The sequence below is a fragment of the Morganella sp. TYF_1 genome, from assembly GCF_043105645.1.
Lineage (GTDB): Bacteria > Pseudomonadota > Gammaproteobacteria > Enterobacterales > Enterobacteriaceae > Morganella > Morganella morganii_B.
The window spans coordinates 1-115,343 of record NZ_JBICLU010000012.1; the positions used below are offsets into that span (position 1 = coordinate 1).

Annotated in this window: 100 protein-coding genes and 1 tRNA gene (1 of these 101 running past the window's edge); 55 read left to right on the forward strand and 46 right to left on the reverse strand. The window is 52.0% G+C overall.

Going from position 1 to position 115,343, the window contains the following annotated elements; all coding sequences use genetic code 11:
- The coding region (locus tag ACF8OF_RS04190) for an FKBP-type peptidyl-prolyl cis-trans isomerase (RefSeq protein WP_392495809.1) at positions 1-1,125 on the forward strand (1,125 nt) is incomplete at its 5' end.
- A 563-nt stretch (positions 1,126-1,688) separates the two neighbouring features.
- On the opposite strand, the gene ACF8OF_RS04195 is transcribed toward ACF8OF_RS04190, so the two are convergent.
- A complete protein-coding gene (locus tag ACF8OF_RS04195) occupies positions 1,689-2,318 on the reverse strand; it encodes a response regulator transcription factor (RefSeq protein WP_262858876.1) in 630 nt (209 codons plus the stop codon).
- 399 nt (positions 2,319-2,717) lie between these two features.
- On the opposite strand from ACF8OF_RS04195, the gene ACF8OF_RS04200 reads away from it, so the two are divergent.
- From ACF8OF_RS04200 to ACF8OF_RS04215, 4 genes are all read left to right on the forward strand, one after another.
- A complete protein-coding gene (locus tag ACF8OF_RS04200; protein WP_262858877.1) occupies positions 2,718-3,716 on the forward strand; it encodes a LacI family DNA-binding transcriptional regulator in 999 nt (332 codons plus the stop codon).
- Positions 3,717-4,478: 762 nt separating this feature from the next.
- A complete protein-coding gene (gene rarD / locus ACF8OF_RS04205; protein ID WP_262883475.1) occupies positions 4,479-5,387 on the forward strand; it encodes an EamA family transporter RarD in 909 nt (302 codons plus the stop codon).
- Positions 5,388-5,488: 101 nt separating this feature from the next.
- On the forward strand, positions 5,489-6,667 hold the full coding sequence (gene purT / locus ACF8OF_RS04210) for a formate-dependent phosphoribosylglycinamide formyltransferase (RefSeq protein WP_392495811.1): 1,179 nt from the start codon (positions 5,489-5,491) through the stop codon (positions 6,665-6,667).
- Positions 6,668-6,746: 79 nt separating this feature from the next.
- A complete protein-coding gene (locus tag ACF8OF_RS04215) occupies positions 6,747-7,268 on the forward strand; it encodes a hypothetical protein (protein ID WP_262883473.1) in 522 nt (173 codons plus the stop codon).
- Here ACF8OF_RS04215 and ACF8OF_RS04220 read toward each other — a convergent pair.
- The gene (locus tag ACF8OF_RS04220) at positions 7,263-7,778 is read right to left on the reverse strand and encodes a DUF3592 domain-containing protein (RefSeq protein ID WP_262883472.1); all 516 of its coding nucleotides are present in this window, start codon (positions 7,776-7,778) and stop codon (positions 7,263-7,265) included. The genes ACF8OF_RS04215 and ACF8OF_RS04220 overlap by 6 nt on opposite strands.
- 343 nt (positions 7,779-8,121) lie before the next feature.
- Between ACF8OF_RS04220 and ACF8OF_RS04225 the strand changes: the two genes are divergently transcribed.
- From ACF8OF_RS04225 to ACF8OF_RS04235, 3 genes are all read left to right on the forward strand, one after another.
- Positions 8,122-10,272 carry a carbon starvation CstA family protein gene (locus ACF8OF_RS04225; RefSeq protein WP_392495812.1) on the forward strand — a complete coding sequence of 717 codons (2,151 nt, stop codon included), beginning with the start codon at positions 8,122-8,124 and terminating at the stop codon, positions 10,270-10,272.
- A 139-nt stretch (positions 10,273-10,411) separates the two neighbouring features.
- Positions 10,412-11,371, forward strand: a complete 960-nt coding sequence (yjiA, locus tag ACF8OF_RS04230; protein ID WP_015422481.1) for a GTPase — start codon at positions 10,412-10,414, stop codon at positions 11,369-11,371.
- A gap of 149 nt (positions 11,372-11,520) precedes the next feature.
- Positions 11,521-12,114 carry a hypothetical protein gene (locus ACF8OF_RS04235; protein WP_392495813.1) on the forward strand — a complete coding sequence of 198 codons (594 nt, stop codon included), beginning with the start codon at positions 11,521-11,523 and terminating at the stop codon, positions 12,112-12,114.
- A 573-nt stretch (positions 12,115-12,687) separates the two neighbouring features.
- Here ACF8OF_RS04235 and ACF8OF_RS04240 read toward each other — a convergent pair.
- Both ACF8OF_RS04240 and ACF8OF_RS04245 read right to left on the reverse strand, forming a co-directional pair.
- The gene (locus ACF8OF_RS04240; RefSeq protein ID WP_392495814.1) at positions 12,688-13,995 is read right to left on the reverse strand and encodes a serine dehydratase subunit alpha family protein; all 1,308 of its coding nucleotides are present in this window, start codon (positions 13,993-13,995) and stop codon (positions 12,688-12,690) included.
- Between the two features lie 422 nt (positions 13,996-14,417).
- The gene (locus ACF8OF_RS04245) at positions 14,418-15,764 is read right to left on the reverse strand and encodes an MATE family efflux transporter (RefSeq protein ID WP_024472761.1); all 1,347 of its coding nucleotides are present in this window, start codon (positions 15,762-15,764) and stop codon (positions 14,418-14,420) included.
- Positions 15,765-15,963: 199 nt separating this feature from the next.
- Here ACF8OF_RS04245 and ACF8OF_RS04250 point away from each other — a divergent pair, with 199 nt between their 5' ends.
- Complete coding sequence (locus ACF8OF_RS04250) at positions 15,964-16,857, forward strand: diaminopimelate dehydrogenase (protein ID WP_392495815.1); 894 nt, start codon at positions 15,964-15,966, stop codon at positions 16,855-16,857.
- A gap of 168 nt (positions 16,858-17,025) precedes the next feature.
- On the opposite strand, the gene ACF8OF_RS04255 is transcribed toward ACF8OF_RS04250, so the two are convergent.
- Complete coding sequence (locus ACF8OF_RS04255) at positions 17,026-19,137, reverse strand: peptidase domain-containing ABC transporter (RefSeq protein WP_392495816.1); 2,112 nt, start codon at positions 19,135-19,137, stop codon at positions 17,026-17,028.
- Between the two features lie 34 nt (positions 19,138-19,171).
- Positions 19,172-20,569 carry an HlyD family secretion protein gene (locus ACF8OF_RS04260; protein WP_392495817.1) on the reverse strand — a complete coding sequence of 466 codons (1,398 nt, stop codon included), beginning with the start codon at positions 20,567-20,569 and terminating at the stop codon, positions 19,172-19,174.
- A gap of 527 nt (positions 20,570-21,096) precedes the next feature.
- Here ACF8OF_RS04260 and ACF8OF_RS04265 point away from each other — a divergent pair.
- The gene (locus ACF8OF_RS04265; protein ID WP_072871976.1) at positions 21,097-21,393 is read left to right on the forward strand and encodes a class IIb bacteriocin, lactobin A/cerein 7B family; all 297 of its coding nucleotides are present in this window, start codon (positions 21,097-21,099) and stop codon (positions 21,391-21,393) included.
- Between the two features lie 169 nt (positions 21,394-21,562).
- Here the strand turns inward: ACF8OF_RS04265 and ACF8OF_RS04270 are convergent, their stop codons facing one another.
- Positions 21,563-22,390, reverse strand: coding sequence for a phosphoenolpyruvate hydrolase family protein (locus tag ACF8OF_RS04270; protein WP_072871975.1), 828 nt, complete (start codon positions 22,388-22,390; stop codon positions 21,563-21,565).
- Positions 22,391-22,401: 11 nt separating this feature from the next.
- Positions 22,402-23,616, reverse strand: a complete 1,215-nt coding sequence (locus ACF8OF_RS04275; RefSeq protein WP_369444362.1) for a Tm-1-like ATP-binding domain-containing protein — start codon at positions 23,614-23,616, stop codon at positions 22,402-22,404.
- Between the two features lie 217 nt (positions 23,617-23,833).
- On the opposite strand from ACF8OF_RS04275, the gene ACF8OF_RS04280 reads away from it, so the two are divergent.
- Both ACF8OF_RS04280 and ACF8OF_RS04285 read left to right on the forward strand, forming a co-directional pair.
- On the forward strand, positions 23,834-24,481 hold the full coding sequence (locus tag ACF8OF_RS04280) for a TetR/AcrR family transcriptional regulator (protein ID WP_392495818.1): 648 nt from the start codon (positions 23,834-23,836) through the stop codon (positions 24,479-24,481).
- A 149-nt stretch (positions 24,482-24,630) separates the two neighbouring features.
- Positions 24,631-25,659, forward strand: coding sequence for an AbrB family transcriptional regulator (locus tag ACF8OF_RS04285; protein ID WP_262858889.1), 1,029 nt, complete (start codon positions 24,631-24,633; stop codon positions 25,657-25,659).
- 17 nt (positions 25,660-25,676) lie between these two features.
- Here the strand turns inward: ACF8OF_RS04285 and ACF8OF_RS04290 are convergent, their stop codons facing one another.
- Positions 25,677-26,159, reverse strand: a complete 483-nt coding sequence (locus tag ACF8OF_RS04290; protein ID WP_392495819.1) for a hypothetical protein — start codon at positions 26,157-26,159, stop codon at positions 25,677-25,679.
- A gap of 208 nt (positions 26,160-26,367) precedes the next feature.
- Between ACF8OF_RS04290 and ACF8OF_RS04295 the strand changes: the two genes are divergently transcribed.
- Entirely contained in the window at positions 26,368-27,984 is a 1,617-nt protein-coding gene (locus ACF8OF_RS04295) for an amidohydrolase family protein (protein WP_392495820.1), read from the forward strand.
- Positions 27,985-28,054: 70 nt separating this feature from the next.
- On the opposite strand, the gene fbpC is transcribed toward ACF8OF_RS04295, so the two are convergent.
- From fbpC to ACF8OF_RS04330, 7 genes are all read right to left on the reverse strand, one after another.
- Positions 28,055-29,104: a ferric ABC transporter ATP-binding protein gene (gene fbpC / locus ACF8OF_RS04300; RefSeq protein WP_392495821.1), complete on the reverse strand. Its 1,050-nt coding sequence runs from the start codon at positions 29,102-29,104 to the stop codon at positions 28,055-28,057.
- 16 nt (positions 29,105-29,120) lie between these two features.
- The gene (locus ACF8OF_RS04305; protein ID WP_279796034.1) at positions 29,121-31,199 is read right to left on the reverse strand and encodes an iron ABC transporter permease; all 2,079 of its coding nucleotides are present in this window, start codon (positions 31,197-31,199) and stop codon (positions 29,121-29,123) included.
- A gap of 106 nt (positions 31,200-31,305) precedes the next feature.
- On the reverse strand, positions 31,306-32,337 hold the full coding sequence (locus ACF8OF_RS04310; protein ID WP_004236012.1) for an ABC transporter substrate-binding protein: 1,032 nt from the start codon (positions 32,335-32,337) through the stop codon (positions 31,306-31,308).
- A 17-nt stretch (positions 32,338-32,354) separates the two neighbouring features.
- Positions 32,355-33,683 (reverse strand): MFS transporter family glucose-6-phosphate receptor UhpC, encoded by a 1,329-nt coding sequence (gene uhpC, locus ACF8OF_RS04315; RefSeq protein ID WP_279796033.1) that lies wholly within the window; start codon positions 33,681-33,683, stop codon positions 32,355-32,357.
- Positions 33,684-33,769: 86 nt separating this feature from the next.
- Positions 33,770-35,317: an MASE1 domain-containing protein gene (locus ACF8OF_RS04320; RefSeq protein WP_392495822.1), complete on the reverse strand. Its 1,548-nt coding sequence runs from the start codon at positions 35,315-35,317 to the stop codon at positions 33,770-33,772.
- A 3-nt stretch (positions 35,318-35,320) separates the two neighbouring features.
- Complete coding sequence (locus ACF8OF_RS04325) at positions 35,321-35,950, reverse strand: response regulator transcription factor (RefSeq protein ID WP_262858949.1); 630 nt, start codon at positions 35,948-35,950, stop codon at positions 35,321-35,323.
- A gap of 143 nt (positions 35,951-36,093) precedes the next feature.
- On the reverse strand, positions 36,094-36,438 hold the full coding sequence (locus ACF8OF_RS04330; RefSeq protein WP_392495823.1) for a YacC family pilotin-like protein: 345 nt from the start codon (positions 36,436-36,438) through the stop codon (positions 36,094-36,096).
- Positions 36,439-36,651: 213 nt separating this feature from the next.
- On the opposite strand from ACF8OF_RS04330, the gene cueO reads away from it, so the two are divergent.
- Together cueO and hpt are read left to right on the forward strand one after the other, a co-directional pair.
- Positions 36,652-38,238: a multicopper oxidase CueO gene (gene cueO, locus ACF8OF_RS04335; protein ID WP_392495824.1), complete on the forward strand. Its 1,587-nt coding sequence runs from the start codon at positions 36,652-36,654 to the stop codon at positions 38,236-38,238.
- Between the two features lie 153 nt (positions 38,239-38,391).
- On the forward strand, positions 38,392-38,931 hold the full coding sequence (hpt, locus tag ACF8OF_RS04340) for a hypoxanthine phosphoribosyltransferase (protein WP_279796031.1): 540 nt from the start codon (positions 38,392-38,394) through the stop codon (positions 38,929-38,931).
- 57 nt (positions 38,932-38,988) lie between these two features.
- On the opposite strand, the gene ACF8OF_RS04345 is transcribed toward hpt, so the two are convergent.
- The 3 genes from ACF8OF_RS04345 to can form a co-directional block, all read right to left on the reverse strand.
- Positions 38,989-39,426 carry a hypothetical protein gene (locus ACF8OF_RS04345; protein WP_392495826.1) on the reverse strand — a complete coding sequence of 146 codons (438 nt, stop codon included), beginning with the start codon at positions 39,424-39,426 and terminating at the stop codon, positions 38,989-38,991.
- Positions 39,413-39,883, reverse strand: coding sequence for a hypothetical protein (locus tag ACF8OF_RS04350; RefSeq protein ID WP_392495827.1), 471 nt, complete (start codon positions 39,881-39,883; stop codon positions 39,413-39,415). The genes ACF8OF_RS04345 and ACF8OF_RS04350 overlap by 14 nt, the downstream gene beginning before the upstream one ends.
- 259 nt (positions 39,884-40,142) lie before the next feature.
- A complete protein-coding gene (can, locus tag ACF8OF_RS04355; protein ID WP_025154028.1) occupies positions 40,143-40,802 on the reverse strand; it encodes a carbonate dehydratase in 660 nt (219 codons plus the stop codon).
- Positions 40,803-40,986: 184 nt separating this feature from the next.
- On the opposite strand from can, the gene ACF8OF_RS04360 reads away from it, so the two are divergent.
- From ACF8OF_RS04360 to ACF8OF_RS04390, 7 genes are all read left to right on the forward strand, one after another.
- Positions 40,987-41,913 (forward strand): ABC transporter ATP-binding protein, encoded by a 927-nt coding sequence (locus ACF8OF_RS04360; protein ID WP_004238932.1) that lies wholly within the window; start codon positions 40,987-40,989, stop codon positions 41,911-41,913.
- Positions 41,910-42,680 (forward strand): ABC transporter permease, encoded by a 771-nt coding sequence (locus ACF8OF_RS04365; RefSeq protein WP_143970357.1) that lies wholly within the window; start codon positions 41,910-41,912, stop codon positions 42,678-42,680. The genes ACF8OF_RS04360 and ACF8OF_RS04365 overlap by 4 nt, the downstream gene beginning before the upstream one ends.
- A 295-nt stretch (positions 42,681-42,975) precedes the next feature.
- Positions 42,976-44,430, forward strand: a complete 1,455-nt coding sequence (locus ACF8OF_RS04370) for a serralysin family metalloprotease (protein ID WP_392495828.1) — start codon at positions 42,976-42,978, stop codon at positions 44,428-44,430.
- On the forward strand, positions 44,405-44,833 hold the full coding sequence (locus ACF8OF_RS04375; protein WP_392495829.1) for an AprI/Inh family metalloprotease inhibitor: 429 nt from the start codon (positions 44,405-44,407) through the stop codon (positions 44,831-44,833). The genes ACF8OF_RS04370 and ACF8OF_RS04375 overlap by 26 nt, the downstream gene beginning before the upstream one ends.
- A 70-nt stretch (positions 44,834-44,903) precedes the next feature.
- Positions 44,904-46,610, forward strand: a complete 1,707-nt coding sequence (locus tag ACF8OF_RS04380; protein WP_392495831.1) for a type I secretion system permease/ATPase — start codon at positions 44,904-44,906, stop codon at positions 46,608-46,610.
- Entirely contained in the window at positions 46,600-47,907 is a 1,308-nt protein-coding gene (locus ACF8OF_RS04385) for an HlyD family type I secretion periplasmic adaptor subunit (protein ID WP_392495832.1), read from the forward strand. Before ACF8OF_RS04380 ends, ACF8OF_RS04385 begins: the two co-directional genes overlap by 11 nt.
- 5 nt (positions 47,908-47,912) lie before the next feature.
- On the forward strand, positions 47,913-49,277 hold the full coding sequence (locus tag ACF8OF_RS04390) for a TolC family protein (protein WP_392495834.1): 1,365 nt from the start codon (positions 47,913-47,915) through the stop codon (positions 49,275-49,277).
- On the opposite strand, the gene panC is transcribed toward ACF8OF_RS04390, so the two are convergent.
- The 6 genes from panC to sfsA form a co-directional block, all read right to left on the reverse strand.
- Positions 49,228-50,115, reverse strand: coding sequence for a pantoate--beta-alanine ligase (gene panC, locus ACF8OF_RS04395; RefSeq protein ID WP_392495835.1), 888 nt, complete (start codon positions 50,113-50,115; stop codon positions 49,228-49,230). The two genes, ACF8OF_RS04390 and panC, sit on opposite strands and share 50 nt — an antisense overlap.
- Before the next feature lie 34 nt (positions 50,116-50,149).
- Complete coding sequence (folK, locus tag ACF8OF_RS04400) at positions 50,150-50,650, reverse strand: 2-amino-4-hydroxy-6-hydroxymethyldihydropteridine diphosphokinase (RefSeq protein WP_262858907.1); 501 nt, start codon at positions 50,648-50,650, stop codon at positions 50,150-50,152.
- On the reverse strand, positions 50,647-52,182 hold the full coding sequence (pcnB, locus tag ACF8OF_RS04405) for a polynucleotide adenylyltransferase PcnB (protein ID WP_392495934.1): 1,536 nt from the start codon (positions 52,180-52,182) through the stop codon (positions 50,647-50,649). The genes folK and pcnB overlap by 4 nt, the downstream gene beginning before the upstream one ends.
- Positions 52,183-52,282: 100 nt before the next feature.
- Positions 52,283-53,185, reverse strand: a complete 903-nt coding sequence (gene gluQRS, locus ACF8OF_RS04410) for a tRNA glutamyl-Q(34) synthetase GluQRS (RefSeq protein WP_392495837.1) — start codon at positions 53,183-53,185, stop codon at positions 52,283-52,285.
- Between the two features lie 54 nt (positions 53,186-53,239).
- Positions 53,240-53,695 (reverse strand): RNA polymerase-binding protein DksA, encoded by a 456-nt coding sequence (gene dksA, locus ACF8OF_RS04415; protein ID WP_004238923.1) that lies wholly within the window; start codon positions 53,693-53,695, stop codon positions 53,240-53,242.
- A gap of 187 nt (positions 53,696-53,882) precedes the next feature.
- Positions 53,883-54,593, reverse strand: coding sequence for a DNA/RNA nuclease SfsA (gene sfsA, locus ACF8OF_RS04420; RefSeq protein WP_279796010.1), 711 nt, complete (start codon positions 54,591-54,593; stop codon positions 53,883-53,885).
- A 92-nt stretch (positions 54,594-54,685) separates the two neighbouring features.
- On the opposite strand from sfsA, the gene hrpB reads away from it, so the two are divergent.
- The 5 genes from hrpB to ACF8OF_RS04445 all read left to right on the forward strand — a co-directional run bounded on the left by hrpB (position 54,686) and on the right by ACF8OF_RS04445 (position 61,563).
- On the forward strand, positions 54,686-57,136 hold the full coding sequence (gene hrpB / locus ACF8OF_RS04425; RefSeq protein WP_392495839.1) for an ATP-dependent helicase HrpB: 2,451 nt from the start codon (positions 54,686-54,688) through the stop codon (positions 57,134-57,136).
- A gap of 134 nt (positions 57,137-57,270) precedes the next feature.
- Entirely contained in the window at positions 57,271-59,775 is a 2,505-nt protein-coding gene (gene mrcB, locus ACF8OF_RS04430) for a bifunctional glycosyl transferase/transpeptidase (RefSeq protein ID WP_392495840.1), read from the forward strand.
- Between the two features lie 147 nt (positions 59,776-59,922).
- Positions 59,923-60,273, forward strand: coding sequence for a HigA family addiction module antitoxin (locus ACF8OF_RS04435; RefSeq protein WP_392495841.1), 351 nt, complete (start codon positions 59,923-59,925; stop codon positions 60,271-60,273).
- A 512-nt stretch (positions 60,274-60,785) separates the two neighbouring features.
- A complete protein-coding gene (locus ACF8OF_RS04440) occupies positions 60,786-61,226 on the forward strand; it encodes a hypothetical protein (protein WP_124537287.1) in 441 nt (146 codons plus the stop codon).
- A gap of 1 nt (position 61,227) precedes the next feature.
- Positions 61,228-61,563, forward strand: a complete 336-nt coding sequence (locus tag ACF8OF_RS04445) for a TIR domain-containing protein (protein ID WP_124537286.1) — start codon at positions 61,228-61,230, stop codon at positions 61,561-61,563.
- A gap of 374 nt (positions 61,564-61,937) precedes the next feature.
- Here the strand turns inward: ACF8OF_RS04445 and ACF8OF_RS04450 are convergent, their stop codons facing one another.
- From ACF8OF_RS04450 to ACF8OF_RS04475, 6 genes are all read right to left on the reverse strand, one after another.
- Complete coding sequence (locus ACF8OF_RS04450; RefSeq protein WP_392495843.1) at positions 61,938-62,426, reverse strand: hypothetical protein; 489 nt, start codon at positions 62,424-62,426, stop codon at positions 61,938-61,940.
- Between the two features lie 188 nt (positions 62,427-62,614).
- A complete protein-coding gene (locus tag ACF8OF_RS04455; protein ID WP_392495844.1) occupies positions 62,615-62,956 on the reverse strand; it encodes a hypothetical protein in 342 nt (113 codons plus the stop codon).
- A gap of 162 nt (positions 62,957-63,118) precedes the next feature.
- Positions 63,119-63,775, reverse strand: coding sequence for a formate dehydrogenase-N subunit gamma (gene fdnI, locus ACF8OF_RS04460; RefSeq protein WP_004235987.1), 657 nt, complete (start codon positions 63,773-63,775; stop codon positions 63,119-63,121).
- The gene (fdxH, locus tag ACF8OF_RS04465; RefSeq protein ID WP_392495845.1) at positions 63,768-64,658 is read right to left on the reverse strand and encodes a formate dehydrogenase subunit beta; all 891 of its coding nucleotides are present in this window, start codon (positions 64,656-64,658) and stop codon (positions 63,768-63,770) included. Before fdxH ends, fdnI begins: the two co-directional genes overlap by 8 nt.
- 9 nt (positions 64,659-64,667) lie before the next feature.
- The gene (fdnG, locus tag ACF8OF_RS04470; protein WP_392495846.1) at positions 64,668-67,715 is read right to left on the reverse strand and encodes a formate dehydrogenase-N subunit alpha; all 3,048 of its coding nucleotides are present in this window, start codon (positions 67,713-67,715) and stop codon (positions 64,668-64,670) included.
- Between the two features lie 273 nt (positions 67,716-67,988).
- The gene (locus ACF8OF_RS04475; protein ID WP_279799087.1) at positions 67,989-68,774 is read right to left on the reverse strand and encodes a helix-turn-helix transcriptional regulator; all 786 of its coding nucleotides are present in this window, start codon (positions 68,772-68,774) and stop codon (positions 67,989-67,991) included.
- A gap of 388 nt (positions 68,775-69,162) precedes the next feature.
- On the opposite strand from ACF8OF_RS04475, the gene ACF8OF_RS04480 reads away from it, so the two are divergent.
- From ACF8OF_RS04480 to ACF8OF_RS04505, 6 genes are all read left to right on the forward strand, one after another.
- Positions 69,163-71,583: a DMSO/selenate family reductase complex A subunit gene (locus ACF8OF_RS04480; protein ID WP_392495847.1), complete on the forward strand. Its 2,421-nt coding sequence runs from the start codon at positions 69,163-69,165 to the stop codon at positions 71,581-71,583.
- The gene (locus ACF8OF_RS04485; protein ID WP_279799091.1) at positions 71,580-72,221 is read left to right on the forward strand and encodes a DMSO/selenate family reductase complex B subunit; all 642 of its coding nucleotides are present in this window, start codon (positions 71,580-71,582) and stop codon (positions 72,219-72,221) included. The genes ACF8OF_RS04480 and ACF8OF_RS04485 overlap by 4 nt, the downstream gene beginning before the upstream one ends.
- Positions 72,218-73,120: a dimethyl sulfoxide reductase anchor subunit family protein gene (locus ACF8OF_RS04490; protein ID WP_392495849.1), complete on the forward strand. Its 903-nt coding sequence runs from the start codon at positions 72,218-72,220 to the stop codon at positions 73,118-73,120. Before ACF8OF_RS04485 ends, ACF8OF_RS04490 begins: the two co-directional genes overlap by 4 nt.
- An 11-nt stretch (positions 73,121-73,131) precedes the next feature.
- Entirely contained in the window at positions 73,132-73,704 is a 573-nt protein-coding gene (locus ACF8OF_RS04495; protein WP_392495851.1) for a molecular chaperone TorD family protein, read from the forward strand.
- A 225-nt stretch (positions 73,705-73,929) separates the two neighbouring features.
- The gene (locus ACF8OF_RS04500; protein WP_025154006.1) at positions 73,930-74,295 is read left to right on the forward strand and encodes a tlde1 domain-containing protein; all 366 of its coding nucleotides are present in this window, start codon (positions 73,930-73,932) and stop codon (positions 74,293-74,295) included.
- Positions 74,292-74,741, forward strand: a complete 450-nt coding sequence (locus ACF8OF_RS04505) for a hypothetical protein (protein ID WP_240182726.1) — start codon at positions 74,292-74,294, stop codon at positions 74,739-74,741. The genes ACF8OF_RS04500 and ACF8OF_RS04505 overlap by 4 nt, the downstream gene beginning before the upstream one ends.
- An 11-nt stretch (positions 74,742-74,752) precedes the next feature.
- On the opposite strand, the gene ACF8OF_RS04510 is transcribed toward ACF8OF_RS04505, so the two are convergent.
- From ACF8OF_RS04510 to hemL, 3 genes are all read right to left on the reverse strand, one after another.
- Complete coding sequence (locus ACF8OF_RS04510; protein WP_046895115.1) at positions 74,753-75,079, reverse strand: low molecular weight protein tyrosine phosphatase family protein; 327 nt, start codon at positions 75,077-75,079, stop codon at positions 74,753-74,755.
- Entirely contained in the window at positions 75,076-75,306 is a 231-nt protein-coding gene (locus ACF8OF_RS04515; RefSeq protein WP_262858920.1) for a hypothetical protein, read from the reverse strand. Before ACF8OF_RS04515 ends, ACF8OF_RS04510 begins: the two co-directional genes overlap by 4 nt.
- A gap of 159 nt (positions 75,307-75,465) precedes the next feature.
- Positions 75,466-76,746 carry a glutamate-1-semialdehyde 2,1-aminomutase gene (gene hemL, locus ACF8OF_RS04520; protein WP_262858921.1) on the reverse strand — a complete coding sequence of 427 codons (1,281 nt, stop codon included), beginning with the start codon at positions 76,744-76,746 and terminating at the stop codon, positions 75,466-75,468.
- Between the two features lie 239 nt (positions 76,747-76,985).
- On the opposite strand from hemL, the gene erpA reads away from it, so the two are divergent.
- The 6 genes from erpA (at position 76,986) to ACF8OF_RS04550 (ending at position 84,111) form a co-directional block, all read left to right on the forward strand.
- Positions 76,986-77,330: an iron-sulfur cluster insertion protein ErpA gene (erpA, locus tag ACF8OF_RS04525; RefSeq protein ID WP_025154003.1), complete on the forward strand. Its 345-nt coding sequence runs from the start codon at positions 76,986-76,988 to the stop codon at positions 77,328-77,330.
- A gap of 723 nt (positions 77,331-78,053) precedes the next feature.
- Complete coding sequence (locus tag ACF8OF_RS04530) at positions 78,054-79,403, forward strand: radical SAM protein (protein WP_392495853.1); 1,350 nt, start codon at positions 78,054-78,056, stop codon at positions 79,401-79,403.
- On the forward strand, positions 79,393-80,079 hold the full coding sequence (locus tag ACF8OF_RS04535) for a molecular chaperone TorD family protein (protein WP_262858923.1): 687 nt from the start codon (positions 79,393-79,395) through the stop codon (positions 80,077-80,079). Before ACF8OF_RS04530 ends, ACF8OF_RS04535 begins: the two co-directional genes overlap by 11 nt.
- A 32-nt stretch (positions 80,080-80,111) precedes the next feature.
- Positions 80,112-82,691 carry a molybdopterin-dependent oxidoreductase gene (locus tag ACF8OF_RS04540; RefSeq protein ID WP_392495855.1) on the forward strand — a complete coding sequence of 860 codons (2,580 nt, stop codon included), beginning with the start codon at positions 80,112-80,114 and terminating at the stop codon, positions 82,689-82,691.
- Between the two features lie 11 nt (positions 82,692-82,702).
- Positions 82,703-83,245 carry a DMSO/selenate family reductase complex B subunit gene (locus ACF8OF_RS04545; protein ID WP_004235968.1) on the forward strand — a complete coding sequence of 181 codons (543 nt, stop codon included), beginning with the start codon at positions 82,703-82,705 and terminating at the stop codon, positions 83,243-83,245.
- 11 nt (positions 83,246-83,256) lie between these two features.
- Positions 83,257-84,111, forward strand: a complete 855-nt coding sequence (locus tag ACF8OF_RS04550) for a dimethyl sulfoxide reductase anchor subunit family protein (RefSeq protein WP_392495857.1) — start codon at positions 83,257-83,259, stop codon at positions 84,109-84,111.
- Between the two features lie 50 nt (positions 84,112-84,161).
- Here the strand turns inward: ACF8OF_RS04550 and ACF8OF_RS04555 are convergent, their stop codons facing one another.
- The 3 genes from ACF8OF_RS04555 to mtnN all read right to left on the reverse strand — a co-directional run bounded on the left by ACF8OF_RS04555 (position 84,162) and on the right by mtnN (position 86,843).
- Entirely contained in the window at positions 84,162-85,130 is a 969-nt protein-coding gene (locus ACF8OF_RS04555) for a macro domain-containing protein (RefSeq protein ID WP_274370211.1), read from the reverse strand.
- A gap of 208 nt (positions 85,131-85,338) precedes the next feature.
- On the reverse strand, positions 85,339-86,145 hold the full coding sequence (gene btuF / locus ACF8OF_RS04560; protein WP_392495859.1) for a vitamin B12 ABC transporter substrate-binding protein BtuF: 807 nt from the start codon (positions 86,143-86,145) through the stop codon (positions 85,339-85,341).
- The gene (gene mtnN / locus ACF8OF_RS04565; protein WP_392495860.1) at positions 86,142-86,843 is read right to left on the reverse strand and encodes a 5'-methylthioadenosine/S-adenosylhomocysteine nucleosidase; all 702 of its coding nucleotides are present in this window, start codon (positions 86,841-86,843) and stop codon (positions 86,142-86,144) included. Before mtnN ends, btuF begins: the two co-directional genes overlap by 4 nt.
- 115 nt (positions 86,844-86,958) lie before the next feature.
- On the opposite strand from mtnN, the gene dgt reads away from it, so the two are divergent.
- From dgt to ACF8OF_RS04605, 8 genes are all read left to right on the forward strand, one after another.
- Positions 86,959-88,470 carry a dGTPase gene (gene dgt / locus ACF8OF_RS04570; protein ID WP_392495861.1) on the forward strand — a complete coding sequence of 504 codons (1,512 nt, stop codon included), beginning with the start codon at positions 86,959-86,961 and terminating at the stop codon, positions 88,468-88,470.
- Between the two features lie 208 nt (positions 88,471-88,678).
- A complete protein-coding gene (locus tag ACF8OF_RS04575; protein ID WP_392495862.1) occupies positions 88,679-89,800 on the forward strand; it encodes a glutamate-cysteine ligase family protein in 1,122 nt (373 codons plus the stop codon).
- A 390-nt stretch (positions 89,801-90,190) separates the two neighbouring features.
- Positions 90,191-91,531 carry a 23S rRNA (uracil(1939)-C(5))-methyltransferase RlmD gene (gene rlmD / locus ACF8OF_RS04580; RefSeq protein ID WP_392495863.1) on the forward strand — a complete coding sequence of 447 codons (1,341 nt, stop codon included), beginning with the start codon at positions 90,191-90,193 and terminating at the stop codon, positions 91,529-91,531.
- A 9-nt stretch (positions 91,532-91,540) separates the two neighbouring features.
- A complete protein-coding gene (relA, locus tag ACF8OF_RS04585) occupies positions 91,541-93,775 on the forward strand; it encodes a GTP diphosphokinase (RefSeq protein WP_262883072.1) in 2,235 nt (744 codons plus the stop codon).
- A gap of 32 nt (positions 93,776-93,807) precedes the next feature.
- Positions 93,808-94,596, forward strand: coding sequence for a nucleoside triphosphate pyrophosphohydrolase (gene mazG, locus ACF8OF_RS04590; RefSeq protein ID WP_392495865.1), 789 nt, complete (start codon positions 93,808-93,810; stop codon positions 94,594-94,596).
- A gap of 223 nt (positions 94,597-94,819) precedes the next feature.
- Positions 94,820-96,457, forward strand: coding sequence for a glutamine hydrolyzing CTP synthase (pyrG, locus tag ACF8OF_RS04595; protein ID WP_392495866.1), 1,638 nt, complete (start codon positions 94,820-94,822; stop codon positions 96,455-96,457).
- Positions 96,458-96,530: 73 nt separating this feature from the next.
- On the forward strand, positions 96,531-97,829 hold the full coding sequence (gene eno, locus ACF8OF_RS04600; RefSeq protein WP_004235956.1) for a phosphopyruvate hydratase: 1,299 nt from the start codon (positions 96,531-96,533) through the stop codon (positions 97,827-97,829).
- Between the two features lie 334 nt (positions 97,830-98,163).
- Entirely contained in the window at positions 98,164-99,549 is a 1,386-nt protein-coding gene (locus ACF8OF_RS04605; protein ID WP_262858934.1) for a DASS family sodium-coupled anion symporter, read from the forward strand.
- A gap of 217 nt (positions 99,550-99,766) precedes the next feature.
- On the opposite strand, the gene mltD is transcribed toward ACF8OF_RS04605, so the two are convergent.
- Positions 99,767-101,164, reverse strand: a complete 1,398-nt coding sequence (gene mltD / locus ACF8OF_RS04610; RefSeq protein WP_392495869.1) for a murein transglycosylase D — start codon at positions 101,162-101,164, stop codon at positions 99,767-99,769.
- Between the two features lie 83 nt (positions 101,165-101,247).
- A complete protein-coding gene (gloB, locus tag ACF8OF_RS04615; protein WP_392495871.1) occupies positions 101,248-102,003 on the reverse strand; it encodes a hydroxyacylglutathione hydrolase in 756 nt (251 codons plus the stop codon).
- A gap of 40 nt (positions 102,004-102,043) precedes the next feature.
- Here gloB and ACF8OF_RS04620 point away from each other — a divergent pair, with 40 nt between their 5' ends.
- The gene (locus ACF8OF_RS04620; protein ID WP_262858937.1) at positions 102,044-102,775 is read left to right on the forward strand and encodes a class I SAM-dependent methyltransferase; all 732 of its coding nucleotides are present in this window, start codon (positions 102,044-102,046) and stop codon (positions 102,773-102,775) included.
- 3 nt (positions 102,776-102,778) lie between these two features.
- On the opposite strand, the gene rnhA is transcribed toward ACF8OF_RS04620, so the two are convergent.
- Positions 102,779-103,249 carry a ribonuclease HI gene (gene rnhA, locus ACF8OF_RS04625; protein ID WP_262858938.1) on the reverse strand — a complete coding sequence of 157 codons (471 nt, stop codon included), beginning with the start codon at positions 103,247-103,249 and terminating at the stop codon, positions 102,779-102,781.
- 61 nt (positions 103,250-103,310) lie between these two features.
- On the opposite strand from rnhA, the gene dnaQ reads away from it, so the two are divergent.
- The 7 genes from dnaQ to fbaA all read left to right on the forward strand — a co-directional run bounded on the left by dnaQ (position 103,311) and on the right by fbaA (position 110,583).
- Positions 103,311-104,045 carry a DNA polymerase III subunit epsilon gene (gene dnaQ / locus ACF8OF_RS04630; protein WP_274370222.1) on the forward strand — a complete coding sequence of 245 codons (735 nt, stop codon included), beginning with the start codon at positions 103,311-103,313 and terminating at the stop codon, positions 104,043-104,045.
- Positions 104,027-104,299: a YkgJ family cysteine cluster protein gene (locus ACF8OF_RS04635; RefSeq protein ID WP_392495873.1), complete on the forward strand. Its 273-nt coding sequence runs from the start codon at positions 104,027-104,029 to the stop codon at positions 104,297-104,299. Before dnaQ ends, ACF8OF_RS04635 begins: the two co-directional genes overlap by 19 nt.
- A gap of 166 nt (positions 104,300-104,465) precedes the next feature.
- Positions 104,466-104,542 (forward strand) — tRNA-Asp (locus tag ACF8OF_RS04640).
- A gap of 369 nt (positions 104,543-104,911) precedes the next feature.
- Entirely contained in the window at positions 104,912-106,906 is a 1,995-nt protein-coding gene (tkt, locus tag ACF8OF_RS04645; protein WP_262862552.1) for a transketolase, read from the forward strand.
- 265 nt (positions 106,907-107,171) lie between these two features.
- Positions 107,172-108,194 (forward strand): erythrose-4-phosphate dehydrogenase, encoded by a 1,023-nt coding sequence (epd, locus tag ACF8OF_RS04650; RefSeq protein ID WP_262858942.1) that lies wholly within the window; start codon positions 107,172-107,174, stop codon positions 108,192-108,194.
- Positions 108,195-108,263: 69 nt separating this feature from the next.
- Complete coding sequence (pgk, locus tag ACF8OF_RS04655) at positions 108,264-109,427, forward strand: phosphoglycerate kinase (RefSeq protein WP_025153958.1); 1,164 nt, start codon at positions 108,264-108,266, stop codon at positions 109,425-109,427.
- A gap of 79 nt (positions 109,428-109,506) precedes the next feature.
- The gene (gene fbaA, locus ACF8OF_RS04660; RefSeq protein ID WP_392495874.1) at positions 109,507-110,583 is read left to right on the forward strand and encodes a class II fructose-bisphosphate aldolase; all 1,077 of its coding nucleotides are present in this window, start codon (positions 109,507-109,509) and stop codon (positions 110,581-110,583) included.
- A gap of 54 nt (positions 110,584-110,637) precedes the next feature.
- Here the strand turns inward: fbaA and ACF8OF_RS04665 are convergent, their stop codons facing one another.
- The 6 genes from ACF8OF_RS04665 to ACF8OF_RS04690 all read right to left on the reverse strand — a co-directional run.
- Complete coding sequence (locus ACF8OF_RS04665; RefSeq protein WP_279799139.1) at positions 110,638-111,120, reverse strand: tellurium resistance protein TerW; 483 nt, start codon at positions 111,118-111,120, stop codon at positions 110,638-110,640.
- 163 nt (positions 111,121-111,283) lie between these two features.
- Positions 111,284-112,231: an HpcH/HpaI aldolase/citrate lyase family protein gene (locus tag ACF8OF_RS04670; protein WP_279799140.1), complete on the reverse strand. Its 948-nt coding sequence runs from the start codon at positions 112,229-112,231 to the stop codon at positions 111,284-111,286.
- Positions 112,228-113,307, reverse strand: a complete 1,080-nt coding sequence (locus ACF8OF_RS04675; protein WP_392495875.1) for a cysteine protease StiP family protein — start codon at positions 113,305-113,307, stop codon at positions 112,228-112,230. The genes ACF8OF_RS04670 and ACF8OF_RS04675 overlap by 4 nt, the downstream gene beginning before the upstream one ends.
- Positions 113,300-114,085, reverse strand: coding sequence for a hypothetical protein (locus ACF8OF_RS04680; protein ID WP_392495877.1), 786 nt, complete (start codon positions 114,083-114,085; stop codon positions 113,300-113,302). The genes ACF8OF_RS04675 and ACF8OF_RS04680 overlap by 8 nt, the downstream gene beginning before the upstream one ends.
- Positions 114,075-115,217 carry a phosphoribosyltransferase domain-containing protein gene (locus ACF8OF_RS04685; RefSeq protein WP_392495878.1) on the reverse strand — a complete coding sequence of 381 codons (1,143 nt, stop codon included), beginning with the start codon at positions 115,215-115,217 and terminating at the stop codon, positions 114,075-114,077. The genes ACF8OF_RS04680 and ACF8OF_RS04685 overlap by 11 nt, the downstream gene beginning before the upstream one ends.
- Positions 115,218-115,224: 7 nt before the next feature.
- A protein-coding gene (locus ACF8OF_RS04690; RefSeq protein ID WP_392495880.1) for an ATP-grasp domain-containing protein crosses the window boundary here: on the reverse strand, positions 115,225-115,343 show its final stretch. It continues 940 nt past the right edge of the window; 119 of the gene's 1,059 nt are visible here — the last part of the coding sequence; the start codon falls outside the window, past its right edge — the gene reads right to left on this strand; the stop codon is at positions 115,225-115,227.

A 115,343-nucleotide genomic window follows, 5' to 3' on the forward strand; every position in this document is an offset into this window, starting at 1 on the left:
GCAGCGGCACAGGGCGATAAGCTGAAAAAAGAACTCAGCACCCTGGCAGCGGATAAAACGGCGCTGGAAAAACAGATTGCACAGCTGACGGCGGATAAAGCGCAGTCAGAGAAAAATGCGGCGGATAAAACCGCACTGGAAAAAGCATTGCAGCAGCATGAGGCGGATAAACTTAAGCTGACGGCGCAATTACAGAGCCGTGAGGCAGATAATACCCGTCAGAGTGACAATCTGAAAAAAGATATCGCTGCACTGACGGTGGACAAAGCCACGCTGGAACAAAAAATTGCGCAACTGACGGCGGATAAACAACAGTTATCCGCGAAAGTATCCGGTTCAGATAAAGAGAGCAGCGCTGTTCAGACAGAAAATGCCGAGCTGAATAAAAAATTAGCCGCAGAACAGCAGCGGGCTGCTCAGCTGGATAACGCGTTAAAAGAGAAAACACAGCAGGTTGCCGCACTGGAAAAATCTGATGCGGAATTAATTAAACTGAATGCGCAGCTTGATAACCAGAAAAAACAACTGGCTGATAAAGAGGCCGAGCTTGCCAAAGCAGCGGCTAAGCTGAAAGAAAATGCGGATATCGCGGCGAAGTATACTGCATTACAGAAAGAAATGGATAAACAGAAGGCGGTTGTCAGCGCACAGCGGACTGAAAATACCAGCCTGAATACACAGATTGCAAAAGTGGAAGAAAAAAATAAGGCCGTGGCTGCTTATACTTTTCAGCAGGTCGGTGAGCTGAATAAACGGAAAAATCAGGAGCTGATCAGCCGGCTGGAACGGCAGAATTACGCAAAAATGTCACCGGATGTTTATTACCGCATCACCAAACAGGGACAGAAATATAAAGCGCTGAAAGGCAAAACGATCACGTTTGCAATGCATGAAGAATTAACGGACGGTAAAGTGACCGTGTCGCATCCGGTAAATGCACCGGCAGTTGTGCCGTTCAATGAGTTACCCGGAGACCTGGCCAAATTTATTTCGCTTGTCGGTGCCGGTGGTTCAGTTGATGTGTATATTAAACCGGAAGGTGGTTACGGGGCTGCCGGTATTGCAGGGCAGATACCACCGAACTCAATGTCTATGATCAAACTGAACGTGCTGAAAATAGAATAATCCGGCGGTCAGACGACTAGCAAAAGCATCCTGTCGCGGATGCTTTTTTATCGCTTTTTATTACAGGAATACAGAGCGGATATCAGAGAGTAACGGCGGGGCGCGTTGTTATTGCAGGTAATTCCGGCATAAAAGCGCTCAGGGAGAGTGGCGTAAAGAGGGAGGGCAGGCAGCGTGTGTTACCTGTTTATTCTCAGGTAAATAAAAAATATCACACCGCATTTGTAAGTGAATATTAAAATGAGTAATCGGGTGTCAGGTGTTATTAATAAGATTTCATATCAGTATTGCAGGGTATCAGATCTCATAATATCTGCTTTCCGGTATATATGACTACCGGCATGTATTGTCAATATCAGAGTAAAACCCTGGCGAATTATCAGCATATTACAATTTGTCACCCGTAGTAACAATGGTGTAACCCGGAATATGACAGGGAAATATTCTGTATTAACCGTGAAGCATCAGAAGCAGTTAAATAAGAGAATAAAAACAGGTAAAACATCGGTATATTTATTAATTACAAAACCGGAATATGAAAATTATTATAAAGCCGGTAATGTTCAGACTGAATCTGAATAGTTTTTGTAAAAATCATATTCCTGTACAAGTTGCGGTAATGATTTAATACGCAGTTTGGTATACATATTAGAGCGATGAACTTCTACAGTCCGGGGTGACAGTGATAATTTTTGTGCGGCTTCTTTACTGGTATTTCCTTCCAGGATCATATCCATAACTTCTTTCTCACGGGCAGATAATTTACTGAACTTATCTTTAAGTCGCTGATAGGTGTGGTATTTGTTAAGGCTTTTTTCATATTGATTAAAAGCATCATGAATCGCATTAACTAACAGTTCGGAATTAATCGGTTTCTTGAAGAATTCCAGAATGCCTGCTTTAAATGCACGGCGGCAGGTTTCAAAAGACGGATAAGCAGTGATAACAATAACCGGAATAATACTTTTCAGTCGCTTGAGTTCATCGATAAGATAGAAGGCGTCAGCAGACGATTCACCGACTTCAAGAATAATACATTCACGTGCGTGCTCTTTCGGCGTATTAACATAATATTTCAGAAAAGACTGCTCAGATGAATATGATTTTACTTCGCAGTTCATGTCATCAAGCATAAAGTTAATATTATTGCTTGGCAAATCAGCACAATTGATTAAATGAATAACGGCATCCATAATTTACTCCTTCATTAAAATAGGATACAGAAATAAGCCGATATTAATGGATAAAAATAAAGGCATAACTACTTAGGTGTATCTACGCAAATTTTGGGTATTGTAGATAATATAACGTCGAAAAAATGTTTAAATGGATAAGGAAATTCCATTTCTGAATCCGTGTTTATTTTTACATAAAAGCGGTGATAACCCGGATTTTTTGTTATTTTTTGCATTAAAAACAAAGTGTTAAAATATTTTAAAATTCGTTCAATTGAGGGTTGAACAGGTATTCTTTGAAATAAATACTTACATTTACCCTTGGGGTTACAGATATTATATGCTATAAATGTTAGCTTACATTTTTCTTTCTTTTTCGCGCAACAAAGCAATCACCTATTTTTTGCTGACAACAATATGGCATCACTGAAAGATGTTGCCCGGCTGGCTTCAGTCTCACTGATGACGGTTTCAAGGGCGATAAATAATCCTGAGTTGTTGAAGCCTGAGACATTAAGACAGGTTCAGCATGCTATTGACGTTCTGAATTATGTGCCTGATTTATCAGCCCGTAAAATCAGAGGTAAAAATACAAATCTGTCGTGTATGGGGGTATTAGCCATTGATACAGCCTCCGCCCCGTTTTCTGTCGAAATACTGCTGGCTATCGAACAGTGTGCAAAAAAATACGGCTGGGACAGTTTTGTTATCAATATTTCATCCGGAGATGATCTGATCCGGGCTGTCCGCCAAATTCTTTCCCGGCGTCCTGACGGTATTATTATTACCGGTGCACAACTGTGCGGGATAAATATTCCTGAATTGCTGCGTGACAAAAATCTGGTATTAACAAACTGCTTTGATCCTGATAACCCGGCATTACCTGCGTATATTCCGGATGATTATCACGGTCAGTACGATGCGACAGAATATCTTATCCGGCGGGGATACCGCCGTCCGCTGTGTATCTGGCCACCTGCTGAATTGCTTTCATCCGGTTTACGCCGTGATGCGGTTCAGCATGCCTGGCTGAATGCCGGTTTATCTGTCAGCGGGCTGATTCAGCACAATATAAAACAGTCTGACATTTATTACCGGGACGTTATTACACTGATAGAACGTTATACCGACGGTAACTCACCATTATTTGACTGCATTATCTGCGGTAATGACCAGATTGCCTTTATTGCCTATCAGGTGTTACTGAGGCGCGGTATTTCTGTTCCGGAACAGGCCGGTATTCTCGGATTTGAGAATATGACCGGTACCGGTGAGCTTTTTTATCCTCCGCTGACCACCATCTGTTCCCCGTATTGCCTGCTGGGGGAGGCGGCGGCTCTGCATCTTATTGAAGAGCGCGGTTCAACAGCCCGGACTTATGTCCCCTGCCGGATACTGACCAGAGATTCACTCTGATTTCCCCGGTATGGATACCTTTCTCTTTCTTCTGCCTGATTTTCAGCCATATCTGTTTGGTTAATTTTTTTAATTAACCGGCAGCGCGTTGCCGGGCAAAAACCAGAATGCCGTTATTTTTAATATTGCGGATGTATCTGTCGTTTTGAACGCAACATTAAGTGTTAATTTCGTTTGTACCAGACATGAAACTTTCATTTTTGTGTTTTTATGTTGTTTTGTATTTCAATGTCTTTGTAATCGTAATTGTTATTACTTATCTTATGATGTTAACGTTAAAATGTTTAATTAAAAAAAGATAACGATATTTTTCAGAGACAAAGCTACCGCACGAAAGATTTTTCAATCTCCGGAGGTTAATATCTGAAGTGTTACTCTGTTTATCATGAAAATGAACATCAAATGATTATTTATCTTTTATCATCAATGCATTATGAGTAACAAGAATTTTCAGAGTATAAAAATTCAGGGGATCTATCTAGCTATAACTACTCAGAGTTAACGTTAACATCAAATATTAGGAATTATACCCAAAAATGATTTGTTGATGATACTTATTATGTTAACGTTATCAATTAAAAAATCAAGTTTAATTGATATTTTATAGTGATATCTGCGTAGCAAATGCCGGGGTCAGGGTACGCATAATATGATGATCCGGAATAAACCGGCGGCGGGAAATAAATTGAGCAGGCGCATGGGATTTTTAATGCAGAGGGGTATGATAGTCATAACATAATGATAAACAGGATTGGCTGAACCATGTTTTTACGATCCGGCGCAATGCTGGCGATTTTTTCTTATTTTCTCTGGGGGATCACACCGCTTTTTTACCGCCTGCTGCCGGGGGTACAACCGCTGGAGTTATTATCCCAGCGTGTTCTCTGGTCAATTCCGCTGTTATTGTTTGCCCGTTTCTTTTTAAAAAACCGTACCCGGATAAACGCGGTATGGGCGGATAAGCGCTCGCTGCTGCTTTGTCTGCTCAGTACCAGTGTGATGGCAATATCCTGGTGCACCTTTACCTATTCGATGACCCATGATTTGGTGCTGGAAGCCAGCATGGGGTATTTCATTACTCCCTTGTTTTCTATTTTACTGGGTGTCATCTTCCTGCATGAACGCCTGAAACCGGCAGAGAAAACCGCGCTGATTTTTGTCTGTGCCGGGGTGGGTTATCAGCTTTATCAGTACGGAAGCCTGCCGAAACTGGCGCTGATGATGGGCTCTGCCTTTGCACTGTACGGCTTTATCCGCAAATTTATCCGTTATGATCTGACGACCTCACTGCTGATTGAGAGTCTCTGGCTGCTGCCGGTGGCCATTGTGTTGTATTTCTGGCTTGAAAACAGCGGAGCGGGTACATTCAGCACCGCAGATACCTTTACCCGCATCTGTTTTATACTGACCGCGCCTGTCACACTGCTGCCGCTGTTGTTCTTCACGGCTGCGGTGCGTTCCACCACACTGACCACTATCGGGCTGGCACAGTATCTCGAACCGACCATTCAGTTCCTGCTGGCGGTGTTCCTCTTTAATGAGCATTTTGATGCCGTCAAAGGCGTCAGTTTCTCCTTGATCTGGCTGGGATTGTTGTTCTGCATTCTGTCTCTTATCCGCCACCACCGGAAAAATACAGCAAAAGCCGGTCTGGGCATCAAGCCCCGCTGAGTGCTGTGACAGCCGGTGATTTGCTTATTTCGTGACTAAGACAAACGATTGCGTGTATAATGGCGCGCAAATTTTCCGGTATTTCTGAACAGGTGACAGTGATGACAACATTAGGTACGGCATTACGCCCGGGTGCCACGAAGGTGATGCTGCTGGGCGCAGGCGAATTAGGCAAAGAAGTGGCGATTGAGTGTCAGCGGCTCGGCATTGAAGTGATTGCCGTCGATCGTTATGACAACGCCCCGGCCATGCATATCGCGCACCGCCGTTATGTGATCAATATGCTGGACGGCGCGGAGCTGGAAGCTGTGATCCGGAAAGAACAGCCTGACCATATTGTGCCGGAAATTGAAGCGATTGCGACAGACACATTGTACCGTCTGGAGCAGGAGGGTTTTCATGTCGTGCCCTGTGCCAATGCGGTAAAACTGACCATGAACCGCGAAGGGATCCGCCGCCTGGCCGCGGAATCTCTGGGGCTGATGACATCAGAATACCGCTTTGCGGATGACGAGGCGTCTTTTGTCCGTGCTGCTGCTGAGATTGGATTTCCCTGCATTATCAAACCGGTAATGAGTTCATCCGGTAAAGGGCAGAGCATTATCCGTGATGAAAGTACATTGCACGATGCCTGGCTGGCCTCTCAGGAAGCAGGACGTGCCGGAAAAGGGCGGGTGATTGTCGAGCGGATGATTGATTTTGATTATGAAATCACGCTGCTGACTGTCCGTGCGGCAGACGGTGTGCATTTCTGCGCGCCGGTCGGGCACCGTCAGGAACGCGGTGATTACCGTGAATCCTGGCAGCCGCAGGCCATGCCGGATGCGGTTCTGGCGCGGGCGCAGCAGGTGGCGGAGGCAATCGTTAACGGACTGGGTGGCTATGGTCTGTTCGGTGTTGAGCTGTTTGTCCGTGGTGAGGATATTATTTTTAATGAAGTCTCGCCGCGTCCTCACGATACCGGACTGGTCACACTGATTTCACAGAATATCTCTGAATTTGCCCTGCATGTGCGGGCGTTTCTCGGATTACCGGCCGGCGAGATAGTTCAGTATCGTCCGGCTGCTTCAGCCGTGATCCTGCCGTCTCTGCGCAGTGATGACGTTTATTACAGCGGGTTGGAGCACGCCCTGACCGGGACTGTGCAGCTGCGCCTGTTTGCCAAACCGGAGATTGACGGCTCCCGGCGCATGGGTGTCGCCCTGGCACTGGCTCCGTCCGTTGAGGAAGCGGTGGATGCGGCAAAACAGGCTGCGGCATCAGTAGTCGTCACCGGCTGACCGGGGTAATATCTGTGATGACCTTCCTGTATATAAAGAGGAAGGTATCACAGACCGTGGTCAGGCAGAGGAATAACCGATGAAATGCAGAATACCGGGGATCGTATTTGTGATGTTGCTGCCGCTGACCGCGTTTGCCGGTACGGATGTGCAGGCAGAAAAAGCCCGTGAATGGGTGCGGGCGAGGGCTGATGAACCGTCAGTGGCGGATAACTGCTTCAGGCCGGACAATCCCTTTGAACTCTGTCTGTACCGGGACAAAGACACGTTCGGCAGCCATTTCGTTGACCGTAATCTGCAGGAGCCGTATCAGCCGTACTATTTCGACAGCGCGCCGGATGAACCGGAAAACGGGCGTTACCGTATCCGCTCCGGCAATAAAATCGGTTATGCGGACAGCGTCACCGGGCGGGTGGTGATCCCCGCCATTTATGACTGCACGTACGGTTTTGTCAACGGTACTGCCGAGGTCGGTGTCGGCTGTGAAGAGGAAACCGACGGCGAGCACGCCTGGTGGACAGGCGGTCACTGGTTCCGTATTTCACCTTACGGTCTTATCACCGGATTCGGCCGGACACCGCCGCCGGACAGCCGTTTATGATGCCGCACCGTAACGGCGGCGCGCCAGAATACGCTGCCGCCAACTGTTCAGGACATAGGCCGCCAGCAGAATAAAGGCGACCACACCCCAGACAATCATTTCACCATAGCGGGCACCGAAGTCCGCTATTTGTGCCTTGCCCGGATTCTCTTTCTGATAATAAACACCCACCGGGCCGTTTTCACACTGCGACTGACACAGCAGCTGATCTGTTGAGGTAAAGGTGACGATTTTATTATCCGCTGTCACGAATTTCACCACCGGCCAGCCAACCAGTTGCTGTCCCGAACGGGTATCGCGCATTTCTGTCCGCAGATAACCGGTTATCTGCCCGTCAGCATAGACATCATTCTGTTGTGTCTGCCAGGTCTGATAAATCATAAATCCGGCGAGGAAAACCACAGCGAAGGTCAGCAGGCGGAGAACCCGCTGAAACAGCATGTTGCGTTGTGTCTGCTTATCAGCGTAAGCACGGAAATTGCCGGGAGGTGTGCCGGATTTTTTAGTCATATCGGTTACTGTCTTCTGTCGGTTTCAGGTCATAAATCACGGAGAAAAGCGGATAAAAACACGCTTTCATAAAAAATTAACAAAAAGCATAAAAAAAATTAAAAAACATAACGTTAACCCGATCACAAATTTTACCGTCCCGGGAGGCGGATAAAACCGCCCGGCGGCAAAAAGTGACCGCTTAATCTGCTATACAACCGCTCGCGGGATAATCCCCGTTTCCCGCCTTGATTTTTCTATCATAAAACACACTTGCAGGAAGTTTCTATTTTATTCGGCTGGAACACTTTTTCCGTACGGATACGGATCCTTTTGATTATCACAGTCACATTTAAGGTGCGTTATGAACTCTAATCGCTTATTTAAGCACATTCCCTGGTTTATCCTGGGGATTATAGGTGCTTTCTGTCTCGGCGTTGTCGCATTACGCCGCGGCGAGCATGTCAGTGCATTATGGATCATTGTTGCATCGGTATCAGTCTATCTGGTGGCGTACCGCTACTACAGCCTGTATATCGCAACAAAGGTTATGAAACTGGATCCGACCTGGGCAACACCGGCGGTGATTAATAATGATGGTCTGAACTATGTTCCGACTAACCGTAACGTTCTGTTCGGTCACCACTTTGCCGCGATCGCCGGTGCGGGTCCGTTAGTCGGGCCGGTACTTGCCGCGCAGATGGGGTATCTGCCGGGCACACTCTGGCTGCTGGCCGGTGTGGTGCTGGCGGGTGCGGTACAGGACTTTATGGTGCTGTTTATCTCCTCGCGCCGTAACGGTGCCTCTCTGGGTGAGATTGTTAAAGAAGAGATGGGCACCGTGCCGGGCACTATCGCGCTCTTCGGCTGCTTCCTGATTATGATCATCATCCTCGCCGTGCTGGCACTGATTGTGGTGAAAGCGCTGGCAGAAAGTCCGTGGGGTGTGTTCACCGTCGTATCCACTGTGCCGATTGCCCTGTTTATGGGGATCTACATGCGCTATCTCCGGCCGGGACGTGTCGGTGAAGTGTCTGTCATCGGTATTGTGCTGCTGGTGGCGGCTATCTGGTTCGGTGGTGTGATCGCACACGACCCGTACTGGGGCCCGGCGCTGACCTTTAAAGATACCACCATCACTTATGCCCTGATCGGCTATGCGTTTGTTTCCGCTCTGCTGCCGGTGTGGCTGATTCTGGCTCCGCGTGACTATCTGGCAACCTTCCTGAAAATCGGTGTTATCGTCGGTCTGGCTGTGGGTATCGTTATTCTCAACCCGGATCTGAAAATGCCGGCGATGACTCAGTTCGTTGACGGAACCGGCCCGGTCTGGAAAGGTGCTCTGTTCCCGTTCCTGTTTATTACTATTGCCTGTGGTGCGGTTTCCGGCTTCCATGCCCTGATTGCTTCCGGTACCACACCAAAACTGCTGGCCTGTGAAACCGATGCCCGTTATATCGGTTACGGTGCCATGCTGATGGAATCCTTTGTGGCGATTATGGCGCTGGTTGCAGCCTCCATTATCGAGCCGGGTCTCTATTTTGCCATGAACACCCCGCCTGCGGCGCTGGGTATCACCATGCCGGATCTGCATAACCTCGGTACCGCAGATGCACCGATGATTATGGCGCAGCTGAAAGATGTGACTGCACAGGCAGCCGCAACAGTCAGCTCCTGGGGCTTTGTGATTTCGCCGGAAGAGATTTTACAGACCGCCAAAGATATTGGTGAGCCGTCTGTCCTCAACCGTGCGGGTGGTGCTCCGACACTGGCAGTAGGTATCGCGCATGTATTCCACAAAATCATTCCTGCGGCGGATATGGGCTTCTGGTATCACTTCGGGATCCTGTTTGAAGCACTGTTTATCCTGACTGCACTGGATGCGGGTACCCGTTCCGGCCGCTTTATGCTCCAGGATCTGCTGGGTAACTTCGTTCCGTTCCTGAAGAAAACTGACTCCTTCATTGCCGGTGTGATCGGTACTGCCGGTTGCGTGGGTCTGTGGGGTTATCTGCTGTATCAGGGCGTGGTCGATCCGCTGGGCGGCGTTAAGAGCCTGTGGCCGCTGTTCGGTATCTCCAACCAGATGCTGGCGGCTGTTGCCCTGGTTCTGTCCACCGTTGTTCTGATTAAGATGAAGCGCAGCAAATATATCTGGGTAACCACTATCCCTGCGGTATGGCTGCTGATTTGTACCACATGGGCGCTGGGTCTGAAACTGTTCAGTGACAACCCGCAACTGGAAGGCTTCTTCTGGCTGGCGAATGAGTACAAACGCCGTATTGCCGAAGGTGTGGCGTTAACGCCTGAGCAGGTCGCCAATATGCAGCACATCGTGGTGAACAACTACACCAACGCCGGTCTGAGTATTATCTTCCTGGTCGTGGTGTACAGCATTATCTTCTACGGCATCCGTACCGCGATGAAAGCGAGCAAAAACCCGGAACGTACTGACAACGAAACACCGTATGTTCCTGTTCCGGAAGAGGGCATTAAAGTCTCCTCCTCACACTGATAACAGCATGCAGTAACGCTGAAGTCTCATCCCCCGTATGATGTCAGTCACATTGTACGGGGGATATTTTTTATTATCCGTGTTATTTGTTACTCTGACAGCCTTTGTTCCGCTGTCTGTCTGTAAGAAGGACCCGATTATGCAACCTATCTCCGTGACTATCCTGACCGGTTTCCTGGGGGCCGGTAAAACCACGCTGCTGCGCCATATTCTCCACGAGGAGCACGGGCAGAAAATTGCTGTGATTGAAAATGAATTCGGTGAGGTGCCTATCGATGATGAAATTATCGGTGACCGCGCCACACAGATAAAAACCCTGAGCAACGGGTGTATCTGCTGCAGCCGCTCAAGTGAGCTGGAAGATGCGCTGCTCGACCTGTGCGAAAACCTGGACAGCGGCAAAATTGATTTTGACCGCCTGGTGATTGAGTGCACCGGGATGGCCGACCCCGGGCCGATCACACAAACCTTTTTCTCCAATGAGAAACTGTGTGAGCGTTATGTGCTGGACGGCATTATCACGCTGGTGGATGCGGTGCATGCACAGCAGCAGCTGGATCAGTTCACTATCGCTCAGGCGCAGATTGGCTACGCGGATCGCATTCTGCTGACCAAAACGGACGTTGAGCCGGATAATGAGGCGCTGCTCGCCCGTTTGCAGCGGATTAATGCCAAAGCGCCGGTGTATAAGGTGATTAACGGCGATATTGACATGAACCTGCTGTTTAATGTCGGCGGTTTTATGCTGGATGACAATGTGGAAATCAGCAAGCCGCTGTTCCGCTTTGCGCCGAAACAGCAAAATGACATTCAGTCTCTGGTGATCACCATGGATAAACCGGTGGAAATCAGTGCCATTTCCCGCGCCATGGAAACCCTGTTGCTCAGCTATGCCGATAATATGCTGCGTTATAAAGGGTTACTCTGGATTAAAGATGAACCGCGCCGCCTGTTATTCCAGGGCGTTCAGCGCCTGTACAGCGCGGACTTTGACCGCGAATGGCGCGAGGATGATGTAAAACAGAGTGTGCTGATTTTTATCGGCATGCAGCTGCCGGAGCAGGAAATCCGCAATGCGTTTGCCACGCTGACGGCATAAATCAGTATTTCCCCGGTGCTCCGGGGAAATACTGCCGGTTGTCTGTCAGTAAATAGGAATATTAATTACGCGGTGCTGGTTCTTGTTTTTTTATATGGCATAAAGGATACTTTTCATTACCTGGTCAGCTGATGAGATATGAGTGGAAAATGGAAAGAACAGTAATCTGCTATTATAAAAAAGATAAATTATCAGCATGTGAATTTAATGAACCTGAATTATTAGGAAGGGAAGTTCATGAGAATATTAATGAGTTTATTTTACCGGTAAACCGTAAAAATACACCATTCTTTATTACCCGGAAATTCTCAAACCAAGAAAGTACCCGCTGGAAGGTAGAGTATGTTATTGGGGCTGTTTCTCAGAAAGGCGTGTATGAAATTTACCTTTCTGAAAAGGATATTGAGACCGATATTTATTTAAATGAAACAGCTAAGAAAGTAAAGAAACCCTTCTGGGGAATTGTTAAGAAGGGCGCAATTGTTATTGTTGAATTCGGTCATATATATCAATTAACAAATCTGTCAGGAGAGATTAAAAATACGTACTCTTACCCGTGCTATCATCAGAATGGTGAAATGCATAAAAGAAGGCCGGCTATCGTGGTCAGTGCGGACAGACATGGTGTGAAGATAGTTCCTGTTACGTCACAAAAACCAGACTCCTGCCCCGTTAATAAGTCAGTGTTTAAGTTGGATGAAAGCTCGGTTGAATTTATTTCTGATTTTTTAAAAGATAAATAAAGTTATGTCTTATGTGAAATGATACAGACTGTTTCTCCGGCCAGGATTTTACCCCCGCATGCGAAAAATCGCAGCGCATATAAATTTTTCAGGGATGAAAAGTATACCCGGAAAATAATAAGATCCGATATATGGAAGCTTGAAGAGGCATTGCTATCGTCCATTGGTCTGCCTGATTTACGAGAGGAATATGCAAACAATAAAAAAAGAGCGGATAGTTTAGAGTCAGATAATAAAATATCAGAAGCCATGATTGACCAAGAAATTAATGAATATTTAAGTATTGACTAGTTGCCTCTGCTATGTTGTAATTTTGGTGTACGGTACGGATAAAGAGACTGCCCTCTCCGTATGACGCTGAAAAATGCATGCAGACGAACATAATAGTACTTACAAAAAAACCACCGTCAGGGTGGTTTTTTTGTAAGTACTATTCAAAGAGGATAATGGATAGCGAGGACAGAAACCGGTGTTTGTGTTGTCCGTCACAGGGGTTATGGACGCCATGAAAAAACCGGCCGGTGCGGCCGGTAAAGGAAAGGGGGCTTCCTTAAAAAGCCAAACCCGGAAAAATCAGGCTGATTTTGCCTTGTTTGCCATGATTTCAATAATCTGCACATCGGTGTGCTGCATAGACAGGCTGGCCAGCGCACAGAGGTTAGCAATGGATTTATCCACGTCCGTGCAGACAATGCCGTCGTTACCGCCGACACACTGCTGATTCATTGCCATCAGCACCGCTTTATAGGCCGCGCTGACACCGCTGGACACTTTCATCGCACAGCTGTTGGAAGCGCCATCACAGATAATACCGCTGATATCGCCGATCATGCTGCTGATAGCCATCGCCACCGGCTCATATTTCCCTTCAAATAACCATGCGATACCGGCTGCTGCCCCCATTGAGGCGGTCGTCGCCGCACACAGAGCGGAAAGCGGCGGGAACTGACTGTGAATATAAATCGCCATCAGGTGAGACAATGTCAGGGCGCGGATAAGCTGCTCTTCATTCGCCTGTAAATATTCCGCGACCACCACCACCGGCTGGGTAGCGGCGATCCCCTGGTTACCGGAACCGGAGTTGCTCATGGCAGGCAGCTGCGCGCCGCCCATACGGGCATCCGAGGCTGATGAGGTGCGGATCATAATGTCGGACAGCAGGTCTTTTGACAGCAATCCCCGCTCACGCTGTTTTTCCAGCGAACGGCCGATTTGTAACCCGTACGGATTGGACATACCTTCGCGGGCCAGGGCATCATTCAGATCAGCGGCCTGACGCATAAAATTGATCATCGAAACCGGTGCCTGAGTGGCAAAATCATAAATATCCCGGGCGCAGGCATCCGCGAACGGGTTATCGCTGCCGCCCTGATGCGTGAGCGCATCATCCTGATAAATAACCGTGCCGTTATGGCTGATTTCGGTCACATGGGTATGATCGCCGCAGATAGTAACGGTGGCCTGATCGTCGCCGCTGTATACGGTGGCTTCAGAGTAAAGCACGTGGCTGCACGGCTCTTTGATTTCCACAGACACCGCACCGGAGGCAAGAAAGGCTTTCCCGGTGGCAATATCGTCCGCAGTCACCCCGCACAGGACATTCAGGCCGGCATCCGGCTGTCCGCCGATAGCACCAAGTGCCGCAGCGACCGGCAGGCCGGTCATGCCTGTTCCCGGAACGGTCACGCCGAGGCCGTTTTTCATCAGGTTCGGGGAGACATAGCAGCGAATTTGGGTCGGTGCGCCGCTGAGGCAGGCGGCGGCTTTTGCGGCAGCCAGTGCCAGAGAAATCGGCTCGGTACAGCCTGTCGCCGGTTTGACTGACTGACGCAGTGCCGCGACAAAATTGTTCCATTGAGCAGGGGTGTGATGTGTTGCCATTTTTCAGCCTTAAATACGCGAATCCGTTATGCGGATCAGTGTACCGAAAGGGCAGCAGAAAAATCCTTTCACAATTCAGGGGTATTTTCAGAATCCGGAGAAAAACTTTCTCCCGGAAATGAAAAATAGGGTGGATAAGGGGGAAAGAAGCAAGAAATCGTCCGGCGGTGAAAAGAGATAAAAATACTTATCTAACCATTTGATTTAAATATATTATTGAATATGATTTGTATGCATTATGTTATGCATAAATAAAAAAGTGTGATGAGCTCCCGTGACAGCAGTCACGAAAAACTGTGTTCATCGCTATTTATCAGAACATAACTCTGTATTTTTTCTCTTATTTGACCGGTTGTGATGTTATCAGCTGGTTTGTCAGGTAATTCCCGCTGCGCAGCCGCAGCAGGAATTCTGCCGCAGGATCAGCCTTCAATATCCAGTCGTTTTGACTGCCATTTTTTCGAGCGCCAGCGCCATGTATTCACAAGCCCGCGCAGCCACTCATCACACAGAAAACCAATCCAGATCCCCAGTATTCCCATCTCCAGTTTGATTCCCAGCACATAGCCGACCGGCAGCGCCACACACCACATAAAGAACAGGGCAGTACAAAGCGGGAAACGGGCGTCACCGGCGGCACGCAGGGCGTTTACCATCACAATATTCAGCGTGCGTCCCGGCTCGAGGAAAACCGACAGCAGGAACAGCGGCAGCAGCAGTTTTATCACCGCCTGATCGTCACTCAGCCCGTAAGCGAGGTGGTCGCGGAACAGCCAGAACAGGAAGACAATCGGGATGGTGCTGAAAAAGCCGGTTTTCAGGCTTTTCATGCCGCGCTGATAGGCATCCTCAAAGCGTTTTGCCCCGACCAGATGCCCGACCAGGATTTCATTCCCGATACTGATGGTTATCCCGAACAGCATAATAAACAGTGATAACTGGAAGTAGATGGTCTGCGCCGCCAGCGCGGTCTCGCCCATCAGCCCGATAAAGGCAATCGCAACCATATAATGCAGCATCCAGACCAGGTTCTCCCCGGCAGACGGCAGACCGACATGCAGGATCTGCTTCAGCATATTTTTGGACCAGTGAAACAGCATGCGCGGCACGAATTTAATCCGCAGACCGTAAAAGAGCAGGCCGCACAGCAGCGCCACGGCGATCAGGCGTCCGGCCACGGTGGACCAGGCGACACCGACCAGCCCGTATTGCGGCAGCCCGAACAGGCCGTACAGCACAATGCAGTTACCGACGACAGTTACCACGTTGGCGACCAGCGTGACATACATTGCCGGTTTGGCTCTGCCGTAGACGCGCAGACAGGCCGCCAGAATGATGGTCACCGCTTCCGGAATTAAACAGATCCCCAGAATATGCAGATAATTAAAGGCATCTTCCATCAGATGTTCCGGGGTATTCATCAGTTCCAGAATTTTATAACCGAAAATAATGGTAAACCCGGCGGACAGTAATCCCAGCAGCAGGTTAAACGCGATGGAAATATGAATGGCCTGACTGGCCTTATCCCGTCTGCCCGCGCCGATATACTGGGCGATGACCACACTGCACCCGACACTGATAAAGTTAAAAATCGTGATAAACAGGTCAAACGCCTGGTTGCCGACCGCCATGGCCGCCAGATATTTTGACGACACATGGCTGACCATCCAGGTATTAATCAGGAAGGTGGAAAAGTGTAATAACAGGTCGATAAAAATCGGCCAGCTTAAAGAAAAGAGCCCGCGCTCTGTCACATCAGACTGATGCATGACGACCTTCTGTAAAGAGTGTGATTTTTGTTCCGGGATGGATACAGGGAGCCGGATTCTACCAGGATAATATTACTGAGAATAGTGAAAGGTGAAAAATAAAACATTTTTTTCATAACTAATTAAGAAATCAATGTTTCCTTTCGTAAATAAGTATGATTTCCTTGTCTGACGAATCAATGATGACAGAGAGAATTCCGTGAAAAAAATACGAGCCGCCGTCGTTGGTTACGGCAATATCGGACAGTATGCGATTGAGGCACTGGAAGCTGCCGCTGATTTTGAGATTGCAGGGATTGTGCGCCGCAACCCGTCTGCTGCGGATACGGATTCTGTGTATCCGGTGGTGGCGGATATCCGTGAACTGGGCAAGGTAGATGTGGCACTGCTGTGCTCGCCGACCCGCGCTATCCGTGCGGTGGCCTCAGAGATCCTCGCACTGGGGATTAATACCGTGGACAGTTTTGATGTTCACAGTGAAATAGTCGCGCTGAAAGCGCACCTTGACCCGATTGCCCGCGCCGGTGAGTGTACTGCCATCATCTCCGCAGGCTGGGATCCGGGTTCCGACTCCATTATCCGCACGCTGATGCAGGCAATGGCACCGAAAGGGCTGACGTACACCAACTTCGGGCCGGGGATGAGTATGGGCCACAGTGTTGCCGCCAAAGCAATTCCCGGTGTGAAAGATGCACTCTCTATGACCATTCCGCTGGGTACCGGTGTTCACCGCCGCATGGTCTATGTTGAGATTGAACCGGGGTATGATATTGAGTCCGTGACCACCGCACTGAAAGCCGACAGCTATTTTGCTTCCGATGAGACGCATGTCCGTCAGGTGGACAGTGTGGATGCCCTGAAAGATGTGGGACACGGTGTCTCCATGACCCACAAAGGCGTGTCCGGTAAAACCCATAACCAGCTGTTTGAATACAGCATGCGCATCAACAACCCGGCGCTGACCTCCCAGTTTATGGTGTCTGCGGCACGGGCGGCCTGCCGTCAGCAGCCGGGCGCATACAGTGTGATTGAAATCCCGCCGGTGAATTTCCTGGCCGGTGATGTTAATAGCTGGATCAGTAAACTGGTGTAGTGATATTTCAGTCACAAAACAGAAATATTTGCGGTGGCAGTTCGTTCCCTGGGGGGGACGCAGGGGTTGTTTGATTATCTGGCTGATCCCGGGCTTCGGGGTACTGAACGCGGTGGTACATATTTTATCGGGTTTCAGCCTGTTGCCGGTTTACCGGTAAGCGATGACTTAAGCGGCAGGATTGTTGAGATTAATGATCCTGTCCGCTGACTCAATCGTCGATTCGCGGTGCGCAATAATAATCCGCGTGATCGGTAACTGGCGGATCGCCTGATTGACGTAAGATTCGCTCTCTTTATCCAGTGCGCTGGTGGCCTCGTCCATAAACAGGATCCGGGGTCTGCGGTACAGCGCACGGGCGATAAATATCCGCTGTTTCTGCCCGCCGGACAGCCCTTCGCCCAACTCGCCGATCAGTGTTTCATAGCCCATCGGCATCGATATAATCACGTCATGAATATAACTGGCCTGCGCACAGGCGATCATCAGCTGTTCGTCGGGATTTTCGGTGAACCCGCAGATATTTTCGCGGATCGAGCCGGAAAACAGTTTGTCATCCTGCATCACGCAGGCGATCATTTTATGGTAGTTATTCACGCCGAGCTGGCGGATATCAATGTTATCAATAAATACTTTGCCGTCTGACGGCTCAAACAGCCCGCACAGCACTTTCATCAGCGTGGTTTTTCCCGAGCCGGACGGCCCGGTGATGGCCACGCTTTCGCCGGGGGCGACCGACAGATTAATATCGCGGAAGATCGGCGCAGACTGGCTGTCGTAGCTGTACGCCAGATTGCGGGTTTCCAGCCCGGCGGCCTGCATCTGCGGCTCGTACGGTACATCCGGCTTTTTATTTTCCTGTTCGTTGAGGGCGATATCGGAAATACGTTCGTTATGCAGGCTCATGATGCGCAGTTGCAGCAGGAACTCAATGATGGAGGCCGCGCGGTCAGAAAACTGCTCACGGTAGGCGCTGAACGCGACAAACATCCCGAGGGTCATGGCGTTGTTGATGACCATCGTCGCGCCGATCCACAGGATGACAATCTGGTCGCAGGCCATGATAAAAGTATTCACCCCGCCGAACATCAGATTCATTTTAGTCAGGCGGATGCCGGTATTGATCGAATCGACTTTCAGATTCAGCCAGTGATTCCCCCGGCGTTCGCTCATACCCTGGGTTTTCACCGTGGTGATACCGTAGAGGGATTCCATAAAATACGACCCGGCGCGTGCTTCTTTGATCAGTGATTCCTCCGACAGCTGACGGTAATAACGGTAGGTCGCCAGCCGCAGCCCGATATACACGGCGGTAAACCCGAGCACAATCCAGGTGAGATGGCCGCCGTAGAGGATCATCATGATAAACACACCGACCAGCATGATACCGTCCATGATCGCCCCGACCACGCTGGTGGTAAAGGTGGTGCGCAGAATATCCAGCGAGCCGAAACGGGACTGAATATCCCCGAGTTTACGCCGCTCAAAATAGCTGAGCGGCAGCCGCAGCAGATGAGCGAATAATCCGGATTGCCACTGGACGTTGATCAGGGTTTCCATCACCAGACTCGCCCAGGCGCGGCACATACTGACCGCCGCTTTCAGCAGAATAAAGAACAGCAGCCCGACACAAATCAGGGACAATAACCCCTGATCACCGGCAGGAATAGCGTGATCCATCACCAGCTGTGTGCCGACCGGCATAATCAGGCCGATGGCTTCAATCACCACGGAGAAGGCGAAGATTTTCAGCAGCGCTTTTTTCAGCCCGTGAATATTACCGATAAGCTTACGCAGACTGAGTTTTTTCACCACCTCCTGCTTTGTGAAGGTGCTGCCGGGCCAGGCTTCCAGCGCCACGCCGGTAAAATTGCGCGACATCTCCTCAATACCGACCACCCGGCGGCCATACGCCGGGTCATGCAGGATAAATTTGTTGCCGCTGATTTTCACCAGTACCAGAAAGTGATTGAAATCCCAGTGCAAAATACACGGCAGGCGCAGATTCTGCAGGTCATCCATATCCAGTGACAGGGCGCGGGTGGTCATGCCCAGTTCGGCTGCCATGCCGGTCAGTCCGGCCAGGGTCGCGCCGCGGGCCGAGAGATTGAACTGATGACGCAGGGAAATCAGATCGATACTTTTACCGTAATGCGCGGAGATCATCGCAAGGCTGGCAAGACCGCACTCGGATGACTCCGTCTGATGAATAACCGGAATGCGCTGACGCAGACGGAGATCGAGTTTTTCCAGCAGGTTTTTCAGGGATAAACGGCGCATGCAGCCTCCCGGTCAGATAACAGCGTCCGTTCTGTCATGGTGTGTCTGCTCCTGTGGTGCCGAATACGCCCAGTGAAGTGGCTGCCGGTGTCGTGTCTTTATTGCGATCCGGCTGCGGGATCTCAGCCGCTGTGGCCGGTTTTTCTGTTTCCCCGGTGAATGCCACCGGCCCGGAGGCGCTCTGTTTCATGTCATAGAACGGCGATACCATCCACTGATAGATTTTGCGTTTTTCCAGAAACAGGGTGGTATTGGCTTTCATGCCGTTTTGCAGACTGAGCCCGCGGCCGTCATAGGTGATCATCTGTTTTTCCGGGCGTACAATGACTTTGTAATAGGGGATGGATTGCGGCATCTGACTGACTTTCGGCGCGCCGGCATAGGTCATCATTTCCTGTGCCGAGGCGGGGGTTTTGGAAATCACCTGAATGGTGGCGGCAAACTGGCCGAATTTTTCCGCCGGGAAGGCTTCATAACGGATATTCACCGCATCACCGACATTCAGATAAGGCAGCGCATCATTGGGCACCCAGAGCACCAGCCAGTACTGACGGATATTTTCCGGCAGGATCTGCAGCAGGGTATCGCCGGGGTTGACCATCTGACCGACGGTTACGCCGAGAGAATCCACCCGGCCGTCTGTCAGGGCGCGGATGATAATCTCGCCACCGACATCCGTATTGACCATCTCTTTCTGCAACTCATAGCGCTGCAGTTCCATCTGATAAATCCGGTTATCAAATTCTGCGGCCTGAGTCAGGATCTGGCTCTCCAGCGCGGTAATCTGCAGCGCATTCTGCTCATTTTGTCCGCTTAAGTTCAGCAGGCTGTTCTGCTGGGAATAATAAGTCACTACCTGATTAAGTAGCTGATCTTTATTAATTAATCCCTGTTTCTGATAACCCCGGTAACTCTCCATATTTTGTTTCATAATGGCGATCCCTTCTTCGGCACGTTTTACAATGCCTTCCGAGCGCTTATAGGCATCGATATAAAGGGATTTTTGTTTTTCGAGGGCATCGAGGGTATCGCGCTTATTATCCTCGAGGCGGGAAATCATACTATCAATACGCAAAAGCTGATTTTCAATTTCACGGCGCTGATTATCACTCACCACGCCGCTGGAGGTTGTTTTGCTGACATCAATAACATAGATCGGGTCGCCTTTTTTAATATGCTGGCCTTCACGGACATATTGTTTCGTGACAAATCCCTGGGCATTTGCATAAATCGTCACCGCGCGCGGGAATGTGGTGACTTCACCCGTGGCAGTGACCTGCCGGGTGTAAGATCCGAAAATAATAAAAATAAGAAAAACGATCAGGAATACGGAACATGCCGTCATAATTATCCATAACGGAACTCCGGGAAGTAATAATGCTTTGCCCCGCCATTTCATTTTTCTGTTATCGAGCGCTTCCTGCCGGAACAATATGGACTCCAATCCTTCATCATACGGAGAATAAATAAAATTACTGAGGTATGTTTTTGTTCAGACAGCAATTCTAATCGCAGCGGTTTTTTTATCGTATCCGAATTTATACCTATTTATTCCTAATAAGCAGAGTAAGAAGGGGGTTACCGGTTATTATCAGAATTTTCGCAATGAATGTATTTTTGACATTATTTTTACTTTTAAGTAAAGGTGTATTTTAATATTGTGAGTATAAAACAAGCAAAATAAGATAACATATTGTCATTACTACTTATTATTTTCGAAACTTTTTGTGTGAACAAAAGGGAGTGAGTTATCTTATTCTTCGTAAAAATACATAAAGGTGAATATTGAAAAACTCGAAAAAATTAATGAATGCACTTTTTTTTAAAATACAAATAGGTATATACTCAGCAACAATTACAGGAATGCAGGTTAATTTTCTGTAATCAAAACTGTTCTTTTCAATCATGAAAAAAGCAGTAAAGGACAACATTCCCTTCGGAAATATAAAGGAATAAACAATGAAAGAATTAACAGTTCAGGAAATGAATGAAGTTAATGGTGGTTTATTAGGCCTGGGTCTGGTATTCGGTGGTATTGGTGCTGCAATGGGGACAACTATCGGCGGTATCGTTGATGCAGGTTGTGCTGCCGGCGGTTATCAGACTAATTTTAAAGCATCCGGCGCAATGCTGGGTGGCGGTATCGGTGCGGCTGTCGGCCTGAGCCCGATCCTGGCAACAGCGGGTATCGGTTTTGGCGTGACCAGCATTGTTGATAATGCCAAAAGCATTAAAGCACAGAAAGGCCGTGCATAATTAAATTCAGTATTATTATGGATGTTAAAAGGGATATTTACCCGTAATAAATCTGAATCTTATTGTATATCAATCCGCTGACTCATGAGGGCGGATTTTTGATGTTAAAAAAATGCCTGCAACAGAGATTGCAGGCACCCGGTGTTGACTTAAAAAATAAATAATTTAATTATCTTGTTATATTTTTAAACGCTTCGGTGGTGGCTTTTAATGCCACTTCTGTCGGTAAACGCTCCATGGAACTGGCCCCGTAAAAACCGTGGCAGTCCGGGCAGCGATCTAAAATGTATTGTGCATCTTCCGGGGTCGCGATAGGGCCGCCGTGACACAATACAATAATGTCCGGACGGATGGCTTTAGCCGCTTTCGCCCAGTCATTGATCATCTCAACACAGTCATCCAGCGTGGTGGCGGTTTCCGCCCCGATATTACCGCCGGTGGTCAGGCCCATATGCGGCACGAGGATATCCGCACCGGCTTCGGTCATGGCAATAGCATCTTCACGGCTGAAAACATACGGTGTGGTCAGCAGATCTTTTTCACGTGCCTTGCGGATCATCTCGACTTCCAGCGCATAACCCATGCCGGTTTCTTCCAGATTGGCACGGAATTTACCGTCGATCAGACCGACCGTCGGGAAGTTCTGCACGCCGGAAAATCCGGTGGCTTTGATATCGTCGAGGAATTTATCAAACTGACAGAACGGATCGGTGCCGTTAACACCCGCCAAAACCGGCGTATGTTTCACGACCGGCAGCACTTCTTTTGCCATATCCATGACGATTTCATTGGCATTACCGTAAGCCAGCAGACCGGCCAGCGAGCCGCGTCCTGCCATGCGGTAACGGCCGGAGTTATAGATAACGATGAGATCGATACCGCCGGCTTCCTCACATTTTGCTGACAGACCGGTACCGGCACCGCCGCCGATAATCGGCTCACCACGTGAAATCATGTCATTGAATTTTTTCAGTAATGCGTCACGGGAAAGTGGCATCTTGTGTCTCCTTATTTCGCCCGTAATTGCTGGTGTTGGTTAATGACAAAACGGGTAAATTCCGGGTCATTAATGTGATACGGGCATTTGCGTAAAATACGTTTTTCTGTTTGTTTATAATAAGTTTCGAACGCCTCAATAAAGGCGCGGTCCGCTTCCGGCGACCAGAACGGCATACCTTCAGCATCGAGGGCGGAAAAACCGCCTTCCGGAATGATAAAAATAACATCACCGTGACACTGGTTGAGTTTTTCCGCAATCCAGCGTCCCATCTGTGCATTTTCTTCCGGGGTAGTCCGCATCAGGGTGACCTGGGCGTTGTGGTGATAAAACTGACGATCGGCGTATTTTTCCGGTACGGTGGACGGGCGGCCGAAATTGACCATATCCAGAGCACCGCAGGAGCCGATATACGGCGTCTGTGAACGGGCAATAGCACCGAAACGGTCTTCATCACAGGCGAGAACGCCGCCGAAAAGATAATCACACACTTCCGTGGTGGTCAGGTCAAGGATACTGTCGAACAGATGGTCATCCGCCAGTTTTTCCATGGCTTTACCGCCGCTGCCGGTCGCGTGAAAGACCAGACAATCGTAATCCGCTTCCAGCTCTTTGCTGATTTGCTGGATACACGGTGTGGTGACACCGAACATGGTCAGGGCAATAGCCGGTTTATCAGTCACCTGCTCTTCCTGACAGAAGTAAACCGCCCCGGCAATCTGGTTAGCCGCATTACGGAGAACTTTACGTGAAATTCGGTTCAGGCCGGAGACATCAGTGACAGAGTAGAGCATGGCAATATCGCTTGCGCCGATATAGCCGGAAATATCACCGGAGGCCATGGTGGAAACCATGAGTTTGGGGATGCCGACAGGCAGGGATTGCATTGCTGGTGTAATCAGTGCCGTTCCACCGGATCCGCCTAAACCGAGAAGTGCTGCAATATCATTTTGTTTTGCAAGGAAACGTTCAAAGGCGACAGCCATTGCCGCGATAGCACGACCGCGGTCGCCGCAGAAAACCGCGCTTTCGCCGTCAGGGTGACAGGCGGCAACATCACGGGCGCAGACATCCGCTTCCCGGGCCAGCTGGCCGGGTTTTGTGGTTAAATCCACTGTTTTTACCGTGAGGCCGGTGCGCTGAATCAGCTCACTGACATAAAAAATCTCATCACTTTTGGTATCGAGCGTTGTGGCGATATAGACAGCGCCTTTATTGCTGTTCATGGTTAACCTCAAAGGGATATCGGATATCTGATAACGCATCATAACCAGAATGAGACTGTAGTATCATTTTGTTTGACGGATTTTGAGACATGCATCTCAATTTGTCTATCTTTAAATCAGTTTTTTGATAAAAAAACACCATAAGGGTGTTGCAGGCGGGGATGTTGTGTAAGATAGCCGCGCGAAATTCACCGAAAATTGTTAAAGGAAATCAGTTATGGCCTGTACTGATGATGGGGCACCTTACTCCGGCACACGGAAGCGGACATTTAATCTGCTGGTCAATACCGCGCTGGCCCTGTTTGAGCAGGGTGCAATGCCCTCAGTCTCTGAGCTGGCAGCAGAAGCCGGCGTGTCACGGGCAACGGCTTACCGCTATTTTCCGACACAAAGTGATTTAATCGCCGCCACCGTGGATGCCAGTCTCGGCCCGATTCTGACCTGGCGCTCTGACAGCCCGGAAACCCGCGACCGGATGGAACAATTACTGGCTTTCGCGTATCCGCAGATGTTCCGCCACGAAGGCGCACTGCGTGCGGCACTGTATGTGTCGTTGCAGCAGTGGGCGCAGGATCGCTCGGCATCGGCCAAATCCCAGATTAATGAAGAGAAAAAACTGGTCAGAGGGCACCGTAAGGCGATTCTGGCGAATGTTACCGAGCCGCTGAAGGCGCATGTCGATCAGGAAACACTGGATAAAGTGATCCGCGCGTTCTCGCTGGTGTACGGCTCGGAAGTGTTCCTGGTGATGAAAGATATCTGGAAAATGAATGACGGTGAAGTCATTGATATTACACAGTGGATGGCAAAAGCGATTCTGAATCAGGCCATGGCGGACAGCCTTGAACACGATGAACAGCCGTAATCACGGCTGTTTTCTTATCTGCCATGCACCACACCGATTTCCGCTTCTGATGGCGAGAAAGTTACCCGCATAATTATATCCCCTGTAATTAATTGATTCCGGTGATAGACTGATTTCCTGTTCCGGCAACCGGCTGACATTATAACAATATGAATATTATCAAAACAGCAGCGGGGATTTCGGCCTGTTTCGCTGCCGGATTATTGCTGGCGTACCTGAACGTGCCGATGGCGCTGATGTTCGGTCCCATTATTCTGATTATTATTGCGCACCGTTTCACCATTTCGCTCACTATTCCGAAGGGAACATTAACCTTTGTTCAGATGGTGCTCGGAACATCCGTCGGGCTGATGTTTACCCGTGTCGATCTCAGCCAGTTTGATCATCTTCTGCTGATTATGCTCACCATGGTGTCGTGTCTCGCGGTGCAGTTTACCGTCAGTTTCCTCTGGTTCCGCAAACGGGTGGGGTGGTCAGTTCAGGAATCTCTGCTGGGTGCGGTGCCCGGGGCAATGGCGGCGATTCTGGCGCTGATGGACCACACCGGTACACCGCCGCAGAAGGTGGTGATTTCCCATACTATCCGCCTGATCATTCTGATTATGCTGGCGGGAGTGGTGGTCGGCAGTGATCATCCTGTCCCGTCGCCTGCTGATATTCCGCCGCAGAGCCTGGTGTCCGTACTGTGGCTGCTGGTGATTGCGGTGTGCGGGTATTTATCCGGCAAAGCGCTGGAAAAAATCAATGTTCCGGCACCGTTTATGCTGACATCACTGGGCACGGCGATTGCTGTTCAGAGCGTGGTGAGTACTTACATTGTTTTTCCGCTGCCGCTGAATGATATCAGTATGACGCTGATCGGCATGTATATCGGGAGCTATTTTGTCCTGTTTCCGCTGAGGTCACTGCTGCGCAATATGGTGACTTCCGCGCAGGTGGTACTGATCAATATTGTGCTGACTGCACTGATTGCATTCGGAGCATCTCACCTGACCGGCTTCTCCTTCCCGATGTTGCTGCTTTCCTGGGCGCCGGGCAGCATGGAAGCGATGACATTCGCTGCAATTGCCATGGGGATAGATGCGGGTTTTGTTATGCTCAACCATATTCTCCGCATGCTGATTATTCAGAGCGTGCCGTCGGTGGTGCTGTATATTCAGGAACGGCGGAGTAAATAATTAAGCGTAGTAAGTAATTACTCCGCTTTTTTCACCGTCAGCCGCAGGGAATAGACCGGATCAGAACTTCCGCACATGGTGCGGTAGGCTGCACCTTTGATGTTTATCCGGACGTTGCCGCGCCCCGGCGGCGTTCCCTGCAAACGGGCGGCGATCAGCGGGCGTTCATCTGCTTTCATCACCTGTGTCTGCCACTCCTCTTCGGTGATCAGCGGGAGCCATTCCCCGGCCTCATTTTTTGACATCAGTGTGACGGTCATCCAGTCCGGTTTCTCACTGACATAAAACGGGATCATCCCGGTATGCCGGGCGATTTCCGCAGTCTGATCATACGGCTGATCTGTCACGCCATCCGGCAGCGCGATTTTTGTCACTGATTCTGACGGCGTAAACAGGGTCATACTGCCGCACATGGCACCATAAAATACCCCGCAACCGCTTAACATCCCGCACAGCAGCAGTACAGAGAGCCCTCTGAGAAAGGTATGGGACAGTCGCATTATGATTTCTTCCCTGATATTCATATAAAAAACGCATCAGGCAGTATAAAAAAAGATGACAGAAAAAACTGTGCCCGGTGTCTGTCCGTACAGAAAATCACACAATATGTACTGGTTAATACGAATTACTCTTGTTACACTTTTTCAAAGTGTACTAATTAGTACATTTTTATGGGTGTCTGTTAACCGTGTGAGGAGTAATAATCAAATGACAGAAAAAGCGCAGGATCCGTCAAGACGATCTTTCCTGAAAAATGCCGGTCTCGGCACAATGGGGCTGGCGGCCGGTGCGCTCGGCAGCCATTCCGCATTAGCAGGCGGAAGCGCTGTGCTGGCGGGGGACAATGATAAAAATAAACGCTATATCAAAACAGATAAACAAAACAAACTGATTTATAACGGTTATCTGATCACCATGGATGAAAAATATGGTGATATTGCTGACGGGGCGGTACTGATTGACGGCGATAAAATTGTCGATATCGGCCCGGTGTCCAAATTCGCCGGGGTGGATGCGGAACTGATTGATGCAGACGGCGGTATTATTTTGCCGGGGATTATCGACAGTCACCGTCATACCTGGATGTCACTGCTGCGCGGGATTTCTGCGGATATGTCACTGGCCGGCTTCCTCGGGTCCACGTTCTACGGCATCGGTTCAGTCATGGAGCCGGACGATATCCGCATGGCCGCGCTGGTGGGATCGGTTGAGGCACTGAATGCCGGGGTGACCACCATTCTTGACTGTTGTGATTGTGTTAACTCACCGGATCATGCCCCGGCAGCGATTGAATCCCTGCGTGCTTCCGGTATCCGCAGTATCTATGCCTACGGTATGCAGGCATATGATTATAAAGGCAGCAACCGCTTCCGCAGCCATCAGCAGCGTCTGGATGTGATGAAAAATATTCATCAGCACTATTACGGCTACAGCAACCGTAGTCTGAATCAGATGGGGGTTCTGCTGAGCGATTTCGGCACCATTCCGTTTGCCGATACCGCAAAAGAGATTGAGCTGGCGAATAAGCTGGGCATTTTTGTCGCATCCCATACCGGGGCGGCAGAAAAATCTATTCTGCTGAAAGGGCTGCATGAGCTGAAACACAATAATCTGCTTAAGCCCGGTCATCTCCATATCCACTGTACGTCACTGGACAACAGCGAGTGGAAGATCCTGAAAGAGACCGGCGGTAAAGTCTCTATCGCGCCGGAAACCGAAATGCAGATGGGGATGGGACGTCCGCCGTTCCGCGCCAGTCTTGATCACGGCTTTAAACCGGGTCTGAGCAGCGACATAGTGTGTGTCGGCTCCGGTGACCTGTTCTCACAGATGCGTCTGGGTCTTCAGTTCCAGCGCTGTATGGACAACGAAGCAGAAGCAAACCGCACCGGTAAAACCACCACCAAAATTGACCTGAGTGTGCGTGATGCGCTGACCTGGGCAACACACGGCAGTGCGGAAGCAATGGGGATGGAGAAAGAGATCGGCTCCATCAGCAAAGGTAAAAAAGCGGATATTATTATCGTTTCCCAGAAAGAAGCCTTTGTGCCGTCCAGTTATCCGGCGGGTTCAGTCGTATTGCAAACCACCGCGTCCGGGGTGGATACCGTTATCGTCAACGGGGATGTGAAAAAACGTTTTGGTCAGCTGACACAACAGAATACCGATAAAATCCGTTCTGATGCGACAGAAGCACTGCACCGTATTCAGAAAGCGGCGAAAAAGCTGCCGAAGCAGACCGCAGAGGAGGTGGCAACCTTCTTTGATGCTGCTCAGGAGCAGGCGCGTGAGAATTTCTCAGCCGGTTACCGCTATAAAAAATAATTGACCGTGCCGTGTGAGCAGCACAAAAAAACCGCTTCCGGGAGGAAGCGGTTTTGCATTCAGGGGAAAATTACTGCTCTTCCGGCAGAATAAACATGCCGTAAGGGTGGATTTGCAGGAACAGACTGTCACCGACAGACGGCTGCAATTGTGTGGCGTTAATCTGCAACAGTATAGATTGTCCGTGCCAATCGACGGTCACTTCATACTGCGGTCCCATATAGGCCACATGAGACACGGTACAGCGCTGGCTCTCATCACCCTCCAAACTCAGGGTAATGGCTTCCGGACGCACACCGACGGTGACACTGCTTTTGTCCGTGATGAACTGCGGCGGACGCGGCAGGCGGTAGCTGAAAATCTCAACGGCGTCACCGGTCAGTGTCGCCGGGAAGATATTGGCATCACCCATAAAGCTCGCCATAAACTTCGAGGCAGGCTGTCGATACAGTTCCTGCGGCGATCCCAGCTGCATGATTTTCCCTTTATTCATCACCAGCACCATATCCGAGACTGCAAAGGCCTCGCTCTGATCGTGGGTCACATACAGGGAGGTGATATTAAACTGCTGCTGCAATTCACGGATTTTTTCCCGCATGCTGCGGCGCAGGTTGGCATCGAGGTTACTCAGCGGCTCATCAAATAACAGCACTTTCGGTTTGAGGATCAGCGCACGGGCCAGCGCAACACGCTGCTGCTGCCCGCCGGAGATCTGATCGACAAAGCGATCCGCGAATCCGGCCAGATCCACCAGCTCCAGGGCTTCCTCCACCCGCTCTTTCACTTCCGCTTTCGGGCGGCCCAGCATTTTCAGCCCGTAACCAACGTTATCGCCGAGGGACATATGCGGGAACAGCGCGTAAGACTGGAACACCATACAAATATCACGCTGCTGGATGGAACGGTCTGTGACATCCTCGCCATCGATGAACATTTTGCCTTCGGTCGGTTTTTCCAGCCCCGCCACCAGACGCAGCACGGTGGTTTTTCCGCAGCCGGACGGGCCGAGCAGGGTGACCATGCTGCCCGCCGGAATAGAAAGACTTAAATCGTCGATGACCGTGTTGGTGCCAAAGCGTTTAGTCACATTTTTTAATTCAACAAAACTTTGTTGTGTCATGTCGGTTACTCCATGATTACTGTGCATTTTTGGCTTTGGAACGTGAAACACGGGCTTCGCCAATCAAAAAGTCGAACAGGAAAATAATCGCCAGCATCACGACGATCAGGATTGAGCCATAGGCAATCGCCACACCGTATTCGCCGTCTTCCACGCGGTTCAAAATATAGGCGGTTGCCACACGGGTGTCCGGTGTCACGAGGAACACAATGGCACTGACCGTGGTGATGGCGCGGACAAAGCTGTAAATCAGCGCAGACAGGATCGCCGGACGCAGCAGCGGCAGCAGGATGTGGAAGATGGTCCGCATCGAACCGGCCCGCAGGCTGAGTGACGCCTCATCCAGGGATTTGTCGATTTGCCCCAGACCGGCGATACCGGCGCGGATCCCGACCGGCACATTTCGCATTGTCATGGAGATAATCACGATTGCCGCCGTCCCGGTTAAATAGAACGGGGAATCGTTAAAGGCGAGGATATAAGACACACCCGCCACCGTACCCGGCACTGCGAAGCAGAGCATCGTGGTAAATTCGATGGTCTTTTTGCCGCGGAATTCCTGGCGCACCACAATGTAGGCGATCAGCAGGCCGAGCACGGCGGTGATTGGTGCGGCGATCCCGGCGTAGAGCAGGGTGTCGAGCAGTGAAGGCCATGCGCCGTCATTCATGCCCTGACCGAACAGCTTGATAAAGTTATCCAGGGTTAAGGTGTAATCCACGCCCCAGTTCACGGTAAAGCTGCCGTAGAAAATGCTGCCGTACAGCACCAGGTTGAAGACAACCCAGATAGCGAGGAACGTGGTGACAAACGCAACCAGCGCGGCAGGCAGCGGCTGCACATCCCCGCGGTACGATTTACCGGACACCGTGACATAAGAGCGTTTGCCGATCCACATATACTGCACGCAAAAGACCAGCAGTGAGAAGACCAGCAGAGAAGCACCGAGGGTACTGGCGGCCTGATAATCAAGCTGGGAACCGGTGATATAGAAATAGATCTGGGTGGCGAGCACGTCAAAGTTACCGCCGAGAACCAGCGGGTTACTGAAGTCTGCCAGCGACTGCACAATCACAATCAGGAAGGCATTAGCCAGCGCCGGTTTCAGCAGAGGCATAAAGACGTTGAAGAACGTCTGAAAACGGTTGGCGCGCAGGGTGTAAGACGCTTCTTCCAGTGACGGGTGAATGGTTTTGATGGCACCGTCGAGGATCATAAAGGACATCGGCGTAAAGGCGAGCACCTGAGCCAGCCAGATCCCGGTGAAACCGTACAGCCAGTTGGTGTTTTCCAACCCCGCATAAGTGGCGAGGAATTCGGTCACATAACCGGAACGTCCCATCATCAGGGTGACACCGAGGCCGACAATAAACGGTGGGGTGACAATCGGCAGGATGGAGAACACGCGACCGATAATTGCCGAGCGTTTTGCGATACGGCTGGTATAAATCGCCAGAATCAATCCGAAGAAGGTACAGCCCGCCCCGACCGCCAGTGAGAGCATCACGGAGTTCCAGATGACCTGCACAATATGGGACTGTGTGAGAATCGATACAAACGCGAACGGCGCGAAATCGCCGTTATTGTCGGTGAACATCGGGATAAAAATCGCGACACTCGGGAATACGATAAACAACGCAATCAGGCCGACCACCGCAATCAGCGAGCCGATAACAAACTGGTCACCGCCCAGCCATTCCAGGCGCTTGAGGGCGAGGGTCATGATCATGCCGAGCGAGATAAACAGCACGATAGCGGAATAACCCAGGCCTTTTCCTTCCCATACGGCGCTGACAACCGCCACCACTGCCGTCAGAACGGCGATCCCGATATCGGTATAGTGACGTCCCCGCTGGTCGCGGGATGCCGGTGTCAGCGAACGGAAAAACAGCACTGACGGCAGCAGATACCAGAGCCAGCTGACATTCAGCCCGTGCCAGCCGTAAGCGGCAAGAATTTCATCTGGTGTGGAGTCGGTTAAACCATAATCCAGGCTCCAGGACGGCAGAAGGGCAAAGCCCAGCCACGCGATCAGCAGCCATAAGAAGATGGAATCCCGTCCCTGTTTTGAAGGCAGAGTCAGGGTTTCAGACATTAAAGAATCTCCCTTGCCTGTTCTCACTCAACTGAATGAGACAAGACAATATAATTATTATAATAAAAACAAAACCGCGCGGCAGAACACCGCGCGGCAGACAACATTACTTACTCATTTTGACTTCGGTGACCCACTTGTTGATCAGATTCTTACGGGTTTCTGCATCGCCGTATTTATCCATATCGTAGTTGATCAGTTTCAGATCAGAGAGTTTCAGTGACATTGGTGAGGATTCAGCCGTGGTATTAGTCAGGATCTGGTAAGATTTACCCTCTTTCCAGCTGATTTCCTGGGCTTCTTTGGAAAGCACGAAATCAACGAACAGTTTGGCGTTGTCCATGTTACGGGCATTTTTCAGGATACTGATACCGCCGATTTCATAACCGGTGCCTTCACACGGGGAAATTAACTCCAGTGGTGCGCCGTTTTCCACTTCCAGGGAATAGTCGTGCAGGAAGCCGATACCGATAGCGGATTCACCACGGGCGGCGTTACGCGCCGGGGCAATACCGGATTTGGTGTACTGGGAGATATTGCTGTTGAGTTTTTTCAGGTAATCGAATGCCTGATCGGTGCCCCACAGCTGGTCAAATGTCGCCAGTGCGGTGTAAGCCGTACCGGAGCTCTGCGGGTCAGCAATCTGGATTTCGCCTTTGTATTCCGGCTTGGTCAGATCTTTCCAGCAGGTCGGGATTGGCAGGCCTTTTTCTTTCAGACGATCTTTGTTCACACCGAAACCTAAGATGCCGACATAAACCGCAGAGGAGTAGTTACCTTTGCGTTTGGCCGGATCACGGAACTGCGGCATGATCTGATCTAAATTCGGGGATTTGTACGCTTCCAGCAGATCCATCTCACCCGCCTGTGAGTGCGGATCTAATGTGCCGCCGTACCAGACATCAGCCTGCGGGTTGCGTTTTTCCGCTTCGATTTTGGCCAGGGTGCTGCCGGAACCGTTACGGACAAACGTGGTTTTCACATCGTATTTTTTGGCGAAAGCTTGTGTTTCAGCTTCACACATGGCGTTGGTCGCACTGCAGTAAACCACCAGACGACCGGCGGCATTTGCAGAGGTGGTAACAGCAGCCAGGGATAAACCGGCGGCAGCGAGAGCAGAGAGGGTCTTGAGTTTCATTATCAGTTCTTTCCTTATTATAGGGTTCTGTCATCGGAGAGTGAAACAGAGCCTGCCAGATGTTCCCGCTTGCTGACATTGGCTATCAGCAGCGGCATCAGCAGTAATCCCGTCAGTGCCGCAGCACTGGTCAGCAGGGTAAACATGCCCTGCCAGCCGTAATGTGCCATGACCTGCGCGAGCGGCCACCCGGCCATTGCCGCCCCTAAGTAGGCGTAAAGACCGAGGTAACCCGTTACCGTACCGGCGGCTTTTTTATGGCAATATTCTGTCGCCGCCAGTCCGATTAACATTTGCGGCCCGAATACAAAAAAGCCGGTACTGAAGAAACACGCCGCCAGCAGTCCGTAGTGATGAATCGGTATTAACCACAGGGCGCTGACAGCAATAAACAGGCCGAGGGAAAACAGCAGAATCATCGGGGCGCGCTGACCACGGAATAAAATATCCGATCCCCAGCCCGCACAGACCGCCCCCAGCAAACCGCCCAGTTCAAACAGTGACAATGTGGCATTGGCACTGAGCAGATTGCTGCCGTGTGTTTCGGATAACCACAGGTTTCCCCAGTCATTGATCGCCATCCGGATGAGATAAACGAGAATGTAGGAGAAACCGAGTAACCAGATCATCCGGTTACATAAAATGGTCTCTTTCAGGATCACCCGCATCGGCAGCGGCGGGGATAACTGCTCCTGGCGCAGTTCTGACGGATCATGCCGCCATTGTCCGACAGTCGGTAATCCTTCCTCCTGCGGCGTGCCGTGTAAGCGGCGGCACAGCCACAGGCCGGTGACCATCCCGATAATGCCCGGCACTATCAGGGCGGTCTGCCAGCTGTAGCGGGTCGCCAGCCAGGCGGTCAGCAGCGGCAGGGTAATGCCGCCGAGGTTGATGGAGATATTCCATAATCCCCACCAGAAGCCGCGTTCGTTGCGCGAATACCAGTGTGTCAGAATGCGCGCGCACGGCGGCCAGCCCCAGCCCTGGAAAAAACCGTTCAGTGTCCAGACAATCAGCAGAGCAGGAAATGACAGGCACCAGGCGAACACAATATTCAGCACGCCGGTCATAAACAGTCCCGCGCCCATAAACCAGCGGTAACCGGTGATATCGTGGAAAATCCCCGATACAAATTTTGAGATGCCGTAACTCAGGTAAAACGCGGTCGCTATCAGGCCGATATCGCTTTTATCGAGATGCAGTTCTGTCTGCATCACCGGCATCACAAAGTTAAAGCTCTTGCGGGTCAGATAAAACGTGGCGTAACCGATTATCATCGATAACATCAGTTTGTTGCGCCAGAATTGATAGGTTTTATCCATGGTTTGGGTCTGTTTTCCGGCCATTACGTTATGTCCCGTTCAGGCTGCAAATGTAATCAATCTGTCAATAAAAAGGATGAGAGAAGGTAGTAGATGACTAAGAATAAGTCTTAGTTTTCGTGATTTTCATCAGAAAATGTGGGCAGGTTAACAATAATCCGGGTTCCGCCGGTGGTGGTCAGTGTCCAGTCACCGCCGAGTGCCCGGACCCGCTCTTCAATACCGCGCAGACCAAAGCCGCTGCGGCGTTTGCTCTCCGGGATACCGATGCCGTTATCAGAGACGTGAAGCTGTATCGTGTCACGTTGCTGTTTCAGGATGATGAGGATGTGAGTGGCGCCGGCATGCTTACTGATATTATTTAACAACTCCTGCACCAGCCGGTACAGGGTGAACAGCACGGTTTCATTTTCCGGCTGTTGTTCCAGTTCGTAATGAAATTCACACTGAATACCATTTTCCCCGAACGCAAATTCCGTCATCAGATGGCGCAGTGCATTTTCGAGAGACATTTCACTGAGTACCGGCGGGCGCAGTTCGCGCAGCAGCTGGCGGGTGGAGTGATGGATTTTCTGTGCCAGTTCATTGATTTGTGCCGCCGCACGACTGCTTTGCGGATCCGACGCGGTTTTTCTGACCAGCATCGACTGGATCTGAATCGCCGTGATGTTCTGGCCGATTTCATCATGCAGCTCGCGGGCAATCGCTTTTTTGACATCCTCTTCCGTATGTACCAGCTGCTGCATCAGATCCCGCCGCGCCTGTAACTCCTGCTCCAGCCGTTCGCGGTAGCGCTGTAAATTGCGCGACAACTGCTGCTGACGGCTGATGGCAATCCCGAGGCCGATACCAATCAGCGCCTGGGTGCTCATAAACATCTGTAATTCCTGCAAATCAGCAAATGCGCCGTTAAACTGGCGGGCAAAGGTAATGATCAGACTACCGAGCAGGGCAGAGAGCACACCGCCCTGCCAGCCGTAGCGGTAGGCCATAAAGACATTGGGGATAAATACCAGCAGCACCAGCAGGCGCTCAATTTCCGGGGTAAAAAAGATCTGGGCACTGAGCCCGGCCAGACAGAACAGAAAACACCACATCAGCAGCGAGGTGCGCAGCTGCGGATCCGGCGTGCCGTAATCCAGGATCAGGCGGAAATGTTGTTCATGGAGGTATTCATAGATCAGATAGACGAACGGGGTCAGCAGAATACCGCCGGTCAGCGTGGTGAGGAAAATCTGAGTAACACTCAGCGGCGTCAGCAGGCTGAACACCAGGGTATGCAGCAGACTGTTGATACCGACACCGGCGATCAGCAGTAACAGGCGCTGCCAGTATAGAGTGTAGCGCCACCAGGTGGTCTGGATAATAAAGGCGCTGATAAGGCTCAGCAGCGGCGACAGCAGGATAACCGGCTGTGACAGCAGCTGTTCCTGTGCCAGCCAGATAGTCAGCAGCAGCTCGGCGAGTAACAGCGTCGGCCAGAAGCGCCGCCACAGCAGGATCATCAGCGCCAGCCGCAAGCCTTCCGGCAGAAAAAACGCTGACAGCACACTGTTCTGACTGAGATAAAAACCGATGATCCACAGACCAATCCAGGTCAGGGAATAGGTGAACAGCAGAAATACCGACTGTAACAGCAGACGGGCACCGCGCCTCATGGCTTATTGCCCCGCGATAAGGTGATGCGCCAGGGCAAAATGAACCAGATCGATCGTGCTGTCACATTGCAGTTTGCCCAGCACATTGGCGCGGTGGACATGAACGGTTTTATGGCTGAGATCGAGTTTATCCGCTATCGCCCGCACACTCATCCCGGCCACCAGCAGATCAAACACCTCGCGCTCACGCGGGGTCAGCTCTTCCAGCGCCCGGTTCTCCGGCGGTGACTGGCGCAGCGCGCGCATGGCATCCGCACACAAATAGCAGCCGCCCTGATGCACGGAACGCACCGCCTGAACCAGCTCTTCCGGGCCGCAGCGTTTGGTGAGATACGCGCTGGCACCGGCGTCCAGCGCACTCTGCACAAAGGCGGGGGTATCATAAATACTGAGAATAATGGTACGGAAGGACGTTTTGCGCTCCCGCAGACGGGCGAGCAACTGTAATCCGTTTTCATCCGGCATGGAAATATCCATGATCACCACATCAATATCCGGACGGGTCAGTGCGGGCCAGGCTTCCGCCGCACTGGCATATTGTCCGGTGATGGTAATATCCGGCTCCAGTGTCAGGAGCTGGGCGAAACCGGATCGCACAACTACATGGTCATCAATGAGCGCTATTTTTATCATGTCCGGACAGCGTATTATCAGCAGAAAGGGATCAATATTGACAGAGGTTATACCAATATAGCGGGTGATAATCGAGGACATTCATACAGAAATCCGCTCTCCGGCTGTTTTTTTACCGCTTAACCGATTCGGGTGCCGGTAAATTATTTCACATAGGCAAGTAACGGCAGTGAATCACGGGCCAGTGCAGTACATTTGTAGTTTTCCGGCAGCTTTATCTGTTTGATGTCGAAATAGTTCTCTTTATTCATTGCCGCCATCTGCCGGGTATCATAATTGCTCATATCCCAGCGGTTACTTTTGGCAAACAGTAAGATCGCTTTTTCGATACGGGCATTCGGTAAATCCCCGTAGCCGCAATCATTTTTCAGATAAATAAAAACCGCAGTCAGTCCGGCGAGGTCTTCAGCCTGTGACGGCGTCAGCGCTTTCGCGGGCAGGGAAAGCAGCAGGGCACAGCTGAATAAAGTGTGAAGGAATAGTTTCATAGTAAGTAGTTTACCGGTAGCGCCTGTCAGTTTATGTGAAGATTTTAATAGTTTTGTCACGAATGTCATCCGCTGACTAAAGTGGTGTAAAGCCCTTATTCCCGGAAAGGGAATAGATTGACCTTACCCTTAGGGCAGGGTTTAGCCTGCGCTATAACAGAACTCAATTATTTTGTCATAGCATATCACCACTGATGATAAAGGAAGCATATCATGCAACGACGCGATTTTTTGAAATATAGCGCATTCTTAGGTGCTGCCACGATGCTGCCGGCATGGAGCCGGTTTGCTTTTGCGGCACAGGAACGCCCGGCTCTCGGTATTCCGTCGCTGTTAACGGCGGATAATGCACAAAAAATCACCCTGAATATTCAGCAGGGGAAAATGGCGTTTATTCCCGGCAAAACCACCCAAACCTGGGGATATAACGGTGATTTACTGGGCCCGGCACTAAAACTGCGGCGCGGTAAACCGGTGACAGTGGATATCGTCAATAAACTGCCGGAAGCGACCACGGTTCACTGGCACGGTCTGGAAATCAGTGGTGAGCAGGATGGCGGGCCGCAGGCCATTATCGCCCCGGGCGGCACCCGCACGGTCAGTTTCACCCCGGATCAACCGGAAGCGACCTGCTGGTTCCACCCCCACACCCACGGCAAAACCGGTCATCAGGTCGCAATGGGACTGGCGGGGCTGGTACTGATTGAGGATGACAATACCGCTTCAACCGGTCTGCCGGGTGAATGGGGCACCGATGATATCCCGGTGGTATTGCAGGATAAGCGTCTGACGGCAGACGGCGACATTGATTATCAGCTGGATGTTATGTCAGCGGCGGTCGGCTGGTTTGGTGACACCATGCTGACCAACGGTGCGGTTTACCCGCAGCATATGGCCCCGCGCGGCTGGTTGCGGCTGCGGCTGCTCAATGGCTGTAATGCCCGCAGTCTGCGGATGGCTGCCGGTGACGGGCGTCCGCTGTATGTGGTCGGCAGTGACGGCGGCCTGCTCGCCGAACCGGTGAAAGTGCAGGAGTTGCCGATGCTGCCGGGGGAACGGTTTGACGTGCTGGTGGACACATCAGACGGAAAAATGTTTGATATTGTCACCTTGCCGGTACGTCAGATGGGAATGACCCTCGCACCGTTTGATGCTCCGCTGCCGGTGCTGTCTGTCCGTCCGACACTTGATGCCGCGCGCGGCAAACTGCCGGATGTGCTGGCAGCCATGCCTGCCCTGATCGACACCTCCCGTCTGCCGGTACGTGAGTTCCGTCTGATGATGGATATGCGCCTCGATATGCAGGGCATGATGATGCTGACCGACAAATACGGCCCGCAGGCCATGGCAGGGATGGGCATGCACGGCGGCATGGGCGGTCATATGAGCGGAATGAATAACGGCCCGGGACAGAGTATGCGCGGCGGTCACTGCGGTGCCGGTGAGGTTGATCTGATGAACGCCAACAGCATCAACGGTATCCCGTTCTCCATGACCGAAAGCGCCTTTGATGTGAAACAGGGGCAGGCGGAGCGCTGGATTATCTCCGGTGTCGGCGACATGATGCTGCACCCGTTCCATATCCACGGCACCCGTTTCCGCATTCTCAGTGAAGGCGGACGCACACCGGCGGCACACCGGCAGGGCTGGAAAGATATGGTCCGGATCGAAGGTAATGTCAGCGAAGTGCTGGTGAAATTTGACCATCCGGCGACCAATGCGCATCCGTTTATGGCGCACTGTCACCTACTGGAACATGAAGATACCGGTATGATGACCGGCTTTACGGTCACGGCCTGAAGATAACATTAACCGGTGACAATCCGCGTCAGTCATGGCGCGGATACTGTTTATCTGTCCGTGGTATGCTAAACTAACGCGCTTTCTGACCGGTATTAAACCGGGTTTAATGCCGAACCACTGAAACAGCGTACCGTTGACGACAAAAAAATCATGAAGAAACACACCTTAGATACAATGATCTCCGAAGCTGAGATTCAGCAGCGTGTTGCCGATCTGGGCAGCGAAATTTCCGCACACTATCGTCACAGCAACAAAGAGCTGGTCTTAGTCGGGTTACTGAAAGGATCCTTTATTTTTATGGCTGACCTGTGCCGTAAAATTGATGTCCCGCATGAAGTCGATTTTATGACGGTATCCAGTTACGGCAGCGGCACCTCGTCCACCCGTGATGTGAAAATTGTCAAAGACCTGGACGAAGATATCCGCGGCAAAGACGTGCTGATCGTGGAAGATATCATTGACTCCGGCAATACCTTACACCGTGTGCGCGACATCCTGTCCCTGCGCGGCCCGAACTCTGTGGCTATCTGCACCCTGCTGGATAAACCGTCCCGCCGTGAGGTGGATGTCCCGGTTAACTGGGTCGGTTACGCAATCGAAGACAAATTTGTGGTCGGCTACGGCATCGATTACGCCCAGAGCTATCGTCACCTGCCGTATATCGGCCATGTAACACTGCTGGAAGCGTAATTTGTCCGGTTGTGTCGATGAAAATGGCACCGGAAGGTGCCGTTTTTTTATCTTATTTCAGCGTGTTGTCAGTTTCAGTATGATGAACTGGATAACCGGGGAAATTAGTGCTGTTAACAGCAGTAACTGATAGTCATTAAAGACTGAAAAAGGGACATCCGTTATTCCGGCCGGAAAAATGTTACCGAAGTAAATTTTACCGTAGCAGAATGTGACCAGCATAAAGGTAATGACATTAATCACAGTCATTAATATAGCGGACTGAGCGGAGATCGCTTTCCTGCCGGCAAAAATAACTAAAAATGAAATCAGACTGATACAGAAAAAACCAGCGGCAATAATGGCTTTAGTCGTAAAGATAGCCGAAATATCAGTATAAATGACGGTGGTATCCGCCGGAAAATAGATATTCATGGCAACTGATGATAAAGAATAGCCTGCCATTAAATTAATTAAACTGAATGAAAGGATCATCAGCAGATCATTTTTTCTCATAACCAGCCTTAATCATATTTAATATTTGAGTAAACTCAGTTTCATTTTTTATGATACCGAGATTGCGGTTGTTTTTATCAAATTTTCCCAGTGCTGTCGGGGTGCCCCGACCGCCCTGGTCCATAAAAAACTGAACATGAGGGTTGTTATACAATCTGACAGACGGAATAGGATCTTTGCCATAAATGAACGGAGCAGGAAGCAGGTCCTTATTGTACAGATAGTCATTTGTCAGCGCTTTTGGCAGAGTATCTTCAAATCCCGCGAAAGGCGTCACGTAAGTATCAAATCCGGCATACTCTAACCCGACAATAACTTTCCCGTTTTTTTTATCACGTTGTGAGATAATATCATTATCAAACAGTACTCTGAGTTGCTGCCATGTACTGAGGTCATTATGATTTACTTTTTTATTATCGTAAAAAACATCCTGCTCTATTTTAAGCTGAAGTACCATCCGGTATATCTGTTTCGCGGAGGGCCCGATGGTATTTGCGAGGGTCGGCAGCCCGCCTTTCGGATAAATCTGTTCTTTGATAAAATAAATGCCGGTTTCTCTGACGATCATTGTATTCATAAAAAATCCTTTAATATGAACAAAGCGGAGTGAACAGGTACTTATATAAAATCAGTATAATAAGCGCAAGATATTACGGGCGGGATGGTAATGATACGTAAGGCTGAACAGTACCCGGAGATACTGTTCAGCGGTAAGATCAGGACGACGGCATATTTGACAGTTTGGCGACGGCCTGGCGGTAGACCAGTTCCATTTTCTCACGGCTGTCAGAGCTGATATCCAGATCATGCAGCAGGCCGTTGTTAATCCCGTAGATCCAGCCGTGGATCATCACACGCTGGCCGCGTTTCCACGCTGCCTGCATAATGGTGGAGTGACCCAGGTTATACACCTGTTCGACCACGTTCAGTTCACACAGACGGTTGATACGATCCTGCGGCGCGAGTTCGCCCAGCAGGGAGCTGTGCTGATACCAGATATCGCGGATATGTAGTAACCAGTTATTGATAAGCCCCAGCTCGGTGCCTTCAATCGCGGCCTGAATACCACCGCAGTTATAGTGACCGCAGACGATGATATGTTCAACCTGGAGTACATCCACCGCATACTGGATAACTGACAGGCAGTTCAGATCGGTATGGATGACGAGGTTGGCCACATTACGGTGTACAAACAGATCGCCCGGTGCGGCGTCGATCAGTTTTTCGGCAGGAACACGGCTGTCAGAGCAGCCGATCCAGAGAAAACGGGGCTTTTGAGCCTGTGCTAACTCTTTGAAAAACTCCGGATCTTTTTCATTTACAGATTCGGACCACTGCTTGTTATGAGCAAACAGTTCTTCGATTTTTTTCATCATGACGGATAGCCTGTTACAGATCCTTTCGCTAGAATCTTTTGTATAAAAAATTTAAATTTTAATAAATTGTTATTAAATAATTTCAGCAAAGAAGACGAATTGTCAAGAACCGATTTCGGTTCGCAGGTATTATTGCGGTTTATATTGCACCCAAATTTTTAAATTAAAAAGGTATTTTTCTGTTATGACCTATGCACTGGAAATATCACAATTAACCAAGCAGTATGCGGGCGGCGTGCAGGCTTTACGGGGAATTGACCTGAAAGTCAGTGCCGGCGATTTCTACGCCCTGCTGGGGCCGAACGGCGCGGGAAAATCCACCACCATCGGGATCATCAGTTCGCTGGTGAATAAAACCGGCGGGAAAGTTTCCGTGTTCGGTTATGACATCGATACCGACCTGGTTTTAGCCAAACGTCAGCTCGGCCTGGTACCGCAGGAGTTTAACTTCAATCCGTTTGAAACCGTGCTGCAGATTGTCCTGCAGCAGGCCGGTTATTACGGGGTGCCGCACAAACTGGCGCAGGAGCGGGCGAAAACCTATCTGACGCAGCTGGATCTGTGGGAGAAACGTGATGAGCGTGCGATGCGTCTGTCCGGCGGGATGAAGCGCCGCCTGATGATTGCCCGTGCACTGATGCACCAGCCGAAACTGCTGATCCTCGACGAACCGACTGCCGGGGTGGATATTGAACTGCGCCGCTCCATGTGGGGATTCCTCAAAACCCTGAATGCGCAGGGCACCACGATCATTCTCACCACGCACTATCTTGAGGAAGCGGAAATGCTGTGCCGCAATATCGGGATTATCCAGCACGGTGAGCTGGTGGAAAACACCAGCATGAAAGCGCTGCTCGGTAAGCTGGAATCGGAAACCTTTATCCTCGATCTGGGCTCAAAAAACCCGCTGCCGCAGCTTGAGGGCTACACGTTCCGGCTTACTGATACCTCAACACTGGAGGTGGATGTCCGCCGTGAACAGGGACTGAACGGTGTTTTTGCCCAGCTGAATGCGCAGGGCATTGATGTGTTAAGTATGCGCAACAAAGCGAACCGGCTGGAGGAATTATTTGTGCATCTGGTGAATCATGATTTGGAGGCTGCGAAATGATGTCGCTGTACTGGGTGGCGCTGAAAACAATCTGGCGCAAAGAAATCACCCGTTTTATGCGGATTTGGGTTCAGACGCTGATCCCGCCGGTGATCACCATGTCACTCTATTTTATTATTTTCGGTAATCTTATCGGTAACCGGATCGGTGAAATGGGCGGTGTCGGTTACATGCAGTTTATCGTGCCGGGCCTGATTATGATGTCAGTGATTACGAACTCCTATGCCAACGTATCCTCTTCTTTTTTCGGGGCAAAATTCCAGAAAAGTATTGAGGAACTGCTGGTGGCTCCGGTGCCGACCCATGTCATTATCGCCGGGTTTGTCGGCGGTGGCGTGGCGCGCGGTGTGCTGGTCGGGATTCTGGTCACCCTGGTGTCTCTGTTCTTTGTGCCGTTACAGATCCACTCCTGGTTTATGATCATTGCCACGCTGCTGATGACCTCCATTCTGTTCTCGCTGGCGGGGCTGCTTAACGCGCTGTTTGCGAAAAGCTTTGATGATATCAGCATTATTCCGACGTTCGTTCTGACACCGCTGACCTACCTCGGCGGGGTGTTTTACTCCCTGACGCTGTTACCGGCGTTCTGGCAGGCGGTGTCCAAACTGAACCCGATTGTCTATATGATCAGCGGTTTCCGTTATGGTTTCCTTGGTATCAGTGATGTTTCCCTGACCACCACTCTCGGGGTACTGAGCCTGTTTATTGCCGTATTTTATCTGCTCACCTGGCGCCTGATTGAGAAAGGGCGCGGACTGAGAACCTGATCCTGCTTTTTGATCATCTGCCCGGCACATCGTTGCCGGGCTTTTTGTCTCCGTCCTGATTATTTTCCTGCGCTATGTAATTATTTTTCCTCGGTTTATCTCCGATTAATACAGACCTTCTCCCGTTCCCGTCACTGCCAAAGTTAAATCACAGAATTAGTATGCATTTATCTCCTGCTATATAGATTAATTAAATTAATGTGTTTATCGTGTGCGGGCTGGTAAAAACCGGCTGTGTACTGATGTTTAAGGATAAATTTCATTCTGTTTCATTATTACATTCGGAGATATTTTTATGGGTATCGCTGCATACGGCAGGGAAGACGGATGGTCGTTGGTCGATGATGTATTAAGCAGCCCGGGACGGGGTAAAGGGAACTGGATTAATAATAAAATTTCATATAATACCTTTGATGCGGGCAGTCAGATTGTCAGAACCAATACCGGCTGGAATGGCGCGGGTGTGCTCGGGCAACCGGCGGAAATCACCTATTCATTCCCGACATGGGAAGGGATGTATTATAACGCGGCAGGAAACTCCGGATTACAGGGTTTCAATGACTATCAGAAAGATCAGGCCCGGTTATCATTGCAGTCATGGGCTGACGTGGCAAACATTACCTTTACTGAAGTGGATGCAGGCCGGGGAGATATCTACACCAATATCACCTTTGGTTATATCAATGATAAATACACACAGGCCTACGCCTGGCTGCCGCACACCAAAGATTATTTTGGTGATCCGTATACCGACTCACGGGGCTTTGATGTTTCCGGCCAGTCCTGGTACAGCTCAGAACCCGGGGTACTGAATATAACGCCGGTGTCCGGAAACTATGGCCGTAAGACATTTATTCATGAAATTGACCATACCCTCGGGTTAAATCATCCGGGTAATTATAACGCCGGTCAGGGGCGTCCTTCCTATAAGGATGCGGCTTATGCTGAGGATACCCGTCAGTACAGCGTGATGAGTTACTGGAGTGAGAAAATCACCGGTGCGGATCATAAAGGTTACTACGCTTCCGCACCACTGCTGGATGATATTACCGCGATTCAGAAACTGTATGGCGCAAATTATAACATCCGCACGGATGACACTGTGTACGGCTTTGATTCTAATACCGGGCGTGATTATTACTCTGCCAAAAGTGCCACAGATAAGCTTATTTTTACCGTCTGGGACGGCGGCGGTAATGACACCCTGAATTTCTCCCGTTATAAGCAGGATCAGAAAATTTCTCTGCGCGAAGGGGACTTTTCGGATGTCGGCGGTCTGACAGGGAATGTGTCAATCGCGCATGGTGTGAAGATTGAAAATGCGTTTGGCGGGCACGGAAACGATGTGATCATCGGCAACGATGAGAACAACATCCTGATGGGCAACGGCGGGGATGATGTGCTGTACGGCGGTGCCGGGCAGGATCAGTTGTGGGGCGGTACCGGGAACGATATTTTCGTGTTCTCGGCGGTGACGGATTCCCCGTTTGAGAAGCCTGATCATATCCGTGATTTCTCAACCGGTCTGGACAGAATTGACCTGCAGGGGCTGAATCAGAACAGTTTCGGGGACAAATTCATTTATTTCACCGATGAATTTACCGGTACGGCCGGGGAAGCGGTGCTCCGCTATGATGACGGGCTGAACCTGACTGAACTGCTGATTAATATCAGCGGAAATTCGTATCAGCCTGATTTTAAAGTGGATATCACCGGTATGGTGAATGTTCACACTGACTTTATCGTTTAACGCAGCAGGCGGGCGCGGCCGGTGCGGCGTCCGCAGCATTCAGGAAGGTATCATGCATATCACGCGGACATCATTATTACTGTTTTCGCTGCTGTCATCCGGGCAGAGCGCGGCAATCAGCCAGAAAATTCCCGCTGCAGAAGCGCTTCAGGGGCACTGGCAGTTTACGGAGGACGGGCAGACGCTGCCGGTCGAACTCATGGCGGTTCCCGACAGCACAACAGACGGGTTTCAGTTGCATTTCACGGCACAGCCGCAGATAACGGCCTGGCGTCCGGCGCCGGACGGCATTGCGTTTCTCAGCGCAGACGGCACTACCCGTTATTTCTTTTCCGCTGAAGCCCCCGGCCGTTACTGTGCGGAAATCTGGCATGACAATGGCGCACGTCTTCTGAAAGAGTAACTTTATCTCTTTTTTACCCTGTGATTAATACTATCAATCCCGGCAGACATGCCGGGCGGAGTCCCTGTGTATGCTTTCCGGGAAAACCAGAAATGACATTACGGCATTTATTGCCGCCCGTAAGTCCCTGTTTACCTCACTGGCATTATTCAGCGCGCTGATTAATCTGCTGATGCTGGTGCCGTCTGTGTATATGTTGCAGGTGTACGATCGTGTTCTGCCTTCCGGCAATGAAATGACACTGCTGATGCTGACGCTGATAATGGCCGGGTTACTGGCGCTGACCGGCGGTCTCGATTATTTGCGCAATATGCTGGTGATCCGTATGAGTAACCAGTTCGATCTGGCGCTGAACAGCCGGGTTTATGACGCCGCGTTTCAGGCAAAACTGCACCGCACGCCGGGGCATCTGCCGTTACAGGCACAGACCGATCTGATGATCCTGCGCCGTTTTATGACCGGCAACGGTGTTTTTGCTTTTCTCGATCTGCCCTGGTTTCCGCTTTATCTGCTGGTGATCGCGCTGTTTAATCCGTGGCTCGGGTTATTTGCCTGCGGCGGTGCCGCCGTACTGATTGCGCTCGCACTGCTCAATGAACGGCTTTCCGGGGCGCCGCTGACCGCCGCAAACCGCAGTTCCTCCGCCGCACAGGGCATGCAGAGCAGCCATTTTGCTCATCCGGAGACGGCTGACGCGATGGGAATGCAGCAATATCTGCGTCAGCGCTGGCTGAACCGGCATTGCGATAGTTTGAAAGAACAGACGCAGGCCAGTGATTATTCAGCAAAAATCATGACAACCACCAAAACTGTGCGCCTGATCCTGCAATCCCTGATGCTGGGGCTGGGCGGCTGGCTGGCGCTGGATAACACCATTTCGCCCGGCATGATGATTGCAGGGTCGATTCTGCTGGGACGTGCGCTGTCGCCGGTCGAACAGGTCACCGGGGTGTGGAAAAGTGCGAAAGAGAGCAGGCTGGCGTATCAGCGGCTTACGGCGTTGCTGGCGGCTCACCCGCAACCACCGCAGAAGCTGGCACTGCCGGTTCCGCAGGGTAATTTGTCCGTCTCCGTGATGCAGGCGGGTTATCCCGGCGCTGACACGCCGCAGCTGCACAATCTGCATTTCAGCCTCGTACCGGGGGAGGTGCTGGGGATCATCGGTCCGTCAGGTGCCGGAAAATCGGCACTGGCAAAACTGCTCGCCGGGTTATGGCCTGCAACACGCGGGGCTGTCCGGCTGGACGGGGCCGATCTCTGTCAGCAGGACAAAGCGGTGTCCGGCAAATATATCGGTTATCTTCCCCAGGATATTGCGCTTTTTCCCGGCACAATCGCCGATAATATTGCCCGTTTTGACCCGGATGCTGATCCGGAAAATATCATCCGTGCGGCGCAACTGGCACAGGTACATGAATTGATCCTGCAACTGCCGCAGGGCTATGAAACGCTGACCGGTGCTGACGGTACCGGCCTTTCCGGCGGTCAGCGGCAGCGGATAGCCCTGGCGCGGGCACTGTACGGCTCACCGGCACTGATCATTCTCGATGAACCCAATGCCGCGCTGGATGATGCCGGGCTCAGTGCGCTGTTAGCTGCCATGGATACGCTGAAAAAACAGGGAAAAACCATTGTGCTTATTACTCACCATAAACCGCTGCTGTCCGTGACGGACAAGCTGTTGCTGCTTGCAGGCGGACGGATGCAGCTTTTTGGCCCGGCGGAGAAGGTCATTGAAACACTTAATCATCAGGCGGGTAAAAATAATGATCACTAAATGGTTGTCCGCGGCGCCGGGGGTAAAAACCGATACCGGCGGGTATCAGCGGGCGGGGAAATACGTGGTTGCTTTCGGCCTTGCCGGTTTTCTGGTGTGGGCGGGATTTGCACCACTGGATCAGGGCGTTGCCGCATCAGGAACGGTTGTGATTGCCGGTAATATCAAGCAGGTGCAGTCTCCGGCGGATGGTGTGATTTCTGAGATTTATGTGCAGAACGGTCAGCGGGCGGAAAAAGATCAGGTACTGGTACGGCTGCGCCCGGTGCAGTCTCAGGCTCAGGCGGTGTCGCTGGCAGAGCAGCTCGACAGCACATTGCTGATCCAACGGCGGCTGGAGGCCGAACTGCGCGGTGAACCGGTATTTGCCCCGGCGGCGGATGATGTGTTTTATGCGCCGTCCGCGTATGGCCAGGCGCAATTACAGGCTCAGAATGCACTGCTCACAGACCGGCGTCTTGAACTGGAGAGTGAGCTTCAGGCGCGTCAGATCACGGTTGACGGCCTGACGCGGCGGCTTATTACTCTGCGGGACATTGCCCGCAGTACCGCACAACAGGCGGACAGCCTGACGGCACAGGCGGCAAATCTGAAATCGCTGGCGGATGAGGGGTATCTGCCGCGCCACCGCTATCAGGAAATCCGCCGGGAAAGTGCGGCACTGCGTAATCAGGCGGATGATACCCGGTTACAGATAAGCCGTGCGGAGGAAGAAAAGGCCGCGCAGACAGAGCAGATCATACAGCGGCGGGCGGCTTTTCACAGCGGGATCCGCGAGGAATTATCGCGTCTGTCAGTTCAGCGCAGTGAGCTTAAAAAACAGCAGGTAATTGAGAATGATCGGCTGGAACAGCATGTTATCACCGCGCCGGTGACCGGCACCGTTATGGATGTGTCCGTGTTTACCGCAGGCGGTGTGGTGCAGGCCGGGGAAAAACTGATGTCAGTGGTGCCTGCGCAGCAGACGCTGATTATTGAAGGAAAATTATCACCACAGTGGATAGATAAAGTCGCTCCCGGTCAGAGTGCTGATCTGCTGTTTACTGCATTCAATCAGAACCTGACTCCCAAACTGCGTGGCGAACTGACAATGATTTCCGCCGATCGTCTGATCAATCCGGCAAACGGGGAGCCTTATTATCAGATTCAGATCGCGGTGCCGGAAACGGCGGCGGCTCAGGTGATCAAACCAGGTATGCCCGCTGAGATTTTTATCCGCACCGGTGAGCGGTCACTGCTCAGTTATCTGTTTAAGCCTGTGACTGACCGGCTCTTTTTCGCACTGACTGAGGAGTGATCCGTATGCATTCTGCAAAACGCCTTTTTGCGGCACTGTTGTGTCTGTTGTCCGCCGGTGTGCAGGCGGTGACATTATCTGAACTCGGTCAGTCCGCGCTGAACAATGATCTGTCATTCCGTGCTGCGGGAAAGGCTTATGAGGCGGATCAGGCGGAGGCTGCCGCCGGGACATCACACCTGTTGCCGTCCGCCGGGCTGAGTTATCAGAACACGCCGTATAACCGGCTGACACAGCGGGCACCGGTTGTCGGTAAGCGGGGTTACAGCAGCCATTCCCTCAACCTGGTGGTGACGCAGCCGCTGTTTGATTACACGGCATATCATCAGTACCGGAGCGCACAGATACGCGGCACTGCCGCAGAGAGCCGCTTACAGATACAGCAGGCAGAACTGATTGACCGGCTGGTTTCTGCGTATCTGAACCTGGCCTGTGTTCTGGAAATACAGAACACAGACCGGCTCCGGCTGGCGCTGAATACCACGCAGCTGACCGCCGCACAGCGCCTTTTGCAGCTCGGGGAAGGAACGGTGACGGAGGTGGAATCTGCCCGTACCCGCCAGCGGCAGCGTCAGGCGCAGGTTGCGGAAACCGAAGCGGAAAGTCTGAATGCGTTGCTGATATTGTCTGATCTTACCGGCCTGCCGCAGTTGCGGATGCAGGATATGCCGGCACTGAAAGCGGGGACTTTCCGGTTACCGTATCTGAATGACGGTGATTATGCGGCTCAGGAACAGCTGATGGTGGCGGAGCATCCTGAAATCAAAGCGGCACAGCAGGAAACTGCGCTGGCAAAAGCGGCGGCAGAGGTACAGCGCGGGGCGTTTATGCCATCGGCACAGCTCTTTGCCGCCTGGTCGGATACCCGGTCAGACAGCAGTGATACCGTGGGACAGCGCTACCGTAATCTCAGCGCCGGGATTCACATTTCCGTTCCGCTGTTCAGCGGCGGAAAAGATCTGGCGGGGATGCGTAAGGTATCTGCTCAGATTCAGCAGGCGCAGTATGAGCAGGATGCGCTGGTACAGACACGCCGGCGTGACCTGGCGCGTCTGTATCAGGTGTTCCGCCACAGCGGTATACAGCTGGCGGCACTGGAGCAGGCCGCTGCGGCAGCGCAGTTACAGGTCACGGCGGCGGAAAAGGGGTATGCGGCAGGGCAGAACAGTCAGCCGGAGGTGGCACATGCCCGGGATCGGTATTATCAGGCGGAGCAGGAACTGACAAAAGCCCGCTATGACGGGCTTCTGGCCTGGTTCCGGCTGCATCATTACAGCAGCACGCCGGAAACCGGGCTTTTCAGGCAGATTGAGGGCTATTTTACCGTGACGGAGAGGCCGTCTCACTGCCTGCCGGGTTCGGCATGTTAACATGCAGGCAGTCGATCAGGCGGATATTTCCCAACCAGGCAGAGGCCAGAATCACGGCCTTCTCACTGTTGACACGCACCGCTTCCAGGTCATCAGCATCACAAATTTCCAGGCTGATATCACGGAATCCGGCACGGCTTAAATCGTCACGGGCATTATCCAGACTTTCGGCAATAGCACTCGGACGTTCGCGGATCATATCCGCGAGGGCCTGCATAACCTGATACAGATGCGGTGCTGCCTCTTTTTCCTCTTTATTCAGCAGGGTATTGCAGGAGCTGAGTGCCAGCCCGGTTTTTTCCCGGACGGTCGGAATGGCGGCCAGAGCGATATCATAATTCAGGTCACGGATCAGACGGCGGATAGTCAGGAAACGCGGATGGTCGTTGGTACCGAAGAAAACGATATCCGGCTGCACCAGATTGAACAGCTTGCACATCACGGTGGCGATACCGCGCAGACGGGTGCGCTGATGCGGCTCATCACACTGACTGACCAGCGGCGGTACGACCACCTGAGTCTGGTGAGCTAACCCGTGCGGATAAACATCACTGACCGCCGGGGCATACACCAGATCCACCTGCGCTTTGCTCAGTTTCTCGCAGTCTGCCTGGAGCGTGCGCGGATAGCGCTGCAAATCATCTTCACGGGGGAACTGGAGCGGGTTGACAAAGACAGATACCACGACAATATCTGCCTGTGCACGGGCTTCTTTTACCAGTGCCAGGTGACCGTCATGCAGGTTTCCCATGGTCGGGATAAACGCAACACGTTTGCCGTCAGTCCGCAGACGGGCAATTTCTTTGCGCAGGATCAGCGCAGTTTCAATAATCCGCATCAGTGTCTCCTTATCTGTCTGTTGAGCAGAACGTTCAGCGTACCGGCCCGGATGATGACCAGAAGCCAAGCCCGTTTTCCGGGGTGCGGGCAACAACCGCAGCGAGTGATTCGCCGTCCGGCAGAATCAGCCCGGGGGCGATTTCGGCCAGCGGGTACAGCATAAATTCACGCACTTTCAGGCCGTAATGCGGCACGGTCAGCCGCGCATCACTGATAACCCTATCACCAAACAGCATGATATCTAAGTCTAACGTTCGGGGACCCCAGCGCTCATCCTTGCGGACGCGACCGTGCGCCAGTTCGATGGCCTGGGTGGCATCGAGCAGCTGGTGCGGTGTCAGGTCAGTTTCCAGCAGAACAGCCGCATTGAGATAGTCAGGCTGTCCGGCAGGGCCCATCGGCGCGGTACGGTAAAAAGAAGAGTGGCGCACCAGGCGGCTTTGCGGGACAGCATCCAGCGCGGCAATCGCCCGGTTAACCTGGTCAAGCGGATCGGCAAGATTACTGCCGATCGCAATATAGACCGGAATCATGATTCGCTGTTTCCGTTACCCTGACGGGCGCGCGGATGGCGGCGGCGCGGGCGCGGGCGGCGTTTGACCGGATCACTGCCCAGTTCAGTCACCATCGAGCGCTGCTGCGGGGCATTCGCCTGCTGGAAATCCGCCCACCAGTGAGCCAGTTCCTGCAATTCATGACGGCCTTCCACATTCGCGCGCAGTTCCAGCAGATCAAAAGCAGCACGGAATTTCTGATTTTCCATCAGACGGATCGCGCGTTTGCCCTGACGGCGCGGCAGACGTAACTGCAACTGCCAGATATCACGCATGGTGGTGGTCAGGCGTTTCGGAATAGCAATCGCGCGGCACTGTTCATCCAGGATGTCATTAATGGCGATCGCGAAGGCTTCGTAATAGGCCAGCCCGCTCTCCTGGGTCAGTTTTTCCGCATGTTCGCACAGCGGATACCACAGCATCACGGCAAACAGGAAGGCCGGATTGACGCGCTGATCGTTATGAATACGGTAGTCGGTATTTTTCAGTACCTGATCCACGATACGGGACAGCGGGGTGTCCGGGTTCTCTTTCAGCGGCCCGGCAACCAGCGGGAACAGCATATCCAGCAGATCGTATTCACGTAATAATTCAAACGTACGGTGTCCGTCACCGGCCTGTAATAACTTGAGAACTTCCTCGAACAGACGTGCCGGCGGGATATCGCGCAGCAAGGTGCTCAGCGTGCGGATAGGCGCGGCCGTTTTCGGTTCGATGGTCATATCCAGTTTGGCGGCAAACCGGATGGCGCGCAGCATACGCACCGGATCTTCCCGGTAACGGGTTTCCGGATCGCCGATCAGGCGGATAATGCGCTGCTGTAAATCTGCCAGCCCGCCGACATAATCACGGACGGTAAAATCAGCCACGCTGTAATAAAGGCTGTTAATGGTGAAATCGCGGCGGACCGCATCTTCTTCAATGGTGCCGAAAATATTATCGCGCAGCAGCATGCCGTTTTTGCCCTGCTGAGAACGGGCTTTGCCGTCATCAGCCGGTTCATTATTGTCATGCGGACCACGGAAGGTCGCGACCTCGATAATGTCCGGGCCGAACATAATGTGAGCCAGACGGAAACGGCGGCCGACCAGACGGCAGTTGCGGAACAGTTTTCTCACTTCGTCCGGCGTGGCATTGGTTGCGATATCGAAATCTTTGGGTTTGCGCTCCAGCAGCAGATCACGGACACCGCCGCCGACCAGATAAGCGTCAAAACCGGATTTATTCAGGCGGTACAGAACCTTCAGCGCATTCTCGCTGATGTCCTGACGGGAAATAGAGTGACTGTTGCGGGGAATTACCGTTGCGCTGACTGTCCCGCTGTTATCCATATTTTTTGCCGGTTTCTTGCGTTTAGCGGCAGGACGCGCGGGGGAAGCCTCACGGTGTGACGGATTCTGCGGCGTATGGTCAGCATTCGGGGCCGGCCTTTCACTGGCAGCCTCTGTGCAATCTGCCTTATTCTCGCGGGAAATCAGACTGCGACAGAACTTTGCGACTCGGTTTAAAATGGTACACCTCTGTATAACAATTAAATGATCTAAAAAATAAGCGACTAATAATATCGTACACTTGGTTTTTTGAGAATGCCTTAGCCCGGATATTGCGGAATTATTCCCTGTCCGTCACCACATCATTGCGGGGGACAGCAGTAATATCCCAGTTCCGCACACTGTATGCCAGCAGTTCAGTCAGGGAAAGCGACAGCGGATCCGTTTCCGGCAGCGGCTGCCGGAGCACCTGCAACGCCTGCCATAACAGCGGGCGCGGATCACTGAGCGGCATCGGGGTGGCATGATTTTGCTTGGAGAGTTTACGCGCCGCCGGGCCCAGCATCAACGGCAAATGCAGATAATGCGGCGCGGGCAGCCCGAGCTGGCGGTATAATGAGAGCTGATGTGAGGTGGGATACAGTAAATCTGCGCCTCTGACCACCTCTGTCACGCCCTGATAATCATCATCGAGCACCACTACCAGGTTATAGGCAAACAGCTTATCTTTGCGGAAGATAATGATATCTTCCTCTGCCGTGGCGTTATCGGTAAACACATCCCCCCGCAGGCCATCGGTAAAATGGTACACCGGATGCGTCCTGATAAGCCGCAGTGCGGCGTTATCCGGCGGCAGTCCGCGCTGACGGCAGGTGCCGGGGTAATGACCGCCGCTGTCATGGACATCATGCCGTGTGCAGGTGCAGTAATAGCACAGCCCGGTGGCTTTCAGCTGTTCAATCACGTCACGGTAAGCATCATGGCGGCGCGACTGATACAGCACATCGCCGTCCCAGTGCAGGCCGTAATGGTCAAGAATTCGCAGGATAGCATCCGCTGCGCCCGGGACTTCGCGGGGCGGGTCGATATCATCAATACGGAGAAGCCAGCGTCCGCCGAGGTGACGGGCCTGAAGATAACTCCCCAGTGCGGTCACCAGAGAGCCGAAATGAAGCGCACCGGAAGGTGATGGTGCGAAGCGGCCGGTATAACCGGGCGCTGAGCCGGCAGAATATTCCGTCATTGAAGAGGCATAAAAACGGACGGCGCTGTCAAAGCGCCGTCTGTGGTGAATCTGTCAGCCCGCCATCTGCTTTTCGCGGATTTCAGCCAGCGTCTTACAGTCGATACATAAATCTGCGGTCGGACGCGCCTCTAAACGGCGGATACCGATTTCGACCCCGCAGGACTCACAAAAACCAAAATCGTCGTCCTCAACCTTTTTGAGGGTTTTTTCGATCTTTTTGATCAGTTTGCGTTCGCGGTCACGGTTGCGCAGTTCCAGGCTGAATTCTTCTTCCTGAGCGGCCCGGTCAACCGGGTCCGGGAAGTTAGCTGCTTCATCCTGCATGTGCGTGACAGTGCGGTTTACTTCATCCCTGAGTTGGTTGCGCCATGCTTCAAGTATCAGCTTGAAATGGGCCAACTGGGCTTCGTTCATGTATTCTTCGCCTGCCTTCTCGTGATACGGCTCCACGCCGGCAATGGCAAGAATGCTCAGGGACGAGGTTTTACGTTTTTGCCCTTCTTGCATAATGCTTCTCCTACACACGCATGTCTGACAATATCCCTTAGAGGGGAAAAATAGGCCGCTATAGATAGCAGATGATTATGGATAATGCAACCCTTGCTTTCATTAGTTTTGTAAGGTGTGAAGAACAGCGTGTTTATTCACTCCGCAACTCACAAAACATCCTATTTATTATTAAAAAAATTGATATTCACCCCATGAATGCAAAGGGTATCTTTTCTCCGGCAGTGATGCCATCCGGTGTTATCCGCATTCTGTAACAAATAACGTCAATTCCGGACTGTGATGCCTGCCGCAAAAGTGATGAATATTTTTTATCAATGTGTGCTGCGTCCGATACGGCCTCAATCCCTGAATGCAGTACAGCAAAAAACAGAACAGCACGATTTCCCGCTTCAGCAATTGCTTGTAACTCACGCAGGTGTTTTTGTCCACGTAAAGTTACGGTGTCGGGAAAATAACCGTGTCCGTTTTCCAGCAGCGTGACGGATTTCACCTCAACATAACAGGGCTTTTTCTGCGGATCGGTCAGTAAAAAATCGATCCGGCTGTTTTCACTGCCATATCTGACTTCCTGTGTCAGCGTCTGATACCCGGCAAGTTCCGGGATCCGGTTCTGCGCAATCGCCTCTGCCACCACGCGGTTCGCCTGCATCGTATTCACACAAATCAGATGCCCGTCCTGTGTCTGCGTCAGTTCCCAGCTGTGCGGGTACTTGCGCTTCGCATTGGCGGATTCGGAATACCAGACAGTATCACCCGGTGTGGCACAGCCTGTCATTGCGCCGGTATTGGCACAATGAATGGTGATGGTGCGCCCGTCCTGCGTGATAATATCCGCCAGAAACCGTTTGTAACGCTGCACCAGCGTGCCCGCCTGTAACGGGGGATGAAATTCCATCGTAACTCCTGTCAATGTGACTGCACTTTTCAGGGGGCGGCAATGCTACAATGTTGCGCGTCGAAAGTTAAGCAGATAATGATGAGGTTTTTGTGACATATTCCCCCGTTTGTAACATTTATCCGGCACTCAGTACGGCACTGAACAGTGCCCCGCAGGTGTTGTTACAGGCTCCGACCGGCAGCGGGAAATCCACCATTCTGCCGCTGCTGCTGCTCAACGATCCGTCTGTCAGCGGGCGGATTATCATGCTGGAGCCCCGTCGTATCGCGGCCCGCAGCGTGGCACACCGGCTGGCGTCACAGCTTGGCGAACGTCCGGGGGAAACGGTGGGTTACCGGATGCGCGGCGAAACCCGGGTCAGCGCCGCCACCCGGTTTGAGGTTGTTACAGAGGGAATTCTGGTCAGAATGTTACAGCAGGATCCGGAATTATCCGAAGTAAGTGTCATTATTCTGGATGAATTCCATGAACGGAATTTACAGGCCGATCTCGCCCTTGCGCTGCTGCTGGATGTACAGTCCTCACTGCATGATGATTTGCGTCTGCTGGTGATGTCCGCGACCTTAGATAATGAACAGCTGCTGTCCCTGCTGCCGCAGGCAGAGGTGATCACGGCGGAGGGGCGGGCTTTCCCGGTGGAGAGACGCTATCAGCCGCTCAGTGCGCATCAGCCTTTTATCAGTGAGGTGGCCCGGGCGGTGTTGCAGCTGTATCAGCAGGAGGATGGCTCTGTGCTGGTGTTTCTGCCGGGACAGGCGGAAATCTGCCGGTTGCAGGAACAGCTGACCGGTAAAACCGATGCGGATACCCTTATCTGCCCGCTGTATGGCGCACTGTCGCTGAAAGAGCAGCAGCAGGCGATTGAACCGCCGCCGTCCGGTATGCGCAAAATCGTTCTGGCGACCAATATTGCCGAAACCAGTCTGACCATTGAGGGCGTGACCCTGGTGGTGGACAGTTGTCTGGAGAAAACTGCGCAGTTTGATCCGCGCAGCGGCCTGACCCGGCTGGTACGCAGCCGCATCAGCCGTTCATCGATGACACAGCGGGCAGGGCGTGCCGGACGACTGGCGCCGGGGATCTGTCTGCATCTGTGCGGACAGGCGGAAGCCGAACGCGCCGCTGCGCACAGTGAACCGGAAATCTGCCACAGTGACCTGTCCGGACTGATGCTGAACCTGGCGCAGTGGGGCTGCCGTGAGGTATCCGCGCTTGCCTGGCTTGATACCCCGCCTGCCGTGGCGGTACAGGTAGCGAAAAAATTACTGACAGAAATGGGCTGCCTTCTGCCGCAGGGCGGACTGACTGCCAAAGGCGCGGCAATGGCCGCTTCCGGGACAGAGCCGCGCCTCTCTGCGTTGTGGCTTTATACCCTTAATGAAGAACCGGCACAGATATACTATGCTGCCCGGCTGATTGCCGCACTGGAAGAGCCTTCCCGCGAAGGTAACGGCAATCTGCTGCATGACCTGACACATCCCTCCGCCCGCTGGGATAAGCGGGCGCATCAGCTGTTGCAGGCCGCCGGCCAGCCGGTCAGAAAGCCGTCTCATGATCCGGACAGCGGCTGGTTGTGCCGCACCTTATTACAGGGCTTTCCGGACAGAATCGCCGGGAAGCGCGGGCGCTCCGGTACATTTTTACTGGCAAACGGTACCGGTGCGGTGACAGATGAAAGCAGCCCGCTCAGCAATGAAGCCGGGCTTATCGCCCCGCTGATCCTGCAAAATGAGCAGCAGGCTAATGCACGGATCCTGAAAGCGGTGCCGTTTGAATTATCACAGCTGACAGAGATGGCACCGCATCTGCTGAAAACCGAAAACCGCCTGACCCGTGATGAAAACAAAGGCAGCTGGCAGGCGTGGCAGGCAGTTACCTGCGGGCAGCTGATTATTGAGCGAAAACCACTGGCAGCACCGTCTGATGAGGTTGTCCGCGAAGCTCTGCTCAGTTGGATCCGCGAACAGGGATTGTCTGTTCTGCCATTCAATGAAGCCTGTGAGCAGCTACTTATCCGCCAGCAGCTGGCACACGATCTGTTCCCGGAACAGCCGCTGCCGGCGGCGGATAATGATACACTGCTCGCCGGGCTGGATGAGTGGTTGTCGCCGTACCTGACCGGGGTGCGCAATCAGCAGCAGCTGGCAAAGCTGGATTTATACGGCGCGCTGCGTCAGCGCATGGACTGGTTGCAGCAGCAATGGCTTGATGTACAGTTTCCGCGTCATTTTGAAGTACCCACCGGCACCCGGATCCCTGTAGAATATGCGGCGGATAAACCGCCGGTGATGGCAGTCCGCATTCAGGAGATGTATGGTGTGCGTGAAACACCGGTGGTGGCGCAGGGACGGCTGCCGGTAACGGTCAGCCTGTTATCGCCCGCACACCGCCCGATACAGGTAACCGCCGACCTGAAAGCCTTCTGGGGCGGGAGCTACCGGGAGGTACAGAAAGAGATGAAAGGGCGCTATCCCAAACATTTCTGGCCGGACGATCCGGCAAATGCACAGCCGACAAAGCGTGTAAAAAAGTTTATGTAAATGCAAAGATAGTCGTTGTTTAACGGATTTTTACTGTGTCTGTTGCCGGAATCGGCGACAATAGCAACTGATGAAATAACCGCCTGTCCCGCCCGGCACATGATTGTGCGGCAGACAGACTGACGGGAGAGACCATGTCTGATTTTGATCGTGAACCCACCGGCCGCAGGGGCAGTAAAGCGCCTGCCGGTAAAAAAAGAGGGCGCTCAGACCGCCGTCGCCGCCGGGATGAGGATTATGACGATGATATTGAATACGATGATGAATTTGGTGATGACGAACCGGATGATTATGACGATGATGATGAGGACAGCGCGCGCATGAGCAAAAAAGGGCGCAAGAACAAACCGCCTAAACGGCGCTGGCGCTGGTTTTGGTTCCTGGTCAAACTCGGCATTGTGATGGTTATCCTGCTGGGGCTTTACGGTGTTTATCTGGCCGGAAAAATCAGCGACCGCCTGGACGGTAAAGTCTGGGATCTGCCTGCGGCGGTTTACGGACGCACCGTCAACCTTGAGCCGGGCATGGATTACAGCCTGAATGAAATGGTGAAACTGCTGGAAGGCATGCAGTACCGCAAAGTCACCAAAATCACCCGCGCCGGTGAATTTTCTGTGACCGGTAATACCATCCAGATGCTGCGCCGTCCGTTTGATTTCCCGGACAGTAAAGAAGGGCAGATTAACGCCCGTCTGACTTTCAGCAGCAGCGGACTGGAAAAAATTGAAAACATGGATAACGGTCGTGAATTCGGTTTCTTCCGCCTCGATCCGAAACTGATCACCATGCTGCAATCCGCAAATGGTGAGCAGCGTCTGTTCCTGGCCCGCAGCGGCTTCCCGGATGAACTGGTTAAAGCCCTGCTGGTGACCGAAGACCGTAATTTCTATGAGCATGACGGGATCAGCATCACCTCCATCGGGCGTGCCCTTCTGGCAAACCTGACGGCGGGACGTGCGGTGCAGGGCGGCAGTACCCTGACACAGCAGCTGGTAAAAAACCTGTTCTTATCCAATGAACGGACACTGGCACGTAAAGCCAATGAAGCCTATATGGCGCTCATTATGGATTACCGCTATGACAAAGACCGCATTCTGGAGCTGTACCTCAACGAAGTGTACCTGGGACAGAGCGGGGACGAGCAAATCCGCGGCTTCCCGCTGGCGAGTCTCTATTATTTCGGCCGTCCGGTCGATGAACTGAGCCTCGACCAGGTGGCACTGCTGGTGGGAATGGTAAAAGGGGCGTCAATCTATAACCCGTGGCGTAACCCGAAAAATGCCCTTGAACGCCGTAACGTGGTGCTGAAACTTCTGCAAACCCAGGGCGGGGTGATCGATCAGGAAATGTATGATGTCCTGAGCGCACGTCCGCTGGGTGTAAAAGAGAAAAGTGGTGTGATCACGCCGCAGCCTGCGTTTATGCAGCTGGTTCGTCAGGAACTGCGCGAGAAGCTCGGCGATAAAGTGGATGATCTGTCCGGCGTGAAAATCTTCACCACGCTGGACCCGGTCTCACAGGATGCGGCAGAAAATGCCGTTGAAGAAGGTGTGAAAGCCATCCGCGCGGAACGTAAAAAACCGGCGCTGGAAGGGGCAATGGTGGTGGTTGACCGCATCAGCGGGGAAGTCCGCGCAATGGTCGGCGGCTCCCAGCCGCAGTTTGCCGGATTTAACCGTGCTATGGCGGCGGAGCGCTCTATCGGCTCGCTGGCAAAACCGATGACTTATCTCACCGCGCTTGGTATTCCGGATACTTACCGCCTGAATACCTGGCTGGACGACCAGCCACTGACCATTAACGTGCCGGGCGGCGGCGGTACCTGGTCACCGCGTAACGACAGCAAAACCTTCAGCGGTCGTGTGATGCTGGTGGATGCGCTGGCGCGCTCTATCAACGTACCGACGGTTAACCTCGGTATGGCGGTCGGTCTGGATGCGGTAGCCGATACGTTTGTCCGTCTCGGCGCACCGGCGAAAAATATCCAGAAAGTCCCGGCAATGCTGCTCGGCGCGGTAAACCTGACACCATTGCAGGTCTCGCAGCTGTTCCAGACCATTGGCAGCGGCGGTAACCGCGCGACACTGTCCGCACTGCGTTCGGTGATCGCGGAAGACGGTACAGTGATTTACCAGAGCTTCCCGCAGGCACAGCGTGCAGTGGCTCCGCAGGCGGCGTATATGACGCTGTACGGCATGCAGCAGGTGGTGGAACGCGGTACCGCAGCCCGCCGTCTGGGATCGAAATTCGGTAAATACCATCTGGCCGGGAAAACCGGGACCACTAACGACATGCGCGACAGCTGGTTTGTCGGTATCGACGGCAAAGAAGTCACCGTCTCCTGGATGGGGCTGGATGACAACAGCCCGTCCGGCCTGTACGGCGGCTCCGGTGCCCTGGTGCTTTACGGACGTTATCTGGATAATCAGCCGCCGCTGGCGCTGAACCTCACACCACCGGAAGATATCGCGGAGATGTCCATCAATGCGGACGGCAATTTTGTCTGCAACGGCGTGGGTGTCACCCGGACATTACCGGTCTGGACAACGGACGCACAAGCGCTGTGCGGTCAGCAGGCACCGGCTCAGCAGCAGGGCGAAGAAGCCCCCGGCTGGCTGAAAGAGATGTTTGAACAGTAATCCGCTGTTCTGTGATAAGCACTGAAAACCCGCCGCAGGGCGGGTTTTGTTTTATGGAATAGAGCTCGCTGTTGCATGATGAGTAACACCATGATACGGTGTTACATGTCAGGCAACAGACGCGTTTAAATTTGGGAATTATCACTGATGAAACAGGCTATTGTTTCACATCCCGGTACAATCGTAGCCAATATACTGACTGACCTGGGTGTGGGAGTTCGTCAGTTTGCCGGAAATATCGGGGTAACACCGGCAACAGTTTCCCGGTTCTTATCGGGGAAAACAGCCCTGACACCGGCCCTGGCTATCCGGATAGCGGCAGCATTAGGCAGTAACCCGGCATTCTGGCTGCGCTTACAGGCAAACTATGATTTGCACCGCCTGGAAAAGGAAATCGATATTTCGGGGATCACGCTGTACGGCGATTCTGAAGAAGATGTATGGCTTAATGAGCTGCCGGATGAACGTATGGAATCACCTGAATTTGAAAAGAAATAGCACTGGTCGGTCATGAAGTGCTCCCATAGCGTCGGACGATGAAAAACAGTAAGAAAATACAATAGACGCTGATAATGCCTGATAGTGAACAGTTAATCCTTCACGAAACGGATAAATCAGAATAAAGCCAGTCTGCACCACTGCAATTGCTTCTGTCAGTTGTATTAGTTCAGATTTGGTTTGATACAATTGTGGCATGAATCTAATCTGATGGACTGCTTTGTGCCAGGAGCGGACGTTGCAAACGATGTAGTTTCTCATCAATGTTGTGCTGACGGCCTCAGGTAACGTACTATTTATTATGGTTTTATTTGCATTAATTCATTGAAATTTCTTTACGATAACGTTAGCTTAGTTGTTCGCGAGGTAAGGTTGTGAATGAAACTAATACGTTTACTTATTGATATGGCTCCATTTAGTTTATACTTCATTTGTGAAAACATCATGCGCGGGTAATTTCACTTCTTCAATTTTGTGATACTTTACCTATCCGAACACAAAGGTTAAGAGTAATGGAAGAATATAAAAAAAGCTGTGAGGATGAGCTTGATTGGGTTGTTGTGAATCAACTCCATGAAGCGACACTTCAAATGAGTAAGAGTTGTTTTGAGTTCAAAAAGATATGCGTAGGGCTTATCGGTGCAACTTTGGCTATATTAGCAAAACTTACCGATGGTAAACTTGATCATTCTTATTTTTATATAACTTTTATTCTATGTTTTGGTTTCTGGATCGCAGATTTTTCCGCATATTATTTCCAGAGAAAAACGAGAGTGGCCATGAATAATAAACTGATTGCATTGGCCAATAGAAATTCTATTAATGACTATCCTACTGAAAATTTAGAGGTAACTTGGTTTAAAGCAGCATTTAACCATTCAATGGCCCTATACTATACTTTTGCTATTATAGAAATTATTGGTTGGCTTGTTTATGTACACATAGGTAAGTAGTATGAATATTTTTGTCAGCTACACGACTAGAGATAATAATATTGATAAAAAACTATTAGAGTGTGTAGCAGAGGTTGTTTCACTTTATGGTAATTGCTACATCGATCTTTTACATAACAGTGGAAAAGATAAACAGCGGCATGTCGAATTCATGTTATCACAATCTAATTTACTAATTTTAATTGCATCAAGCTCAATATTTACTTCTAAATGGGTCCAATGGGAACTTGATGAGGCAAAAAGATGCTCCATTCCAATTGTTGTAGTTGAAGCCAAGTCAGACATAAGTAATACCTTAAACAATTTGAAATCACTATTAGCAACTAATGTTTATTAATTATCTAACCACAGAAGTGAAAAAGTTGGAGATTTCTCGAAAAATAAAATGAATATATTTGACAACAATTTTTAATATCCATCAACTGACATTGATTGGTGTTACATAAACAATTTTTTAATTTCTGGTGTCTTAATAAGACCTAAATCACCAATTAAACAATTGAGTTACTACTAAGAACTTCACTTTTTGACCTATAATCAGTTAATTAAAATGCAGAATGGTTATTAATAGAATCATTATTCCCGAAAAGCCAATTCCAATCAGAAATGGCCGCATCTTGCTCAAAGAAGATACCATATCCCTCGGACTAAGCCGTTTGGCACCAGAAACGGACATAGTTACATCGAAAAATATTTGTATAAGAGAAAATATTAGCAATCGTTTAACTTAAAAATCATCAGCAATGCATCTAAAGGGGATGAAGAAAACCAATATTCATTTTTTGACACACGCTCTAGTTTGCTTTGATCATATATCAATATTCCATCACATTCATTTAGACCATCTATAAGATCCATTTTCTCAGGAATATCATGCCGATAGTAAACACTATAACCATCAGAATCAATTTTAATGACATAGGCATATATAATGTCTGCTGGGGATTTTCCAGAGAAATATTTATCATGCTCATAGTCATGCCCTGGTTCATTCCAAAAAATGCTATCGTTATCACGGTCAGTACCGGTGTTTTTAGCAAGACTGAATCTATCTACTGGATCGCTATTTTCATTGTTAACGTCATAAGTTTCAAGAGCAAAATTTCTGGCTAGTACCAAACCATCAAATTCAATTTCATTTAATTCCAATGGCAATCTTTTCTCAAACTCATCCCATTCATCTATTTCTACGATTTTCATTTTATTAACCACGCAATTTAAAGTCCATTTATATAACTATAAAGCGCTAAAAAATCAAAGAAAAACTGGTTAGATCCATACTAATGAACATTAGTATCAGCCTACCAATACTCTTACGAACTTCCGCTCCTCGCTCATAGCAGACCTGATAACCACCCGGCCTGTCCTCTGCGAGCCAACAGCAGGAGTTAAGCGTAAGTTGACGGATCATACTCCCACTGTGATTCGTCACTGTAAATCGTACCTTCATCATCCATCACGCGGGCATTAAGGTGCTTTGCAATCTGCAACATCTTTCTGTACAGGTATGTATCAGGCCATTTGGTATAAATATTACCTTCGCTCCAGTCAAGCCATGGTTCTTCGTACAACGAGGGGCCAGACCACAAGGCGTGGTAATCGCCGTTTATAATATATCTGTTTAATTCATTATCGTTATTAATGTAGTTAAGCCATTCATCAGCGGTTATTTGCGCATCTTCATTTTCTGCCCAAAATTCAGCTCTCGTTATGTGAAATTCAACACCCATAGCACCTCCTTAACGCTGGTACAGACTTCACCAGACCAATAATTATTCCCAACCTGCAAAACCCGTCACCACCCCAGCCAAAAATCAAACCATAAAAAAACTGCGCCGCATTCGTTGTATTGAACGTTTGCGGCGCAGTTCACAGTGATAAGCCGGTGACGATTACTTCTTCTGCTTCGCTTCCTCAGCCGCTTCTTCGGCTTCCACTTCTTCATACCAGCGCGGGTGATGTTTCTTCGCCCAGCGGCGGCTGACTTTACCTTCCACCATACCTTTGATCGACCCTTTCACCCAGAAAGCCATATACATATGGATCAGGATGGCGTGGATCAGGACGATAGCGGCGGTCGCATGGATCAGCAGGCTCCAGCGGATCATCCACATCGGGAAGTAGTGCGCAAAGTACGGACGCCAGATGATGATCCCGGTGGCAAGCAGCACGAAGATCATGCTCATAATACTCCAGAACATCATTTTCTGTCCGGCGTTGTATTTACCGACACGCGCCACATGATGCTCATTGCCTTTCAGCACTTCGATAATGTTTTTAATCCACGGCAGATCTTCTCTGTCCGGGATGTTGTGCTTAACGAAGCGGAAAAACATAAACATCAGCACGACGAAAATCAGCACACCAAAGAACGGGTGCAGAATACGCCCCATTGCCGGTGTCCCGAAGGTTTCCGTCAGCCATTGCAGTGTCGGGAAAAACAGCGCAATACCGGATAAGGAGACCAGGAAAAAGCAGATCACCACTGTCCAGTGACAGGCACGATCAATAAACTTCGTGCGGACGATCATTTTGCTTTTCTTACTCATGGTGAGTTTCCTCCTCTTCCTCATCGTCCGTCTCTTTGTTCGGGCCGATCCCCACATAGTGGAATACCAGTCCGGCAAAGGTGGCGATAAACCCGATAGCCGACAGCGGTTTCAGTACCCCTTTCCAGAGATCAATCGGTGTATCAATCTGCGGATCTTTCGGCAGCCCGTGATAGAGTTCCGGATTATCCGCGTGCTGCAGCACATACATCACGTGTGTGCCGCCGACACCGTCCGGGTTGTAGACCCCGGCATTGGCAAAGCCGCGTTTTTTCAGCTTCTGCACGCGCTCGTCCGCCACTTCCAGCATCTCTTTTTTGGTACCGAAATGGATAGCACCGGTCGGACAGGTTTTCACACAGGCCGGCTCCTGGCCCACGCTGACCCGGTCAACACAGAGTGTGCATTTGTACACCCGGTTATCTTTCGGATTCAGACGCGGAATATTGAACGGACAACCCGCAATACAGTAACCGCAGCCGATGCAGTGTTCTGACTGGAAATCAACGATCCCGTTGGCGTACTGAATAATCGCACCGGCAGACGGGCAAGCTTTCAGACAGCCCGGGTCTGAACAGTGCATGCAGCCGTCCTTGCGGATCAGCCACTCCAGTTTGCCGTTCTCTTTGGTTTCACTGAACCGCATGACAGTCCAGGATTTGGCGCTCAGATCCGTCGGGTTATCATAAACCCCGGTACAGAACCCGACCTCATCCCGGATGTCATTCCACTCGGAACAGGCCACCTGACAGGCTTTACAGCCGATACAGGTGGATACATCAATCAGCTTGGCGACTTCAAACTTGTTGTCACGGGCCTGAGGAGGCGGCGTTATGCTGTTGGTCGCAGAACGTTTGATAATGTCTTGAGATTGCATGGACATAATTCCTCCTTACGCCTTCTCGATATTGACTAAGAACGCTTTAAACTCAGGCGTTTGCGAGTTGGCGTCACCGACTCCCGGCGTCAGTGTGTTGGTGATAAAGCCTTTTTGGGCGGCACCTTCAAAACCCCAGTGGATCGGGAGCCCGACCGTTTCGACCGGTTTATCGTCCACCATCAGTGTCTGAAGGCGTGGTGTGACCACCGCAACCGCGCGGATAAAGCCGCGTTTACTGCTGACTTTTACTTTATCGCCGCTGCGGATCCCTTTGGCTGCGCCCAGCGTTTCACTGATTTCCACAAACTGTTCCGGCTGTGCGATAGCATTAAGCCGCGCATGTTTGGTCCAGGTATGGAAGTGTTCGGTCAGACGATAGGTTGTGCCGACGTACGGGAACTCCGTATGATTTCCGAGACGTTTTTTATCATCCTCAAAGATACGGGCGGCCGGGTTGGATACGACTTCCGGATGCAGCGGGTTAGTACCAATCGGTGTTTCAAACGGCTCGTAGTGTTCCGGGAACGGCCCTTCCGCCATTTTATCGATGGCAAACAGACGGCCTAAGCCCTCCGGCTGCATGATAAACGGCCCGGCACCCGCTTCCGGCGCAGAGGCATTAAAGTCCGGGATATCGTTACCGACCCACTTTTTGCCGTTCCATTCGATAAGAATACGGTTCTTATCCCACGGTTTACCCTGCGGATCAGCAGAAGCGCGGTTATAGATCACACGGCGGTTCAGCGGCCATGCCCAGGCCCAGCCGAGGGTGTTACCGATGCCGGACGGGTCACTGTTATCCCGTTTCGCCATCTGGTTGCCCTGTTCGGTCCAGCAGCCGGTGTAGATCCAGCAGGAGGACGCGGTGGAGCCGTCATCACGCAGCAGCGCAAAGGAGCTGAGCAGTTCGCCTTTTTTCGCCTGTAAATTGCCGTTGGCATCATACAGATCGTCAAGGGCCACGCCGTTGTTCTCTTTGGCGACTTCGTCGGATTCCGGATTGAACGGCTGCACATAATCCCAGGACATTTTCATCAGCTGATCAACACCCTGACCGCCTTCCTGTTGATACAGCTCGCGCATTTTCCACAGAATACCGGCAAGGATCTGGCCGTCAGTACGGGCTTCCCCCGGGGCATCTGCCGCTTTCCAGTGCCACTGTAACCAGCGGCCGGAGTTGGCGATAGAGCCGTCTTCTTCCGCGAAACAGGTGGACGGCAGGCGGAACACTTCGGTCTGAATGGATGCGGTATCGACATCATTCATATCACCGTGGTTCTGCCAGAAGCTCGCGGTTTCAGTGCTCAGCGGGTCGACGGTTATCAGGTATTTCAGTTTGCTCAGGCAGCTGACCACTTTGTTTTTGTCCGGGAAGGACGCGACCGGGTTAAAGCCCTGACAGATATAGCCGTTGATTTCGCCTTTGTTCATCATGTCGAAATACTTCAGCACGTCATAAGCCTGATCCCACTTCGGCAGCCAGTCATAGCCCCACTGGTTCTCTTTGGTTGCTTCATCGCCGTAGAACGATTTCATCAGGCTGACGAAGAACTTCGGATAGTTACTCCAGTAGTTGACCTGGCCCGGCAGCGTGGCTTTCGGCGTATTGGCGTTCAGATAGCTGGTGAGATCCGTCTGTTTTTCGGACGGCAGAGTCAGATAACCCGGCAGGCTGGTGGAGAGCAGACCCAGGTCTGTCAGTCCCTGAATATTGGAGTGACCGCGCAGGGCGTTCACACCGCCGCCTGCCACACCCATGTTACCGAGCAGCAGCTGGATCATCGCCATGGTACGGATATTCTGCGCACCGACGGTATGCTGCGTCCAGCCGAGGGCATACAGGAAGGTTGCCGCACGGTTGGCCGGGCTGGTGGAGGCCAGAATCTCACAGACTTTGAGGAAATCCGCCTGCGGCGTGCCGCAGATTGTTTCCACCATCTCCGGGGTATAACGGCTGACATGCGTTTTCAGCAGATTCCACACACACTGCGGATGTTGCAGAGTGTCGTCACGCAGGGCATAGCCGTCTTCACCGAACTGGTAATTCCAGGTGGTTTTGTCGTAACGGCGTTTTTCAGCATCGTAGCCGCTGAATAAACCGTCGCTGAAAGCATAATCCTCACGGACCAGTAACGGCGCATTGGTGTAATGGCGCACATACTCGTCGTGGAATTTCCCGTTTTCCATCAGGTACAGGATCACACCGGAAAGGAAGGTGATATCGGTTCCGGAGCGGATAGGGATGTAGTGATCTGCCACCGACGCGGTCCGTGTAAAACGCGGATCGACAACAATCAGTGTGGCATCGTTGTTATTTTTTGCTTCCATCGCCCAGCGGAATCCGACAGGATGTGCTTCCGCAGCATTCCCGCCCATTACCACAACGACGTTGGCGTTTTTGATATCAACCCAGTGGTTGGTCATGGCACCGCGACCAAATGTCGGAGCAAGACTTGCTACCGTTGGTCCGTGTCAGACACGCGCCTGGTTATCGACTGCCAGCATCCCGAGAGAACGGGTAAATTTCTGGGTCAGCATCCCGGTTTCGTTGCTGGCGGCAGAGGCGCAGAGCATCCCGGTGGTCAGCCAGCGGTTTACCGTGGTGCCTTCGCTGTTTTTCTCAATGAAGTTGGCATCACGGTCGGCTTTCATCAGACGGGCGATACGCTCAAATGCGTCATCCCAGCTGATGCGCTGCCATTTATCGGAGCCCGGCGCGCGGTACTGCGGATAACGCAGACGGCTTTCACTGTGAATATAATCGAGCAGACCGGCACCTTTCGGGCATAACGCCCCGCGGTTGACCGGATGATCCGGGTCACCCTCGACGTGGAAAATCGCTGATTTGGCATTCATGGCACCATCACCCATGCTGTAAATCAGTAATCCGCATCCGACGGAGCAGTAGGTACAGGTGTTACGGGTCTCTTTTGAACGGAGTAATTTGTATTCCCGGACGTTGGACATTGCTACTGACGGCATAAAGCCTAACGCAGCGGCAGTTGTTCCGGCGAGACCGCCGGCACAAACCTTAAAGAACTGTCTGCGGCTGAAATTCATCGCATCCTCTTTTTTATTTATTTGTAAAAAATCGTGAGGAGAATATCAGCAAAGGTTGAATTTATATTGCCTGAAATCAATGAAAGTGAACTTTGATGTTTAATAATGATTAATTGGGGTTTTTCGTGTTTTGTAAATAATCACAAAGTGGTAGTGAGTTAAATTTAAATTTGATTCAGATCAATTAAACAAAATACGAAAAAAAAGAAAACAAGAAAATAAATCAATTATATTCCGGCTATCATACACACATTATATTTGTTAAAAAACAATTTAAAAATGGCGGATATCCGAATCGTCATTTTTAAAATGGGAAGGGGATTGCCCCATCTGTTTTTTAAACATAATTGAGAATGCCCCCGCACTGTTGTAACCCAGCTCATACGCCACTTCGGTAATCGATTTTCCGGACAGAATATGAGACAGCGAGTTCAGCAGACACGCCTGCTGCCGCCATTCTGAAAATGACATCCCGGTCTGGGCGCGGAAAAAACGGCTGAAAGAGCGCTCGCTTTTGTGCAGCTGTTCCGCCCACTCTCCCGGTTGTGAGGTGATAAGCGGTTTGCGCATAAATTCACGGCACAGACGGCCGAGTTTCTCATCACGCGGGATCGGGGCGAAAAACGGCAGCGGGGGCATGCGCGCCAGCTCGCAGAGGATCAGTTGCATCAGCACACCGTCACGCCCCTGAATATCATATTCCGCCGGGATATCCACCGCTTCCAGCAGCAGCTGGCGCAGCAGCGGGGAGACACTCACCACCTCACAACTGGCGGCGTGACGCGGCTTTGCCGCCGGTTCGATATACAGACTGCGGGTACTGACATTCAGCATCCGGGTTTCATGGGCGACCTGTTCCGGGATCCACACCCCGCAGGAGGGCGGGATCACCCACTCACCGTCTGCGGTACTGACTTCAATCAGCCCGGTGGCCGGATACAAAAACTGTGCCCGGCGGTGGGCGTGGTATTCCAGCAGGGTATCGGGCAGATAATCAGTGCCGAGCGCAATGACATCCCGCGCGATATTATCCACGCTTTTTAACGGAATATTTCTCATGAGTGCCGCGCTCCGTATCTGGCTGAAAATAAAAACCGGCGGGTGTTATATCAGATCCCGCCACCGCAAAACAGGGCTTTTGTGACAATAACAGATGCGGATGCCACATCTGTATTATTACGGTAACAAATAGAAAACGTTCGGTTAACAGTAACCGGAAACAGGCCGGAATTCAAATGCCGTTGTCTGATTTGCGCATGGCGGCAATATATTAATCCATTACTATTTTGCTGCCGCCATTCTGTTTATACAGATTATCATTATTTCCGGTTATTAAGCGATTACCGGTGGCGTGAAGTTATTTCCGGTCATTTAAAATTAAATAATATTTATTATTTCCTGATGTTTTAAATACCGCACTCTGTTTCTCACCCGGGGTAAATCCATTATGAGTCATCAATCCGGCCACGATAATGAAACATCCGCCGCGCCCGGCGAAATAAGCCGCCGCCGCTTTATACAGGTCAGTTCTGTATTATCTGCGGTGCCGTTTCTGGCATCCGAAAGTATTGCATCCGTACCGGCCGATCCGGCCCATATTCCGGTTCATCAGACGGATGACGGCGTGCGCATTGTACCGACCTGCAGCAGCTTTGACTGCGGCGGGAAATGTGATATCCGCGCGCATATCAAAGACGGAAAAGCTATCCGCATCACAACCCGGCCGGATGCGGAACTCAATGAAGAGATGCCGATCATGCGGGCCTGCGTACGCGGACGCGGATACCGGAAATTTATTTATCACCCTGATCGCCTGAAATACCCGATGAAACGGGTCGGTAAGCGCGGTGAAGGCCGTTTTGAACGCATAAGCTGGGCAGAAGCCACCAGCCTGATTGCCGCCGAATGGCAGCGCATTAGTGACAAATACGGCCCGGCATCGCGCTTTGTCAGCCTGAGTACCGGGGTGACCGGCGGGATTTTTTCCGGCGCAAATATGCTGCGCCGCCTGTTTAACCTGACCGGCGGCTTTCTGGAAAACTACCATTCCGTCAGTAACGGCAACACCATGGCGGCTACGCCCTATACCTACGGCACGGCGGCCAGCGGCAGCACACTCGATACCCTGGAAAATACGCCGCTGGTGATCCTGTGGGGGCATAACCCGAACGAAACGATTTTCGGGCACAGTAACCACTATTTCCAGAAAATGAAAAAGAACGGCACCAAATTTGTTGTCGTTGATCCGCGCTATTCCGATACCGCTTCTTCGCTGGCGGATCAGTGGATACCGATCCTGCCGACGACCGACAATGCGATGATGGATGCGATGATGTATGTCATCGTGACAGAAAATCTTCATGACCAGGCATTTATTGATAAATACACCCTGGGATTCAGCGAAGACCAGATGCCGGAAGGCGTGGCGGATAATGAATCACTGGTGGCGTATCTGACCGGACAGAAAGACGGCGTTGCCAAAACCCCGGAATGGGCAGAAAAAATCACCAAAGTCCCGGCGGACACTATCCGTCAGCTGGCGCGTGAATATGCCACAACCAAACCGGCGGTGCTGATGCAGGGCTGGGGGCCGCAGCGTCATATCTGCGGCGAGCGCAGTGCACGCGGCGCGACGCTGCTGGCAACCATCACCGGTAATGTCGGTGTGCGCGGCGGCTGGGCGGCGGGTTACGGTATGGCGCTGAACCCGGAACTGCGCAAAACCATCGCCGGACCGGCGCTGTTTGATAACCCGGTCAAAGCCAAAATTAATATCACCAACTGGGTGCAGGCGTGCGAAGACAAAACCCTGGTGACCCCAGAGAACGGGCTGAAAAATGCAGACAAACTCGGCACCGAAATCAAAATGATTTTTTCGATGGCGGGTAACTACATGACCAACCAGAACACCGATATTCTTCATGCCGCAAGCGTGCTGGCGGATGAATCGAAAGTCGAATTTATTGTCTGTAGTGATCTCTATCTTACGCCGAGCGCCAAATATGCGGATCTGCTGCTGCCGGAAACCAGTTTTCTGGAACGCTGGAATATTGGCGGCACCTGGAGTTACGGCGATTATCTGATCCTGTCTGAAAAAGCCATTGAGCCGGAGTTTGAACGGCGCACGGACTATGACTGGCTGTGCGAAGTGGCAGAGAAACTGGGGGTCCGTGATGAATTTACTGAAGGCCATGAAACGGATCGCGACTGGATAGAATTTCTCGTCAATGATGCGGCACAGAAGCGTCCGCAAGATAACATCCCAACCTTTGATGAACTGCTGGTCAAACGCCGTCATTTGCTGACCCATCGTCCGCATACGCAAAATGTAGCGTTTGAGCAAAATATTCAGGATCCGGAAAATAACCCGTTCCCGACCCCGTCCGGCAAAATCGAGATTTTCTCCAAACGCCTGTATGACATGCACAATCCGGAGATCCCGGCGCTGTCTCATTACGTTCCGGCAACAGAAGGGCCGGAAGACAGCCTGACCGCGAAATACCCGTTACAGCTGATCACCTGGAAAGGGCGCAACCGCGCGAACTCCACCCAGTTTGCCAACCCGTGGCTGCAGGAAGTGCAGCGCCAGGAGCTGTGGATCAACCCGGCGGATGCGGCTGATCGCGGTATCAGTGACGGCGAAAAAGTGAAAGTGCATAACGACCGCGGGATCACCATGATCGCGGTGAAAATCACACCGCGCATTATGCCGGGCGTGGTGGCATTACAGGCCGGTGCCTGGTGGCAGCCGGACAGCAACGGCATTGATCAGGGCGGATGTGCCAACGTGCTCACCTCGTCACGCAGTACCGCGCTCGCCCACGGCAACGCGCACCAGACACTATTAGTTGAGGTGGAAAAAGCATGAGTAAATTCATTGTTTATCCGGCAGTCAGTGACAAACAGTTAGGTTTCTATATTGATTCCGCCCGCTGCTCCGGCTGCAAGGCGTGTCAGGTGGCGTGCAAGGACAAGAATAATCTTGATGTCGGCCGCCGCTTCCGCCGTGTGTATGAAATGACCGGCGGCGGCTACAGCCGCAATAAAAACGGCGCACTGATTAATAACGTGTTCGCCTATACGCTTTCCATCTCCTGTAACCACTGCAAAGATCCGATCTGCGTACGTAACTGCCCGACAACTGCAATGCATAAGCGGGCAGGGGACGGCATTGTGATGGTTAATACCGATAAATGTGTCGGTTGCGGTGCCTGTGCGTGGTCGTGTCCGTACGGCGCACCGCAGATGGATCCGGAAACGAAACAGATGTCGAAATGCGATTTCTGTATTGATCTTCAGCAAAACGGTGAGCAGCCGGTGTGTGTCAGCACCTGTCCGCTCGGGGCGATCCAGTTCGGGCCAATTGAGGAATTGCGGGCGAAATACGGTGACCTTGATTACGTGACCGGACTGCCGGATCCGTCAATCACGCATCCGAATCTGGTGATCAATCCGCATCAGGGCGCAAATTTTGATGACATGAACAGTGAGAGAAAAGAAAAATGAATGAGTGGTCACTGTTAATTTTCACTTACATGATGAATGCGGCGGCGGGGCTGTGCGTTGTGAGCGGGGTGTTTGCCGTGCATCTCAGCCGCCGCCTCCCGGCAGACAGCTTTAAGCGCTTTATGATGCTGACGATTTTTATTATCTGCGCCATTGCGGGGGTCGGTTCTGCTGCGTCAATTACCCACCTCGGTGTGCCGCTCAATGCACCGAATGCGATTAATAATGTGTTCAGTGCCTGGCTCAGCCGTGAAGTGGTGGTCACGGCTGCGTTTGTCGGTACGCTCGGTGTCAGTTTTCTCTGGCTGTGGAAAACGGGAAAATTCTCTTTCCTGTTATACGGCGGCGCAATGGCTATCGGGCTGGCGGATATTTTTTGTATGGCATCGATTTACCGCTACACCTCGATTCTGACCTGGAATGACATCAACACCTATCTGATGTTTTACGGTACAACACTGACACTCGGTGCTGTCCTGTTTGTGCTGGTGGTGATAATGATCCGGAAAGCCGGACACAGGGCCGGGATGACACTGCCTGCTGACGCACTGTCATTATCATCATTATGGCTGCTGTGGAGTGTGATGGCGGTAAGTCTGATCGGGCGTCTGCTGTATCAGCCGTTTTATGCACATTACCTGACCCGCACGCAGCTGACATACACATCAATCACATTCCCGCTGTCACCCATTGAAGCGTATGACAGTATTGCCGGGCTGCGGATTGGTGTCTGGGCCGCGGCAGTGATGGGTGTGGCACTCTGCGGTATCTCTCTGGTGCGGGCTCAGAAAAAAGCATGCAGCGGTTTACCGGTCTGCACCGGGTTTATCAGCGGCTGTCTGCTGACCATCGCGGCAGAGTTTATGCTGCGTTATGTGTTCTATTACATTCATATCTGACGGGGGATGTGATGAGTAAAACAGCTCACTATGCGGCTGCGTTTAACGTGCTGGGGATCTGTTATCTGTTCCCGCCGGATGATGACAGCAACCGGGCCGCTATGCGCCTGTTTACCCTGCCGGGATTTGTGCAGCAATGGCCGTGTGAGGTAGATGACACACTGTGTTCACAGCTGAGCCGCACGGCGGGTGAGGGCAAGGAGGTACTGAAATCCGAATGGCAGTCGCTGTTTGCCGGGCCTGGAGCGTTACCGGCTCCGCCCTGGGGCTCGGTGTATCTGGATGCAGAGGGATTACTGCAGGGGGATTCAACCCTTGCGCTGAGCGCGTTCTTAAAACAGGAGCGGCTGAAACTGAAAACACCGTATCCGGAACCGGCTGACCATATCGGGCTGATTTTATTCCAGGCAGCAGTACTGGCATCTGAAATGCGGGGTGCGGCGGTGAACACATTGCTCAGTCAGCATCTGATGAACTGGCTGCCGCGTTATGCGCAGCGGCTGGATACACACGGAAACAGCCCGTTTTACTCAGCCCTGACCCGGCTGGCGCTGACCACCGTGCAATCATTTATAAAAGCATAATATTCACAGTGATACGGTTTGATTACATTGCCCGTCATTTTATACGCCTCTTTCTCCGGAGGCGTTTTTTTTATCTGCGGCATTACGTATTTCTTTTTAAGCCGGATTCCCGGTTAGCCGGATGTCACTGTTAATTTATCTTTCTGGTGCTATTATTCTTATGATTTTGAAAATATAAAATTTATATCATGATAATTGCTTTTAACGGATAAGGAATATTCATAAATGGCATGGAAATATGATGTTGCAACACGGGCATTCTCACTGGACGGCGTACATAAATTTTATGCGGAATACGCTGGTGCTGAAGGGTACAAAAATGATTCTGCTTATGAGTGCAGAGCGAATCAGGGACCGCTGCCGCGCGGAACATACACCATCGGCGCGCCGTTCACCCACAGCACGGCCGGTGCCTATACCCTGAGATTAACGCCGGATGCCGGTAATGATATGTGCGGCCGGGCAGGATTCCTGATCCACGGAGACAGTGTCAGTAATCCCGGGACGGCATCCACCGGTTGTATTGTGCTGATAAAATCCCGCAGAAAAGAAATCGTGGACAGTGGTGATACGGAGCTGATTGTCGAATGAAACTGAAATATTTATCACCGTTGCTGTTAGCACTGGTCAGTACGCCGTTGTTTGCCGCACCGGATGTTGTCAGTGAATGCAGCAAACCCGGCCGCTCGGTTGACCGGGAAATGCAGATAGTGATGGAGCATACGCTTCACATTGATCTGAAACAGATTGATGAAAGCAAAACCAAAACAGAAATTCTGTCTGCTCAACCGGCCGGGGAATTGCTGATTTCTCAGCTTGCGCAGGAAACCTATGATTCCCTGACAGACAAATCCAAAAGCTCACCGGAATCCTATAAGAAACTGTTTTCCGCTAACCCGGCGTATAACCTGGTTTTACGGATCACGTATGTGAATAAAGAGAATAAGAAGAATATCTTTATCGCCTCCGGACTGGCCGACAAAGAGGAGTGCTCGGTGCACTTTAACGGCTGGCTGACAGAGCAGCGGGAATTTTGATCCGGTAATATTCAGTCAGCGGAAAGATACGGCGGCACCAGATCGTCCAGCAGGGCGATCAGCGCCGGATCACCGTAATGGTAATCATCCGGGATCTCAAGGACATGAAGGGGTTTGTGATCCAGCAGACGGGTAAATTCCGCTTTCAGGCGGTTTTTGTGTTTTTGCTCCATCACAAAAATCACATCAGCCCACTGAAGTAACGCCGGGGTAACCCGGCGTTTTGCATTGCGGCTGGTACCGGCAGAACGGACAGACCACTGCGGGTGATTCCGCCAGTGATGTTCGGCTGTCGGGCTGCGCCATTGATTGCGGCTGCAGATAAACAGGACATTCATCGATTCTTTTCCTCGTCGCAGGCGTTGCGTGTCAGAACCGCCTGACTGACCTGCGGATATGCCATGCCCAACTGAGCCGCCCGGATCATTTTTTCACTGCGTCCGTACATCATTTTCCAGCATTTTTCCGCCGGATAATCATATAACGATGCATCGTGCTTCTGATCACGGGACTTATTGATACGGTTTTTAAATCTGCGCCAGGCGCGGTTTCGGGTGTTATCCATCTTTTTCTCTCTTCAGCATTGAATTACCGGGTTCAGCAGCCGCGGTAATACGGAAAAAGAGTGGGCTAACACTGCGAATTTTAAGCAAAAAAAAGCAGAAAGCAAGCTGAAAAACAAAAACGCCCGGACAGATGCCGGGCGTGACAGATTATGCGGGCATTACAGCTCAGAGAAAGCGTAAGCGGCTGCATCAATGGTTTTGCGGATATCTTCGTCACTGTGCGCGACAGACATAAATCCGGCCTCAAAGGCGGATGGCGCCAGGTAAATGCCCTGTTGCAGCATCAGGTGGAAAAATTTCTTAAAGCGCTCAACGTCGCAGTTCATCACATCCTGATAGCAGGTGACTGCCGGTGCATCGGTAAAGAACAGGCCGAACATGCCGCCGACATGGTTAACCACAAACGGAATACCTGCTTCACGGGCTTTTTCGCACAGGCCGTCTGCCAGCATATCCGTCAGTTCGGTCAGGCGCTGATGCACACCCGGCTGAGCGATTTCCTGTAAGCAGGCAAGACCTGCCGCCATCGCGATCGGGTTACCGGACAGGGTTCCTGCCTGATAAACCGGGCCGGTCGGGGCGAGTTTTTCCATGATCTCACCGCGACCACCGAAAGCACCCACCGGCATTCCGCCGCCGATAATTTTACCCAGACAGGTCAGATCGGGCTCAACATCATAATGTGCCTGCGCACCGCCGAGGGCGACACGAAAGCCGGTCATTACTTCATCGATAATCAGCAGCGCGCCAAACTCATCACACAGGGCGCGCAGGCCCGGCAGGAAGTCTGCTGACGGCGGTATACAGTTCATATTTCCGGCGACAGGTTCGACAATGATACAGGCGATATCGTGCGGATGTTTTTCAAATGCCTCACGGACAGAATTCAGATCATTGTAGGTGCAGGTCAGAGTGTGTTTGGCAAAGTCTGCCGGTACACCCGGAGAGTTCGGCTGACCGATGGTCAGTGCGCCGGAACCGGCTTTGACCAGCAGGCAGTCTGCGTGCCCATGGTAGCAGCCTTCAAATTTGATGATTTTATCGCGGGCGGTGTAGCCGCGCGCCAGACGAATCGCACTCATGGTCGCTTCGGTACCGGAGTTCACCATGCGCACCATATCCATGGACGGTACCAGTTCGGTAACGAATTTGGCCATTTCCACTTCGTCAGCAGTCGGCGCGCCGAAACTCAGCCCTTTTTCCACCGCGTTGATGACAGCGGTGCGGATGGCCGGGTGATTATGCCCCAGCACCATCGGCCCCCAGGAGCCGACATAGTCGATATAGGCTTTGCCGTCGACATCATAAATATAAGCCCCGTTGGCGCGCTCGATAAACAGCGGCGTACCACCGACACCGTTAAAGGCACGAACCGGTGAGTTCACACCACCCGGGATAAAATGTTGTGCTTCAGTATAGAGATTTTCAGAACGGCTCATGCAGGACTCCTGTCAGTCGGTGAGCGGGAAATTGCGGCTATTGTAAAGGAGAGCGGCGGTGAATCCAACTTATCGCATTATCCTCATGATAACTATATCCTTATTAATAGTGTGGACACTGTGCTTTCTGTGTGACGAAACTTGAACGATTGCCGGAGGTGGTGGATAATCAGCAGTAGTGTCCGGAAGCGGTCAGCTTCTGCGTGTGTTTACTGGTCGCGGCCAGTCTGGAGTAATAAATGAGCGATGATGCAGCAATGCCCCTGCAATTTACTGATGCGGCAGCTAAAAAAGTAAAAATCTTAATCGCGGATGAAGAAAATCCGAACCTGCGTCTGCGTGTGTATATCACCGGCGGCGGTTGCAGCGGTTTCCAGTATGGCTTCACCTTTGATGATGCCATCAATGACGGCGACATGACCATCGAGAAAGAAGGCGTGGCGCTGGTGGTTGATCCGATGAGCCTGCAATATCTGGTCGGCGGTTGTGTGGATTATACCGAAGGGCTGGAAGGCTCACGGTTTATCGTCACCAACCCGAATGCCAAAACAACCTGTGGCTGCGGTTCTTCTTTCAGTATCTGACGTATCCGCAGACAACAAAAAAACGGGCGCCCGGAAAGCGCCCGTTTTTTTATGCCGATAAGTATTGCTGAAGAAAAATGGGTGATGACCTGTAGCCTGTATCCATAAAGAAAAAGAGGATAATTGTTTATATCCGGCCTTGTGCAGGGAAAATCGGTCACGTAATGTGATTTTATTCCGCGTTGCAGTAAAAACCGGGATCTCCGGCTAAAAAGGGTACTCGCAAGCAGTGACAGCGTTGCTATATTCCGGGAGAATATCCGTATTATTTGTCAGATAAATTGATGAATTAATAAAATGAAACAAAAAAATATTATTTAACACTTTTCAGTCAGAATACACTTATTATCAGATAAGGTTTAAATTCATTATTTATTAAATATCATGCTTTTTCATCACGATTATGCAGTAATAAAAAATTCATTTATTATTTGATTTATAACGATTTTTTATTTAAACATTCCGGCGGCTATTATGTTCAGTCAGGATTAATAGCACCCATCGTTATATATTGTTATTTATATCGCTAAATTGGATTCATCTTGATCCCGCGCAATATGTCTGTATCTCACTGATTTACACTGAACATATAAAAATATGACCTGTTTACATCCATCACGTCTGAAAATATGAAAAATAAATGCGGGGATATACCGGACTATTTTATCTCAGCCTGTGATACCCGCCGGATCGTTTCCGGCCGAGTACGTTAAGGAATCTGCCATGATTTACCCGCTGACAGAACAGACCCCGGTTTTACAACATAATGCGGCATTACAGCGGTATGTGCTGCGTTATCTGGAGATTGAAAAACAGACGCAGCAGGCCATTGCACAGTACGGGCTGCCTTTTGAATCGCCGTACCGGCGTCAGGCCGAAACGGACGCACTGCGCCGTGAGGTGAAAGCACTGGGCGCGGTGTTTGCCAACAACGGCAAAAGCATCCACAGCCGCTGGCTGTCATCCGCCTGTGTGCAGTGCCGTACCGGCGAGGGCAGTTACACCACGTTTGTATCCCTGAAATGTCACCGCGACTGTTATTTCTGCTTCAATCCGAATCAGGAAAATTACGACGGTTTTCAGCATGAGATGCGGGATGCTATTGGTGAAGTGAGTGCGATTGCCGAAGAGGGCTATCCGCTGACCCACATTGCGCTGACCGGTGGTGAGCCGCTGCTGTTTCGTCAGGAGAGTATCCGCTTTTTTGAAACGGTACAGGCGAAACTGCCCGGCGTTCATACCCGGCTGTACACCGCCGGTGATCCGCTGGATCGCAATACCGCGCTGGCACTGGCGAAAGCCGGTCTGAAAGAGGTGCGTTTCAGTATCAAAATTGATGATCCGCCGGAGAAAATTGAAAAGATTCTCAGCCGGATAGCGCTGGCACGGGAGATTTTCCCCGATGTGATGGTGGAAATGCCGGTGATCCCGGGCAGTGAGGAGCAGATGCATGATTTGCTGCTGAAACTGGATGCTATCGGCGTGGACGGTATCAATCTGCTGGAATTCTGTTTCCCGCTGACCAACAGCCCGGCCTATCAGGAACGGGGCTTTGCCCTGAAAAATCCGCCTTATGAAGTCTATTACAACTACTGGTACGCCGGCGGGATGGCGGTAGCAGACAGTGAACTGGCTTGTTTGCGGGTGCTGAAGTTTGCCCTCGAAAATCAGCTTTCCGTTGGTGTCCATTACTGCTCGCTGGAAAACAAACACACCGGCCAGGTGTATCAGAGCAATGCTTTTATCAGCGCGGAGCCGTATTACCTGTTTTCTTCCCGTGATTACTTTTTCAAAAGCGCCAAAGTGTTCGGTGAGGACTGTGCTGCTGTTGCGGCTGCATTGCGTAAGGCGGATCTTCCGTTCCGTGAAGATCTCCTGCACGGTTTTTTACAATTCAACCCTGAATCGATTATGCGCCTGGCAGACATCCCTGAACTGCCTGTTCTGCTGACATCCCACATTGCGGAAGCCGATGAGCAGGGCAATCCCCTGATTAAAGAAGTGCGGGTTGAACTCACCACGCCCGCTGAATTTTCGCCCGACGATATCCACGGAGGTATGTGTGAACAGTGATGACCGGGATCCGGATTATCTGTATGCGCGTCAGTTTGCTTATGACGTCCTGCGCCGTCTGCTGACGGACGAACCGACAGCTGAACTGCTGGTTTATCTGCGTGATGAGGGATTGTCACTGTTTCCGGCAGATGACGCACTACCCGCCATGCGCAATGCACTCGATGCCATGCAGGATGATCTGAATACCCGCATGCTTAAACAGGGGGCATCTGATTTTGAGGCGCTGCACTGGGATTTCACGCGCCTGTTTATCGGGCCGGAATCGCCGCCTGCACCGCCGTGGGAGTCGGTTTATGTCTCCCGCGACAAACTGCTGTTTCAGGAAAGTACCCTGAATGTGAAAACCTTTTATCAGCAGAACGGTTTTCATCTGCCGGAAACGGAGTATGAGGCGGCAGATCACATCGGCTATGAGCTTGATTTTCTCTGGAAGCTGAGTGAACAGGCGTCACAGGCGCTTGACCATGAACAGGTGATGTGTGAGCGCATCACTGCGCCGCTGGCGGTTTCTTCTGACTTTATGCAGGCACATCTGCTGGCGTTTATCACGCCGTTTTGCCGTGAGCTGAATAATCATGCGGAAACCGCATTTTACCGGCAACTCAGCTCACTTCTGGAGGTCTTTGTCCGGAGTGATTATAAAAAAATCAATGAATTAATAAACTTACAATAATAATTTAAAAACCTGATGATGAGGTAAGAGCAATGTCAGACAGACAGAAAACCGGCGTAACCCGCCGTTCATTTCTGAAATGGACGTCGGCGGCATCCGCCATGGCGGCACTGCCGTTAAGCAGACAACTTCACGCGGCCACCCCGGCACCGGCACAAACCACTCCGGCGGCAGCGACTGCCGCGAAAGGGCAGTGGAAACCTGTCGCCTGCTGGCATAACTGCGGCGGGCGCTGTGTTAACAAAGCACTGGTGGCCGATGGTGTGGTGGTCAGACAAAAAACCGATGATGTGGTGGCGGATTCCCCTGACTTCCCGCAGCAGCGCGGGTGTCTGCGCGGTCGTTCCCAGCGCAAACAGGTGTTCGGAGCCGATCGCCTGAAATACCCGATGAAACGCAAAAACTGGGCACCGGGCGGCGGGGACAAAACCCTGCGCGGACGTGACCAGTGGGTGCGTATCAGCTGGGATGAGGCACTGGATATTGTGGCCTCCGAAACCAAGCGCATCACCGGACAATACGGCAATGAATCCCTCTGGGTCACCGGCGGTAACGGCACAGATTTCCAGAGTGTGTTCTCCGCCGCCGGGGGTTTTACCGGCGACTGGGGCACCACCTCCTGGGGCGCATGGTTTGAAACCCCGGCCCATCTGGGGCTGCTGGAGGGATTCTACACCTTCGGCACCAATGACCGTTTTGATATGCGCAACTCACAGCTGATTGTGATGTGGGGCGCGAACCCGGCGTGGTCCAGCCCGGGCAGCCCGACTTATAACTATTATCAGGCGAAAAAAGCCGGGGCGCGTTTTATCAGTATCGACCCGAGCTATACCGCCACCGCAGAGCTGATGGATGCGGACTGGTATCCGATCAACCCGGGGACAGACCACGCGCTTGCTCTGGGGATCATGCATGCGCTGCTGGAGATGGACAGCCCGGAAAATCCGCTGATCGACAGGGAATTCCTGCGCCGCTGCACCGTCGGTTTTGATGAGAGCAATATGCCGTCAGGGGCGGATCCGAAGAAAAACTTTAAGGATTATCTGCTCGGCACCTACACCGGCAAGCCAACCACGCCGGAATGGGCGGCGGATATCTGCGGTATTTCCGCATCGGACATCCGCTCACTGGCGCGTCAGATCGGCGGCACACAGCGCGTGGCGCTGTTAACCGGCTGGGCACCGGCACGTATTCATAACGGTGAGGGATGGGTTCAGGCATTCTCAACACTCGGGTTTATGACCGGACACATGGGCCGCCCGGGCCGCATGACCGGCGCGTGTTGTCACTATGCTGCCGGGAACAACGGTACCCGTCTGGTGATGGCCGGGGCGAACGGCTTACCGGCGGTGAAAAACCCGGTCACTCTGAAAATCAACCACAACGAACTGAACCGCGCCCTGCTGGAGAAAAAATTCCGTCAGCGCGGCGTCGGGGATGTGGATGCCAATATTCAGATGATTTTTCATCCGTTTAACGCCACCTTACAAACCCGCGCCAACATTATGCAGGGAATCGAGGCTTACCGCAGCGGCGTGGAATTTATTGCAACCGCAGCGTATGTCCCGCATACCTGTGCAAAATATTCCGATGTGATCCTGCCGGTAACAACTGAGTGGGAGCGCGAGGGTACCATTCTTAACCCGAGTAACCGTGAAGTCATCATTGCTGCGGTGAATGTGACTCCGCCGCTGTATGAAGCGAAAAGCGACCAGTGGATCGCCAAAGAGCTGGGTAAACGCCTGGGTGTCAATGTGGATGAGATCTTCCCGATCTCCGAAAAACAGCAGTTCTTCAATAAACTCAACGGTGCAACCATTATTACTGAGGATGGTGTCACCAAAGCGCCGCTGTTTACCATCACTCAGGCGGATATTGATGAGTGGCAGGTAACCGGTACGCCGCAGGAAGGGCGCATCACCCTGAATGAATTCCTGACCAAAGGGAAGTATCAGGTGGAGCGCACCCCGGATGATAATTACGGTTATATCGCGTATGAGGACTTTATCCGCGATCCGGCGGCGAATCCGCGCCCGACACCGAGCGGTAAGTTTGAAATCTATTGCGAAACCCTGGTGGAGAAAGCGAAAGAATGCGGCTGGACAGAATTACCGCCGATTGCCGAATACATCCCGTCAGCCAGTGGTTATGAAGCCAGCTTTAAAGATTTCAGCAAAAAAGAGAAAGGGGATTATCCGTTCCAGGTTTATAACCCGCACTATCTGCGTCGTTCACACAGTACCCTTGATAACGTGCCGTGGCTGCGCGAGCAGTGGCCGAGCCCGATCTACATTAATGCCTCCGATGCCAGACGTCTGGATATTAAACAGGGTGAAACCGTCCTTGTGACCAGCCCGCAGGGCAAAATTCTGCGTCCGGCACTGGTGACCCAGACCATGAAACCGGGCGTGGTTGCACTGCCGCACGGCAGCTGGACCAATGTGGATGAAACCACCGGGATTGATATGGCCGGGGCGGATAACACCCTGACCATTCAGGTACCGACCGGACTGGGTACCTCCGGGTGGAACACGATGCTGTGTAATATCGAAAAATGGCACGGTGAGCAATTAACTGACGATGCGCGTCTGCCGCAGCGGATTATCGGATAAGGGGCACAGACATGGATAACCAAGTTGGATTTTATATAAATGTCGCCGCCTGCATCGGGTGCAAAACCTGTGTTGTGGCGTGCAAGGATAAGAACGATCTCGAGGTCGGGCGTAATTTCCGCCGGGTGTATGATATCGAGGCTGGGGAATATCCGCGCCCGCGCCGCTGGCATCTCTCCATTGCCTGCAACCATTGTGACGATCCGCAGTGCGTCAGCCATTGCCCGACAACCGCGATGCATAAGCGGGAAGAGGACGGGGTGGTGCTGGTGGATCATGATAAGTGTGTGGGCTGCCGTTACTGTACCTGGGCCTGTCCGTATGAAGCACCGCAGTTTGATCCGGCGATCGGCATGATGACCAAGTGTGATACCTGTCTGGATCTGCGGGAGCAGGGCGGCAATCCGATGTGTGTGGATTCCTGTCCGATGCGCGCCATTGAGTTCGGTCTGATCAGCGAACTGCGCAAAAAATACGGCACCAATGCCGATATCGGCGGTCTGCCAAGCTCATCCATTACCCGGCCGAACCTGGTTGTCGGCACCAAAGGATAAGGAGCATTACCATGCATGAACTGCCTCTTGTTATATTCACCTTATTTATGCAGGCTTCGGTCGGCTGTCTGGTGATCACGTTACTTTGTTATTTCCGTCTGTTCGGCTGTACGGATGCCCGCACTGCGATGAAGTGGGTGCGTGTTCCGCTGGTTGCTTCTTTCCTGCTGGGCTGTGTCGGATTACTCGGCTCCCTGTTCCATATGGGGAATCCGTTCCATATGTTTTACACCATGCTGCACGTCTCGACGTCATGGATGAGCCGTGAAGTCTGGGCGACCGCCATTTATATGGCGCTGCTGTTCTTCAGTGTCGCGCTGCTGCTGTTAAAACAGAAGGTGAACGGCTTCCTGCTGCTGTTAAGTGCGGCGGCAGGGCTGGTGTATATGTATGCCATGTCCGCACTGTATGCGAACACCCTGTTTAACCTGTGGGGCGGGCTGTTTACCTATGCCGGATTCTTCGGCACAGTGCTGCTGACCGGCGGGATGATCGCCGGTCTGCTGCTGGTGACGGCACTGGGCTTTGCCCGTGAGGATGTGCTTATTCAGCGTGTGGTGAAGATTTCCCTCGCCGCCGGTGTGACCGGACTGCTGCTGATGCTGCTGAGCGCATTATCACTGCTCGGCAATATTGGTGAGCCAATCTACGCCGGGATGACGCCGCGTGTTATGCCGGAAGGGCTGCTGAACCTGAATATCATCCGTGTGGTGCTGATCGGGCTGGGGATGTTCTTTGCCGGTCGTCTGCTGTGTCAGAAAAATGCACAGGTCACTCACGGCACACTGATGATGGCTCTGGCGGTCATCTGTGTATTTGCCGGTGAAGCGGTCGGGCGTGTGGTGTTCTTTTCACTCGGCGCGTAATGCGTTGTACGAAACAAAAATCCGGACGCTTTCACGTCCGGATTTTTTTATCAGCGGGTCAGAATGACATCCCCTAAGATATTGTCTTTCAGCAGGCCGCCGTTTTTCGCCTGGAACAATACAAAATCAATATCCCGCGCCTGATAGCGCTCACGCAGAATGGTGGTGATCTCTTTGATCCCCTTACCCTGCAATAATCCGTCAATCATCATTGCCAGCAGCAAAGACTGATCACTGTAGGTCAGCGGATTCAGTGATCCCATGACCCGGTTGAGATAGTGATCGAAGACCGGCAGCGGGTTTTCCGGGTGTTCACGGTTTAGCTTAATCTGCACATCGATCACGGTATTAAAATCAAGACCGTAATGCGCAATCCGGTCACGCAGATCATTCACATAGCGATCAACATCATCGGAATAGAGCCTGCTGATGGTGCCGCTGAATGTAAACAGTGTCATGCCGTTCAGGCGCTGCAAAATATACAGGGCAATATAAAGATTGTAGCGTGACGGGATCAGCAGGCAGTTATCAATCCACCAGACCAGCACATGATGCGGGCTGATGCTGTCATCAATATATTTGACCGGCGGATAGATTATGATGTCGGTATCCGTTAATTCACCGAGATGTGTCTGGATCAGATTATCCACCTGACGCCACTCCAGCCCGCCACTGCCGCAGCCGAGTGCCGGAATAGCCACGGATTTCAGTCCCTGCTTTTTAATCAGAGCTTTCAGTTCGCGCAGACCATTTTCGATAAATTCATAACCGGAAGGGGAATCCGGTTGATTCCGGGTCGGGAAGTTAATAATAATGCGGCCGCGTTCATCCGTTACTGATAACTGACCAGCACTTATTTTATTTTCTTTGCATAAGGCTTCATAGGCGCGTGCATTTACCGGATAATCCAGTTTGAACTGATAGGCAATTCCTTTTCCCATAATGCCCTGACAATTAACGGCATTGACCAACGCCTGAGCGTCAGATCTCAGTAAATCACCTTTGAGGTATTTAATCATCGTTACAGTCCATTTCTTTATTCAGTCTGTGGCATTGTCGCCTGCTCCGGCGCTGACGGGTATCGGAATCTTCTTGGGTTTACGGAATAAGAATAGTCGCTGAAAGAATAAGTAATAATGACAAAAGAAAGCTGAATTAAATATAATAAAATAAAAAAGAGAATATACCGCATAATAAGCGGCATATTATTAACATGATATATTCATATCAGGTGTTATTTATTTTTTCACACAATTCTTCCGCCGCCTTTAACAGCCGGGGGGTACCGCGCTGGAACCAGTCGGCATTAATCGTAATCACCGGCACATCAAGCTGCGGAGACCAGAAGCGCTTTACATTCTCCACTTCGCGGTCATCCCCGGAGATAAGGATCATGTCCGGTCTGCGGGTCAGTACCTGCTCGCGGTTAACCTGCGGCCAGGGCACCGGGCTGTCGGCAAACACGTTTTTACCGCGGCACAGTGTCACCACTTCACTTTGCAGGGTGGTACCGGACGCGGTGAAAATCGGGTTCTGGCCGAACTGGAGAAAAATCTGTTTTTCCGGTTTATCGCCGTAGCGGTTTTTCAGGGCGTCAATCCCGCTGCGCATATCAGCAGCCGCTTTTTCCGCCAGTGCCGGTTGCGGACTGTAAGGCGCGAGGCGATCCAGATCATCCGCAATCTCATCAAGGTTGCGCGGATCAAAATACTCGACGTTGATCCCGAGATGTTCCAGCTGACTCAGCGGGCGCTGCGGGTTGCCGCCGCGCCAGGCCATGATCAGATCCGGTTTCAGGGCAATAATGCGCTCAAGGTTCAGTCCCTGCCAGCTGGACACCTGCTCGATGTTTTTCGCTTCCGGCGGGTAATCCGCGTTGGCACTGACACCGACCAGATTATCCCCCAGACCGGCGGCATAGGCCATCTCCGCCAGTGACGGAGAGAGGGCGATCACCCGCTGTGCCGCAGCCTGTGCTCCGGCGGATGCCAGCAGAAACAGCAGACCGGCGAAGCGCAATGATCGTCTGATCATTTCAGTGAATCAATATTGGCGAGGATTTCCGCCACCATCAGAGACGACTGCTTTGCTGCCAGCGGCAGAAACTCATCAAAACTGAGATGCGAGGCTTTATCTGCCACATCAGAAATTGCACGAACCACCACAAACGGTACCTGATATTGATGGCAGACGTGGCCGACAGCCGCACATTCCATTTCTACTGCCACGACTGACGGGAAGGCGGCACGGATACGCGCCAGCGGCTCTGCGCCGTTGATAAAGGCATCACCGCTGCAAATCAGGCCGCGCACCGCGTTCAGGCCGAGGGTCTGAATGCATTTTTCAGTCAGTGCGATAAGACCGGCATCGGCAATAAAGGCCGGCGGACATTGTGCCATCTGGCCCAGTTCATAACCGAAGGCAGTGACATCCGCATCGTGATAACGGACTTCCGAGGAGACAACAATATCGCCGACATTCAGATGCGGCGCGAGGCCACCGGCAGAACCGGTATTAATCACCACATCCGGTTTGCACAGTTCCAGCAGCAGGGTGGTACCGATCGCTGCCGCCACTTTGCCGATACCGGATTTGAGCAGTGCAACATCAACACCGTTAATCTGACCGGTATAGATTTCGCAGCCGCCGTGGCGGAGGGTCTGCATGTTGGTAATCTGATCACGCAGCAGGGTTACTTCCTGCTCCATCGCACCTATGATACCGACTTTCATTATGTCATACTCCCTGAATAGAAATTGAACTGCATAATAACGGATTAGCAACAGTTTATCACCGAATCCCGGCGGGTGGTGTCTTTTCCCGTGCGGATAAGAAGACGGAGGCGACGTGCCGGTTATTGATTTTAAAAAGAAGCTGAATTTTCACCGCCAGTTTGGTGCTTCTGCGGCGGGATCCGCACAAGAGTTTCTGGTGAATCAGGCATTTGAAAGTGATCGCGGCCGTATTATCAATTCTGCCGCTGTCCGTCGTCTGCAACAGAAAACCCAGGTCTTTCCGCTGGAGCAGAATTCCGCCGTCCGCAGCCGTCTCACACACTCCCTGGAAGTGCAGCAGGTCGGGCGTTATATTGCCAAAACGATCCTCAGTCAGCTGAAACAAGCACAAAAACTGGAAGAATACGGCCTGGATGAGCGTACGGATGCGTTTGAAAGTGTGGTTGAAATGGCGTGTCTGATGCATGACATCGGCAACCCGCCGTTCGGGCATTTCGGGGAGGCGGCGATTCAGAAATGGTTCAGTAACCTGCTGGGCGAGCCGCAGACCGGAGATGAGGATAATTGTCAGATTGCCGCACTGCGCCTGACCGGTTCGCCGCAGGCAGATCATCTGCGCCGTCAGCTGCGCCGGGATTTGTGTCAGTTTGAGGGCAATGCCCAGGGAATGCGGATGGCACACCATCTGCTGAAACTGAATCTGACATTTGCCCAGATAGGCAGTGTGCTGAAATATACCCGTCCCGCCTGGCAGCTGGATCCGGTGCCGGCGGAATTTGATTATCTCACCAAGAAACCGGGTTATTACTGGTCTGAAAATACGCTGATTCAGCGGCTGCGTGATGAATTACAGCTCGGTGAATTCTGCCGTTTCCCGCTCAGTTATATTATGGAAGCGGCGGATGATATTTCGTATTGCATTGCTGATCTGGATGATGCGGTGGAGAAAGGTATTCTGACCCCGGATACCCTGGTGACGTATCTGCGTCAGGAGTGGCAGGTTCTGGAAGGCTCAGCGGATTCCCCTCTGTTCCGGGATACGGTGGAACGGGCTTATCAGTCGCTTACCCGCAGTCATCACCGCAGCCCGCAGGACCAGTTTTTTATGTATCTGCGGGTTTATATCACCAATAAACTGGTGCCGTACACTGCGCAACGCTTTATTGATCACCTGCCTGCAGTGTTTGCGGGCACTTACAATCAGGCGCTGCTGGAAGATAAAAGTGAAGAGCACCGCTTGCTGAAGACCCTGAAACGGGTCGCGTTTAAGTATGTGTTTACCCATCACGAAGTGGAAGAGCTGGAATTACAGGGGTTCCGGATCATCAACGGCCTGCTGGATTTTTACCGGCCACTGTTAATGATGCCGCAGGCGGATTTCGCCGATCTGGTCCGTGAGAACTTCCACAAACACTATTTTATCGAAACGCGGCTGTTACATAAGCTGTCACGCAAGCAGCGGGCGGCCTACGGGGAAGCCGTTGCCGCACTGGCAGATAAACCGCCGGAAGAGCAGAGCATCCTGGAATTTTATTACCGCGCCAGGCTGATTCAGGATTATATCAGCGGTATGACCGATCACTACGCTTACGAAGAATACCGGCGTTTTTCCGTTTGTCAGTAACCTGCTGATTAATGGCAGCCCTTTCGCACAAATGACCTGACAATTCCGGTTCAATATTACCGGAATTGTTGCTACGATTAATCCGCAGGTGTTGCTGAAATAGATTCACTGTATTCGGTAGCGGATCTGTACATTATATTGTCGCAGCCTGAATGCATTTCAGGGCTATACCGTTGCACTAAAAGTATTAACCGGGATTACATCACGTATGCAAAAAGAGTATCGGGTCGGGATTGAATTTGAATATTGGCTGACACAGTACCGGAATAAAAGTGCCGCCGGTATTCGATCCTTTGATAATATTACCCTGTCAGAGCTGGCACCTGCACTGAATAACCGCCCGGGGATGGATGACGCCTCGCTGCATAAAGGGGATGCGGGTATCAAAGCCGGTTACTGGTATGTTGAGGGCGACGAGCGTTTTTCGCCGGAAGGTCAGCTCACCGGCCAGGTTATCAAAGGGATTGAAATCCGCACGCCACCGGCAGAATCGGTGACGGCGGCGCTGGATTCTCTGCAGACCATTGAAGTGCACCTGAGTGAGCGCCTGAAAGCGTGCGGGCTGGGGCTGGCAATCAGTGCTTATCATCCGGTTTCGCCGCGTTATCAGTTTAATCCGCCGCTGAATGCGTGGGAAAAAGTATTTCGTGAGGAGCATGCCGCTTTCCGCCACGCGGATCTGGTGATGCAGACCTGCGGGCCGGATATCAATGTTTCCGTACCGGAAATGAGTGATACCCGTGTCGTGCATGCGGTTGAAAAACTGACCTTTTTCGCGCCGTATCTGGTGGCGCTCTCTCTGAACGGCCCGCTGGAAAACGGGCAGTTATGGGGCGGTTTATCCCGCCGTACCGCACTGCGCAGTTGTCACCGTCCGGCCTGTAAAGGGTTTCTGACCAACCCTGCGGTGTATCCGCATGACTTTATCTATCCGGCACGTAATGAAGGTGAGCACGGGCGGATTGAATTCAAAGCCTTCGATGCGGTTCCGGACCCGGCGCTGCTGGGGGCATTCTGCGCGTGGATCCTCGGGCTGGTGCTGGATGATACCATCGCCTTTAATTACGGTGTGCAGCCGGACGACCGCTTTAATGCCATTGCCCGTGAACCGTTTGCTGACCTGACTGTTTCCACCGTGATTGAGACACTGCTGAACGCGGCCCGGCGCGCGCTGGAGCAGCATGGCCTGCTGAATGAGGCGGGGCGGCTGCAGTTACTCAGCGAACGGCTGGCAAACAGAATCACGCCTGCGGATGACATGATCACCCGTTTTCTGGTCAGCGGGGAGTTAATGCATTTCGGCGGGTTGTGGCCGGATCTGAATGCGTAACATTGTTATATCAGGATAGATTTTTATTGTTACCGGCCTGAAACCGTTATTTTTTAAATAACGGTTTTTTTTGTGCCAAAAAAATCAGCACCGGTAAGTTCATGTAAATTTATTATTTATCAGCGGCTGATATTGCGTATTATTCAGCGGGTTGTGCGGTATCAGGCATGATAAATAATGAAACCGGCAGCATTGATGTGTAACGATAAATATCATTTATCCTTTTAACAAATAGTGCTGAGGCACTATCCGGCAGTATGGTATAATCAGCGCCACGCATTTTTTACCGGTTCATGACGTATTATTTGCAGTGTACCCGAAGAATCCGTTGGTCAATACGCTGCTTTATGGGAAAATCACCGGTCTCACAGACAACGTTTTTTTATCATTATGGCGCAATTTTATTCTCAGCCCCGTCAGACCCCGCGGCAGTCCCGGACTGTCACTGTCACCGCTGACTCTCTCGATGCTCTCGGGCAGGGCATTGCCCGCCTTCAGGGAAAAACTGTTTTTATCCCGGATCTGATGCCGGGTGAGTCCGCGCAGATCAGGCTGACGGAAGAAAAGCGCCACTATGCCAAAGGCAGCGTGGTGAAACGCCTGTCTGATAGCCCGGCACGCCGCAAACCGGCCTGCCGTCATTTCGGGCAGTGCGGCGGCTGCCAGCAGCAGCATATTCCGGTTGCCATGCAGCGGGAAACCAAAGCGGCGTATCTCGCGTATCTGCTGACCCGCGAAACGGGTGAGGTGTGCGGGGAGGTTCCTGTTCTGAGCGGGGAAGAGTACGGCTACCGCCGCCGGGCGCGGCTGGCGCTGGTGTATTCCCCGAAAACAAAACAGCTGACCATGGGATTCCGTCAGGCGCAGAGCAAATCAACAGTCGCTGTCACACAGTGTCCGGTGCTGGTTCCTCGTCTGGAGGCATTGCTGGTACCCTTACAGCGCTGTCTGTCGTCTCTGGCCGCCGCCCCGGCACTCGGTCATGCGGAACTGGCGGATACCGAAAGCGGCCCGCTGCTGGTGCTGCGTCATCTGGCGCCGCTCAGTGATGGGGATTTATCCGCACTGACGGCGTTTTGTGCTGAACATAATACCGCGCTTTATCTGCAAGGCAGTGCCGGTACAGCGCCTGTGGCAGTTTGTGCGCCTTATCCTCCGCATTACGCGGTAGCCGGGTTAACATTACAGTTCAGCCCGCAGGATTTTATCCAGGTGAACGGTGCCCTGAATGAGCTGATGGTGGCACAGGCGCTGAACTGGTTGGAGCTGACAAAACACGATCGCGTGTTAGATCTTTTCTGCGGGATGGGTAATTTTACGCTGCCGGTGGCGGAACGCGCCGGTGAGGTTGTCGGGGTGGAAGGCGTGGACGCGCTGGTCCGCACGGCACGGGAGAATGCCCGTCTCAATAATCTGGCGAATGCCGCATTTTATCACGCGGATTTGTCGCAGGATATTACCGGGGAGCCGTGGGCGGCTTCCGGGTTTAACAAAGTTTTACTGGATCCGGCACGTGCCGGGGCGGCTGAGATTATGCCGCATATTGTTGCGCTTTCCCCTGAGCGCATCGTTTATGTTTCCTGTAATCCCACAACACTCGCAAGGGATAGTCAGGTTCTGCATGGTGCCGGGTATCACCGGAATGCTGTCCGCATGCTGGATATGTTTCCGCAAACCGGCCATTTGGAGTCGATGGTGCTTTTCACAAAGACACCACCGGTCAGTCAGTAGGGAGAATGTATGGTCGCGGTAAGAAGTGCGCATTTAACACCGGCCGGTGAGTTTGACCCGGCACACTGGATTAACAGCCTCGGGCTGCATAACCCGGTGACGGGTGAAAAACTGGAAGAGGTCTGGCATTACTGTCATCAGAAGGTTGATGGACATCAGGATGCGGCGCTGCTGTTGGGGCGCGGTATTGAGATGGTGGAAATTTTATCCACCCTCAGTATGGATCTCGACAGTCTGCGCGCAGCGTTGCTTTTTCCGCTGGCCGAAGCGGAGGTCCTCGGAGAGGAAGAGATAAGCGAAGCCTTTGGTCCCGCTATCTGGCTGCTGGTCAAAGGTGTGATGGATATGGATGCTATCCGTCAGCTGAAAGCCACCCATAACGACGAAACCAGTTCGGTGCAGGTGGATAACATCCGCCGTATGCTGCTCTCCATGGTGGAAGATTTCCGCTGCGTGGTGATCAAACTGGCAGAGCGGATAGCCCATCTGCGCGAAGTGAAAGATGCCGGCGAGGACGAACGCGTCCTGGCGGCTAAAGAGTGTTTCAATATTTATGCCCCGCTGGCGAACCGCCTCGGGATCGGGCAGCTGAAATGGGAGCTGGAGGATTACTGCTTCCGTTATCTGCACCCGGATGATTATAAACGCATTGCCAGCCTGCTGCATGAACGCCGTCTTGATCGCGAAGAGTATATTGATAACTTTGTCACGACCCTGCGCAACGACATGAAAGAAGAGGGTATTCAGGCCGAGATCTACGGAAGGCCGAAGCATATCTACAGTATCTGGCGCAAGATGCAGAAAAAATCGCTCTCCTTTGATGAGCTGTTTGATGTCCGCGCCGTGCGGATTGTGGTGGAGCGCCTTCAGGACTGCTACGCCGCGCTCGGGATTGTTCATACCCATTTCCGTCATCTGCCGGATGAGTTTGATGACTATGTGGCAAACCCGAAACCGAACGGCTATCAGTCGATTCATACTGTGGTGCTGGGTCCGGCGGGTAAAACCCTGGAAATTCAGATCCGCACCCGGCAGATGCATGAGGATGCGGAACTCGGCGTTGCTGCGCACTGGAAATACAAAGAAGGCACCGCAGGCGGCGGGAAAACCGGCAGTTACGAGAACCGTATCGCCTGGCTGCGTAAACTGATCGCGTGGCAGGAAGAGATGGCTGATTCCGGCGAAATGCTGGATGAAGTACGCAGTCAGGTGTTTGATGATCGCGTTTACGTCTTTACCCCGAAAGGGGATGTGGTGGATTTACCGGCCGGCTCCACGCCGCTGGACTTTGCTTATCACATCCACAGTGACGTGGGTCACCGCTGTATCGGCGCAAAAATCGGCGGTCGTATTGTGCCGTTCAGTTACCAGTTGCAGATGGGTGATCAGATTGAAGTCATCACCCAGAAGCAGCCGAACCCTAGCCGTGACTGGCTGAACCCGAACCTGGGGTATGTCACCACCAGCCGCGGACGCGCCAAGATCCATAACTGGTTCCGCAAACAGGATCGTGATAAAAACATTATCGCCGGGCGGCAGATGCTGGACAACGAACTGGCCGCGCAGGATATCAGCCTGAAAGAAGCCGAAAAACTGCTGATCGCCCGTTATAACGTGCATTCGCTGGATGAAGTACTGGCCGGTATTGGTGTGGGTGATATCCGCATCAACCAGTTATCGAACTTCCTGCAAAGCAAACTGAACAAACCGACGGCGGAAGAGGCCGATCGTGAAGCGCTGAAAACCCTGGAAAAAGCCCCGCCGGCCAAACCGGCACCGGCTCACCAGAGCAGCGGTCGCATTGTGGTTGAAGGCGTCGGTAACCTGATGCATCACATTGCCCGCTGCTGTCAGCCGATTCCCGGGGATGATATCGTCGGCTTTATCACCAAAGGCCGGGGGATTTCCATCCACCGCGCGGATTGCGAACAGCTGGCGGAATTGCAGGAGCAGGCACCGGAACGTCTGGTGGAAGCGGTCTGGAGTGCGAGTTACTCCAGCGGCTATTCCCTGGTGGTTCGGGTGGTGGCAAATGACCGCAGCGGTCTGCTGCGCGATATCACCACCATTCTGGCGAATGAGAAAGTGAATGTTCTCGGGGTGCGCAGCCACAGTGATGTAAAACAGCAGATTGCCACTATCGATATGGATATGGAAATCTACAATATCCAGACCCTCAGCCGTGTGCTGGCAAAACTGAACCAGCTGCCGGATGTGATTGAGGCAAAACGTCACACTCAGTAAAAGGCAGAAAATCATATTCAGGAATTAATCACATGTCTGTATCAGTTGAACGCCTGCTGGCGATCATGTCGCAGTTACGCGACCCGGAAAACGGCTGTCCGTGGGACAAAGCACAAACTTATGCCACCATCGCCCCGTACACCCTGGAAGAGACCTATGAGGTTCTGGACGCGATTGAGCGGGCAGATTTTGACGATCTGAAAGGTGAGTTAGGTGACTTATTATTTCAGGTGGTGTTTTACGCGCAGATGGCGAAAGAAGAAGGGCATTTTGATTTTGAGGATATCGCCGCCGCCGTCAGTGATAAGCTGACCCGCCGCCATCCGCATATTTTTGCCCGTGAGCAGGGGATCGGCGCGGAAGCGGCTATTGCCGGCTGGGAGCAGCGTAAAAGTGCGGAGCGTGCTGAAAAATCACAGTATTCTCTGCTGGATGATATCCCGGCAACACTGCCCGCCCTGATGCGTGCCTATAAAATCCAGAAACGTTGTGCGTCAGCAGGGTTTGACTGGGACACACTTCCGCCGGTGCTCGGCAAAGTATACGAGGAACTGGATGAGGTGATGGAGGAGGTGAATCAGCCGCAGGTGAATGATGAGCGCGTGGCTGAAGAACTGGGTGATTTGCTGTTCGCGGTGGTGAATTTTTCCCGTCATCTGGGGCATAAACCGGAAATGGTGTTACAAAAAGCCTGCCGCAAGTTTGAGAACCGTTTTCGCCAGGTGGAGAGCGATATTGCCGCCCGCGGACTGACGATAGAATCAGCAACGCTTGATGAAATGGAGAAAAGTTGGCAGGATGTTAAATCCCGTGAGGAATGAGCTTAATGCTTTCAGCTAATGATTTTACCGGAGAATGAAAAGTTTTTTATAAAATGTAAGACGTTGATTAGTTAGTGTAAAAAGGCGGTTTTTACCGCCCCGGAAGCGACGGATAACCGAAAAGAGGTGACGAGATTATTTGTCGCCAAAATAAGGTTAGGGTATACTATTTTCCCGTCCTGTTATATCCATCATCTATTACACCTAAACTTTCAGGTTCAGCATGAAAACTAATTATATTTTTGTGACCGGCGGGGTCGTATCCTCTCTGGGTAAAGGCATTGCCGCAGCCTCTTTAGCGGCTATACTCGAAGCCCGTGGACTCAATGTCACCATGATGAAACTGGATCCGTACATCAACGTCGATCCGGGAACCATGAGCCCGACCCAACACGGGGAAGTTTTCGTCACCAACGACGGCGCTGAAACTGATCTCGACTTAGGTCACTACGAGCGCTTCATCCGCACCAAAATGACCCGCCGCAATAACTTCACCACCGGACGTGTTTACTCTGAAGTTCTGCGCAAAGAGCGCCGCGGCGACTATCTCGGTGCCACCATTCAGGTTATCCCGCACATCACCAACGAAATCAAAGACCGTATCATCCGTGGCGGTGAAGGTCATGACGTGGTGCTGGTGGAAGTCGGCGGGACTGTCGGTGATATCGAATCACTGCCGTTCCTGGAAGCTATCCGTCAGATGGCGGCGGAAGTCGGTCGTGAACACACCTTATATCTGCATTTGACTTTAGTTCCGTATCTGGCCGCGGCCGGTGAAGTAAAAACCAAGCCGACTCAGCACTCAGTGAAAGAATTATTATCCATCGGTATTCAGCCGGATGTGCTGATTTGCCGCTCAGACAGAGTGATTCCTGCTAACGAACGTGCAAAAATCGCGCTTTTCTGTAATGTTCCTGAGAAAGCGGTTATCAGTCTGAAAGATGTCGATTCCATTTATAAAATCCCCGGCCTCTTGAAATCCCAGGGATTAGATGATTATATCTGTAAACGATTCAGCATTAATGCTCCGGAGGCAGATCTCTCCGAATGGGAGCAGGTGATTTATGAGGAAGCCAATCCGTCAGGTGAAGTCACCATCGGGATGGTCGGCAAATATGTTGAACTGCCGGATGCCTATAAATCCGTTATCGAAGCACTGAAGCACGGCGGTCTGAAAAACCGCCTCACTGTGAATATCAAACTGATTGATTCTCAGGATGTGGAAACCCGCGGTACAGAACTGTTACAGGGTCTGGATGCGATTCTGGTGCCGGGCGGCTTCGGTTCCCGTGGTGTGGAAGGTAAGATTATGACCGCCCGCTATGCCCGCGAGAACAACATTCCGTATCTGGGCATTTGCCTGGGGATGCAGGTGGCACTGATTGACTTTGCCCGTAACCTGGCCGGTATGGCAGATGCGAACTCCACGGAATTTGATGCTGATTGTAAGTACCCGGTCGTTGCGCTGATCACTGAATGGCGCGATGAAGACGGCAATATTGAAGTCCGCAGCGAAGAGAGCGATCTCGGCGGTACAATGCGTGTCGGCGGTCAGTTATGCCACCTGACGAACAATTCTCTGGTTCGCCGGTTGTACGGCAAAGATGCGATTACTGAACGTCACCGTCATCGTTATGAAGTGAACAACATGTTACTGAAGCGTCTTGAAGATGCAGGTCTGCTGGTTGCGGGCCGTTCAGTGGACAACAAACTGGTGGAAATCATTGAGAACCCGAACCATCCGTGGTTTGTGGCCTGTCAGTTCCATCCGGAGTTCACCTCTACCCCGCGTGATGGTCATCCGCTGTTTGCAGGTTTTGTCAAAGCGGCCTCTGATAACCAGAAAGGTCTGCTAAAATAAGATGTGAGGTGAGTGACCGGTCGTAAGTACCGGTTACTTATCTGAAAATTTAACTTGTACTGAGGAAAACCTAATGTCCAAAATCGTTAAAGTGATCGGCCGTGAAATCATCGACTCCCGCGGTAACCCGACTGTAGAAGCTGAAGTACACCTGGAAGGCGGTTTTGTGGGGATGGCGGCGGCTCCGTCAGGCGCATCCACCGGTTCCCGTGAAGCGCTGGAACTGCGTGACGGTGATAAATCACGTTTCCTGGGTAAAGGTGTTCTGAAGGCAGTCGGCGCGGTAAATGGTCCGATCGCACAGGCGCTGCTGGGTCAGGATGCTAAAGATCAGGCGAAAGTTGACCAGATCATGATCGACCTGGATGGCACTGAAAACAAATCCAACTTCGGTGCAAACGCGATTCTGGCTGTGTCTCTGGCAAACGCCAAAGCCGCTGCGGCATCAAAAGGTTTACCTCTGTACGCACACATCGCAGAACTGAACGGCACTCCGGGTAAATACTCTATGCCGCTGCCGATGATGAACATCCTGAACGGTGGTGAGCACGCTGATAACAACGTGGACATCCAGGAATTCATGATCCAGCCTGTCGGCGCGCCTTCTCTGAAAGAAGCTGTCCGCATGGGTTCTGAAATTTTCCATCACCTGGCAAAAGTGCTGAAAGCGAAAGGCATGAATACAGCGGTGGGTGACGAAGGTGGTTATGCACCAAACCTGGGTTCTAACGCGGAAGCGCTGGCTGATATCAAAGAAGCCGTTAAAGCAGCAGGCTACGAGTTAGGCAAAGACGTTACCCTGGCGATGGACTGTGCAGCATCTGAGTTCTACAACAAAGAAACCGGTATGTATGAACTGAAAGGCGAAGGCCGTACCTTTACCTCTCAGGAATTCACGCACTACCTGGAAGAGCTGACCAAAGAGTATCCGATCGTCTCTATCGAAGATGGTCTGGATGAATCTGACTGGGATGGTTTCGCGTATCAGACTAAAGTCATGGGCGACAAAATCCAGCTGGTCGGTGATGACCTGTTCGTGACCAATACCAAGATCCTGAAAGAAGGTATCGAAAAAGGTATCGTTAACTCCATTCTGATTAAATTCAACCAGATCGGTTCACTGACCGAAACACTGGCTGCGATCAAAATGGCAAAAGACGCCGGTTACACAGCCGTTATCTCTCACCGTTCCGGTGAAACTGAAGATGCCACGATTGCCGACCTGGCAGTCGGTACCGCAGCAGGCCAGATCAAAACCGGTTCCATGAGCCGTTCTGACCGTGTTGCCAAGTACAACCAGCTGATCCGTATCGAAGAAGCGCTGGGTGAACGTGCGCCGTTCCACGGCCGCAAAGAGATCAAAGGTCAGTAATTGTTACTGTGAATGTTAAAAAAGGTGTGTCCGGCGGACACACCTTTTTTTATGACGCCGTTATCTTACCTTACGAATATTTCCCCGCTTTCTATCCGTTTCCTCAATGACTAAAACTGGTCATTTGTCATGCTATGACAAGTTTTTTTACTTATTCTGTTGCCCCAGATCGCAAAACGGACGATTTGTGATGTATTTTGTCATTAATACTTTTTATATTTTACATGAAGATAAATTGTTTAACATTTTTAGCATTCACGCAAAGGCACCGGTTATTAAACTATGACAGCAACCGGTTTCGTGAATACTGTTTCATTCTACTGAGGGAATTATCATGGACGCTTCAGAAACGCTCACCCAATCCACCGGGCTGAGTTCTTTTAACACAAAAGGACTTATTATCCTGGCGCTGGATATTGTGCTGCTGATACTGCTGCTGAAATATCTGCCCTACAACGACAAAGAGAATGCCGGGCTGGCACTGATGGTATTTGTCGCGGTGTTATGGCTGACTGAGGCGATTCATGTCACGCTGACGGCGTTACTGATCCCGATTCTGGCTGTGTTTCTCGGATTACTGGGAGCCGGTAAGGCATTGCAGTCGTTTGCCAGCCCGACCATCTTCCTGTTTTTCGGCGGGTTTGCCTTGGCGACAGCGCTGCATATTCAGGGGTTGGATCGTCTGATCGCCAACCGTCTGCTGCTGATTGCCCGTGGTCGTTTATGGGCGGCAGTGATCCTGCTGTTCAGTGTGACCGGTGCGCTGTCCATGTGGATCAGTAACACCGCAACGGCTGCAATGATGTTACCGCTGGTGCTGGGCATCCTCGGCAACCTCGATATCCGTCATGATCGTAATACGTTTGTGTTTATGCTGCTGGGCGTGGCGTACAGCGCCAGTATCGGCGGCCTGGGAACCATGGTCGGCAGCCCGCCGAACATTATTGCTGCAAACCAGCTGGGAATGGATTTCTTTACCTGGATGAAATACGGCATTCCGATGGTACTGATCCTGATGCCGATTATGTTCGGTATTATGTACCTGATGTTACGTCCGAAACTGGGTGCCCGTTTTGAAATTGAAGTGGAGCAGGTTCACTGGACACCAAAACGTCTGCTGACACTCGGTATTTTCGGTCTGACCGTTATCTGCTGGATCGGCAGTGCGCCGCTGAGTGATTTGCTGGGTAAAATTAAAGATTTCGATACCATTATCGCCCTGAGTGCCGCTGCGCTGATTGGTATTACCGGGGTGGCAAGCTGGTCGCAGATTCAGAACAACACCGAGTGGGGCGTTCTGTTCCTGTTCGGTGGTGGTCTGACACTGAGTATGATCCTGAAAGATTCCGGTGCCAGTGAAGTGATGGCAAACTGGATGAAAACCTCCTTTGGTAACAGCAGCTGGCTGGTGATTATTATCGCTGTCACCACCTTTATCATTGTACTGACGGAGTTCACCAGTAACACCGCCAGTGCCGCACTGCTGGTACCTATCTTTGCCGGTGTGGCGGATGGCCTGGGAATGCCGGTGATGGCGCTGACCATGATTATCGGTATCGGTGCATCCTGTGCCTTTATGCTGCCGGTGGCGACACCGCCGAACGCGATAGTCTTTGGTACCGGGTTTATCAAACAGTCCGAGATGGTACGGGTCGGCGGGGTACTGAATATCGCCTGTATTATCGTTATCTCAGCTTTCGCCTGGCTGTTCTGGGTATAACGGCACCGCTGATAACAAACACGAAAGCAAAGTTCAACACAGAAAACCCGCTGATTGATCAGCGGGTTTTTTTATACCGGCAACAATGAATATCGGCGCAGATGTACTGATATCGCAGAAGTGCAGAAGAGAAGAATAACAACCGGAGAGAGATACAGATATTATGAGGTATAAAAAAGCCCTGCATCAGGCAGGGCTTCGGATACGAGAGATGATATCAGCCGCGTTTATTCGCAACATACACGGTTAATTCAACGCCGGGATGTAAATCCTTCATTTTGACTTTACTGTTCCAGGACATCAGCTCTTTCAGTGTCACGCCATGACGCTGTGCGATGCTGTAGTAAGAATCCCCCTGACGCACTTTATACTTCGCCAGACGCATTGCATTTTTGGCGGCGGCTTTTGATGGTTTCACCACCGGGCTGCCTTTCACCTGCAATGTCTGTCCTGGTTTCAGAACCGCAGCGCTTTTCAGTCCGTTCAGCTGTTTCAGTTCAGCGACGGTCATCTTATGGCGGTTAGCAATGGCGTAGAGCGAATCACCGCTTTTCACTTTATACTTCGCGGCCTGCGCACGGCCTGCCGGTGAACTCAGCTGTTCAGTACGCTGATTGTTTTTCGCGACCGCCGTGCGGATATCATCAAGTACCGCGTCATCAGATAACGCGCTCATCAGCTGATCGACTTTGGTTTTCGGCAGCATCAGATAGTGAGGGCCGGCCGGCGAGGTCACACCGCGTTTCAGGCTCGGGTTGTAATCTTTCAGTCTGGAAACCGGCATATCCAGCAGCTGTGCCGCGACATCTAGGGAAATCTGCTGACCGATATTCACCCGTGCCAGGGCACGTTCTGCATCCGGCACCGGTAAATTCACGCCATTGTGATCACTGTTGCGGATAACATTGCTCAGGGCAAAAATACGCGGGACATAATCCATGGTCTCTTTCGGCAGGGATAATGACCAGTAATCCGTAGGTTTTCCGGCAGCGGCATTGGCTTCCATCGCGCGCAGCACACGGCCTTCACCGCTGTTATACGCCGCCAGGGTCAGTGCCCAGTCTCCGCCGAACATCGTATTCAGACGTTCCAGTAAATCCAGCGCGGCAGTGGTGGAGGCGGCCACATCACGGCGGTCATCAACCCACTGGTTCTGATTCAGCCCGTTTGCTTTGCCGGTACTCGGGATAATCTGCCATAACCCGGCAGCCTGAGCCGGTGAGGTGGCATGCGGATTAAAAGCACTCTCCACTATGGGCAGCAAAACCAGTTCCATCGGCATGTTACGTTCATCGATTTTACCGATGATCCAGTACATGTAAGGTTCTGCGCGCAGTGTCACATCGTGGAGATAGCTCTTTTTGGCGAGATAAGAACGTTCTTCGCTGCGGATACGGTCATTGTCCGGGATAGTCATTTTCATTTCATCACGGATATAACCCCAGATATCATCTTCGGGACTGACGGAGGATGCCTTTGCTGCGTTCATCTGCTGGGTCGTCAGTAAAAAACCGTTACCGGAAGGATAATGAGGTTTCTGAGCAGTTTTCTGCGGCGCAGTCTGACACCCCGCCAGCAAAATTGCGGCGGCAAGAAGTGTAGCGTTGATTTTCATATTGGCGGAATCAGCATTATTATTCTTCAGTCTGTAGGTTTTGCAATCATACTGGTGTTATTCCGCCCTGACAACGATTACGGCTAAAATTGATCTTTTTTTGCGCGTAAAGCGGTAAAAGTTTCCTCAGCTGCTGCCGTATGTTTACTTAATGATAAATTATGTTGCAGATCAATATCATCACAGTTAAGAAAAACATTAATTTTCCTTTCTGTTTTCAGTGTGACGGGGAGTGTGGCTTCATGATTCTGACGTAATTCTGCAATATATTGCTGATATGCCTGAATATCACGGTTTTCCGGCCAGACAGCGCGCGCAAAGGCGAGGTTAGACTGTGTGTATTCATGCGCGCAGCAGACCAGTGTTTCATCCGGCAGTGCCGCAAGACGGCTGACCGAGCGGAACATCTGTGCCGGTGTGCCCTCAAAAATACGGCCGCAGCCGCCGGAGAAGAGCGTATCGCCGCAAAACAGATAAGGTTCGCAATAATAAGCCACATGACCGAGTGTGTGTCCCGGCACCGCCATGACCTGAAATGTCATCCCGCCGCAGGTAATCGTATCATTATCCTGCACGCAGTGATTTGCGCCTTTCGGCAGGGTTTCGGCGGGGCCGTAAACCGGCAGGCCGGGGTAGTGTGAAACAATCTCCGCCGTGCCGCCGGTGTGATCCGCATGATGGTGTGTCAGCAGGATGGCTGAAGGGGGCAGTCCCCGCTCCCGCAGTGTATTCAGTACCGGCTCACTGACGCCGGGGTCAACGATGACACAGGTGTGCGCATTATCCCGTAATAGCCAAATGTAGTTATCTGATAACGCGGAAATTCTGATAAGCTCCATAAATACCTCACCTTTCTGAGTGTGAATCAAGGATAAAGCCATGTTTTCTGCACGAGCGACAAAAACTCTGACGATGCCGGACTCGTGGTGCGATATTCCCTGCGGACGCCGCTTCCGGCAATCGCTGGAAGCTCAGCTGGCGCCCTGGTGGCCGAAAATGTTTGGTTTTCATCTGATTAAGGTCGGCACGCTGAGCTGTGAAATTGACAGCAGCAGCTGCATGATCCCGCATCAGGTGAATGTGGCACCGCAGGGTAACACCTTACAGGTATTCGGGGAGGCGGCGCAATTGCCGTTTCTGGACAAATCTGCAGACGTCTGTGTACTGGCACATAATCTGGGTTATAGCAGTGATCCGCACCGGCTGCTGCGCGAGGCTGATCGTGTTCTGATTGAGGACGGCTGGCTGATTATCAGCGGTTTTAACCCGCTGAGTCTGCTGGGGGCACGTAAACTGATCCCGTGGCGTCTGAACCGGGAGCCGCAGTGCAGCCGGATGTTTTCACAGTTCCGTATGCTGGACTGGCTCAGTCTGCTCAATTACGAAATTATGTATCACCGGCTTACCACCCCGATCCCGTGGTGTAACCCTGACAGCGCCGGCAACCGCTATGCACGGATTTTCGGTTGTCTGGGCGTGATTGTGGCCCGTAAACGCACGGTGCCGCTGACCTTCACGCCGCAGAAGCTGCGCCTGCTGCGGCCGAAACTGAATAACGTGGTGGGCGCGGCCCGTGAGCAGACGCCGCCGCGCTGTCTGAAACGGCGCTGAGGATTATTCTGCGGCGGGCTGATAACCGGTATCGTTCTGTGACGGGGACTCTGCCGCCGCACGGGCAAGCTCATCACAGCGTTCGTTTTCCGGGTGCCCTGCGTGACCTTTCACCCACTGCCAGTCAATCTGATGGCGGGTGATGGCGGCATCCAGGCGCTGCCACAAATCGACATTCACTACGGGGGATTTATCCGCTTTGCGCCAGCCGCGACGCTTCCAGTTATGGATCCACTGTGTGATGCCCTGACGGACATACTGGCTGTCGGTGGTCAGCACGATATCACACGGACGTTTCAGGGTTTCCAGCGCCACAATAGCCGCCAGCAGCTCCATCCGGTTATTGGTGGTAAGAAAAAAGCCCTCACTGAGTGCTTTCTCATGGCCCTTATAACGCAGCAGTGCGCCGTAGCCGCCGGGGCCCGGATTTCCGAGGCAGGAGCCGTCGGTGAAAATTTCTACCTTGTCACTCATCTCTGGTAGACTCTTCCTCTGATTGATTGGCAATTACCTGAGTCTGACACAAAACGCCATTATGCACACTGATATTACACGACAAATTGTTCTTGATACCGAAACCACCGGTATGAACAAACTGGGTGCCCACTACGAGGGGCACAATATTATTGAGATCGGTGCGGTTGAAGTGATCAACCGGCGCCTGACCGGCCGTAACTTCCATCTTTATATCCGGCCTGACCGGCTGGTGGACCCGGAAGCCTTTGGTGTACACGGGATCAGTGATGAATTCCTGATGGATAAACCGGTTTTTGCCGACATTGCGGATGAATTTATTGAATTTATCCGTGGTGCAGAGCTGGTTATTCATAACGCGCCCTTCGATATCGGCTTTATGGATTATGAATTCCGCAAGCTGAACCGGGGGATCCCGCCGACGGCGGAATTCTGTACCATCACCGACAGCTTAACGCTCGCCAGACAGCTTTTCCCCGGTAAGCGTAATAACCTCGATGCCTTATGTGACCGCTATCAGATAGATAACTCAAAACGTCTGCTGCACGGCGCGTTACTCGATGCCGAGATTCTGTCAGATGTTTATCTGGCAATGACCGGCGGTCAGACATCACTGGCGTTTTCTGCGGATAATGAGAACAGCGGCGAAGAGAACGTTCAGACTATTCAGCGCGTTACCCGCCCGCAGAGCGGTCTGCGGGTGGTATATGCCACGGATGAGGAAATTGCCGCGCACGAGGCGCGTCTGGATCTGGCGGAGAAAAAAGGGGCGAACCCGTGCATCTGGCGGAGCTGACCGCCTGCCGCAGCGGTTGTGGTGCCTGCTGCACCGCACCGTCCATCTCATCCCCCATTCCGGGGATGCCGGACGGCAAACCCGCTAATACCCGTTGTGTGCAGTTGTCCGCACAGAATTTGTGCCTGATTTTCGGTTCACCGCTGCGTCCGGCGGTTTGCAGCGGACTGCAGCCCTCGCGGGAAATGTGCGGGGAGAGCAGGGATGAGGCCATGATTTATCTGCTTGATCTGGAAAAACAAACATCTCCCTGAACACGAGTGACTGCGTTGCGGGAGACCGTGTGTCGTGTGCGGTGACCCGTATAAAACAGTCTGCTCAGGCGAAAAACTGTGCAATTGCATGGATTTACACAAATCAGGTATTGACGAACGGGAACCGGCATCGTATTATCCGCACCGTTCCCGAAAAGGAACACACGGAGCGGTAGTTCAGTTGGTTAGAATACCTGCCTGTCACGCAGGGGGTCGCGGGTTCGAGTCCCGTCCGTTCCGCCAGATTACAGAAGCCCTGACAGCAATGTCAGGGCTTTTCTGTTTTTACTCTTCAGTTTCATTTTTTAATGACCTCGCCTGCGACACTCCGCCGCACAGAATGCGGTATTTCCGCTTGCTATTCATTGTGGTAATCGGGTTTAATAGGTCACTTCCGCTGTTGCGCAATACCTGGTGCTAAAACGATTTAGTCAGCGAAAATGCCGCCTGTGCGAAGTCTTGTTTCTGTCTTCAGACACGCCTCGCCTGACGTCTTATTGTTGTCTTTTCAGCCCCGACCCTTTGCCTCTGACCGGTGATAAGGATTGCCATCCGTGCGCGGCACTGCGAAAATAGCCTGTATCTGCTTTTTATCCGAACCTGGAGTAGACAATGACCTCTCGTAAAACTCTTGCTAATGCGATTCGTTTCCTGAGCATGGACGCGGTGCAAAAGGCAAATTCCGGACACCCCGGCGCACCAATGGGCATGGCTGATATCGCGGAAGTACTGTGGCGCGACTATCTGAAGCACAACCCGACCAATCCGCACTGGAGTGATCGTGACCGCTTTGTGCTGTCAAACGGTCACGGCTCAATGCTGATTTACAGCCTGCTGCACCTCACCGGCTATGATGTATCGATGGATGACTTAAAAGCCTTCCGTCAGCTGCATTCCAAAACCCCGGGTCACCCTGAATACGGCTACACACCGGGCGTGGAAACCACCACCGGCCCGTTAGGCCAGGGTATCGCAAACGCAGTCGGTTTTGCTGTTGCGGAACAGACACTGGCGGCGCAGTTCAACCGTCCGGGTCACGATATTGTTGATCATCACACCTACGTCTTTATGGGCGACGGTTGTATGATGGAAGGGATCTCCCACGAGGCCTGCTCTCTGGCCGGTACCCTGAAGCTGGGTAAACTGGTTGCCTTCTATGATGACAACGGCATTTCCATCGACGGTAATGTTCAGGGCTGGTTCACTGACGATACCGCCAAACGCTTTGAAGCTTACGGCTGGCATGTTGTACGCGGCATTGACGGTCACAATCCTGACCAGATCAAAGCAGCCGTTGAAGAAGCCAAAGCGGTTACTGACAAACCATCCCTGCTGATGTGCAAAACGGTTATCGGTTTCGGTTCACCGAAGAAAGCCGGTACTGCAGATGCACACGGTTCTCCGTTAGGTGATGCGGAAATCGCCGCTACCCGCGAAGCACTGAACTGGCCGTATGCGCCGTTCGAAATTCCGCAGGAAATCTACACTGAGTGGGATGCGAAGAAAGCCGGTGCTGCCGCTGAATCTGAGTGGGATGTGAAATTCGCTCACTACGAAAAAGCCTTCCCTGAACTGGCCCGTGAATACCGCCGCCGTGTCAACGGTGAGCTGCCTGCACAGTGGGAAGCTGACGCAAACGCCTTCATTCAGAACCTCCAGGACAACCCGGCCAGCATTGCCAGCCGTAAAGCATCACAAAATGCACTGGAAGCGTTCGGTAAAGTGCTGCCTGAATTTATGGGCGGTTCCGCTGACCTGGCACCAAGTAACCTGACCATGTGGTCCGGCTCTGCGCCAATCAATGAAGATAAAGCGGGTAACTACATTCACTACGGCGTGCGCGAGTTCGGCATGTCTGCCATCATGAACGGTATCGCCCTGCACGGCGGTTTCATTCCTTACGGCGCGACCTTCCTGATGTTCGTTGAATATGCCCGTAACGCGGTGCGTATGGCGGCTCTGATGAAGATCCGCAGCATCTTTGTTTACACTCATGACTCTATCGGTCTGGGTGAAGACGGCCCGACTCACCAGCCGGTTGAGCAAATCGCCAGCCTGCGCGTGACACCAAACATGAGCACATGGCGTCCGTGTGACCAGGTGGAATCTGCGGTAGCCTGGAAATACGCGATTGAGCGTAAAAACGGCCCGACATCCCTGATCTTCTCCCGCCAGAATCTGGCACAGCAGCCGCGTACCGCGCAGCAGCTGGCAGATATCGAAAAAGGGGCGTACATCCTGAAAGATTGCGCAGGTCAGCCGGACGTGATTCTGATTGCCACCGGTTCTGAAGTGGAACTGGCCGTGAAAGCATACGAACAGCTGACAGCCGAAGGCCGTAAAGCACGTGTGGTTTCCATGCCGTCTACCGATGCATTCGACAAACAGGATGCTGCTTACCGTGAATCTGTTCTGCCGTCAGCCGTGACCGCACGTGTTGCTGTCGAAGCAGGTATTGCGGATTACTGGTTTAAATACACCGGGATGCAGGGTGCCATTGTCGGCATGCATTCATTCGGTGAATCTGCACCTGCCGGTCAGCTGTTCAGTGAGTTTGGTTTCACTGTTGAAAACGTGGTTTCTCAGGCGAAAGCCCTGCTGAAATAATCTGCTGATACAGATTCTGAAAGCGCATTCCGGTTTTTTTGACCGAATGCGCTTTTTTCATTTCTGTTCCTCTGACTATCTTGCGATCTTTTTTCATTTAGCATAACCTGTCTTTATCAAGCTGAACCGTTTCAGTAATAAGGGTATTATGATTGTGCCGCAGAGGATAAAAAAGATTGCGGTTTCTATGATAAATACCCCGTACAAAAACCCGTGAGTCCGTTATTCTTAGTTCGCTGATAATTTGGCTATTTCTGAGGATACTATGACAATAAAAATTGCAATCAACGGGTTTGGGCGAATCGGGCGGAGTGTGCTGCGGGCGTTGTATGAAACCGGGCGTAATACGCAGATTACCGTTGTTGCTATTAATGAGCTGGCGGATTCCGAAGGTATTGCACACTTACTTCAATATGACACAAGCCACGGACGCTTTTTTAAACCGGTACAGCTGACAGATAAAAATACACTGAAAGTCGGTGATGACACCATCCGCATCCTGCATGAAGCGGATATTCATCAGTTACCCTGGGCGGAACTGGGTGTGGATGTGGTGCTGGACTGCAGCGGCGTGTACGGCTCCCGTGATGACGGGCTGGCACATATCGCTAACGGTGCGAAAAAAGTGCTGTTTTCCCATCCCGGCGGTAATGACCTGGATGCCACCATTGTCTACGGTGTTAACCATGACACACTGACGGCGCAGGATAACATTGTATCGAATGCGTCCTGTACCACCAACTGCATCATTCCGGTGATAAAATTACTGGATGAAGGATTCGGCATCGAGTCCGGTACAGTGACCACCATTCACGCGGCGATGAATGACCAGCCGGTGATTGATGCGTATCACAGTGATTTGCGGCGCACGCGGGCGGCCGGGCACTCCATCATTCCGGTGGATACCAAACTGGCTGCGGGGATCCGGCGGATTTTCCCGAAATTTGAAGATCATTTTGAGGCGATTTCAGTCCGGGTGCCTACAATTAATGTGACGGCGATTGATTTGAGCGTCACCGTAAAAGGGAATGTCACCACGCAGGAGGTAAACCGCCTTCTGCAAAACGCAGCGACGGGGGCATTTCGTGGTATAGTGGACTACACAGAGTTACCGTTAGTCTCGGCGGATTTTAACCATGATCCGCACAGTGCTATCGTTGACGGTACCCAGACCCGCGTCAGCGGACAGCATCTGATAAAAATGCTGGTCTGGTGCGATAACGAATGGGGCTTTGCGAACCGTATGCTGGATACCACTCTGGCAATGGCTGAGGCGGGTTTTCACTGAGGGACGGCGTGCCCCGGCAGAAAATTGAACACAATTTAACTGATAAGAGAATCAACAAGAGGATTCACCATGTCCGTAATTAAGATGACCGATCTGGATCTGGCGGGTAAACGTATTTTTATCCGTGCTGACCTGAACGTTCCTGTCAAAGATGGCAAAGTTACCTCTGATGCACGTATCCGTGCCTCGCTCCCGACAATCGAAGCCGCACTGAAACAGGGTGCCAAAGTCATGGTGACCTCTCACCTCGGTCGTCCGGTTGAAGGGGAATACAACGAAGAGTTTTCACTGAAACCGGTTGTTGATTATCTGGCAGATAAACTGAGCTGCCCGGTGCGCCTGGAAAAAGATTACCTCAACGGTCTGGAACTGAATGCCGGTGAGCTGGTGGTACTGGAAAACGTCCGCTTTAACAAAGGCGAGAAAAAAGACGACGAAACCCTGTCAAAACAGTATGCATCACTGTGTGATATTTTCGTGATGGATGCCTTCGGGACGGCTCACCGCGCCCAGGCATCGACTCACGGCGTGGCAAAATTTGCGCCTGTTGCCTGTGCCGGTCCGCTGTTATGGGCGGAACTGGATGCACTCGGCAAAGCACTGGATAACCCGGCGCGTCCGATGGTGGCGATTGTCGGCGGTTCTAAAGTGTCCACCAAACTGACCGTACTGGACTCTCTGTCCAAAATCGCGGATCAGATCATCGTCGGCGGTGGTATTGCCAACACCTTTATCGCAGCGGAAGGGCACAATGTCGGCCGTTCACTGTATGAAGATGACCTGATTCCGGAAGCGAAAAAATTACTCAGCAGCTGTGATATCCCGGTACCGGTTGATGTCCGTGTGGCGACTGAGTTCTCAGAAACCGCAGAAGCGGTGCTGAAATCAGCCAATGACATCAAAGATGACGAACAGGTACTGGATATCGGTGATGAATCCGCACAGCACCTGGCTGATATCCTGAAAAATGCCAAAACGATTCTGTGGAATGGTCCGGTCGGCGTATTTGAGTTCCCGAACTTCCGTAAAGGGACAGAAATCGTGGCTAACGCCATTGCTGACAGTGACGCATTCTCTATCGCAGGCGGCGGTGATACCTTGGCGGCTATCGATTTATTCGGCATTGCGGACAAAATCTCTTACATCTCTACCGGCGGCGGCGCATTTCTGGAATTCGTCGAAGGCAAAAAATTGCCGGCCGTTGTGATGCTCGAAGAACGTGCAAAACAGTAACAGTCATAATCAGATGACAACAACGGGCAGTGTGAGCTGCCCGTGACAACTTCCGAAAGACCAATACAGGAAATTTGACATGTCTAAAGTTTTTGATTTTGTAAAACCCGGTGTCGTCACTGGCGATGATGTTCAGAAAATCTTTGCGGTAGCCAAAGAGAATAATTTTGCACTGCCAGCGGTAAACTGCGTCGGGACAGACTCGATCAACGCCGTATTGGAAGCGGCGGCCAAAGTCCGTGCGCCTGTTATTGTTCAGTTCTCAAACGGCGGTGCCGCATTTATCGCCGGTAAAGGTTTTAAAGGCGAAGGTCAGCAGTCTGCGGTTCTGGGTGCAATCTCCGGTGCGCATCATGTGCATCAGATGGCGGAATATTACGGCGTGCCGGTCATTCTGCACACTGACCACTGTGCGAAGAAATTACTGCCGTGGTTAGACGGCCTGCTGGATGCCGGTGAAAAACACTTTGCCGCAACCGGTAAACCCCTGTTCTCTTCTCACATGATCGACCTGTCAGAAGAGTCACTGGAAGAAAATATTGAGATTTGCAGCAAGTACCTGACCCGTATGGCGAAAATCGGTATGACCCTGGAAATCGAACTGGGCTGCACCGGTGGTGAGGAAGACGGCGTGGATAACTCCCACCTCGATAACTCCGCTCTGTACACCCAGCCGGAAGACGTGGCGTACGCTTATGAAAAACTGAATGCCATCAGCCCGCGTTTCACTATCGCTGCATCATTCGGTAACGTACACGGCGTTTACAAGCCGGGTAACGTGCAGTTAACACCAAAAATTCTGCGTAACTCCCAGGACTATGTTTCTGAGAAATATGACCTGCCGCACAACAGCCTGAATTTCGTTTTCCACGGCGGTTCCGGCTCCACTGCGGAAGAAATTAAAGAAGCAGTGGGTTACGGTGTGGTGAAAATGAATATCGATACCGATACTCAGTGGGCAACCTGGGAAGGTATCCTGCACTACTACCAGAAAAATGAAGGTTATCTGCAGGGTCAGCTGGGCAACCCGGAAGGCGAAGACAAGCCGAACAAAAAATACTATGACCCGCGTGCATGGTTACGTGCCGGTCAGCAGACAATGATCGAACGTCTGGAAAAAGCATTCAAAGAGCTGAACTGCGTTAACGTTCTGTAATTTGTTGCGTGAATAATAAAATCGCCCGGTATTTTACCGGGCTTTTTTTACGGATTATTTTTTCTGCTGACTTTCATTGCGCCGGATTATCGATTCAATTAGCTCATCGATATGAAGATTGACCAGCATCTCTACCGCATCACTGCGGTTTTTACCGGACAGCATGGATAAATGCGCTATCTTCCGGACGGTTGTGCCGGTCAGTGACAGCGATACCGCTTTCTTCTTCTCTTTATCCAGTGACACTTTCCCGCGGTAATACACCGATTTCTGCCCGTTGTGGCTCTCCAGCTCTTCACTCATCTTTTTCAGTGTTTTGCGATCCAGTGTGCCCGGATCGGTCATTTCATAGGTGTGTGAGGCTTTGCGGTAGCGAATTTCTGCTGTCCACGTATCACGTAACTCTTTGAATGTGCGGGTCAGCGTTGCCTCTGAGCAGCGGAGTGTCGCCAGGATTTCATCTGACGGAACCGGTTTTCCGGCCCCGAGCAGGGTTGCCAGGGTGAATAAACGAACCTGTCGTGTGCTTAATTGCATAGTCTGGGGACACCTGTATAAAAACAAAGAGACCGGGCTGCTGTTATGCCGGAAACGGCTGTTCCGCATAACAGTTCTATTTAATCAGCTGGTCAGGATATATCAAGGTATTCAGATATAATAGTGCAGGATATTCAGTCTGATGATATTTCTGTCCTCAGTTTCAGCCATTTTGTGTTTTAAACGGCTGTTCGTCCGTTTTTCGCTGTGCGATCCCGTACACCCGGGCACGGGCCAGAATGGCAGATGCCCAGCGGCGGTGTGTCGCCGGTTCACACATGGCTCCCTGTGATTTGAATACCGCCTGTGTGGAGTTGAGGATCCGCAGTGCATCCGCGTGCTCATCGGCGGAGACCCGCAGTGCCTGCTCAATCACCGCCACCTGATTCGGGTGGATCGCCGTTTTACCCACCAGTCCGTGAGCGATATCCAGCGCCAGTTCCCGCGTCATGACATCGTGATCATCAATATGCTCGCAGACCGGAGCGGTCATGGCAAAATCGTGCGGAGCAAACACAGAGACCAGCATTTTAATCACATAACCCATCGGGCCGTCATACAGGGTGAGATGGCGCGGACGGCGCAGGGAAATCACATTCATCAGGTCATTGCCGCCGATACGCAACGCAATGATTTTGTCATGACAGGGATGGGATTTGAGCACCTGCGCCAGCTCCCGCATCTGCACTACATCACAGACTTCTTCTGTTTCCAGCGTCGGCATCATACACAGCGGGGTATCCTGTACCACCTGCCACCAGACCGGCAGCGTTTTCTGTGTGAATTTCGGCAGTACCAGCCCGTCAACGGCACTGAGATCGCAGTGCCCGCGCAGCCACAATCCCATTTCCGGATGACGCGGGCGGATAAAGACCAGCGGCCAGTTCTGGTTACCGGCACGCTGTTTTTCCGCCGTCAGCGCGGTCAGAATATCCTGTAAGTTATTCAGCGCCTGCGGGATATCCGCCTCACTGACCGCATCTTCCAGACAAATAATCAGTGAACGCAGTCCGCTGATTTTGTTACTGATAATCGCATCCGTGATATCGGTGCGGGTGGCGGGCATATAGAGTGAGGCCCCTAAATTCCACGGGGAGAGACGTCGGGTCATGGTGATACCTTCCTGATAATAGTGACGGCGCGGTACTGCCCGAGGGCGTCGCCGGCTTCCGTGATAGTGATCCCTTTCTGACGGGCGAGATAAAGCAGCAATTCCACATCCGGCTCTGTGCAGTCGCGCACAAAGACGTGATCCGGCACCCGGCGCAGGACGGCACGGGTGGCTTCGGCAATGCCGGGTTTGATTCTGTTCAGATCGGTGACACTGCAGCGTTCAGCCAGTGCAGTGATCACTGCGCGGCTTTTTTCCCGCAGTGCGGTTTTGGTGTCCGGGTCGGGAAATGCGGCGGCAGGAACAGCCGTATACTGAGGGCGTAAAGCCGCAACGGTATCGGTGAGTGTCCGGCTGCACTCATAAGGTTGTAAGTGCTCACAATGCACGCAGCCGTGCGGGCCGGTATCTGACCAGACAGAGCGGGAGATAAGCCCGGAAACCGGGGCTCCCATAATCCCGGAGGGGATCAGCCAGTCATCATCCGCAGCGGAGAGCCAGGCGCATCCGGCAGGATCGGCCAAAACCACCAGACGCGGATCGGCCGGGTAGCCGGGTCTGTCTTTCAGAGAGCGGATCAGTTCACCGGTGATAGCGCCTTTGCCTGTCCAGCCATCAACAAAGACAATACCGGTGGTGCCGTGATGGTGTTCGATCCACTCCAGCGCCGCCGTATCAATACCACGATCGCGGATGATACTGATGCCGTAGTGGTGTGAAATTTTTCCCGCATCACGCAGTGCCTGATGCAGCATCACGCCTAACGGCACACCGGCGCGGACCAGGCTGACCAGCACAACCGGCTGATCCGCAAAATAGTCACCCAGTGTACGGGCGAGGGCGTCCACATCCCGCGCCAGACGCGGAGCGCCTTTTTTCAGTGCGCGGTTAAACAGATCAAGATGCCAGTCCGTGGGGGCGGGCTCCTGGCTGAGCATATCAGAATAGTGCTTCTGTCCGGACTGGATAAGTTGCTCTTTCACATCCACCGGGGTCATATCAATGGTAACCGGCCGGAGCAGAAACTGCACATCATCCGGCAGATAACTGCCTGAGAACGGGGGAAAATTATACATCGGATACCTCACTGAAAATCCGGGCGGCGACCGCCTCCGCAAACTGACTGCGGGACGGCATCCCGAACCAGGTGCAGTGTTTCATAAAGCGGTAATCACTCAGACTGTCGCCGAGGCCGATAACCGGAAAAGTGCCGCGCTCTGCCCGTAATAACGCCAGCAGGTGCGTAACAGCATGGCCTTTTTCCACCGGGTCCGGCAGCCAGGCGATATTGTTGCCGTTGCGGTGGATGTAAAACCCGTCCGCCGGAAACTGTTGTTCAATCTCTGCGGCAACCGCATACAGTTCCGCTGTGCGGGTACTGTCAGTGTGCTTCATCACCAGATAGACCGGCACATCATCGTACTCATAATTAATACGCGCCCAGGCCTCAATACCGCGCTCTGCCATCAGGTCAGTACAAAACTGCTGAAGTGACAGCAGCCGTTCACGGTAAGGGGCGAGGGCGGCCAGCATCTGAGACTGCCAGCGGGGCTCCGGTGAGCCGTCCGGTTGCAGGATCACCGCGCCGTGTGTGGTGATCGCATAAGAACGGAACGGGATAGTGACGCGGCGAAGTTCTTCCGTACCGCGTGCCGTGACCGGAATGAGATCGGCATGCGACAGCAGCCAGTCTGTCAGCATGGCCTGTTCTTCCGTCATAAAACTGCGCGGTTGTAATGTGCGATCAACGGCACCGGCGCAGAACGGCGTAAGTGCCTGCTCCTGCGTCATTTTGCGCTTTGTCTGGAACAGGGTGTCATCCAGATCGCTCAGGATCACCGGTTTAGTCGTCATAAATCACCTCCGTCAGCGGCGCGCAGCGGGCCAGTGCCTGTAATAACTGCGGATCAAACGCCGCCGGATCCGTTTCTGTACACAGCAGAATGCGGTCAAATGACTGATGTGCCACATTGTAGAGATAATTGGGGATCCCCAATCCGTAGTTATCCGTGAAGGAAATAACGGATTCAATGGCACCGCCGGGGGCTATCGGGGAGCGCGTCAGGGCACTGAATTTTACATCTGCCCCGGCATCTGCCAGCCGTTCCGCCAGCAGGAACGGTTCCCGGACAAATTCCCCGGAACCGAGCACCAGGATCCGCTCACCGGGTGCTGCCGTCACCGTACTGCCAAAATCGGTGTGCGGATCATGCAGACCGAGCCGTACCCGTGTCTGCGGACGGCGGATTGGCACGGTTCCCGCCGCGCTGACATTCACATCCGGCATCTCCGGCAGGGGCGCATCCGGATCCGCTTCCCAGCGCCAGCTGCCGTTGATCAGAGAGACATGCCGCAATGGCAGCCCGTGCTGAACGGCGGCAGGAGCTTCACGCCAGTCAGTCAGTGTGACAGTCACAACCTGTTGTAAATCAGGCAGCTGTCCGCTTTCATACAGTGCGGTCAGCAGATTGGTAAACGTATTGCCGGTGGTGGCTTCGTCATCAGCCAGCACCAGGGTTTTTGCCTGTTGCAGCCGGGTTTTCAGATGCGGATCAACCGGAAAATAGAGCAGGTGATCGGTGGCGTGGCTGTGATTCTCTTTAAATTCACACAGCAGTTCGCCGTCCGCCGGGTGGCGGGTGGAAGAAAGATACAGAGATTCCGGATACTGACGGCGGATTTCGCTGTATACCCCCGCTCCCAGCCCGACAGCGGTTTCCGCCATACCGATAACCAGCAACGGCTGCGGCAGATCCTGCGGAAACTGCTCACTGAGGCGGCGGTAAACACCGCGCATGATTTCCGGTTCGACCGGGATATGGCGGCCAAGCACCTTGCTGACAAACAGAAATGCCCGTTTCGGGTTACGCCGCTCCGCGATTGCGAACAACGCATCCAGCGTTTCCGGGGTGGCATCGCTGCGGACTTCCAGCGTGCCGGTTGTCAGTGTGAACCGGTGGTAACCGGGACGGGTAAAACCGGGCATAGTGACCTCAGTGTATTGCATTGTTCAGGGCAGACGGGTAGCTGACGGCTTCGGTCAGCGGGCGGACAATTGCCGGACGAAATGCAGTGCGGTCATAGTCTCTGACCTCATCCGCACTAAGCAGCC

Excerpts from the sequence above, each read along its gene's own strand:
- ACF8OF_RS04555 (WP_274370211.1), bottom strand. The coding sequence starts at position 85,130 with ATGATTAAATACCTCAAAGGTGATTTACTGAGATCTGACGCTCAGGCG.
- ACF8OF_RS04440 (WP_124537287.1), top strand. The coding sequence starts at position 60,786 with ATGGAAGAATATAAAAAAAGCTGTGAGGATGAGCTTGATTGGGTTGTT.
- mtnN (WP_392495860.1), bottom strand. The coding sequence starts at position 86,843 with ATGAAAGTCGGTATCATAGGTGCGATGGAGCAGGAAGTAACCCTGCTG.
- purT (WP_392495811.1), top strand. The coding sequence starts at position 5,489 with ATGACAACATTAGGTACGGCATTACGCCCGGGTGCCACGAAGGTGATG.
- pyrG (WP_392495866.1), top strand. The coding sequence starts at position 94,820 with ATGAAAACTAATTATATTTTTGTGACCGGCGGGGTCGTATCCTCTCTG.
- ACF8OF_RS04480 (WP_392495847.1), top strand. The coding sequence starts at position 69,163 with ATGAGTCATCAATCCGGCCACGATAATGAAACATCCGCCGCGCCCGGC.
- yjiA (WP_015422481.1), top strand. The coding sequence starts at position 10,412 with ATGCAACCTATCTCCGTGACTATCCTGACCGGTTTCCTGGGGGCCGGT.
- ACF8OF_RS04540 (WP_392495855.1), top strand. The coding sequence starts at position 80,112 with ATGTCAGACAGACAGAAAACCGGCGTAACCCGCCGTTCATTTCTGAAA.
- ACF8OF_RS04240 (WP_392495814.1), bottom strand. The coding sequence starts at position 13,995 with ATGGCAACACATCACACCCCTGCTCAATGGAACAATTTTGTCGCGGCA.
- relA (WP_262883072.1), top strand. The coding sequence starts at position 91,541 with ATGGTCGCGGTAAGAAGTGCGCATTTAACACCGGCCGGTGAGTTTGAC.
- ACF8OF_RS04370 (WP_392495828.1), top strand. The coding sequence starts at position 42,976 with ATGGGTATCGCTGCATACGGCAGGGAAGACGGATGGTCGTTGGTCGAT.
- ACF8OF_RS04330 (WP_392495823.1), bottom strand. The coding sequence starts at position 36,438 with ATGAAACTATTCCTTCACACTTTATTCAGCTGTGCCCTGCTGCTTTCC.
- ACF8OF_RS04200 (WP_262858877.1), top strand. The coding sequence starts at position 2,718 with ATGGCATCACTGAAAGATGTTGCCCGGCTGGCTTCAGTCTCACTGATG.
- ACF8OF_RS04225 (WP_392495812.1), top strand. The coding sequence starts at position 8,122 with ATGAACTCTAATCGCTTATTTAAGCACATTCCCTGGTTTATCCTGGGG.
- ACF8OF_RS04295 (WP_392495820.1), top strand. The coding sequence starts at position 26,368 with ATGACAGAAAAAGCGCAGGATCCGTCAAGACGATCTTTCCTGAAAAAT.
- mazG (WP_392495865.1), top strand. The coding sequence starts at position 93,808 with ATGTCTGTATCAGTTGAACGCCTGCTGGCGATCATGTCGCAGTTACGC.
- ACF8OF_RS04485 (WP_279799091.1), top strand. The coding sequence starts at position 71,580 with ATGAGTAAATTCATTGTTTATCCGGCAGTCAGTGACAAACAGTTAGGT.
- ACF8OF_RS04305 (WP_279796034.1), bottom strand. The coding sequence starts at position 31,199 with ATGTCTGAAACCCTGACTCTGCCTTCAAAACAGGGACGGGATTCCATC.
- ACF8OF_RS04195 (WP_262858876.1), bottom strand. The coding sequence starts at position 2,318 with ATGGATGCCGTTATTCATTTAATCAATTGTGCTGATTTGCCAAGCAAT.
- ACF8OF_RS04385 (WP_392495832.1), top strand. The coding sequence starts at position 46,600 with ATGATCACTAAATGGTTGTCCGCGGCGCCGGGGGTAAAAACCGATACC.
- rarD (WP_262883475.1), top strand. The coding sequence starts at position 4,479 with ATGTTTTTACGATCCGGCGCAATGCTGGCGATTTTTTCTTATTTTCTC.
- ACF8OF_RS04500 (WP_025154006.1), top strand. The coding sequence starts at position 73,930 with ATGGCATGGAAATATGATGTTGCAACACGGGCATTCTCACTGGACGGC.
- ACF8OF_RS04455 (WP_392495844.1), bottom strand. The coding sequence starts at position 62,956 with ATGGGTGTTGAATTTCACATAACGAGAGCTGAATTTTGGGCAGAAAAT.
- ACF8OF_RS04280 (WP_392495818.1), top strand. The coding sequence starts at position 23,834 with ATGGCCTGTACTGATGATGGGGCACCTTACTCCGGCACACGGAAGCGG.
- ACF8OF_RS04345 (WP_392495826.1), bottom strand. The coding sequence starts at position 39,426 with ATGAGAAAAAATGATCTGCTGATGATCCTTTCATTCAGTTTAATTAAT.
- ACF8OF_RS04270 (WP_072871975.1), bottom strand. The coding sequence starts at position 22,390 with ATGCCACTTTCCCGTGACGCATTACTGAAAAAATTCAATGACATGATT.
- mrcB (WP_392495840.1), top strand. The coding sequence starts at position 57,271 with ATGTCTGATTTTGATCGTGAACCCACCGGCCGCAGGGGCAGTAAAGCG.
- ACF8OF_RS04495 (WP_392495851.1), top strand. The coding sequence starts at position 73,132 with ATGAGTAAAACAGCTCACTATGCGGCTGCGTTTAACGTGCTGGGGATC.
- ACF8OF_RS04380 (WP_392495831.1), top strand. The coding sequence starts at position 44,904 with ATGCTTTCCGGGAAAACCAGAAATGACATTACGGCATTTATTGCCGCC.
- fdnI (WP_004235987.1), bottom strand. The coding sequence starts at position 63,775 with ATGAGTAAGAAAAGCAAAATGATCGTCCGCACGAAGTTTATTGATCGT.
- ACF8OF_RS04220 (WP_262883472.1), bottom strand. The coding sequence starts at position 7,778 with ATGACTAAAAAATCCGGCACACCTCCCGGCAATTTCCGTGCTTACGCT.
- fbaA (WP_392495874.1), top strand. The coding sequence starts at position 109,507 with ATGTCTAAAGTTTTTGATTTTGTAAAACCCGGTGTCGTCACTGGCGAT.
- ACF8OF_RS04375 (WP_392495829.1), top strand. The coding sequence starts at position 44,405 with ATGTTCACACTGACTTTATCGTTTAACGCAGCAGGCGGGCGCGGCCGG.
- fbpC (WP_392495821.1), bottom strand. The coding sequence starts at position 29,104 with ATGACACAACAAAGTTTTGTTGAATTAAAAAATGTGACTAAACGCTTT.
- ACF8OF_RS04245 (WP_024472761.1), bottom strand. The coding sequence starts at position 15,764 with ATGCATCAGTCTGATGTGACAGAGCGCGGGCTCTTTTCTTTAAGCTGG.
- ACF8OF_RS04275 (WP_369444362.1), bottom strand. The coding sequence starts at position 23,616 with ATGAACAGCAATAAAGGCGCTGTCTATATCGCCACAACGCTCGATACC.
- ACF8OF_RS04435 (WP_392495841.1), top strand. The coding sequence starts at position 59,923 with ATGAAACAGGCTATTGTTTCACATCCCGGTACAATCGTAGCCAATATA.
- ACF8OF_RS04685 (WP_392495878.1), bottom strand. The coding sequence starts at position 115,217 with ATGCCCGGTTTTACCCGTCCCGGTTACCACCGGTTCACACTGACAACC.
- ACF8OF_RS04360 (WP_004238932.1), top strand. The coding sequence starts at position 40,987 with ATGACCTATGCACTGGAAATATCACAATTAACCAAGCAGTATGCGGGC.
- gloB (WP_392495871.1), bottom strand. The coding sequence starts at position 102,003 with ATGGAGCTTATCAGAATTTCCGCGTTATCAGATAACTACATTTGGCTA.
- ACF8OF_RS04605 (WP_262858934.1), top strand. The coding sequence starts at position 98,164 with ATGGACGCTTCAGAAACGCTCACCCAATCCACCGGGCTGAGTTCTTTT.
- ACF8OF_RS04445 (WP_124537286.1), top strand. The coding sequence starts at position 61,228 with ATGAATATTTTTGTCAGCTACACGACTAGAGATAATAATATTGATAAA.
- ACF8OF_RS04575 (WP_392495862.1), top strand. The coding sequence starts at position 88,679 with ATGCAAAAAGAGTATCGGGTCGGGATTGAATTTGAATATTGGCTGACA.
- pgk (WP_025153958.1), top strand. The coding sequence starts at position 108,264 with ATGTCCGTAATTAAGATGACCGATCTGGATCTGGCGGGTAAACGTATT.
- uhpC (WP_279796033.1), bottom strand. The coding sequence starts at position 33,683 with ATGGCCGGAAAACAGACCCAAACCATGGATAAAACCTATCAATTCTGG.
- ACF8OF_RS04255 (WP_392495816.1), bottom strand. The coding sequence starts at position 19,137 with ATGCGCCGTTTATCCCTGAAAAACCTGCTGGAAAAACTCGATCTCCGT.
- erpA (WP_025154003.1), top strand. The coding sequence starts at position 76,986 with ATGAGCGATGATGCAGCAATGCCCCTGCAATTTACTGATGCGGCAGCT.
- btuF (WP_392495859.1), bottom strand. The coding sequence starts at position 86,145 with ATGATCAGACGATCATTGCGCTTCGCCGGTCTGCTGTTTCTGCTGGCA.
- ACF8OF_RS04390 (WP_392495834.1), top strand. The coding sequence starts at position 47,913 with ATGCATTCTGCAAAACGCCTTTTTGCGGCACTGTTGTGTCTGTTGTCC.
- ACF8OF_RS04620 (WP_262858937.1), top strand. The coding sequence starts at position 102,044 with ATGTTTTCTGCACGAGCGACAAAAACTCTGACGATGCCGGACTCGTGG.
- dksA (WP_004238923.1), bottom strand. The coding sequence starts at position 53,695 with ATGCAAGAAGGGCAAAAACGTAAAACCTCGTCCCTGAGCATTCTTGCC.
- hemL (WP_262858921.1), bottom strand. The coding sequence starts at position 76,746 with ATGAGCCGTTCTGAAAATCTCTATACTGAAGCACAACATTTTATCCCG.
- ACF8OF_RS04510 (WP_046895115.1), bottom strand. The coding sequence starts at position 75,079 with ATGAATGTCCTGTTTATCTGCAGCCGCAATCAATGGCGCAGCCCGACA.
- rlmD (WP_392495863.1), top strand. The coding sequence starts at position 90,191 with ATGGCGCAATTTTATTCTCAGCCCCGTCAGACCCCGCGGCAGTCCCGG.
- ACF8OF_RS04365 (WP_143970357.1), top strand. The coding sequence starts at position 41,910 with ATGATGTCGCTGTACTGGGTGGCGCTGAAAACAATCTGGCGCAAAGAA.
- gluQRS (WP_392495837.1), bottom strand. The coding sequence starts at position 53,185 with ATGACGGAATATTCTGCCGGCTCAGCGCCCGGTTATACCGGCCGCTTC.
- ACF8OF_RS04215 (WP_262883473.1), top strand. The coding sequence starts at position 6,747 with ATGAAATGCAGAATACCGGGGATCGTATTTGTGATGTTGCTGCCGCTG.
- dnaQ (WP_274370222.1), top strand. The coding sequence starts at position 103,311 with ATGCACACTGATATTACACGACAAATTGTTCTTGATACCGAAACCACC.
- ACF8OF_RS04320 (WP_392495822.1), bottom strand. The coding sequence starts at position 35,317 with ATGAGGCGCGGTGCCCGTCTGCTGTTACAGTCGGTATTTCTGCTGTTC.
- folK (WP_262858907.1), bottom strand. The coding sequence starts at position 50,650 with ATGATTCCGGTCTATATTGCGATCGGCAGTAATCTTGCCGATCCGCTT.
- ACF8OF_RS04475 (WP_279799087.1), bottom strand. The coding sequence starts at position 68,774 with ATGAGAAATATTCCGTTAAAAAGCGTGGATAATATCGCGCGGGATGTC.
- ACF8OF_RS04670 (WP_279799140.1), bottom strand. The coding sequence starts at position 112,231 with ATGACCCGACGTCTCTCCCCGTGGAATTTAGGGGCCTCACTCTATATG.
- panC (WP_392495835.1), bottom strand. The coding sequence starts at position 50,115 with ATGCGGATTATTGAAACTGCGCTGATCCTGCGCAAAGAAATTGCCCGT.
- ACF8OF_RS04450 (WP_392495843.1), bottom strand. The coding sequence starts at position 62,426 with ATGAAAATCGTAGAAATAGATGAATGGGATGAGTTTGAGAAAAGATTG.
- cueO (WP_392495824.1), top strand. The coding sequence starts at position 36,652 with ATGCAACGACGCGATTTTTTGAAATATAGCGCATTCTTAGGTGCTGCC.
- can (WP_025154028.1), bottom strand. The coding sequence starts at position 40,802 with ATGATGAAAAAAATCGAAGAACTGTTTGCTCATAACAAGCAGTGGTCC.
- ACF8OF_RS04235 (WP_392495813.1), top strand. The coding sequence starts at position 11,521 with ATGGAAAGAACAGTAATCTGCTATTATAAAAAAGATAAATTATCAGCA.
- ACF8OF_RS04545 (WP_004235968.1), top strand. The coding sequence starts at position 82,703 with ATGGATAACCAAGTTGGATTTTATATAAATGTCGCCGCCTGCATCGGG.
- ACF8OF_RS04665 (WP_279799139.1), bottom strand. The coding sequence starts at position 111,120 with ATGCAATTAAGCACACGACAGGTTCGTTTATTCACCCTGGCAACCCTG.
- ACF8OF_RS04265 (WP_072871976.1), top strand. The coding sequence starts at position 21,097 with ATGAAAGAATTAACAGTTCAGGAAATGAATGAAGTTAATGGTGGTTTA.
- ACF8OF_RS04285 (WP_262858889.1), top strand. The coding sequence starts at position 24,631 with ATGAATATTATCAAAACAGCAGCGGGGATTTCGGCCTGTTTCGCTGCC.
- epd (WP_262858942.1), top strand. The coding sequence starts at position 107,172 with ATGACAATAAAAATTGCAATCAACGGGTTTGGGCGAATCGGGCGGAGT.
- eno (WP_004235956.1), top strand. The coding sequence starts at position 96,531 with ATGTCCAAAATCGTTAAAGTGATCGGCCGTGAAATCATCGACTCCCGC.
- ACF8OF_RS04675 (WP_392495875.1), bottom strand. The coding sequence starts at position 113,307 with ATGTATAATTTTCCCCCGTTCTCAGGCAGTTATCTGCCGGATGATGTG.
- hpt (WP_279796031.1), top strand. The coding sequence starts at position 38,392 with ATGAAGAAACACACCTTAGATACAATGATCTCCGAAGCTGAGATTCAG.
- rnhA (WP_262858938.1), bottom strand. The coding sequence starts at position 103,249 with ATGAGTGACAAGGTAGAAATTTTCACCGACGGCTCCTGCCTCGGAAAT.
- ACF8OF_RS04490 (WP_392495849.1), top strand. The coding sequence starts at position 72,218 with ATGAATGAGTGGTCACTGTTAATTTTCACTTACATGATGAATGCGGCG.
- ACF8OF_RS04550 (WP_392495857.1), top strand. The coding sequence starts at position 83,257 with ATGCATGAACTGCCTCTTGTTATATTCACCTTATTTATGCAGGCTTCG.
- ACF8OF_RS04680 (WP_392495877.1), bottom strand. The coding sequence starts at position 114,085 with ATGACGACTAAACCGGTGATCCTGAGCGATCTGGATGACACCCTGTTC.
- ACF8OF_RS04310 (WP_004236012.1), bottom strand. The coding sequence starts at position 32,337 with ATGAAACTCAAGACCCTCTCTGCTCTCGCTGCCGCCGGTTTATCCCTG.
- ACF8OF_RS04505 (WP_240182726.1), top strand. The coding sequence starts at position 74,292 with ATGAAACTGAAATATTTATCACCGTTGCTGTTAGCACTGGTCAGTACG.
- ACF8OF_RS04325 (WP_262858949.1), bottom strand. The coding sequence starts at position 35,950 with ATGATAAAAATAGCGCTCATTGATGACCATGTAGTTGTGCGATCCGGT.
- ACF8OF_RS04530 (WP_392495853.1), top strand. The coding sequence starts at position 78,054 with ATGATTTACCCGCTGACAGAACAGACCCCGGTTTTACAACATAATGCG.
- fdxH (WP_392495845.1), bottom strand. The coding sequence starts at position 64,658 with ATGTCCATGCAATCTCAAGACATTATCAAACGTTCTGCGACCAACAGC.
- tkt (WP_262862552.1), top strand. The coding sequence starts at position 104,912 with ATGACCTCTCGTAAAACTCTTGCTAATGCGATTCGTTTCCTGAGCATG.
- sfsA (WP_279796010.1), bottom strand. The coding sequence starts at position 54,593 with ATGGAATTTCATCCCCCGTTACAGGCGGGCACGCTGGTGCAGCGTTAC.
- ACF8OF_RS04350 (WP_392495827.1), bottom strand. The coding sequence starts at position 39,883 with ATGGTACTTCAGCTTAAAATAGAGCAGGATGTTTTTTACGATAATAAA.
- ACF8OF_RS04290 (WP_392495819.1), bottom strand. The coding sequence starts at position 26,159 with ATGCGACTGTCCCATACCTTTCTCAGAGGGCTCTCTGTACTGCTGCTG.
- ACF8OF_RS04515 (WP_262858920.1), bottom strand. The coding sequence starts at position 75,306 with ATGGATAACACCCGAAACCGCGCCTGGCGCAGATTTAAAAACCGTATC.
- mltD (WP_392495869.1), bottom strand. The coding sequence starts at position 101,164 with ATGAAAATCAACGCTACACTTCTTGCCGCCGCAATTTTGCTGGCGGGG.